The sequence below is a fragment of the Wolbachia endosymbiont (group A) of Portevinia maculata genome (assembly GCF_964028525.1).
Lineage (GTDB): Bacteria > Pseudomonadota > Alphaproteobacteria > Rickettsiales > Anaplasmataceae > Wolbachia.
In genome coordinates this window covers 576716-692058 of record NZ_OZ034786.1, presented here as the reverse complement: position 1 = coordinate 692058, position 115343 = coordinate 576716, and the positions used below count along the sequence as shown (strand labels likewise).

At 35.4% G+C, this 115343-nt stretch carries 107 protein-coding genes, 3 tRNA genes and 9 pseudogenes (2 of these 119 running past the window's edge); 60 read left to right on the top strand and 59 right to left on the bottom strand.

All coding sequences use genetic code 11. The features are described from left to right. The 7 genes from ABWU36_RS03540 to ABWU36_RS03510 form a co-directional block, all read left to right on the top strand. A protein-coding gene (locus ABWU36_RS03540; protein ID WP_253309361.1) for a GTP cyclohydrolase II crosses the window boundary here: on the top strand, window positions 1-180 show its 3' portion. Its footprint begins 903 nt before the window's first position; the window shows 180 of its 1083 coding nt (coding positions 904-1083); its start codon lies off the left edge, out of view; the stop codon is at window positions 178-180. A 72-nt stretch (window positions 181-252) separates the two neighbouring features. Further along, entirely contained in the window at window positions 253-933 is a 681-nt protein-coding gene (locus ABWU36_RS03535) for a virB8 family protein (protein WP_253309360.1), read from the top strand. Then, a complete protein-coding gene (virB9, locus tag ABWU36_RS03530) occupies window positions 920-1720 on the top strand; it encodes a P-type conjugative transfer protein VirB9 (RefSeq protein ID WP_253309956.1) in 801 nt (266 codons plus the stop codon). Before ABWU36_RS03535 ends, virB9 begins: the two co-directional genes overlap by 14 nt. Before the next feature lie 16 nt (window positions 1721-1736). Continuing rightward, the gene (locus ABWU36_RS03525) at window positions 1737-3233 is read left to right on the top strand and encodes a TrbI/VirB10 family protein (RefSeq protein ID WP_253309359.1); all 1497 of its coding nucleotides are present in this window, start codon (window positions 1737-1739) and stop codon (window positions 3231-3233) included. Between the two features lies 1 nt (window position 3234). Next, window positions 3235-4227, top strand: a complete 993-nt coding sequence (gene virB11 / locus ABWU36_RS03520) for a P-type DNA transfer ATPase VirB11 (RefSeq protein ID WP_253309358.1) — start codon at window positions 3235-3237, stop codon at window positions 4225-4227. 30 nt (window positions 4228-4257) lie between these two features. Further along, entirely contained in the window at window positions 4258-6273 is a 2016-nt protein-coding gene (locus ABWU36_RS03515) for a type IV secretory system conjugative DNA transfer family protein (protein WP_353273004.1), read from the top strand. A 122-nt stretch (window positions 6274-6395) separates the two neighbouring features. Next, window positions 6396-7247: a P44/Msp2 family outer membrane protein gene (locus ABWU36_RS03510; RefSeq protein ID WP_253309356.1), complete on the top strand. Its 852-nt coding sequence runs from the start codon at window positions 6396-6398 to the stop codon at window positions 7245-7247. Between the two features lie 171 nt (window positions 7248-7418). On the opposite strand, the gene prmC is transcribed toward ABWU36_RS03510, so the two are convergent. Continuing rightward, entirely contained in the window at window positions 7419-8258 is an 840-nt protein-coding gene (gene prmC / locus ABWU36_RS03505; protein ID WP_253309355.1) for a peptide chain release factor N(5)-glutamine methyltransferase, read from the bottom strand. Window positions 8259-8855: 597 nt separating this feature from the next. Next, entirely contained in the window at window positions 8856-10184 is a 1329-nt protein-coding gene (gene ispF, locus ABWU36_RS03500; protein ID WP_353273003.1) for a 2-C-methyl-D-erythritol 2,4-cyclodiphosphate synthase, read from the bottom strand. Between the two features lie 84 nt (window positions 10185-10268). Here ispF and ABWU36_RS03495 point away from each other — a divergent pair, with 84 nt between their 5' ends. The 8 genes from ABWU36_RS03495 to ABWU36_RS03460 all read left to right on the top strand — a co-directional run bounded on the left by ABWU36_RS03495 (window position 10269) and on the right by ABWU36_RS03460 (window position 16857). Then, on the top strand, window positions 10269-10811 hold the full coding sequence (locus ABWU36_RS03495) for a hypothetical protein (protein WP_341816362.1): 543 nt from the start codon (window positions 10269-10271) through the stop codon (window positions 10809-10811). 95 nt (window positions 10812-10906) lie between these two features. Continuing rightward, window positions 10907-11176: a hypothetical protein gene (locus ABWU36_RS03490; protein WP_353273002.1), complete on the top strand. Its 270-nt coding sequence runs from the start codon at window positions 10907-10909 to the stop codon at window positions 11174-11176. 49 nt (window positions 11177-11225) lie between these two features. After that, window positions 11226-12299, top strand: a complete 1074-nt coding sequence (locus tag ABWU36_RS03485) for an AI-2E family transporter (RefSeq protein WP_264735948.1) — start codon at window positions 11226-11228, stop codon at window positions 12297-12299. 129 nt (window positions 12300-12428) lie between these two features. Further along, on the top strand, window positions 12429-13064 hold the full coding sequence (locus ABWU36_RS03480) for a DnaA ATPase domain-containing protein (RefSeq protein WP_253309351.1): 636 nt from the start codon (window positions 12429-12431) through the stop codon (window positions 13062-13064). Window positions 13065-13437: 373 nt separating this feature from the next. Next, window positions 13438-14424 carry a tyrosine recombinase gene (locus ABWU36_RS03475; RefSeq protein WP_353273001.1) on the top strand — a complete coding sequence of 329 codons (987 nt, stop codon included), beginning with the start codon at window positions 13438-13440 and terminating at the stop codon, window positions 14422-14424. A 55-nt stretch (window positions 14425-14479) separates the two neighbouring features. Beyond that, on the top strand, window positions 14480-15205 hold the full coding sequence (locus ABWU36_RS03470) for a lysophospholipid acyltransferase family protein (RefSeq protein WP_353273000.1): 726 nt from the start codon (window positions 14480-14482) through the stop codon (window positions 15203-15205). A gap of 51 nt (window positions 15206-15256) precedes the next feature. Next, window positions 15257-15526 carry a 30S ribosomal protein S20 gene (gene rpsT, locus ABWU36_RS03465; RefSeq protein ID WP_006279236.1) on the top strand — a complete coding sequence of 90 codons (270 nt, stop codon included), beginning with the start codon at window positions 15257-15259 and terminating at the stop codon, window positions 15524-15526. A gap of 80 nt (window positions 15527-15606) precedes the next feature. Next, window positions 15607-16857 carry a citrate synthase gene (locus ABWU36_RS03460; RefSeq protein ID WP_353273216.1) on the top strand — a complete coding sequence of 417 codons (1251 nt, stop codon included), beginning with the start codon at window positions 15607-15609 and terminating at the stop codon, window positions 16855-16857. 604 nt (window positions 16858-17461) lie between these two features. Here the strand turns inward: ABWU36_RS03460 and ABWU36_RS03455 are convergent. Together ABWU36_RS03455 and ABWU36_RS03450 are read right to left on the bottom strand one after the other, a co-directional pair. Next, window positions 17462-18464 (bottom strand): IS630 family transposase gene (locus ABWU36_RS03455; RefSeq protein WP_353272868.1). Its coding sequence is split into 2 segments (ribosomal slippage): window positions 17462-17953 and window positions 17955-18464, totalling 1002 coding nucleotides; the frame shifts between segments, so codons are not numbered across the junction. Window positions 18465-19323: 859 nt separating this feature from the next. Beyond that, on the bottom strand, window positions 19324-19656 hold the full coding sequence (locus ABWU36_RS03450; RefSeq protein ID WP_353272999.1) for a hypothetical protein: 333 nt from the start codon (window positions 19654-19656) through the stop codon (window positions 19324-19326). An 11-nt stretch (window positions 19657-19667) separates the two neighbouring features. Between ABWU36_RS03450 and polA the strand changes: the two genes are divergently transcribed. Beyond that, window positions 19668-22232 carry a DNA polymerase I gene (gene polA, locus ABWU36_RS03445; protein ID WP_353272998.1) on the top strand — a complete coding sequence of 855 codons (2565 nt, stop codon included), beginning with the start codon at window positions 19668-19670 and terminating at the stop codon, window positions 22230-22232. Between the two features lie 59 nt (window positions 22233-22291). Next, window positions 22292-23359: a hypothetical protein gene (locus tag ABWU36_RS03440; RefSeq protein ID WP_406719585.1), complete on the top strand. Its 1068-nt coding sequence runs from the start codon at window positions 22292-22294 to the stop codon at window positions 23357-23359. A gap of 37 nt (window positions 23360-23396) precedes the next feature. On the opposite strand, the gene ABWU36_RS03435 is transcribed toward ABWU36_RS03440, so the two are convergent. From ABWU36_RS03435 to ABWU36_RS03415, 5 genes are all read right to left on the bottom strand, one after another. Further along, on the bottom strand, window positions 23397-24176 hold the full coding sequence (locus ABWU36_RS03435; RefSeq protein ID WP_253309345.1) for an exodeoxyribonuclease III: 780 nt from the start codon (window positions 24174-24176) through the stop codon (window positions 23397-23399). Beyond that, the gene (locus tag ABWU36_RS03430; protein WP_264687969.1) at window positions 24176-24883 is read right to left on the bottom strand and encodes a uroporphyrinogen-III synthase; all 708 of its coding nucleotides are present in this window, start codon (window positions 24881-24883) and stop codon (window positions 24176-24178) included. Before ABWU36_RS03430 ends, ABWU36_RS03435 begins: the two co-directional genes overlap by 1 nt. A 152-nt stretch (window positions 24884-25035) precedes the next feature. Continuing rightward, the gene (locus tag ABWU36_RS03425; RefSeq protein WP_253309343.1) at window positions 25036-25419 is read right to left on the bottom strand and encodes a hypothetical protein; all 384 of its coding nucleotides are present in this window, start codon (window positions 25417-25419) and stop codon (window positions 25036-25038) included. Window positions 25420-25500: 81 nt separating this feature from the next. Further along, a complete protein-coding gene (locus tag ABWU36_RS03420) occupies window positions 25501-25974 on the bottom strand; it encodes a hypothetical protein (protein ID WP_264688469.1) in 474 nt (157 codons plus the stop codon). A 70-nt stretch (window positions 25975-26044) separates the two neighbouring features. After that, a tRNA-Leu gene (locus ABWU36_RS03415) sits at window positions 26045-26129 on the bottom strand. Between the two features lie 62 nt (window positions 26130-26191). Here ABWU36_RS03415 and tldD point away from each other — a divergent pair. From tldD to ABWU36_RS03395, 4 genes are all read left to right on the top strand, one after another. Further along, window positions 26192-27610, top strand: coding sequence for a metalloprotease TldD (gene tldD / locus ABWU36_RS03410; protein ID WP_353272997.1), 1419 nt, complete (start codon window positions 26192-26194; stop codon window positions 27608-27610). Window positions 27611-28721: 1111 nt separating this feature from the next. Next, a complete protein-coding gene (locus ABWU36_RS03405) occupies window positions 28722-29831 on the top strand; it encodes a PQQ-binding-like beta-propeller repeat protein (RefSeq protein WP_253309341.1) in 1110 nt (369 codons plus the stop codon). Beyond that, window positions 29824-31212 (top strand): dihydrolipoyl dehydrogenase, encoded by a 1389-nt coding sequence (lpdA, locus tag ABWU36_RS03400; RefSeq protein ID WP_253309340.1) that lies wholly within the window; start codon window positions 29824-29826, stop codon window positions 31210-31212. Before ABWU36_RS03405 ends, lpdA begins: the two co-directional genes overlap by 8 nt. 2 nt (window positions 31213-31214) lie before the next feature. After that, the gene (locus ABWU36_RS03395) at window positions 31215-32147 is read left to right on the top strand and encodes a tyrosine recombinase XerC (RefSeq protein WP_253309339.1); all 933 of its coding nucleotides are present in this window, start codon (window positions 31215-31217) and stop codon (window positions 32145-32147) included. Here ABWU36_RS03395 and ABWU36_RS03390 read toward each other — a convergent pair. The 5 genes from ABWU36_RS03390 to ABWU36_RS03370 form a co-directional block, all read right to left on the bottom strand. After that, window positions 32092-33546, bottom strand: coding sequence for an ankyrin repeat domain-containing protein (locus tag ABWU36_RS03390; protein WP_353273215.1), 1455 nt, complete (start codon window positions 33544-33546; stop codon window positions 32092-32094). The two genes, ABWU36_RS03395 and ABWU36_RS03390, sit on opposite strands and share 56 nt — an antisense overlap. 361 nt (window positions 33547-33907) lie before the next feature. Then, window positions 33908-34846 carry a thioredoxin-disulfide reductase gene (trxB, locus tag ABWU36_RS03385; protein ID WP_264687975.1) on the bottom strand — a complete coding sequence of 313 codons (939 nt, stop codon included), beginning with the start codon at window positions 34844-34846 and terminating at the stop codon, window positions 33908-33910. Beyond that, on the bottom strand, window positions 34833-35432 hold the full coding sequence (locus tag ABWU36_RS03380) for a peroxiredoxin (protein WP_253309335.1): 600 nt from the start codon (window positions 35430-35432) through the stop codon (window positions 34833-34835). The genes trxB and ABWU36_RS03380 overlap by 14 nt, the downstream gene beginning before the upstream one ends. A gap of 539 nt (window positions 35433-35971) precedes the next feature. After that, the gene (locus tag ABWU36_RS03375) at window positions 35972-36727 is read right to left on the bottom strand and encodes an SDR family oxidoreductase (protein ID WP_264687976.1); all 756 of its coding nucleotides are present in this window, start codon (window positions 36725-36727) and stop codon (window positions 35972-35974) included. Then, window positions 36714-37529, bottom strand: coding sequence for a YihY/virulence factor BrkB family protein (locus tag ABWU36_RS03370; RefSeq protein WP_253309333.1), 816 nt, complete (start codon window positions 37527-37529; stop codon window positions 36714-36716). The genes ABWU36_RS03375 and ABWU36_RS03370 overlap by 14 nt, the downstream gene beginning before the upstream one ends. A gap of 134 nt (window positions 37530-37663) precedes the next feature. Between ABWU36_RS03370 and ABWU36_RS03365 the strand changes: the two genes are divergently transcribed. Then, entirely contained in the window at window positions 37664-37993 is a 330-nt protein-coding gene (locus ABWU36_RS03365; protein ID WP_353272996.1) for a TrbC/VirB2 family protein, read from the top strand. A 329-nt stretch (window positions 37994-38322) separates the two neighbouring features. Here ABWU36_RS03365 and ABWU36_RS03360 read toward each other — a convergent pair whose 3' ends face one another. From ABWU36_RS03360 to ABWU36_RS03345, 4 genes are all read right to left on the bottom strand, one after another. Then, window positions 38323-38475 (bottom strand): hypothetical protein, encoded by a 153-nt coding sequence (locus ABWU36_RS03360; RefSeq protein ID WP_264687978.1) that lies wholly within the window; start codon window positions 38473-38475, stop codon window positions 38323-38325. Between the two features lie 521 nt (window positions 38476-38996). After that, window positions 38997-39848 carry a ParB/RepB/Spo0J family partition protein gene (locus ABWU36_RS03355; protein ID WP_264731549.1) on the bottom strand — a complete coding sequence of 284 codons (852 nt, stop codon included), beginning with the start codon at window positions 39846-39848 and terminating at the stop codon, window positions 38997-38999. Beyond that, entirely contained in the window at window positions 39845-40687 is an 843-nt protein-coding gene (locus ABWU36_RS03350) for a ParA family protein (RefSeq protein ID WP_264687980.1), read from the bottom strand. The genes ABWU36_RS03355 and ABWU36_RS03350 overlap by 4 nt, the downstream gene beginning before the upstream one ends. 90 nt (window positions 40688-40777) lie before the next feature. After that, window positions 40778-43258 (bottom strand): response regulator, encoded by a 2481-nt coding sequence (locus tag ABWU36_RS03345; protein WP_253309329.1) that lies wholly within the window; start codon window positions 43256-43258, stop codon window positions 40778-40780. Between the two features lie 160 nt (window positions 43259-43418). Between ABWU36_RS03345 and hemF the strand changes: the two genes are divergently transcribed. From hemF to sucD, 7 genes are all read left to right on the top strand, one after another. Further along, window positions 43419-44243, top strand: a complete 825-nt coding sequence (gene hemF, locus ABWU36_RS03340) for an oxygen-dependent coproporphyrinogen oxidase (protein ID WP_253309328.1) — start codon at window positions 43419-43421, stop codon at window positions 44241-44243. A gap of 406 nt (window positions 44244-44649) precedes the next feature. Then, window positions 44650-44721: transfer RNA gene (locus ABWU36_RS03335), tRNA-Glu, on the top strand. 28 nt (window positions 44722-44749) lie between these two features. Continuing rightward, on the top strand, window positions 44750-45436 hold the full coding sequence (locus tag ABWU36_RS03330) for a 16S rRNA (uracil(1498)-N(3))-methyltransferase (protein ID WP_353272995.1): 687 nt from the start codon (window positions 44750-44752) through the stop codon (window positions 45434-45436). Window positions 45437-45661: 225 nt separating this feature from the next. Beyond that, window positions 45662-45735: transfer RNA gene (locus ABWU36_RS03325), tRNA-Pro, on the top strand. Window positions 45736-45890: 155 nt separating this feature from the next. Further along, window positions 45891-46091 carry a 30S ribosomal protein S21 gene (gene rpsU / locus ABWU36_RS03320; protein ID WP_064125049.1) on the top strand — a complete coding sequence of 67 codons (201 nt, stop codon included), beginning with the start codon at window positions 45891-45893 and terminating at the stop codon, window positions 46089-46091. Window positions 46092-46120: 29 nt separating this feature from the next. After that, window positions 46121-47272, top strand: coding sequence for an ADP-forming succinate--CoA ligase subunit beta (gene sucC, locus ABWU36_RS03315; RefSeq protein WP_353272994.1), 1152 nt, complete (start codon window positions 46121-46123; stop codon window positions 47270-47272). Between the two features lie 3 nt (window positions 47273-47275). Continuing rightward, entirely contained in the window at window positions 47276-48148 is an 873-nt protein-coding gene (sucD, locus tag ABWU36_RS03310) for a succinate--CoA ligase subunit alpha (protein ID WP_253309325.1), read from the top strand. 841 nt (window positions 48149-48989) lie between these two features. Here the strand turns inward: sucD and ABWU36_RS03305 are convergent. Next, the gene (locus ABWU36_RS03305; protein WP_353272993.1) at window positions 48990-49466 is read right to left on the bottom strand and encodes an RDD family protein; all 477 of its coding nucleotides are present in this window, start codon (window positions 49464-49466) and stop codon (window positions 48990-48992) included. A gap of 22 nt (window positions 49467-49488) precedes the next feature. After that, window positions 49489-49968: an RDD family protein gene (locus ABWU36_RS03300; RefSeq protein ID WP_264687985.1), complete on the bottom strand. Its 480-nt coding sequence runs from the start codon at window positions 49966-49968 to the stop codon at window positions 49489-49491. Between the two features lie 143 nt (window positions 49969-50111). On the opposite strand from ABWU36_RS03300, the gene icd reads away from it, so the two are divergent. From icd to ABWU36_RS03260, 8 genes and pseudogenes are all read left to right on the top strand, one after another. Beyond that, window positions 50112-51530: an isocitrate dehydrogenase gene (gene icd, locus ABWU36_RS03295; RefSeq protein ID WP_353272992.1), complete on the top strand. Its 1419-nt coding sequence runs from the start codon at window positions 50112-50114 to the stop codon at window positions 51528-51530. Between the two features lie 27 nt (window positions 51531-51557). Next, window positions 51558-52196 carry an endonuclease III gene (nth, locus tag ABWU36_RS03290; protein WP_253309321.1) on the top strand — a complete coding sequence of 213 codons (639 nt, stop codon included), beginning with the start codon at window positions 51558-51560 and terminating at the stop codon, window positions 52194-52196. A 152-nt stretch (window positions 52197-52348) separates the two neighbouring features. Continuing rightward, entirely contained in the window at window positions 52349-52450 is a 102-nt protein-coding gene (locus ABWU36_RS03285) for an IS630 transposase-related protein (protein ID WP_253309320.1), read from the top strand. A 52-nt stretch (window positions 52451-52502) separates the two neighbouring features. Then, window positions 52503-52787: pseudogene (locus ABWU36_RS03280) on the top strand (IS630 transposase-related protein); the annotation flags it as partial. A 54-nt stretch (window positions 52788-52841) separates the two neighbouring features. Further along, the gene (locus tag ABWU36_RS03275; RefSeq protein ID WP_264687987.1) at window positions 52842-52967 is read left to right on the top strand and encodes a hypothetical protein; all 126 of its coding nucleotides are present in this window, start codon (window positions 52842-52844) and stop codon (window positions 52965-52967) included. 57 nt (window positions 52968-53024) lie between these two features. Then, window positions 53025-54255: pseudogene (locus ABWU36_RS03270) on the top strand (IS256-like element ISWpi15 family transposase). Window positions 54256-54383: 128 nt separating this feature from the next. Further along, entirely contained in the window at window positions 54384-56261 is a 1878-nt protein-coding gene (locus ABWU36_RS03265) for a hypothetical protein (RefSeq protein ID WP_353272991.1), read from the top strand. Next, window positions 56252-58519 carry a hypothetical protein gene (locus ABWU36_RS03260; RefSeq protein WP_265016763.1) on the top strand — a complete coding sequence of 756 codons (2268 nt, stop codon included), beginning with the start codon at window positions 56252-56254 and terminating at the stop codon, window positions 58517-58519. Before ABWU36_RS03265 ends, ABWU36_RS03260 begins: the two co-directional genes overlap by 10 nt. 89 nt (window positions 58520-58608) lie before the next feature. On the opposite strand, the gene ABWU36_RS03255 is transcribed toward ABWU36_RS03260, so the two are convergent. The 5 genes from ABWU36_RS03255 to ABWU36_RS03235 form a co-directional block, all read right to left on the bottom strand. Beyond that, entirely contained in the window at window positions 58609-59586 is a 978-nt protein-coding gene (locus tag ABWU36_RS03255) for a hypothetical protein (RefSeq protein WP_264735336.1), read from the bottom strand. 95 nt (window positions 59587-59681) lie between these two features. Further along, entirely contained in the window at window positions 59682-60785 is a 1104-nt protein-coding gene (locus ABWU36_RS03250) for an ankyrin repeat domain-containing protein (RefSeq protein WP_309166543.1), read from the bottom strand. Between the two features lie 170 nt (window positions 60786-60955). Further along, window positions 60956-61171 (bottom strand): hypothetical protein, encoded by a 216-nt coding sequence (locus ABWU36_RS03245; RefSeq protein ID WP_264688148.1) that lies wholly within the window; start codon window positions 61169-61171, stop codon window positions 60956-60958. Window positions 61172-61345: 174 nt separating this feature from the next. Further along, window positions 61346-62536 (bottom strand): hypothetical protein, encoded by a 1191-nt coding sequence (locus ABWU36_RS03240; RefSeq protein ID WP_353272990.1) that lies wholly within the window; start codon window positions 62534-62536, stop codon window positions 61346-61348. Between the two features lie 138 nt (window positions 62537-62674). Next, the gene (locus ABWU36_RS03235) at window positions 62675-62866 is read right to left on the bottom strand and encodes a hypothetical protein (RefSeq protein WP_341814144.1); all 192 of its coding nucleotides are present in this window, start codon (window positions 62864-62866) and stop codon (window positions 62675-62677) included. Window positions 62867-62927: 61 nt separating this feature from the next. Here ABWU36_RS03235 and ABWU36_RS03230 point away from each other — a divergent pair, with 61 nt between their 5' ends. The 3 genes from ABWU36_RS03230 (at window position 62928) to ABWU36_RS03220 (ending at window position 64020) form a co-directional block, all read left to right on the top strand. Next, complete coding sequence (locus ABWU36_RS03230) at window positions 62928-63095, top strand: hypothetical protein (protein ID WP_264735643.1); 168 nt, start codon at window positions 62928-62930, stop codon at window positions 63093-63095. Next, the gene (locus ABWU36_RS03225; RefSeq protein ID WP_253309376.1) at window positions 63080-63373 is read left to right on the top strand and encodes a transposase; all 294 of its coding nucleotides are present in this window, start codon (window positions 63080-63082) and stop codon (window positions 63371-63373) included. Before ABWU36_RS03230 ends, ABWU36_RS03225 begins: the two co-directional genes overlap by 16 nt. A gap of 158 nt (window positions 63374-63531) precedes the next feature. Next, a complete protein-coding gene (locus tag ABWU36_RS03220; RefSeq protein WP_151807721.1) occupies window positions 63532-64020 on the top strand; it encodes a transposase in 489 nt (162 codons plus the stop codon). Window positions 64021-64199: 179 nt separating this feature from the next. Here the strand turns inward: ABWU36_RS03220 and ABWU36_RS03215 are convergent, their stop codons facing one another. Continuing rightward, complete coding sequence (locus ABWU36_RS03215; RefSeq protein WP_253309957.1) at window positions 64200-65366, bottom strand: aspartate kinase; 1167 nt, start codon at window positions 65364-65366, stop codon at window positions 64200-64202. A 90-nt stretch (window positions 65367-65456) separates the two neighbouring features. Further along, a pseudogene (locus ABWU36_RS03210) lies at window positions 65457-66393 on the bottom strand (IS481 family transposase); the annotation flags it as partial. A gap of 127 nt (window positions 66394-66520) precedes the next feature. Here ABWU36_RS03210 and recJ point away from each other — a divergent pair. Then, window positions 66521-68260: a single-stranded-DNA-specific exonuclease RecJ gene (gene recJ / locus ABWU36_RS03205; protein WP_353272989.1), complete on the top strand. Its 1740-nt coding sequence runs from the start codon at window positions 66521-66523 to the stop codon at window positions 68258-68260. Between the two features lie 18 nt (window positions 68261-68278). Here the strand turns inward: recJ and ABWU36_RS03200 are convergent, their stop codons facing one another. After that, window positions 68279-69451 (bottom strand): NADH-quinone oxidoreductase subunit D, encoded by a 1173-nt coding sequence (locus tag ABWU36_RS03200; protein WP_253309374.1) that lies wholly within the window; start codon window positions 69449-69451, stop codon window positions 68279-68281. Window positions 69452-69725: 274 nt separating this feature from the next. On the opposite strand from ABWU36_RS03200, the gene ABWU36_RS03195 reads away from it, so the two are divergent. The 6 genes and pseudogenes from ABWU36_RS03195 (at window position 69726) to ABWU36_RS03170 (ending at window position 74678) form a co-directional block, all read left to right on the top strand. Continuing rightward, on the top strand, window positions 69726-70904 hold the full coding sequence (locus ABWU36_RS03195; protein WP_253309373.1) for an aspartate aminotransferase family protein: 1179 nt from the start codon (window positions 69726-69728) through the stop codon (window positions 70902-70904). A gap of 88 nt (window positions 70905-70992) precedes the next feature. Next, window positions 70993-72276, top strand: a complete 1284-nt coding sequence (locus ABWU36_RS03190; RefSeq protein ID WP_253309372.1) for an HlyC/CorC family transporter — start codon at window positions 70993-70995, stop codon at window positions 72274-72276. A gap of 13 nt (window positions 72277-72289) precedes the next feature. After that, window positions 72290-72556 (top strand): DUF2312 domain-containing protein, encoded by a 267-nt coding sequence (locus ABWU36_RS03185; protein WP_064125346.1) that lies wholly within the window; start codon window positions 72290-72292, stop codon window positions 72554-72556. Then, window positions 72549-73214: a UbiX family flavin prenyltransferase gene (locus ABWU36_RS03180; protein ID WP_253309371.1), complete on the top strand. Its 666-nt coding sequence runs from the start codon at window positions 72549-72551 to the stop codon at window positions 73212-73214. The genes ABWU36_RS03185 and ABWU36_RS03180 overlap by 8 nt, the downstream gene beginning before the upstream one ends. Next, window positions 73198-74076, top strand: coding sequence for a bifunctional methylenetetrahydrofolate dehydrogenase/methenyltetrahydrofolate cyclohydrolase FolD (gene folD / locus ABWU36_RS03175; RefSeq protein ID WP_253309370.1), 879 nt, complete (start codon window positions 73198-73200; stop codon window positions 74074-74076). Before ABWU36_RS03180 ends, folD begins: the two co-directional genes overlap by 17 nt. A 217-nt stretch (window positions 74077-74293) precedes the next feature. Further along, window positions 74294-74678: pseudogene (locus ABWU36_RS03170) on the top strand (transposase). A 47-nt stretch (window positions 74679-74725) separates the two neighbouring features. On the opposite strand, the gene ABWU36_RS03165 reads toward ABWU36_RS03170, so the two are convergent. Beyond that, window positions 74726-74941 (bottom strand): transposase, encoded by a 216-nt coding sequence (locus ABWU36_RS03165; RefSeq protein WP_373457553.1) that lies wholly within the window; start codon window positions 74939-74941, stop codon window positions 74726-74728. Window positions 74942-74943: 2 nt separating this feature from the next. Further along, window positions 74944-75489 (bottom strand): annotated as a pseudogene (locus ABWU36_RS03160) (IS256-like element ISWpi15 family transposase); the annotation flags it as partial. Window positions 75490-75712: 223 nt separating this feature from the next. Here ABWU36_RS03160 and ABWU36_RS03155 point away from each other — a divergent pair. From ABWU36_RS03155 to hemB, 8 genes and pseudogenes are all read left to right on the top strand, one after another. Beyond that, window positions 75713-76728: pseudogene (locus ABWU36_RS03155) on the top strand (IS110 family transposase). Window positions 76729-77345: 617 nt separating this feature from the next. After that, the gene (locus ABWU36_RS03150) at window positions 77346-77495 is read left to right on the top strand and encodes a hypothetical protein (protein WP_264687718.1); all 150 of its coding nucleotides are present in this window, start codon (window positions 77346-77348) and stop codon (window positions 77493-77495) included. A 494-nt stretch (window positions 77496-77989) separates the two neighbouring features. After that, window positions 77990-78640: a protocatechuate 3,4-dioxygenase gene (locus ABWU36_RS03145; RefSeq protein ID WP_253310013.1), complete on the top strand. Its 651-nt coding sequence runs from the start codon at window positions 77990-77992 to the stop codon at window positions 78638-78640. A gap of 96 nt (window positions 78641-78736) precedes the next feature. After that, the gene (locus ABWU36_RS03140; RefSeq protein WP_353272988.1) at window positions 78737-80239 is read left to right on the top strand and encodes a leucyl aminopeptidase; all 1503 of its coding nucleotides are present in this window, start codon (window positions 78737-78739) and stop codon (window positions 80237-80239) included. Window positions 80240-80484: 245 nt separating this feature from the next. Beyond that, window positions 80485-80697, top strand: a complete 213-nt coding sequence (locus ABWU36_RS03135; protein WP_006015760.1) for a hypothetical protein — start codon at window positions 80485-80487, stop codon at window positions 80695-80697. Continuing rightward, a complete protein-coding gene (gene nuoG / locus ABWU36_RS03130) occupies window positions 80682-82751 on the top strand; it encodes an NADH-quinone oxidoreductase subunit NuoG (RefSeq protein ID WP_353272987.1) in 2070 nt (689 codons plus the stop codon). The genes ABWU36_RS03135 and nuoG overlap by 16 nt, the downstream gene beginning before the upstream one ends. Beyond that, on the top strand, window positions 82735-83760 hold the full coding sequence (gene nuoH, locus ABWU36_RS03125) for an NADH-quinone oxidoreductase subunit NuoH (protein ID WP_264687804.1): 1026 nt from the start codon (window positions 82735-82737) through the stop codon (window positions 83758-83760). The genes nuoG and nuoH overlap by 17 nt, the downstream gene beginning before the upstream one ends. After that, entirely contained in the window at window positions 83753-84751 is a 999-nt protein-coding gene (gene hemB / locus ABWU36_RS03120; protein WP_265016758.1) for a porphobilinogen synthase, read from the top strand. Before nuoH ends, hemB begins: the two co-directional genes overlap by 8 nt. A 32-nt stretch (window positions 84752-84783) precedes the next feature. Here the strand turns inward: hemB and ABWU36_RS03115 are convergent, their stop codons facing one another. The 23 genes and pseudogenes from ABWU36_RS03115 to ABWU36_RS03005 form a co-directional block, all read right to left on the bottom strand. After that, complete coding sequence (locus ABWU36_RS03115) at window positions 84784-86457, bottom strand: recombinase family protein (protein WP_353272986.1); 1674 nt, start codon at window positions 86455-86457, stop codon at window positions 84784-84786. Then, a complete protein-coding gene (locus tag ABWU36_RS03110; RefSeq protein ID WP_017532679.1) occupies window positions 86366-86641 on the bottom strand; it encodes a hypothetical protein in 276 nt (91 codons plus the stop codon). The genes ABWU36_RS03115 and ABWU36_RS03110 overlap by 92 nt, the downstream gene beginning before the upstream one ends. A gap of 106 nt (window positions 86642-86747) precedes the next feature. Then, entirely contained in the window at window positions 86748-87209 is a 462-nt protein-coding gene (locus tag ABWU36_RS03105; protein ID WP_353272985.1) for an ankyrin repeat domain-containing protein, read from the bottom strand. 25 nt (window positions 87210-87234) lie between these two features. Beyond that, window positions 87235-87945, bottom strand: a complete 711-nt coding sequence (locus ABWU36_RS03100) for an ankyrin repeat domain-containing protein (RefSeq protein ID WP_353272984.1) — start codon at window positions 87943-87945, stop codon at window positions 87235-87237. Window positions 87946-88113: 168 nt separating this feature from the next. Further along, window positions 88114-89274 carry a phage tail protein gene (locus tag ABWU36_RS03095; RefSeq protein ID WP_353272983.1) on the bottom strand — a complete coding sequence of 387 codons (1161 nt, stop codon included), beginning with the start codon at window positions 89272-89274 and terminating at the stop codon, window positions 88114-88116. A 284-nt stretch (window positions 89275-89558) separates the two neighbouring features. Then, complete coding sequence (locus ABWU36_RS03090; protein WP_353272982.1) at window positions 89559-90359, bottom strand: baseplate J/gp47 family protein; 801 nt, start codon at window positions 90357-90359, stop codon at window positions 89559-89561. 2 nt (window positions 90360-90361) lie between these two features. Beyond that, the gene (locus ABWU36_RS03085; protein ID WP_065095147.1) at window positions 90362-90697 is read right to left on the bottom strand and encodes a GPW/gp25 family protein; all 336 of its coding nucleotides are present in this window, start codon (window positions 90695-90697) and stop codon (window positions 90362-90364) included. A gap of 2 nt (window positions 90698-90699) precedes the next feature. Further along, window positions 90700-90954, bottom strand: coding sequence for a PAAR domain-containing protein (locus ABWU36_RS03080; protein ID WP_253303343.1), 255 nt, complete (start codon window positions 90952-90954; stop codon window positions 90700-90702). Further along, complete coding sequence (locus ABWU36_RS03075) at window positions 90955-91419, bottom strand: phage baseplate assembly protein V (RefSeq protein ID WP_065095149.1); 465 nt, start codon at window positions 91417-91419, stop codon at window positions 90955-90957. It lies immediately after the preceding gene. Then, the gene (locus ABWU36_RS03070; protein ID WP_264687795.1) at window positions 91406-91885 is read right to left on the bottom strand and encodes a hypothetical protein; all 480 of its coding nucleotides are present in this window, start codon (window positions 91883-91885) and stop codon (window positions 91406-91408) included. The genes ABWU36_RS03075 and ABWU36_RS03070 overlap by 14 nt, the downstream gene beginning before the upstream one ends. Window positions 91886-91894: 9 nt before the next feature. Continuing rightward, a complete protein-coding gene (locus ABWU36_RS03065) occupies window positions 91895-92386 on the bottom strand; it encodes a phage tail protein (RefSeq protein WP_353272981.1) in 492 nt (163 codons plus the stop codon). A 1-nt stretch (window position 92387) separates the two neighbouring features. Next, complete coding sequence (locus ABWU36_RS03060) at window positions 92388-92693, bottom strand: hypothetical protein (protein ID WP_264707177.1); 306 nt, start codon at window positions 92691-92693, stop codon at window positions 92388-92390. A 109-nt stretch (window positions 92694-92802) separates the two neighbouring features. Further along, window positions 92803-93807 (bottom strand): major capsid protein, encoded by a 1005-nt coding sequence (locus ABWU36_RS03055; RefSeq protein ID WP_264688463.1) that lies wholly within the window; start codon window positions 93805-93807, stop codon window positions 92803-92805. Between the two features lie 37 nt (window positions 93808-93844). Beyond that, window positions 93845-94219: a head decoration protein gene (locus ABWU36_RS03050; RefSeq protein WP_265016753.1), complete on the bottom strand. Its 375-nt coding sequence runs from the start codon at window positions 94217-94219 to the stop codon at window positions 93845-93847. Between the two features lie 67 nt (window positions 94220-94286). Next, window positions 94287-95312 carry a S49 family peptidase gene (locus tag ABWU36_RS03045; RefSeq protein ID WP_265016752.1) on the bottom strand — a complete coding sequence of 342 codons (1026 nt, stop codon included), beginning with the start codon at window positions 95310-95312 and terminating at the stop codon, window positions 94287-94289. Next, window positions 95299-96720 (bottom strand): phage portal protein, encoded by a 1422-nt coding sequence (locus tag ABWU36_RS03040; RefSeq protein ID WP_265016751.1) that lies wholly within the window; start codon window positions 96718-96720, stop codon window positions 95299-95301. The genes ABWU36_RS03045 and ABWU36_RS03040 overlap by 14 nt, the downstream gene beginning before the upstream one ends. Further along, window positions 96721-96936: pseudogene (locus tag ABWU36_RS03035) on the bottom strand (hypothetical protein). 1 nt (window position 96937) lies between these two features. After that, window positions 96938-98767 (bottom strand): annotated as a pseudogene (locus ABWU36_RS03030) (phage terminase large subunit family protein). Continuing rightward, complete coding sequence (locus tag ABWU36_RS03025) at window positions 98764-100248, bottom strand: ankyrin repeat domain-containing protein (RefSeq protein WP_353272980.1); 1485 nt, start codon at window positions 100246-100248, stop codon at window positions 98764-98766. Before ABWU36_RS03025 ends, ABWU36_RS03030 begins: the two are co-directional and overlap by 4 nt. A 24-nt stretch (window positions 100249-100272) precedes the next feature. After that, window positions 100273-100746 carry a hypothetical protein gene (locus ABWU36_RS03020; protein WP_264687789.1) on the bottom strand — a complete coding sequence of 158 codons (474 nt, stop codon included), beginning with the start codon at window positions 100744-100746 and terminating at the stop codon, window positions 100273-100275. A gap of 176 nt (window positions 100747-100922) precedes the next feature. Then, window positions 100923-102788 carry a hypothetical protein gene (locus ABWU36_RS03015; protein WP_353273213.1) on the bottom strand — a complete coding sequence of 622 codons (1866 nt, stop codon included), beginning with the start codon at window positions 102786-102788 and terminating at the stop codon, window positions 100923-100925. Between the two features lie 124 nt (window positions 102789-102912). After that, window positions 102913-104121: a DNA modification methylase gene (locus ABWU36_RS03010; RefSeq protein ID WP_264731064.1), complete on the bottom strand. Its 1209-nt coding sequence runs from the start codon at window positions 104119-104121 to the stop codon at window positions 102913-102915. A 112-nt stretch (window positions 104122-104233) separates the two neighbouring features. Then, the gene (locus tag ABWU36_RS03005; protein WP_265017690.1) at window positions 104234-104695 is read right to left on the bottom strand and encodes a crossover junction endodeoxyribonuclease RuvC; all 462 of its coding nucleotides are present in this window, start codon (window positions 104693-104695) and stop codon (window positions 104234-104236) included. A gap of 591 nt (window positions 104696-105286) precedes the next feature. On the opposite strand from ABWU36_RS03005, the gene ABWU36_RS03000 reads away from it, so the two are divergent. Both ABWU36_RS03000 and ABWU36_RS02995 read left to right on the top strand, forming a co-directional pair. Further along, entirely contained in the window at window positions 105287-105781 is a 495-nt protein-coding gene (locus ABWU36_RS03000; RefSeq protein ID WP_019236463.1) for a sigma-70 family RNA polymerase sigma factor, read from the top strand. 94 nt (window positions 105782-105875) lie between these two features. After that, window positions 105876-106115, top strand: a pseudogene (locus ABWU36_RS02995) (AAA family ATPase); the annotation flags it as partial. A 294-nt stretch (window positions 106116-106409) separates the two neighbouring features. On the opposite strand, the gene ABWU36_RS02990 reads toward ABWU36_RS02995, so the two are convergent. Both ABWU36_RS02990 and ABWU36_RS02985 read right to left on the bottom strand, forming a co-directional pair. Then, window positions 106410-106682, bottom strand: coding sequence for a hypothetical protein (locus ABWU36_RS02990; RefSeq protein ID WP_353272979.1), 273 nt, complete (start codon window positions 106680-106682; stop codon window positions 106410-106412). A gap of 106 nt (window positions 106683-106788) precedes the next feature. Then, the gene (locus tag ABWU36_RS02985) at window positions 106789-108582 is read right to left on the bottom strand and encodes a reverse transcriptase/maturase family protein (protein ID WP_253309139.1); all 1794 of its coding nucleotides are present in this window, start codon (window positions 108580-108582) and stop codon (window positions 106789-106791) included. A 1308-nt stretch (window positions 108583-109890) separates the two neighbouring features. Between ABWU36_RS02985 and purN the strand changes: the two genes are divergently transcribed. Next, the gene (gene purN, locus ABWU36_RS02980; protein ID WP_187297655.1) at window positions 109891-110457 is read left to right on the top strand and encodes a phosphoribosylglycinamide formyltransferase; all 567 of its coding nucleotides are present in this window, start codon (window positions 109891-109893) and stop codon (window positions 110455-110457) included. A gap of 2 nt (window positions 110458-110459) precedes the next feature. Here purN and ABWU36_RS02975 read toward each other — a convergent pair whose 3' ends face one another. The 4 genes from ABWU36_RS02975 to ribF are packed head-to-tail and all read right to left on the bottom strand — an operon-like array spanning window position 110460 to window position 114532. Further along, window positions 110460-111770: a M16 family metallopeptidase gene (locus ABWU36_RS02975; protein ID WP_265016709.1), complete on the bottom strand. Its 1311-nt coding sequence runs from the start codon at window positions 111768-111770 to the stop codon at window positions 110460-110462. After that, on the bottom strand, window positions 111757-113097 hold the full coding sequence (locus ABWU36_RS02970) for a M16 family metallopeptidase (RefSeq protein WP_253309575.1): 1341 nt from the start codon (window positions 113095-113097) through the stop codon (window positions 111757-111759). Before ABWU36_RS02970 ends, ABWU36_RS02975 begins: the two co-directional genes overlap by 14 nt. Before the next feature lie 29 nt (window positions 113098-113126). Beyond that, entirely contained in the window at window positions 113127-113603 is a 477-nt protein-coding gene (gene lspA, locus ABWU36_RS02965) for a signal peptidase II (protein ID WP_096617753.1), read from the bottom strand. Further along, window positions 113600-114532 (bottom strand): riboflavin biosynthesis protein RibF, encoded by a 933-nt coding sequence (gene ribF / locus ABWU36_RS02960; RefSeq protein WP_264687999.1) that lies wholly within the window; start codon window positions 114530-114532, stop codon window positions 113600-113602. The genes lspA and ribF overlap by 4 nt, the downstream gene beginning before the upstream one ends. Window positions 114533-114600: 68 nt before the next feature. Here ribF and grxC point away from each other — a divergent pair, with 68 nt between their 5' ends. Both grxC and ABWU36_RS02950 read left to right on the top strand, forming a co-directional pair. Next, on the top strand, window positions 114601-114951 hold the full coding sequence (gene grxC / locus ABWU36_RS02955) for a glutaredoxin 3 (protein WP_164224674.1): 351 nt from the start codon (window positions 114601-114603) through the stop codon (window positions 114949-114951). A 115-nt stretch (window positions 114952-115066) separates the two neighbouring features. Then, window positions 115067-115343: the beginning of a hypothetical protein gene (locus ABWU36_RS02950; RefSeq protein ID WP_264688001.1), read on the top strand. 596 nt of this gene lie beyond the right edge of the window; the window shows 277 of its 873 coding nt (coding positions 1-277); the start codon lies at window positions 115067-115069; its stop codon lies off the right edge, out of view.

Below are 115343 nucleotides of genomic sequence, written 5' to 3'. Positions count from 1 at the left end.
AAATTGAACATTAACAAAATCCAATTACTTACAAACAATGATAGGAAATTGTCAGAATTGGAAAGTAGTGGTATAGGAGTTACAAAGTGTCTACCACTTATTGTGGAACGTAATAAATATAACGATTCATATATGGAGACAAAGTTTGGTAAGCTAGGCCATAGATTAAGAGTTTTTTAGCTTTTTTGTTGTAACTACTTTGTTAATTTGCTATGTTTATTAACATAAGTTAAGATTTTTAGGAATACTAAAATGCTAAGATTTTTTAAGCGAGAAAAAAATACTGAATCCTTAGATAAGGATATAGATTGGAATTCAAACCGCTACAGCACAGTTATTGCTCAAAGGAATATTCTACTTTTATTTGCATTAATATTATTAGCAACGATCTCTATCAGCATATTAGTCATATTTAAAATTAGCACAAGTAGCACTATTGAGCCATTTGTTATAGAAATTGACAAGAAATCAGGAATAGTGCAATTGGTTGATCCTGTCACAGTAAAACAATATTCTGCAAATGAAGCGCTAAACGTTTATTTTATTTCAGAGTATATAAAAGCAAGGGAGGTTTTTGATCCATATCATTATAATTATAACTATTATACAAAGGTGAGGTTGTTTTCCTCACCTAATGTGTATAATGAATTTAGAAATTATGTAGGATCACAGAATATGGATGATCTTTTTAATTTGTACTCAGATACCAAAAGTGAATTTAAAATTCGCTCAATTCAAAAATTGGGTAACGATGCTCTTCAGGTGAGGTTTTTTGTGGAATTTATACGGAAAGATGGAAGTTCCACAAGAAAAAATAAGATAGTTATTATGTCATATAGATATGCATCGCTTGAAATGGATGATCAGCAAAGATATATTAACCCATTAGGATTTCAAGTTATTTCATATAGAGTAGATGATGAATATGTATAGGATATTATTAGTTTTAGCTTTACTTGTAAGTGGCAATTTAAACGCATCCATTAATTATAATGAGCCTATTTCTGTAGATAGTAGAATAAAGACTTTTGTGTATAGCCCTAATGAAGTATTTACGGTGGTTTTTAGTCAGGGTTACTATTCTTATATTGAATTTGCGGAAGGAGAAAAAGTTAAAAATATCGCTGTTGGTGATGCATCAAGTTGGAAAATTAATCCTTATGACAATAAATTGCTTATCATGCCATTTGAAGTTAGTAGTCGCACTAACATGATTATTACAACAACTAAAAAAAGAAATTACATTTTTGATTTAATCTCAAGGCCAAACTACGATAAATACCCAGATACTGATGCTAAGAAAGTGGGTCACGATTATTCTGCTGAAAAGGATATATCTTACGTAGTACGTTTTTATTATCCTCAAGAAGAAGGTGAATTTGATCTTGATTTAGATGAGGTTTCTTTACCTACTCAAATGCAATATACTACAGACAAGCCAGAAAAAATAATACAAGAAAATGATACGAAGTACAATTATACATATATTGATGAAGGTGGTAATGCGGATATAGTTCCGATTGAGCTATTTGATGATGGTTATTTAACCTATTTAAAATTTAGAAATAATAATAAAATACCTCAGATTTTTGTAGAAGAGGAGGATAAACCTTGTAAAAGGCTGTTATTTGATGATTATGTTATAATAAAAGGAGTACATAAAAAGCTATTTATGCGTTATGAAGATGGTGAAGTTGAAATTATAAATAGGTCACTTTAGCTGTGGTATATGCAATATGAATAAAGAAAGGCGTAACAATTCAGAAGATGAATCAGAAATAGAGAACAAGGTAGTAACAGTTGGCTCTAATCAAGGTCATAGGGCATTGATGGTCATTATTTTAGTGCTTCTGGTTGGTGGAGTGTATTATCTCTATTTTAGTCCTTCTCATAAAGAGGGTTCAGAAGTTATTAAAAAAGAGGAAACAAAGCAAAATGTTCAAGAATTGAAGGGAAAGTTGGAACAAGTTCCAGATAATGTAATGGTTCCTGAAAGAATAATAACTGATCCCTTACCACCCTTACCTCCTCTTCCTACACCACCAATCATACCAGAAATAAAACAAATTAGAAAAGAAGAAGAGAAACCAAAAGAAACTCCTGTGTCAAATATACCTATTTTGCCAAAGCAAAATTTTCCTTCTAGTAATGTTATGGGCAATTTACCTACCTCGTTTCCTACAATAGGGGGTAGCGGTTATCCTAGAGACAGACGTAGTGCACAAATGTTAACAATTTCAAGTGATGGTGGAGAGAATAAGGCTGCTGATGCTATTTTATCTGACACTTCAGCACAATCGAGCAAAGCTACCAGAGTAGGAAAGCTTGGTTTAATGGTTACTCAAGGTAAAATTATTGATGCTGTTCTTGAAACTGCAATAAACTCTGATCTGCAAGGAATGCTGCGTGCTATGGTGAGTAGAGATGTTTATGCAGAAACTGGTGATACAGTTTTAATACCTAAAGGCTCAAGATTGATAGGCAGTTATTCATTTGACTCAAATGTCGCAAGAGCTCGTGTAAATATAAACTGGAGTAGGGTCATTCTTCCTCATGGAATAGATATTGCTATTTCATCACTTGGTACGGATGAACTTGGCAGAGCAGGAATAGCTGGAATAGTTGATAATAAAATAGTAAGTGCATTATTCTCTTCAGTGGCACTTGCTGGTGTTTCAATTGGTTCGGCTGTTATAGGGCAAAAGGCCTCTAATCTTATTGATACGCTAACTGCTATGGATGCGGTGAGATCCATCACTGCAACTGAAATAGATATCTCTTCTCTCAAAGGGGCTATTGTTGAGAGATTGGAGGATGCTATAAAAACTGAAGTTGGGAGGGTAGGAGACGAAAAATGGAAATTGGGTCTTAGGGCTATTGAAAAAATTCGGAATGCTAAAAGTGATCAGGATTTACTGAGAATAATAAAGGAAGAAATAGTAAGTGTGATAAAAAGTTCTGGAGCTAGTGGAGTTGATGCAATTACTAGTGACAATATCGGTATAACTTTAGACGATGTACGTCAACTGTTGAGGCAAACTCAGAAAAGAAGCAAGTCTGTTTATGATAAAGCAATCGGGAAATCAATCGAGGATTTTTCTAAAGATATGCGGGATATAGTAGGCAGATACACAGATAAAAAACCAACTATTTATGTTGATCAAGGCACCGCGTTGAAAGTATTTGTTAACCAAGATATAGTATTTCCTCCACAGGCAATATTAAATCAATGAAATGAATTATGCTGCACTTGATACATATTTGGAGCCATTACAAGGCATATTTCAAGAAGAAGGCGTAAATGAAATATCAATAAATAAGCCAAAGGAAGTATGGATTGAAAATCGCGGTGAAATAAGGTGTGAAAAATTAGAAGTATTCGATCTTAACCATTTGAAATCTCTTGGCAGACTGATTGCTCAAGCTACAGAACAAAAACTTAGCGAAGAAGCACCTTTACTTTCGGCAACATTACCAAATGGTTATCGTATACAGATAGTATTTCCACCAGCATGTGAACCTGATAAAGTAGTCATGTCGATTCGTAAGCCTTCTAGCATGCAATTAGCACTCGATGATTACGAAAAAATGGGGGCTTTTTCTGAAACTGTTACAGAAGCAACTGATAATCCAGTTGACCGTCATTTGGATTTACTGTTAAGGCAAAAAAAAATAAAAGAGTTTTTAGAATACGCTGTAATAAGTAAGAAAAATATTATAATTAGCGGTGGAACTTCCACTGGTAAGACTACTTTTACTAATGCTACTTTGCGTGCTATTCCAACTGAGGAAAGAATTATTACTGTTGAGGATGCAAGGGAAATCGTTTTGAACGATCATCCAAATAGAGTGCATCTGATTGCCTCCAAAGGAGGGCAGGGCAGAGCAAAAGTAACCACTCAAGATTTGATAGAGGCGTGCTTACGTTTAAGGCCAGACAGAATAATAGTTGGTGAGCTCCGTGGAGCGGAAGCTTTTAGTTTTCTTAGGGCGATAAATACTGGTCACCCTGGATCAATATCAACCCTTCATGCGGATAGTCCAACAATGGCCCTTGAGCAAATAAAATTGATGGTTATGCAGGCAAATCTTGGCATTCCTCCAGACCAAATTATACCATACATTAGAAATGTGATTGATATTGTTATTCAGCTAAAAAGAACCGGTGGGGGCAAAAGAAGCATTTCTGAGATATTATTTACTAGATCTGCAAGCGAAAATGCTTAAATTTATACATAAGTTAAAAAAGAGTAGTTTATGAGTAATGGAAATCACCTACGTAATATTCTCATAGGAGGTGTAGTAGCTTTTAGCGTACTTGAGTTTTGCTTCTATCTATCTGGTATATTGTTCTTTCTATTAGTTGACGGTCCGGATGCTGTGGATTTTAAGGCAATTAATCCTAGTTTGACGCCTTTCCCTCAAGCTCTTTGGCCAACGATTTTTGATCATATACAATATTGTTGGCACCACCCAGAGTTATATAGCCTTGAGCTCAAATTAAAATTAATTCTATCTTCTACAATGCCTATTGTTGTTTTAATGATTATCTTATGGAATTTAAGAGAAAGGATAATTGAGTGGCGACCATTTAAAAAGAAAGAATCACTTCATGGAGACTCGCAGTGGGCATCAGAGAAAGACATACGAAAAGCAGGATTAAGAAGCAAAAAGGGATTATTGCTTGGTAAAGATAAAAGAGGATACTTTATTGCTGATGGGTTTCAGCATGCATTGTTATTTGCACCTACAGGTTCTGGTAAGGGTGTTGGCTTTGTAATTCCTAATTTATTATTTTGGACTGACTCGGTAATTGTACACGACATAAAATTAGAAAACTATGAAATAACAAGTGGTTGGCGAGAACGACAAGGACAAAAAGTATACGTATGGAATCCAGCGCAGCCAGATGGAATAAGTCACTGTTACAATCCATTACAATGGATTAGTAAAAAACCTGGGCAGATGGTTGACGATGTGCAAAAAATAGCTAACCTCATCATGCCTGAACAAGACTTTTGGCAAAATGAAGCAAGAAGCTTATTTGTTGGAGTGGTATTATACTTACTTGCTGCACCAGAGAAAGTTAAATCTTTTGGTGAAGTTGTGCGTACGATGCGTAGTGATGACGTAGTTTATAATCTTGCTGTTGCTCTTGATACAATGGGTAAAATACTACACCCTGTAGCATATATGAATATTGCAGCTTTTTTACAAAAAGCTGATAAAGAAAGGTCGGGTGTTGTATCAACTATGAACTCATCGCTTGAATTGTGGGCAAACCCATTGATTGATACTGCAACTGCGTCAAGTGATTTTAATATTTTAGATTTTAAAAAGAAGAAAACTACAGTTTATGTTGGTTTAACTCCTGACAACTTGACTAGGCTCAGGCCTTTAATGCAGGTTTTTTACCAACAGGCAACTGAGTTTTTATGTAGAAAATTGCCATCGGATGACGAGCCTTATGGCGTATTGTTTTTAATGGATGAGTTTCCTACACTTGGAAAAATGGAGCAATTTCAAACAGGTATTGCATATTTTCGTGGTTATCGAGTTAGGTTATTCTTAATTGTTCAAGATACTGAGCAGCTCAAAGGAATATACGAAGAAGCAGGAATGAACTCCTTTTTGTCAAACTCGACTTACAGAATAACTTTTGCAGCCAATAATATTGAAACAGCTAATTTAATATCGCAACTTATAGGAAACAAAACTGTACAACAAGAATCGTTGAATAAGCCTAAATTTTTAGATTTAAATCCTGCTTCAAGGTCGTTGCATATCTCTGAAACACAGAGGGCATTGCTATTGCCTCAAGAAGTTATTATGTTGCCACGCGACGATCAGATAATTTTAATAGAGTCAACTTACCCAATTAAATCAAAGAAAATTTTGTACTATAGTGATAGCACCTTCACAAAAAGACTGCTCAAGCAAACTCTTGTGCCTACACAAGAACCATATGACCCAAACAAAGTTCTTTCTGCTGCTGCGAGCAAAGATAAGGTTAATAACGAGGGGAATAATGCTCTTGAGGGGCCTAGCGCTGCTGATTATCCTGCTGAAACTAAAACAGAGGATGCAGTGTATGATGAATCAGATGAATTTGCAGACGAAGATATTGATGATGAAGATATTGACGATAAGTTTGAAGATGATGATGACGGGTTTGATGACGAGAGGAGCGATGATGGGTTTGATGACGAAGACGAGGAGGATGAATTTGAAGATGAGGATATTGACGATAAATTAAAAAATGATCAAAAATAAAGGTTAACTTTGCCTATTTTTAGCTCAGAAAAGTGCAAGTTATGCAAATAATTAGGTTTTTCATATTAAGCCATTTTTAATTAATTAGTATTAGATTAGCTATTTTAACTAGGGGAGTAGTAATGATTAGTAAAAAAACATTAGCGGTTACAGCACTTGCTTTGCTGTTGTCACAACAATCTTTTGCAAGTGAAACAGAAGGGTTTTACTTTGGCAGTGGGTATTACGGTCAATATTTAAATTACATGGGTGAGTTGAAAGCAAAAATTGGAGATACTGCTGCTACAGCTGCCAATAATGTATCTGTAAATGACAGGAGTGCTCAGAATACAGAAGGTCAATCACTAAGTAAGTATAAAGGAGATTATAATCCACCTTTTGCTGCAAATGTGGCACTTGGTTATACAGGGGAATTGAATGGCAATAGCTACAGAGCTGAATTGGAAGGAATGTATTCTTCTGTAAAAGTGGATAATATTGGTTTAGCAAGCAGCCAGATAACAATATCCTACATAAAGGATAAAGCTAACCCAGAAGAGAGATATGGAGCAATAGTCAATCATGACCAGATAGAAAACGCGTCTTTAATGGCAAATGTTTATCATCATTGGAAAAGTGACCGTTTCTCTTTTTCTCCTTACGTTGGTATTGGAGTCGGTGCAACAAGAATGAAAATGTTTGAAAAATCGTCAATAAGACCCGCAGGTCAATTAAAAGCTGGCCTTGATTATCGCATAAACGAAGATGTAAATATGCATATTGGATATAGAGGTTTTGGTGCTATTGGTAGCAGTGAGTTCAAACTAGAAACCTCAAAGTGGGATCCCAATTTTAATAATGGCGCAGGTAAGCCAAAAGGTAAAATGGTTGAACAAACAGGTGATAATCAAGTATCTACTACCATACAGAATGGCTTTTTTCATACACACGGCATAGAGGCTGGCCTTACTTTCCACTTTGCCAGCAAAGCTTAAACATGTTGCCCTTTTAAAAAATGCATAAAACCGTTCCTGTCATCCTATGGCTTGACCATAGGATCTAGTTAAATATAGATCCCAGTGTCACGCACTGGGATGACGAGGTAGAGGGTACTGGAATGACATAGGATAATATGGGATGAAGGAGATAATACAAGAAAACATTAGCTATGTTTTTTGCACAACAATGCACCTCTTCATTCCTGCCAAATCATGTACATATTCCTGAAAAGCTAATTTGTATGAGGGTATTATTTTGTCAATATCATTTTGATCTTCACCTATCTCCAATATCGCAAACCCATTTTTTTTAAGACACCTCCTTAATATTGAAAAAATACTCAAGTAACAGTTTAAACCATCAATTCCACCATCAAGAGCAATTCTTGGTTCCTTTTGCACTTCGGCTTGCAGGTCTTTCAATTTGCTTCTTTTAATATATGGAGGATTACTGATTATAAGATCGAATGAACCTCTGCACTCTGTCCATGAGCTTGGAAATATTTTGGCTCTGCTGAGAAGATTATGTTTCTTTGTGTTCTGATAGGCAACTTTGTATGCTTCCAAGCTTTTTTCAAAACCGATCCCAACGGCATTTTCATACTCACTAAGTACGGATATCAATAAACAACCTGTGCCTGTACCAAAATCTGCAATTTTTAGTCTCTGCTTTTTATTTGGGTAATATTTTAACACTGCTAGGATTATTGTTTCACTATCTGGTCTTGGATCCAAAACATGCTGGTTAACTATAAAATTTTTACTCCAGAATTCACGATTACCTATTATTTGCGATATTGGATATCTTTCCGCTCTTTTTTTTGTTAATTTCCAAAATAAAAGTTCTTTCTCCATCGGCACTTGATCAGCATGGTTCATAATTATGAATGATCTTTCCACTCCAAGTACGTGCTGCATGATGATTTCACAATCTAAATGTGGTGATTCAACTTTATGTGACGATAATAACTCCGATCCTTCTTGAATTAAAGTGCTGATTGTTTTCATTATTCTAAAAATGTGTTCCTTTCAGCCAAGAATAGCAATTCCAATTTAGGGTAGCTGCACTAAATCCAAGTGTCAAGCATGGGTTCTTGCATAACCTAAACAGAAAAAAGATACAAGGTATTATTTTAGATATAAGCTATAAATATTTAAGAAATTTACCAAATGAAAAAAAAGGCAAAAGAAGCCCCGTGGTTGGCTAATTACTTACATTATACTTTCAAGTATGGCGTTTTTTAAGTCTTAAACACTGCAATTTAGCTGCTTTTAAATGCAACTCACCTTAGTTTAAATGTTTAAGAAATTTACTAAGCAGAAAAAAAGGCAAAAGAAATCCCGTGTTAGCTAGTTGTCACTCTCTAATCCTGCAAATTGGTGTACTATACTGTCTTAAACGACTTATAAGCGCGTTTCAGCTTATATAGGTAAAAACCCAGAAATGTTGTGAAGACATAAGGTGCACATAGTGCAAAAAATTAAAAATAAGACGCCAACTACGTTGTTTTCTTGCTGTTTAATCTGCACAGATGAAGATAACTGAATACCTTCAGTTTCATGGTAAGGGGGTTGGCGGAGTTTGTCAAGGAAGTTTTTTCGTTTCTATTCCCAATAAAAGTTTGTATGCAATAACACAGAAGCATATGCTGCTATTCCTTCATTTCTTCCAAGAGAACCTAATTTTTCTGCAGTGGTTGCTTTGACATTTACGAATTCATCATCAATCTCTAATGCTTTTGATATGAATTTCTTCATTTCTACTTTGTAAGGCGATATTTTAGGCTCCTCACAAACTATAGTAATATCTAAATTAGACACGCTGTACCCTTTTTCCTTTGCTTTTTTAGCAGCAAAGTCAAGAAAGTGAGATGAATTGCAATCTTTCCATTCAGAGGAACTAGGAGGAAAGTGCTCTCCTATGTCGCCACATCCCAGTGCTCCGAGTATTGCATCAACGATTGCATGTATTGCAACATCACCATCAGAGTGCGCTTCTATTGCCATGTTGTGTTCAATTTTCACACTGCAAATTTTTATAAAGCTCTCAGCACCATTTTGAACTTTAATGAACTTATGTATATCATAACCAGTTCCGACACGAAATTTTGGCTCTTCAAAGAGAAGCTTTGCCATATTGATATCCTCTTTTGTGGTTAACTTAAAATTGCTTTTCTCACCTTTAATAATCGCAACATGTTTTTTGTGCTCTACCATTAGTGATGAATCGTCAGTAAATTCTTTGTCTGATTGATGGCACGATAATAATTCTTTGAAATTAAAAATTTGAGGAGTTTGTATGGCTCTGAGTTTTCCTCTTGAAATCGTAGATTCAACGAAATTATTACCCACCAATGACATAGTGTCTTCGACTTCTATTGCTGGTACTACTCCTGTATATTGATCATTAATCATGGACTGAGCCAAGTTATCTATCAGAACATCTGACACAAAAGGCCTACAAGCATCGTGTATAACTACAAAATCTGGGTTAATTTTTTGTAAGCTTTCAAGCCCTAGTTTAACTGAATTTTGCCTGTTTTCTCCTCCATATATTGGACTTAGTAATTTAGTATCTACACCTCCTGTCATCCAAGTAGCTTGACTACTTGGATCCATACTTTCTTTTTTTCTAGATTCCAGCGTCACGCGCTGGAAGGAGTGTACTGCTGATTTTTCACTTAAATAATGGTTGGATAAGAGATCCATTGCTTCCCTATAAAAACTTTCATGGTCTCTATTAATTGCTATTCTTATGTAATCTATATATTGGTTAGCCAGAAATCTTTTAATTGCATGAAATAAAACAGATTTACCTGCAAGTTTTGTATACTGCTTAGGAATTGTGTTACTGCATCTACTGCCTACTCCTGCTGCAACTATTAATGCTGCTATTTTGTATTTCTTAAGTCTGTTAGTGTGCATATTTATCATTTTCAGCGTAAGTGTATAGTAACAAGTTATTTACAGTTTTAAAAAAAGAGTGTATTATCTTATAAGATATAATACGATGCTAGAATGCACATTACTAAGTGTAATAAAGAAAATGAGATACACCTTATATTCTTTCATGGAATAGGGGATAATCATAAAAATGCTCAACAATGCTTACAGCATTTATGTGGCAGAAATAGGCTAAAAGCTATTGCTCATACACATAAATATCCGGCTATATTCCAAAACTACATAACTTATGCTGCAGTTAGCTTTTTGTTCCTCGTGGCATCTGTATCAGCGCCCATTGCAATATTACTACTTATAAGCCCCATAACAGCTGGAGTAGTTGGTTTAGCAAGCTTAGCTGCTCTAACTTGCATTTTTTTATCCGTAATGCTTATTATTATTCCCTTTATAAATAGAGATCAAAGTTTGCTTAAGCCCTCGATAGAAGAAATCAATGAATTAATGGACAAGGGTGTGAGGCCTGAAAACATTATACTTTTTGGCCATTCCTTTGGAGGAGCAGTTGCATCGGCAGTTTTGAAGCACTTTGCAGACAAAAACGTTAAACTTGGAAGTGTTATTTTACTAGCACTTTCAGCTCTTTTCATACAGCAATAGGGCATTTTCCGATCCCTCAAGCAAAAATTTTAAGTATGTTGCCCTCATCCATTTTTAAAAAATTGCTAAAGGCTTTAGATCTAGATTTTGATTTAGTGAACGATATACGAAAGTTGCGAGATGAGGGAAAATTGAATATGCCAATAATAGTTATTAATAGCAAAAGAGATTACTTAATACCACAACCTGCACAATTGGCGCACGCAATAGAAAATGATGTATTGCTACGTGGAAAATTGATCAAGATTGTTAATTCGAAAAGGTATGAAGATGATCCACATAACGGAGTTTTATCTAGTTGGGAATTGGGTGAAAATTTGATTGACCTAATACTTAATAAAATTGATAAAACAATGAATAGATAGTATTTACAATAAACTGTATATTTTTCAGTAAATTGACTATGCTAAACGCATGCAAAAACGTCATATAACTATTTGTTTTATACTGCTTTTTATAATAGGGATGTTATTCCTGATGCGTCCTATGATTTTTCCATGTTTAATGTCTATTGTTATTGCATATTTGTTTAATCCGCTAGTAGTCAAGTTTGAAAAGTATAGAATACCGCGTTCATGTTCTGTAATTTTTATAATACTTGTTTTATTAATAGCTTTTATACTAGTTATAACATTTGTTTTACCTATTATATATGTTCAAATTACTTCAATATTAAATTTCTTAGTGAGTAAAGTGCCTTCATTAAAACTTAAAGTAATCCCCTCTGTATTAGAATTTCTTAATATAAAAATCGAGGATAGCTTATTTGATCACTTATCTAAAAATCTAGCAGAAAATTACAGCGACTATGTATCTTATTTCATAAATGCTCTTGATATTGCTAGTAACTTTATAATCCAAGTGTTAAGTTCAAGCTTTAGCTTGATTCACACGGTATCATTAATGGTGATTACTCCTGTAGTGTTTTTCTATATATTACGTGATTGGCCTTTAATTATAGAAAAAGCTAATAAATTAATTCCTGTTTCTTATAGAGAAAAAGTTGCAAATTATTTTTCCAAAGTGGATTTCATCATATCTAATTATCTAAAGGGGCAGGTAAATGTATGTATTGTCATGATGGTCTTTTACTCTGTGAGCCTGAGCATAATCGGATTGAAACACTCTATTGTTATTGGAATTTTATCAGGAATATTAACGTTCATACCTTACGTAGGACCATTATTATATACCATTATTGGGTTTTTGAGCGCTATTACTCAATTTAGTGAATGGTTTGAAAGTGCTGCCGTTTTGCTATTATTTGGTGTTGGACAATTAATAGATTCAAACATATTAGTTCCTTTATTAATAGGAAAAAAAGTTCATATACATCCAACTGTAATTATTCTGGGAATTACTATATGCGCTTCATATTTTGGATTTACAGGTATATTACTTTTTATTCCAATAATAGCAATGTTCAATGTATCAGTAGAATATGCAATCAATAAATATTTTAAAAGTGAGCTTTATAAAAACGGCTAACAGACCTTTTGCATAATCAATTTATGGTAAGAGGAGAAATGAGCCCAGAATACCTGAGATATTTGAGGAGCGTAAGTAAATTTCTGCGCAAAAATTACTACCAGAAAGAGGTTACGTAAGAGGTTTAATGTGCAATTAAATTTATTTAACAACAATCAAGCTGATTATAGTCGGCAAAATTACATCATCTTAGATGAAAATAAGCACATATATAATTCAGTAATTGAGGATTTATCTTGGAAATCTCTCATTCTTTTTGGACCTAAAAGCTCTGGTAAAACTCATCTTGCTCATATTTGGCAGTCAATAAACGATGCAATTTTTATCAATGTGAATAACTTTGTAAGCGAGATTAGGTATAGCGATGCTTTTATTTTAGAAGACGTACAAAACATTAAAGATGAAGAAATGTTATTACATTGTTACAATTACATGAAAGAAAATGATAAGAAGCTGCTAATCACTTCTTCAATTTCGCCAAAAAAACTTAACTTCAAACTAAGAGATTTAAGTTCTCGAATATTATCAACTATCAGCGTAAAAATTTTGCCTGCAAGCGAAGAATTATTAAGAATCATGCTAATAAAACGATTTTCAGATAAACAGTTAAAAATTGATTTAAAAGTGATTAATTATATTTTAGCAAGAATAGAACGTTCTTTCTATAGCATTGATAAAATTATAGAGAAGATAGATAATGAATCTATAGGGTCAAATGTGACCGTTCCTTTTATTAGCACTTTATTTAAAAAAGATGCCATTTGATTTCTTCTTTTGTAAAGTATTCATTGTATATATTAAAAATTTATTAACACCCATAACACTAACGTAATTGAAATCTCTATCTGTCCATGTTAGAATTATAATAAATGTTATGTTATAATAAATATAGATAGATACAGCTAAGAAGTATTCTATATTTATAGTAGAGCTCACTTTATAAGGTGTTTTTTATAGATTTGACGTTATAATTTAACTATGATAAGAGTAAGATTAAATTTAAAAAAAAGGTTAAAGCAAAGGTTTGTGATGTTCACTCTATTGATAAATGCCTTATTTGTCTCATATTTTCTCATAAGACACATAGGAAACACTTCCAATCAAATTATAGCCAAAGAAATAAATATAGGAGCTGATAATGAAAAATAAACAGTCGCAAAATAAAAAAGAAAATCTTTACATAACATATTACATAGATGCTTTGGCTTCAGAGAGGTCCGCTACACAAAATACTCTGGAAAGTTATCGTTCGGATTTACACCAGTTTGAAGAATTTTTATTAGAAAGCGGCACTACCTTGGTTGGCGTAAACAAAACCAATATTAAAGATTATGTGAAATATCTATGTACACAAAAAAAATATAAAAGTAGCTCTATATCAAGAAAAATATCCGCTATGAAAAATTTCTATAAGTGTCTATTTAATGACGGAATAATAGATTTTAATCCAGCACCGGCTAATGATGCTGAATTAAAGAATCCAAAAGTTTCTCGTCCTTTGCCTAAGTATTTAAGTGTCGAAGAAATATTTTTGCTAATGGACGCAGTGAGAAAATCAGCAAGCGAATCGAATAAAGAGATAAGCAGTAAAAGGCTATGTGCGATTTTAGATATCCTTTACTCTTCTGGAATGCGTGTTTCTGAACTAATTGATATGAAGTTATGTGAAGTGTCACATTTAATAAACAGTAATAACAAAGAATGCTATATAATAATAAAAGGAAAAAGTGGTAGAGAGAGGCAAATTCTTTTTAATGAACAAGCATTGCAGAGCCTTAGAAATTATTTATCAGTTCGTGACAATCTGATCCCTAACGAAAAGGAATCCGATTGGCTATTCTCAGGTGATAAACCTAATAAACCAATTACAAGGCAGAGGGTCGGTCAATTAATGAAGGAGTTAGCAAGAAAATGCAATATTGATGAAAATAAGATCTCTCCACACGTGATTAGGCATTCTTTTGCTACCCATCTACTGGATAGCGGAGCAAATATTGTGTTGATACAGAAAGTTCTTGGCCATACTAACCTTTCTACAACACAAATATATACTCATATTGCTAACGAAAAGTTAAAGGACAAATTAGCTGATTCGCATCCTATTACTCAGATGATCAATAATTAAACTTATTGCTTTTAATTTGTAGTAAAGTTAAATTCAAATAAGTTTATGTGAGTTTGTGATTTCAAGTTTATTGTTTAATTTCTTCCTTATATTATGGGAAGTATTCTATACTTTAATTGCTCTCCCTGTAATTTTCTTTCCTGAGTATGTAATAACCATTTTCCTCGTCTGTTCGGTGAGAGTTGTATTATTCATGCTGCGTTTATTATGTGGCATTAAATATGAAGTGAGGGGAATGGAAAACATTCCTAAGCAACCTTTTATCATTGCATCTAAACACCAATCTCCATTTGAAACATTTATTTTTATACTACTATTTAGAAAAGCGGTTTTTATTTTAAAACGTGAATTGAAATGGATTCCATTCATTGGTTTACATCTTATAGCGCTGAAAATGATTTTTATTAACCGTTCAGATGGTATCAGTTCTATACGCCATATAATTAAACTAGCAAAAATGCGTATAAAAGAAAATAGAAGCATAATAATATTTCCTGAAGGTACAAGAACGACTATAAACCAAAATATAAAATATCAATCAGGTATTGCTGCTTTATATAGCGTATTATCTGTTCCTGTGTTACCGGTTGCTTTAAAGACTGGTTTGTTTTGGCCAAAAAGCATACTTTCTCTGAGAAAGAATCCCGGAAAGGCAGTAATAGAAATATTGCCCCCAATATATCCTGGGTTAAACAAAAATGAATTCTTGCAAAGTTTAGAAAAAATTATTGAAGAGAGAAGCAGTAGATTAACCATAGAAAAAACTGATATTGCAAATTAACAAAAAAACTTTATAATTAAAAAAAAAGTACAGTATTTTAGGTATTAATATATGGCAAATCATAAGAGTGCTAAAAAAATGATAAAGGTAATAGCAAAGCGCACTTTAATAAATAAGATGCGGAAAAGTAAAACTCGCACCGCTATTAGAAAATTGGTTGATATAATCAAGTCTGGCGACAAAGAAAATGTTGTTCTGGCATTTCGGAATGCTGAATCTAATTTACACAAGTGTGTGAATAAAGGTGTTATTCATAGGAATACTGCTGCGCGTAAAATAAGTCGCTTAAATGCAAAAGTAAAAGCATTGATGACCGCTTAATACGGTTAATGTAAAGTTAACTGTATTAATATATACTCTTCAGTTTGTATATTCTGTATAAAATTTAAGTAGCTTAAGTGATGGATAAAAAAGTGCTATTAGAACTAAGTAATGGATTAAAAATTGAGCTACCCATATTAAGTGGAACAATAGGTCCTGACGTGTTAAATATCAAGGATTTATATAAGACGACAGGATTATTCACTTATGATCCGGGGTTTGTTTCCACAGCTTCATGTTCTTCTTCGATTACATTTATTGATGGAGATGAAGGAGTTCTTAAATATAGGGGACATGATATAGCTGATTTGGCAGAGAATAATAGTTTTACTGCTGTGATTTATTTATTACTCTATGGTGAACTACCCAGTTCAGAGCAACACAAAAAATTTCTTCTCAAAATACAAGAATCATCCAAAGTATCAGAGCAAGTTACAAATGTAATCAAAGCATTTCCAAAAACTGCTCACCCTATGTCGATTTTAGTTGCATGTTTTGCAAATTTGTCAGCATCTTACCATGAAACACATGGCAACAATGTCAATGGTGAAGATTTAGATTTTGGAATTTCTGCAATAGCACAAGTTCCTGCAATTGTTGCAATGATTTATAGGCATATCAACAATCAGGAATTCATAAATGCTAACAATGAATTAAGTTACAGTGAAAATTTCTTAAAGATGATATTTGGCGATGCTGTTGATAATGATAAAAGCGCCCTTTTTGCAAAAGCTCTGGATAAAATATTTACTCTCCATGCTGATCATGAACAGAATGCTTCTACGGCGGCTGTCAGATTGGTGGGATCGGCTGGCTCTAATCTGTTTGCAAGCCTCTCTGCAGGAGTTGCTACACTTTGGGGACCAGCACATGGTGGAGCTAATGAAGCAGTTATAAATATGCTAAAAGAGATAGAGCAAAGTGAAGATATAGATAAATTCATCGAAAAAGCTAAAAATGATAAAGATCCATTTAAATTGATGGGATTTGGACATCGTGTTTATAAAAATTATGATCCGCGCGCGCGGATATTGAAAGACGCTTGTCATGAGGTTCTAAGTAAACTAGAACAAAATAATGAATTGCTCAAAATTGCAAAAAAACTTGAAGAAATAGCTTTAAAGGATGAATATTTTATCGTGCGTAAGTTATATCCAAATGTTGATTTTTACTCAGGTATAATAATGAATGCTATCGATATTCCCTCAAATATGTTCACGCCTATTTTTGCACTTGCAAGAACCACTGGTTGGGTTACTCAGTGGTATGAAATGATAAATGATAAAGAAACTAAGATCTGTAGACCAAGGCAACTCTATTTTGGTAAATAAATTTATTTTCACTTCATTAGACTTCTTGTATAACCCAAGCTAAGTAGAAAAAAGGTATAGCTAACACGTCATACCGTGATTTATTCATGGTATCTCTAGATCCCGCTAACAAGTAGCGGGATGACGAGATGCCACCGCGAACCGTCATACTGCCGCAGACCGTCATACCGCGATTCATTCGCGGTATCTCATCCGCTAACACGTAGCAGGATGACGAGGTTATCGTCATACCACCGCGAACCGTCATACCGCCGCGGTATCTCACCTGCTAACAAGTAGCGGGATGACGAGTTACTATACCACCGCGAACCGTCATACCGCGATTCATTCATCGTCATACCGCGATTCATTCGCGGTATCTCTTAGCATAGATCCCGCTAACAAGTAGCGGGATGACGAGCTTATCGTCATGCCACCGCGAACCGTCATATCGCCGCAGACCGTCATACCGCCACGAATCGTCATACCGCCGTGGTATCTCTAGATCCCGCTAACAAGTAGCGGGATGACGAATTACTTAACCATCATCTACACCGTCATACCGCCGCGGTATCTCTTAGCCGCTAACAAGTAGCGGGATGACGAGTTATACCAAATTCCATTACTAATCGAACAAATAAGAAACATTACAAACTCGTTTAATAGTAGTGCTGGAAATACTGACAATAAAATTACACAGAACATCTTCAAGTAAGCCTATGGTATCGTAGACTCTGTTGCGTAAAGTATTGTGTTTGATATATTGCCACAGCCTCTCAACAGGATTCAGTTCCGGTGAATAAGGAGGCAAGTATATAATGGTAATGTTTTCCTGAAATTTCAAACTTTTTGATCTATGCCAACCTGCACAATCCATTACAAGAAAGACTTTTTTCGTGCCTAAATCTTTCGACATCTGCTCCAGAAATATATTCATACAATCAGTGTTTACATATGGAGCAAGTAGGCTAATTTTCTTACCACTTCTTGGATTTACTGCACTGTAGATATAGAAATTTTGTCTACCAATTTTCATTTTAACCTGCGTTCTGACCCCTTTTTTAAACCATCCGTGTCCGATTTTTGAATGAGTTCCAAATCGTGATTCATCAAAAAAATACCTCCTTTTCAGGGTGGGAATTGACTATTTTATTGAAGTATTTTTTAAACTCTTCTTGCTTTTTTTTATCTTGTTTATGGTGAATTGGCCTCGGTGTTATGTAAGAAAATTTCATCCTTTGTATCTCACGGTGCACTGTTGATTTGCTAATGTTTAGGCCAAATTCCTCTGAGATTTTTATTTGCACTTCCTTAATAGTAATATTTGGATTTCTTTCTACCCATATTTCAATTTGCTCACGTTGATTTTTGTTTAATTTGCTTTTCCTTCGCCGTTGAGACGGGGCAAATAATCTTTCTACTCTACCAAATTTTAGATGCTTTATCCATTCAGTCAAAGCAGTCCTTGAAATTTTACATATTCTTGCCACAGCGCTTATACTACTTTCTTTTCCTACTATCACCGCTTGTAACTTTTTTGAAACATATGCGTTATTTCTGACCTTTTTTAACATTTCTTTCGCCAAATTTACAACTTTTTCGTCTAATAGTTTTGACCTTAATGCCATTTATACCTCTCTATTTTATCTACTTTAGTATCACTTCTTTCCCATTATTGTCTATCTGTTCTTTACATAGTGGGAATTGGTATTACTATACCGCCGTGAACCGTCATACCGCCGCGGTATCTCTAGATCCCGCTAACAAGCAGCGGGATGACGAATTACTTAACCATCATCTACACCGTCATACCGCCGCGGTATCTCTTAGCCGCTAACAAGTAGCGGGATGACGAATTACTTAACCATCATCTACACCGTCATACCGCCGCGGTATCTCTTAGCCGCTAACAAGTAGCGGGATGACGAGATGCCACCGCGAACCGTCATACCGCCGCGGTATCTCTAGATCCCGCTAACAAGCAGCGGGATGACGAATTACTTAACCATCATCTACACCGTCATACCGCCGTGGTATCTCTAGATCCCGCTAACAAGTAGCGGGATGACGAGTTACTTAACCATCATCTACACCGTCATACCGCCGCGGTATCTCTTAGCCGCTAACAAGTAGCGGGATGACGAGATGCCACCGCGAACCGTCATACCGCCGCGGTATCTCTAGATCCCGCTAACAAGCAGCGGGATGACGATTGTCGTTTAGCCACAAATATTAAGAAATTTACCAAATAAAAAAAAAGGCAAAAGAAGCCCCGATTAATATCTATTTAAAAACATTGGCGTTTTTTAAGTCTTAAACACTGCAATTTAGCTGCTTTTAAATACAACTTACCTTAGCTAAAATGTTTAAGAAATTTACTAAGCAGAAAAAAAGGCAAAAGAAACCCCGTGTTAGCTAGTTGTCACTCTCTAATCCTGCAAATTGGCGTACTATACTGTCTTAAACGACTTATAAGCGCGTTTCAGCTTATATAGGCAAAAACCTAGAAATGTTGTGAAGACATAAGGTGCACATAGTGCAAAAAATTAAAAATAAGACGCCAACTACGTTGTTTTCTTGCTGTTTAATCTGCACAGATGAAGATAACTGAATACCTTCAGTTTCATGATAAGGGGGCTGGCGGAGTTTGTCAAGTAGCTTTTTCGTTTCTATTCCCAATGTTATATGGTTATGCAAGAAGTCTAATTGGTATAACCATGCATGAATGCTATTTTCGGCAGAATCTCTTACAATGCTCAAAAGCAGAAAAACAAAAACTTGATTTTCGCAGCTAAATAGTGGACCATCAAAAGCACGCATAAATATCTACAATGAAAGAAAAAACTTTCACAATCATCGATGGCTATGGTTTTCTTTTCAGAGCTTACTATGTACTACCTCACTTAATTACCACAACAGGAATGCCAATAGGTGGTGTATATGGCTTTCTGAATATGGTTCTTAAGTACATTGCCCATTCGGACTACTTAACTATAGCACTTGATGCAGGAAAAAAGAATTTTAGGCACAATTTATATCCTGAATACAAAGCAAACAGAGTAACGCCTCCTGAGGATCTAATTCCACAGTTCACCATACTGAGGGAAGCGGTAGAAGCTTTTAACCTCAGCTATGAAGAAATTGAAGGTTATGAAGCAGATGACATAATCGCAACACTAGCTGCAAAATACGCCAACCACCAAGACTTTAAAGTGGTAGTCGTTTCATCAGATAAAGATTTATTTCAACTCTTGAACCACAATATTTTAATATTCGACCCCATTAAAAATATATATATAGATGAAAAACAAGTAATAGAAAAATTTGGTGTAAACTCACACAAGCTTCTTGATTTATTTTCTCTAACTGGTGATGCATCTGACAACATTCCAGGCGTTCCGGGAATAGGTCCGAAGACTGCAGCTAAATTACTAGATGAATTTGATTCATTGAATAATATTATAGAGAACATTGATAACATCGAGCAAACGAGGATTCGTAATATTCTTGCTGAACATAAGGAAAAAGCGCTAATTTCAAGAGAACTTTTATCACTATGCGAAAAAGTAGACCTTCAACATGATATTGCAAAATGTGAAGTTCGCCCTCCAAATATGGAAAAACTATTATCCTTTTTAAAGAAGTATGAATTCAATTCCTTAATAGGTAAAATAGAAAAGCTTTTTTCCTATAATGGATCTAGCACAAAAGAGAAAATAGAATATAGTAGTGAAGAGTTAGAGAAATTTTTGGAGCATTGTAGATATGAAGGCAAAATTGCAATTCATTACCACCTTGAAAACAATGTATTAAGTCTATCTTATAGCGAAAGTAATATTTTTTGTATAGAGCAAGATAGCATACAAAATGCACTCATTACAATCAACTCAACTTTACTCTCAAATGGGGTGCTTAAAATAATACATAACATTAAAGAGATGAGGAAAATCTTCCCTGCAGTGGAGAAGATGCTAGATTCAGTTGATGATTTGATGATAATGTCGTATAGCTTGGATACAGGAAAACATGATCACAGTATTCCAAACATAGTTGCGCATAATTTGAGTGAAAATGCAGAAATTTTCTCGGCAAAAACTTTAATAGCAATTCATGAAAAGCTAAAGCAAAGGTTATTTCAGGAAAAATTGTTCACAATTTACGAGCGCTTCGATAAGCCACTTATGAAAGTGATATTTAATATGGAGAAAAATGGAATATTGCTAAATATTCAAAAATTACAGGAGCTGTCCGATAAATTTCAGCAGGTAATTGCTGTACTTGAAAGTGAGATATATAATTTGGCAGGGGAGAAATTCAACATTGCGTCACCAAAACAATTAAGTGATGTTTTATTTAATAAAATGGGGCTTAATAAAAAGAAAAAGTCAAAATCTGGATCGTATAGCACCAATTATGAAGTTCTAGAGGCACTCGAAGAAGAAGGGGTAGAAATTGCAGGTAAAATTTTAAGTTGGCGACATTCAAGTAAATTGAAGAGTACCTACACTGATGCATTAATAAAACAGGTTGATCCGCTCGATGATAGAATACACACAAGCTTTTCAATAACTGCAACTGCAACTGGAAGGCTGAGCTCCAGCAATCCTAATTTACAGAATATTCCTATCAGAAGCGAAGAGGGAAATCTTATCAGACAAGCATTTATTGTGCCAAAAGGGTGCAAGATAATCTCTGCTGACTATTCGCAAATAGAATTGAGGCTCCTGGCACACGTTGCAAACGTTGCAGCATTTAAAGAAGCTTTTGCAAACGGACAAGATATTCACGATATCACCGCTAGGCAAGTTTTTGGAGTGCAAGAAATAGATGAGCAATTAAGACGCAAAGCAAAATCCATTAATTTTGGAATTATATATGGAATCAGCCCGTTTGGCCTTGCAAAACGGCTTGGAATTACCATTGCGGAAGCTGCTGAATACATTAATTACTATTTTTCCTGTTACCCAGAAATAAAGGCCTATATGGAAAAAGCAGTGTCTATCGCAAGATTGCATGGTTATGTAGAAACTTTGTTTGGCAGGAGATGCTTTGTAAGAGACATAAACAATACAATTCCTTATGTAAGACAATTTGCAGAAAGGTCAGCGATAAATGCACCACTGCAAGGAACTGCTGCTGATATAATAAAACGTGCGACGATTCAGCTTTTTGATCAGTTAAAAGTAGGTAAAATAATCCTCCAAGTTCACGATGAACTACTGGTTGAAGTAGAAGACGAAAAGGTACAAGAAACAGCAAAACTTATGAAAGACGTAATGGAAAATGCAATAGAAATTTCTATACCACTTGAAGTAGAAATAAAAATTGGCGACAACTGGGCTCTTAATTATGACTTAAACATGGCGGATTCTAAGAGTATAGATTATTTGAATTAATATGAAAAATATGCTACAATTAAAGTATAGTAAATGTGAGTAACTCAGTTATGACAAAAATATTAACTCCACAAACAAAGAATTTGGAGCCTTCAAATCAGGTAACTAACAAAGATGAGAAAGTTTTTAAATTTAAAAACGAGGAGCACCAGTTAATCTATCGTGCTTTCCTAGATACTTTAGAAAATCCAGAAACTCTAGAAAATCTAAAAAAGCAAACGAAACAGGAAATAGAAAAGAAGGAACAGAAATTGAAAGAAGAACTTCCAGATCGAGAAAAACAAGAATTACAGGATGATCTGAAGTCATTAGATGAACGATTAGAGCGATTACAGAATGGAAATGAAAAGAAAATTTTTACTTTTATATCAAAAAATCATGAAGGTATATTCAATAATATTAATCAAGAAGATATAAAGTTACTAAGTGAAGAAAACTTTTGTCAGCTTTTACTTTCCGTATTTGAAAAAATTAGAGAAAAAAATTTAGCTAGTGAAGAGAATTTAAAGAATGACAAAATAAAGCAAGAAGTAGCTGAATGTGTAGCTGATATACGCGGTACAGAAGCTAAAGATTCACTCATAAAGCTTGCTGGGTGGCCGCTTGGAATAAAGATAGACCCAAAAAATATTTCCAGCTCTTTTATGAATGGGGTGAAAGAAAAAATACCATTCTTAGGTAAAGATAAAAAAGAAGAGGATGAACCACCACTCAGTGATGAAGAGATGGCAACAGCATTCTTACGTAAGATTTTTCTTCCTATTTCTTTTTCCATTGCTTCAATATTAATTTTTGGTCCTACTACACTCGCGATAGTTGCTGCCGTTATTGGTACAATATTCGCCATAAAAGGGGGAGTGGAGGTTCTTTTTTCAAATGACAAAAAAGGTACTTTATATAACCCTCATTCACGAGATGAAAAGAAAAAAGAAGGATGGGATGGGAAAATTCTTGATGGTATTAGTAAAATTTTAGGATCCAAAGTTAATGAAACTGGGCAGGGTAATCAACCTGCTGTAACAACTGAGGAGCAACTTACTCAAAAGAGTGAGCAGTCTACTGTGCTTGAACAAGTTACTTTAGATCAGCAAAAAACCACAGGGCAGCAACCAAGTAAGACTACCTGAGTTTGCCAATAAAGTGAGTTGTGTAAGAGGTCTACTATTATTCTATAACGCATACAACAGGAGTATGATCAGACGGGTTTTCTAGCTTACGCAATCTATCATCTACGTAGCATGTTTCCAATTTATCTACAGCTTGTGGCGATAATAGCATATAATCTATTCGCATTCCTTGATTGTTTCTGAGTGAATTGCCTTGATAATGCCACCAAGTGAATTGTTGCAAATTGGGGTGGGATATTCTAAACGTGTCTTTAAACCCAAGATTCAAGATTGCTCTTAACTTCTCACGTTCTTTTATATGAAAGCACACTTGGCCATTCAATAAATTTGAATCAAAAACATCAATTTCATCCAGTGCAACATTATAATCGCCAGCTATAATAGTTAACTCTTCATTTTTCAACAAAGTGCTCATCCTTTCATATAGGTTATCAAAAAACTTGAGTTTATACTCAAACATATGAGAGTCTGGGCTTTGACCATTTGGAACGTATACACTTCCTACCCTTACCTTATGATTGGTGTGTTTTATCACACATTCTATATAACGTGCTTCTTGATGACTCTCTACAACATCAATTTTTAATTTTTCCAGTATCGGATATTTAGATAAAACACAAACGCCATTTCTTGCAACTTGTCCATAGATAGCATATTCATATCCTAACTTTTCTATCTCTACATAAGGAAATTGCTCTTCCGTACATTTTATCTCTTGCAGCAAAACTATATCTATCTGACTGTCAACTATAAAACTACAAAGTTGGTTAACTCTTTTACGTATGGAGTTTACATTCCAAGTTGCAATCTTTAGCATCAACAATCCTTATTAATTATATCAATTAAACTCTCCCCAGTAGGCAACCTCGATGTTATAATTTTTTTCCATTTGATTAACCTTAAACTATCAGCAATGTTTTTACTCATGGTATATGCAACTGTATTATTCATCACATGAGATAGCCCACTTTTTAGAACTAATGAACAAAATACCCTTGCTGTCTGTGAGGAAAAAAAAGCAACACTATCAATTTTACCATCCAACAGTAAATTTTTACACCTATTAGTTAGACTCCTTTTTATAATTGTTTTATAGAGTACAACTTCTCTTACATTAAAATCTTCTTCAGATAATCTCTTTTTTAGGTCACATGATACTTCTTGTCCCCTTATATACAAGAACTTTATTGCGTTTGAATAATGAGCTTTTATGAATGATATCAGACCATCAACGTTGCTGTCTGCTGAGATTATATCAGAAAATCCCAAATTTTTTGCAGCCTGCATGGTTGAATTACCAACTGTAATAATCGGAAAGTCATCCTCTTTGCATATTTGACTAAAAGCCTTTACACTGTTTTTACTTGTAGATATCACAACGTCAAATTCGTACGCAGATATATCAGGATTTAAGTACTTTATTGTGAATACTGGTTCTATAAAAACTTTGTATCCATACTTTCTCAATATATTTCTTGTATTGAACGAATCCAATAAAGGCCTCGTTAATAAAATAGACTTCATTCTGATTTATTTCACTACTAGTAAAATAGTACCCTTTATACACAAATTACTGAATAAAAATTTTTATTTTGATGGCTTGAGCAACTATTCAAGTAATTGATGTTGAAATAAGGATACTCAGTCCCCTATTTACCACTAAGCTTTAAATTCACTTATACTTTTCTAATGCTAATTACATTGAACTCTGTTGAATCATTCCATTTACCTGGAGTTATATTGAATACTAATTCTCTCTCATCTAAAGATAAAGTTCCATTATCTATCTTATAGTTATTTGTATAACACTGTTCGATTCTGCTATCTTCTATCCTCTCTTCTATTTGTAAAGATTTTGGATTAAGCATTATATCTTTATGTACGTTTCCATCGGAACGTATATATGTATATAAGTTTTTGAATACCAAATTCTCATATGCATCACGTTCTACTACATATGTACTAAGATCTGTAAGATCTCGATTATCCGTATTATATTCAGATATTACATAATAAGCATTATCCTCAAAAAAATCTGGGTGACTGTTTAAAAAATCCATATACTAACCTCTTTTATTATTAAACTATTAATATTATAGCTAATATTCCTATACAAGTCAAATAAGTTAACTTGTTGACACTTAAACTGCTTTTACAGATGGAGAGAGGGTATCAGTAGGTTTTTCTGCCTGTGGTTTGCTGATCAAAGTCCGAACGATATTAGCTGCCATAAAGGTACAGCCTAGAATAAAAAAGGCAGTAGAAACAAAAGGAATGATAGGAGATTCGAGAGGCAATATAGATGCAATTCCTCCTATTAAAAACGAAACGTTAGATGTAATATCAAGACAGATCTTTGTTAGTTTTTTTTGTCCTGCTACACCAAGTTGCTTCTGCTGTAGGAAATGATCCTTTAATGACCATATATTTAAAGCAAACGAAAGTACACTTAATATAGTGCCGGCAATACTAAAATACAGACTTAAGACAGGAATACTAAAGGCTAATGCTGCTATATATCCAATAAAAGAAGCAGTAGATAGTGTAGTAACTAAGCGTTTCGAGTAAGTTCGTACCTTCTTTCTGTAGGCTAACTTATCTTTTTCACCATACATAGCATAAATATTACCTAATACGTTATATTGTAGCATTAATTAATTCAACAAGCAATATGGAAGCTAAAAGTGCCCGAGAGAAGACTTGAACTTCCACAACTTAAAAAGTTACTAGCACCTGAAGCTAGCGCGTCTACCAATTCCGCCACCCGGGCTTTTTATAGTTTACTATGTTAAAGTTAAATAATATACTTAAACAATTTTTAGTTCAAAGGTAATGCCAAATCTAGATCAAATATTTTTCGCTCAAAACAATGTTAATATTAATAACGTATATAAAATAGTCAATAACGCTTTGAGCAATAGCGATGGTGGTGAGCTGTTTCTAGAATTTTGCCAGTCGGAGTCCCTGATTTTCGATGATAACATATTAAAACACGTGGATTTGAATACCACAAGGGGATTTGGTTTAAGGTCTTTTTGTGAGGATAGTACATCTTTCGTTTGTTCTTCTGAGATTAGCGAAAAAGAAATTAGTAATGCTGCTTCTATGGTAAAAAGCTCAGTGTCTTTAAACAAGACAAATTCAATAAATTTAAACGAAGAGACAAAAAGCCTATATTCGAGGATTAACCCTACAAATGAAATGGATCTGAATTCAAAGATTAAACTACTCAATGAGGTTAATGAGTATGTAAGGTCCAAAAATAACTGCGTGAAGCAAGTAAAAATAACTCTAAGTGGAGAATGGCAAGTCGTACAAATAATAAAGGGTGATCACAGATTAAGCGATATCAGGCCTCTGGTACGTTTTAATGTGCTAGTCATTGTAGAAAAGGATAGCCGTACCGAGAGAGGCTCCGCAGGACACGGTGGAAGGGATTCTTATAGTAAGTTTATTTCTGAGAAAAAGTGGAAAGAAGTTGCAAACCAGGCTTTGGAACAAGCACTGGTAAATCTTGAAGCAATTCCAACTCCAGCCGGAGAAATGACAGTTATTCTAGGTCCGGGCTGGCCGGGAGTATTGTTGCATGAAGCTGTGGGTCATGGACTCGAAGGCGATTTTAATTGTAAAGGAGTCTCAGCATTTTCAAATTCTATTGGTAAACAAGTAGCAGCTAGTGGCATCACAGTAGTTGATGATGGAACTCTGCCTAATTTGCGTGGTTCTATTAGCATAGATGATGAAGGTACTCCACCCAGTTATAATGTGTTGATAGAGGATGGAATTCTCAAAGGCTACATGCAGGATCATATGAATGCTAAACTCATGGGTGTGAATCCAACTGGTAATGGTAGAAGAGAAAGTTATAAAGAAGTTACTATGCCGCGCATGACAAACACCTATATGTTACCAGGGAAACATACGCCGGAAGAAATAATATCTAGCGTAAAGAAAGGTCTGTATGCAGTAAATTTCGGTGGTGGGCAAGTTGATATAACGTCAGGGAAATTTGTTTTTTCATCTTCAGAAGCTTACTTAATAGAAAATGGTAAAATTACACAGCCAGTCAAAGGAGCAACACTAATTGGTGATGGGCCAACAGTGCTAAAAAAAGTATCCATGGTTGGCAACGACTTAAAGTTGGACCCCGGTGTTGGCACATGCTCAAAAGATGGACAAAATGTGCCCGTTGGAGTTGGTCAACCAACACTCAAAGTCGACGCAATAACTGTTGGTGGAACTGAGATATAGATAAGGGCTAAAACGGGTTCCAGCGCATGACGAACAATTGTACAAACATTGTAGCCGTTATTCAAGTAGCCCGCAGAAACGAAAAAACTTACTTGACAAACTTCGCCAGCCTCCTTATTATGACAATAAGGGTATTTATGACTCAAAACTTGTTTTTGACCTGCAGGCTCAATGACAAAATTCAGTAAAAAACTTAGGGTATTTTTTGGCGGATTACATAAAATTATAGCGGCTGCATGTCTTTTAAATTTTTTCTACATTCAGCCAAATCGCGCTTATTTTAAGCGTTAGCACATTATTGCAGCGCCACTTACAGTAATATAGAGTCAAAACTCGCACCACGGGGCTTCTTTTGCCTTTTTTTCCGCTTGGTAAATTTCTTAATGTTTGTAGCTAAAGCAATTTAAGAGACCGAAAATGGTGTCATTCCAGCGCGTGACGCTGTAATCTAGTCTTTATTATGCAGCCACTTATTTAAAGTTAAGTTTTCTGGATCCAAGTAGTCAAGCTACTCGGATGACAGCTACCCTGAAAACCTTCATCCCGCTACGTGTTAGCGGGATCTATGCTAAGAGATACCGCGAATGAATCGCGGTATGACGGTCTGCGGCGATATGACGGTTCGTGGTGGCATGACGATAACCTCGTCATCCCGCTGCTTGTTAGCGGGATCTATGCTAAGAGATACCGTGAATGAATCGCGGTATGACGATCTGCGGCAGTATGACGGTTCGCGGCGGCATGACGTAGGATTGCTGTCATCCCGCTATGTGTTAGCGGCTGAGATACCGCGAATTAATCACGGTATGACGCAGAGCTCGCGTTAGCTATACTTTTATACTCCAACTCAGTATCCAATCTGGATCCAAGTAGTCAAGCTACTTGGATGACATCTTTCTTCTTGGTATAAATTACTTTTATATCTCAATGTTCATACAGCTATGCACGTTGCCGCATAGTGGATGAGGTGTATTACCTCTAAGAGTATGATTTTTACATAATAATATAATATTCTGTTCATAAATCAATGTTTCAACGTACAACAAGAACATTTTCATTGTGATTAAGATTTCTAGTATGTATATTAATAAATCTTGTTCTCAACTAAGTAATGAAAGTAATAATTGTTATAATAATGTTATTGTGTAGCAGTTACACAATGGCAAGCGAGCGAATAAGTCTAGTGGATAAAAAACTATCTCAAGGATATGTAGCTCCAGTGCTTACAGAAGATAGCGTTATTTTATCAGACAAGCACGGCGCTTTATATTCCTTTGATATTGATAACTCAAAGGCTATGAATTGGAAATTACACCTCTCACGTAGGAAAAAAATTGGTAACATGAGCCTATCGCATTATGAAAAAAATGTTTTCTTTATAGTGGATAACACTTTACACGCAATAGATGCAAAAACTGGCAAGATTGAGTGGGAAAAAGAATTGAGAGCTCCAGTAAGAGGGAAAGCAGCAGTAATAAATAATAAATTGGTAGTATTGACTATTGATAATTATCTGTACGTGTTTGATATAAAAGATGGCAGCTCCGTTTGGGCTTATCAAAACGGTATCAATGAGGTTCGAGGTTTGTATTCCATATCGCCAACAATTTCTAACGATAAAATAATAGCACCATTTTCAAATGGTGAGTTAATAGCTTTTAATGAAGACGGTAAAAAATTGTGGAGCCAAAAATTGGCTACAAACCTTTTGGATACACAGCTCACAGATGTAACTACTACACCGAGAGTGCTTGGCGATACTTTAATAGCTACAAACAATTCTTATATTTATGGTATTGACGTGAAATCAGGAAATATTTTGTGGTCAAAGTCACTGCAAGTAAAAAGTGTATCAGACATTGAGTCATATTATAGTCCTCTTATTCCTGCAGAGAAACAAAAAGAAGGCGGAAGAATTTTTATAGTAACTGAAGATAATAAAATAATCGGCCTGGATATAAAAAATGGAGAAACAGTCTGGGCATCTGATTTAATAGAAAATACGCAATTGTTTGCTCCAATTGTGCATGCCCATACACTGTGGGTGACAAGCAATAAAGGTTCAATGCTTGCTTTTCCTGGATCTGAAAGTGCAGGAAAGGTAATCAAAGTACCTGGTAATGTGTTTCACACTCCAGTGTTTACTCACGATAAAATATATGTAACAACTGAGGGAAATGGTGTTTATTCTTTAGAAAATAGGTTTGTTCTTTATGATTGATTATGACCTGATTGTTATAGGTGGTGGTCCAGGCGGTTATAAGTGTGCTATCGCTGCTGCAAAACTTGGATTGAAAGTTGTCTGCATAGATAAAAATAGCATTTTTGGTGGTACATGCTTGCGAGTTGGGTGCATACCTTCCAAAGCACTACTTCATTCTTCCTATCAGTATGCTCACACGAAAAATGATCTGTCGAAGCTTGGCATAAAAATTAAGGATGCAAGTTTCGATTTAAAAGAAATGCTAGGCTATAAGGACGCCAGAGTTCAGGAACTTGGAAAAGGTATAGAATATCTGTTTAACCTTCACAAAATCACTAAAATCAATGGACTTGGGAAAATTACTTCTTTTGACCAAGGTAATCTTGAAGTTTCAGTTGAAGATAAGGTGCTGAAGACAAAAAATATAGTAATTGCAACCGGTTCTGACGTTATTTCTTTGCCAGGAATTAATATCGATGAGAAAAGTATTATTTCATCAACTGGTGCATTGTCTTTAACTGAAGTACCAAAAAAACTTGTCGTAATCGGAGCCGGGGCAATAGGGCTTGAAATGTCTTCTGTATGGAGGAGGCTAGGGTCTGAAGTCACTGTAGTAGAATTTTTTGACAGAATCGCTGCAGCAATGGATGGAGAATTAAGTAAGTCTCTACTTTCTAGTCTACAAAAACAAGGAATAAAATTTTTACTTAGCACTAAAGTTGAGGGAATAAAACAAAGTAGTAACTCTTTGAGTGTGAAAGTTTGCTCTGTAAAAGATAATCAAACAAACACTATAGAGGCGGATAAGGTATTGGTGGCAGCAGGACGCAAACCATGCACTGAGAATCTTAGTATTGATGAAAAAATAGAAAAAGATAATCGCGGTTTCGTTCAAGTTAACAACAGATATGAAACTAATGTGAAAGGAATATTTGCTATTGGTGATGTGATTGGTGGAGCAATGCTTGCTCATAAAGCAGAGGAAGAAGGAGTGGCAGTTGCAGAGATAATAGCAGGACAGTCACCTCACGTTGATTATGAAATTATACCATCTGTCATTTACACTCACCCTGCGGTTTCTTCGATCGGTAAAGCCGAAGAGGAACTCAAAAATGCTGGCTATAAGTACAAAGTTGGTAAATGTCAATTTGCTGCAAACGGCAGAGCAAAAATCACTGATGATGCTGAAGGATTCGTGAAAGTGCTGACTTGTAGCAGAGCAGATACAATACTAGGTGTGCATATCATAGGAGCATACGCTGATACGCTAATCAACGAAGCAGCGGTTGCAATGGCATATGGCGCAGCAGCAGAGGATATATACAGAATTTGTCATTCTCATCCTGATATAAATGAAGCCTTTCGAGATGCGTGCATCGATGCTTTCTTTAAAAAATAATTGTGGACCTCGGTTCAATCATTGAAAAATGGTATGAGTGGCTGAGGTGCAACAGATCTTATTCACCAAACACTTTAGAGTCATACATGAGGGACTTGAAGGATCTTATAAGTTTCCTAAATACTCACATTGGTGGAGAAGTAAATGTTGGTACTCTGAAAAATTTAAGTATACCTGAGTTAAGAAGTTGGCTTACCTCTCGTTATGCAAGAGGTGTGAATGCAAGATCTAACGCTCGTGCATTGTCAGTAATCAGAAATTTCTTCAAGTACATAAAAAACAACTACAATATAGACAATGAAGCTGTATTTTCCTTATCAAGGCCAATTCAGAGAAGAACTCTGCCCAAAGCATTATCAATACCTGATATAAAAACTTTGGTGAAAGAAATGAAATTATCTGACTTGAGCGAACCTTGGGTGGTAAAAAGAGAAATTGCAATTATCGTCCTGCTATATGGTACAGGCTTAAGAATCAGTGAAGCGTTGAATCTTGGGGTTAGTGATATTAACAATGAAAGTTTAATAGTAACAGGTAAGGGAGATAAACAAAGGCAGGTATTCATTCTTCCGGTAGTAAAAAAGTGTATACAGGAATATGTAAAAGCCTGTCCTTATCTTGGCATTAATAATGAAACACAATATCTTTTTTTGGGAGTAAGAGGAAAAAAATTGGGAAGAACTTATGTGGCTAATCGTTTGCAGAAAATAAGGAGAATATTAAATCTGCCAGAAATCTTATCTCCACATGCATTTCGTCATAGTTTTGCTACTCATTTGCTTCAAGAAGATATTGACATAAGATCAATACAACAACTGCTTGGCCACTCAAGCCTGGAAACCACCCAGGTTTACACTCACCTCAATTATCAAGATGTTTTTAACATGTACAAAAATTTTCAGCAGGGCCTGGAGAAGAAATCAAAACCCTTGTAACTTGAGGATTGTCGGTGGTACCACCAGGTCCTATATCTCGTTCATCCGCTTTACATAAATAATATCCTACTAAAAAAAGAACCAGTGCAACTGCTGTAAGACAAGCACCTATTACTAGATAATCGTATAAAATTGCTAAACCTACACAACCAGTCAATGCTCCAGATAATATAAAAAATGCATAAGCATAGTTGCTTTGTTTTTTACCAGGAGAAATTGCCTCCGAGGATTTTTCGTTTTTATTACTCAGACTTTTAGTACGGAGCAGTATATTTTCTGATGAAAGCCTATCTCTTTCTTCCCTTACTTGTTTCAAATCTCTTTCTAATTGTGAAATTTTGCTAGTTTCGCTCGTTTTTTCACGCACAACCTTATCCAGCTTTTGCTCTGTTTCTGCAAGTTGAGCTTTTGTCTTTTCAAGTTCATCTACAAGTTTTTGTGCAAACTCCTCAAAACCTGCTGGTATATTATTCGTATTTGCTACAGGTTGCTCTGCACTTGTAGGGAATTTTTCATTTAGATAATTTCTGATACGTTCAATACTTTCAAATGCAGCAGTAACAATTGCACGATTTATGAAACAATTATCCTCTACTAACTTTTCTACATCATCTAAATCTTTTCTATTAATAGCATCAGTTAATCGCTCTGTAATAGCTTGTTCAATTATTTTCTTCAACCGTGAATTTTGCTCTATAGCTCGTATTGGCTTTATTTGACTAAAATCTAGGTCTTTATGTTTTAAAAGTTTAATCAATACTTCTTCGTTATCTTGTGTTATTCCTTGTAAACATATTAAGCTCAGGGGTGTTTCTATTTCTCCATTTTGGTTTCTTTTCCAGCAATTAGGATTAAGCTCTTGAGCCAACAGTGTTTTTGCTCGGTTAATATTTCCATTAAAAAGAGCATCTAATAATTTTTTTCCTTTTTGTGCTTTTGTTATTTCCATTGTAAGATGCGAAAAGTCCTTTTTTTGTATTCGCCCTATTTTTTCAATATATTCCTTAGAAGTATAAAAAAAACATTGGTTGTACTCTGCATGTTCTATAAGATATGCTCTGGTACGATCATGTTCAGGCTCAAGATATTTATCCTGAAGAAGAAAAACTTTGTTTTTACTGTTTGTATTAATGCTAGGATGTCTAAGTAACATCCGTATAAAATTCTTATTTTCCATGTGAAAGGCTAGATGTAGAGCTGTATTACATTTTTTAGTTTCTTGAGCATTAATATTTAAATTTTGATGTTGTAAAAGCAACATCATCATTTTTAAGCATATAGGGCTGTCATCACCATTCATGATAATAGTCATTAGTGGTGTATATCTCTCATCAAACGCATTAACATCCGCACCTTCTGCTAGAGCTTGTTTAAAATTCTCTAGGTTTTCATCATCAATAGCTTTAAATAACTGTTTTGTTGATTCACTTAGCTGTCTAAAGTTGTCGAATTTCGAGCTTGCGATGCCGTGTTATCACCACCTCCATAAGCTCCATAATATGTTACACCGTTTCTATAAGGCATACTAAACCCTCTTTATTAATGATTTACTAATATAATTATGTAAAAAAAAAGGAAAATTGCAAGCGATTTATCTATAGCTAACCCAAGAAAGGTTTTCCTACGTCATACCGCGATTTATTCGCGGTATCTCAGCATAGATTCCGCTAACAAGTAGCGGAATGACGAATTTTTGTTTTTAAAATTATCGATGAACTTAAGTCACTTTAGCTATAAAATCCTAATTCTGAGTTAATTAATTACGACTCTAAAAACTTCTCTGCATCAAGTGCAGCCATGCACCCTGTTCCTGCGGCAACTACTGCCTGGCGATATACCTTATCTTGAACATCACCTGCAGCAAATACTCCTGCTTTACTAGTTAAAGTTGTTCCAGGTTTTGTAATTATGTAACCCTGTTCATCCATTTCAACAAAGCCTTTAAAAATACCTGTATTTGGTGCATGCCCAATTGCAATGAACACTCCATCGACTTTCAATTCTTGAGCTTCCGTTGATTTAACTATAATACCAGTAACTTTTTTCGGATTTTCTTCTCCAAGAATCTGCTCTACGGTATGGTTCCACATTACTTTTATTTTATCATTTTTAAAGAGCCTATCTTGCATTACCTTTTCCGCTCTCAATTTATCACGCCTGTGTATTAATATCACTTCTTTGGCAAATCGAGTTAAAAATATTGCTTCTTCAACAGCGGTATTTCCACCACCAATCACGGCTACAACTTTATTCCTAAAAAATGCACCATCACAAGTTGCACAAGCCGAAACTCCGTAACCTTGAAATTCCTTTTCACTCTTGAGACCAAGCCACTTCGCTTGCGCACCAGATGCAATTATAATTGCATCTGAATAGTAGTCATTAGTATTACCAGAAGATCTAAACCTATACTCATTAGAATCCTCAAGTTGTTCAACGCTTTTTATCTCATCATCTATTATTTTTGCTCCAACCTGTTCTGCATGCAACCTCATTTGCTCCATTAGTTCTGGACCCTGTATTGAAACAAAACCAGGATAGTTTTCAACATCTGTAGTAATTGTAAGCTGACCACCAGGCTGCATTCCCGTTACTACAATTGGCTCTAAGTTTGCACGTGCTGCATATATAGCAGCAGCATAACCCGCTGCTCCAGATCCAATAATAAGAACTTTTGTACTAAATCTATAATTCTTCACTGTATGAGTTTAGATAATCAGCTACTCCTTCATCGCTTGCCTGCATTGCTGGCTTACCTTTTTTCCACCCTGCTGGACATACTTCACCATGCTCCTCATTATGTTTAATTGCATCAATGATTCTAACGAATTCATCGATATTACGCCCTAAAGGCAAATCATTTATCGATTGATGACGTACAATAAATTTATCATCAATAACGAAAGTTGCTCTCAGCGCAATTGAGTCATCATATAAGACCCCATAGTCTCTTGATATAGACTTTTTGATATCAGACACTAAAGTGTAGCTAACCTCTCCAATACCACCATCATTAACTGGAGTGTTTCGCCATTTATAATGTGAAAATTTTGAATCTACACTTATTCCTATCACTTCAATACCACGCTTTGCAAACTCATTTATTCTATTATTGAGCGATATCAATTCAGTTGGGCAAACAAAAGTAAAATCAAGTGGATAGAAAAAAAGGACAGCATACTTATTTTTTATGTGCTTACTCAGACAGAAATCATCAACAATTTCTCCGCCGGAGAGAACAGCTGAAGCAGTAAAATCGATAGCAGATTTTGTTACAAGATTCATAATTGACCTATTCTTTTAAAACAACTCTAATTTTACACTTGATGAACTTATATGCAAGTTTTCTTTAGTTTTAGCTCTATAAAAACTTCCTAAAATAGCTCTTCTTTTTTACCGATAAGATACAATCCAGATTGGACACTGAGTTGGTGAGTATAAAATTCTACGTCATTCCACCATGAACCGTCATACCGCCGCGGTATCTCTAGATCCCGCTAACAAGCAGCGGGATCCAGGATTTTGATTGGGTTGGTAAGCATAAAAGTATAGCTTCTACGTCATATCGTGATTTATTCACGGTATCTCACATAGATCCCGCTAACAAGCAGCGGGATGACGATTGTCAGGCTAGCTGTCATCCCAGTTTGGAATCCAGGAAAAAGAATGGTGTCATCCCAGTGCCCAGACACTGGGATCCAGGAAACTTTGATTGTAAACTAATTTGGTAAGCATAAAAGTAAAACACAACGTTCTTGATTATGTTAAATTAAAAACTAGATCCCAGTGTCTGGGCACTGGGATGACATCCTTTCTAGTGTAATTTATTCGGGAGATTTGCTAAGCGGTAAGATTTTTCCTGATACGCTGCAATCGTTAGAAGCTAACTCCACAAATTTGTCTGTTAGTTTATCAGGTGACACCAATTCAGATCCAGGAAATGCCTGCTCACTACCCACAGGTCCTTTCGTGTATACAGCATTTACACATAATTTTGTATGTTTTGTCTCAGATGCATATATCTGCACCATTATTTCTAGTGCAACTTTACTTGCAGCATACGGCATCCAATATGGATAAGAGGAAGGAGAAAGTGTCACCTCTGAGGTCATGAATATCACTCTTCCAGCATTAGACTTCTTTAGCATTGGATCTAAGTTTTTTAGTAAGTACCAATTGGCAGTAAAATTTGTATTCATTACGTTCTGTAGCTCTTCAATCTCACAGTCGTGAATAGGGTTCAATTTGCCTAAAATTCCAGTACATGCAACTAATATATCAAGTGCTCCAGATTCTGATAATTTCAGGCTTTCTATCATGTTTGTCAGTATCTTTACATTCTCAAAGTCTAAAAGATCAAGCTGAATTAGTTTCACAGAGCCTTCTTTAAATTCTTCAAGCTCTTCAATTTCATTATATAGTGGCTTGAGATTATCAAGAGATCTTGAAATCAGAATTACACATGCACCTTCTTTTACAAATCTTTTTGCAACAGCAGAGCCTATTTCACCTGAAGCTCCGGTGATTAAAGCTACTTTACCTTCTAACTTACTCATTTCTTTCTCCTTAGCGAGATTCATTGAAATATTTTAGCTGAAAATTAAATTTTGCTCCATATATAAAAATCAAACTTAGCATATAAAAAAATAGTAATGACACTACCATACCACCTAAACTTCCATATATCAAATTCAGTTGATCAAAGGAAGCTTTTAAGTATTGCTTGAAAGCTGAAGCAGAAATTGTCCAAAGAATAACAGCCACACAAGATCCAGGAAAGACGTCTGATAAATTTTGTTTTATGTTTGGCAACATAAAATATAGCCAAGAGACTACTGTGAAAAGTACAAATTCAATGAGGAGATATTTAGTATAACTAATCCCCTGATAGGAAAAATCAATTAGCATTGGCACTAATGTAGAGAACACTATAGTTAGAGTTATAATAAGCGTGATCACTAAAAATTGTAGTATACTTAACAACCTTCTTAATATATAAGGTGGCGAAACCGGAACTTTATAAGCTTTGTTCAATATTGTTCTTAGCCCTTCAATTGTTGACGAGGCGGTCCAAACAGCGCCTACAATTGCTAAAGTTAGTAAGCTTTGCGGCGGGCCTGATATTATCTCTCTGATACGCGGCATCAAAGATGATAAAATATCCTGTGGCATGTTATCAATGATAAATACCCAGCCAATGTTATACTGGTCTAAGAAATTTGCGAATGTTGACGCCACAGCCATTAAAACGATGAGAAAAGGGAATATTGATAACAGGATTAAAAATGATAGATACCCTGCATGCTCCACTCCATCATTATGAATTGTGTCAATCAAAGCACGATAAAGGCAATAAACGATGCTGTAAAATTTCTGTAGCATGTAATATAAACGAACCAAGAAAAGTATTCTAAATGAAATAAAGGATACTTTTAAGCAAAAAATCCTCACCATTTACTTAAACTTAATCAATGTGATAGATAATCAAATATGAAACAGAAATTATAGTAGGCGTAATGAAAAATTTTCTTCTACTTGTAGCTTTAATTCTCTCCTTTGCATTTGATGCAAATGCTGATACTAGTCCTACTTTTGTTGATCAAAATGATACAACATCATTAGTGATATGCAAGATAATAGGCTATACTCATGGCATAGGTGGACCAATGATCACAATAGTGATAATTGGTGCAGCGTTGCTTGCAATATTCGGCAGAATGCCGTGGCCAGAGCTTTTTGCACTCGGTGCATTTACTGCTGTGTTTTTTGGCGCTCCTGTAGTCGTTTCAAAAATAACACCAAGCGGTGTGATTTGTAAAGACGGTGCAGTAGCGGTTCATCCATAGAAATTATTGGAGGCACAAAACGTAGTTTTCTTTACTTGAAAGTGGTAAGTTTTACCACTTTCAGTGTCTATGACTACCTAATAAATTCTCTTTCTGTAATCATATCAGTTAAAGTCTGGATTCCAGCGTCACGCGCTGGAATGACAAGGTTATCGTCATGCTGCCGCATACCGTCACGGTATCTCTAGATACTGGCTAACAAGCAGCGGGATGACGAAGTTATCGTCATGCCACCGCGAACCGTCATATCGCCGCAGACCGTCATACCGCGATTCATTCGCGGTATCTCTTAGCATAGATCCCGCTAACACGTAGCGGGATGACGATTGTCAAGGTGTCATCCGAGTAGCTTGACTACTTGGATCCAGAAAACTTAACTTTAAATAAGTGGCTGCATAATAAAGACTAGATTCCAGCGTCACGCGCTGGAATGACATCATAGGGGCTACTCGGATGACGAGAAAGGAGCACTGGGATGACACCTTCCTGCCCAGTTCATGTTAGCTATAAACATTAAGAAATTTACCAAACGAAAAAAAGGCAAAAGAAGCCCTAGTCATTGTCTATTTTCAGTATTTGGCGTTTTTAAAGTCTTAAACACTGCAATTTAGCTGCTTTTAAATGCAACTCACCTTAGTTTAAATGTTTAAGAAATTTACTAAGCAGAAAAAAAGGCAAAAGAAACCCCGTGTTAGCTAGTTGTCACTCTCTAATCCTGCAAATTGGCGTACTATACTGTCTTAAACGACTTATAAGCGCGTTTCAGCTTATATAGGTAAAAACCCAGAAATGTTGTGAAGACATAAGGTGCACATAGTGCAAAAAATTAAAAATAAGACGCCAACCACGTTGTTTTCTTGCTGTTTAATCTGCACAGATGAAGATAACTGAATACCTTCAGTTTCATGATAAGGGGGCTGGCAGAGTTTGTCAAGTGATTTTTGTCTCTCCATGCTACTTGGGTGACACCAACAGTTGTATTTTATATTATCTTTTTGCTCTACTAGCACTCAAGTTTCCTATTTAAAATTTTTAATATTAAATTCAATTCATTTGGATTATTATACCGTATCATAACTTTACCCTTAGAATTACTGTCATTAATTTTGATCTTTAAACCAAGTTGAGAAGATATAGCACCTTCTAGTGCTGCCATATCTTGATTTTTGGTATATCTCTGCTCTTTTTGGTTGTTACTTTGATGTAAGTCTTTTATCAATTTTTCAGTTTGCCTAACGCTTAAGCCTTGGGAAATTATTTTTTCTGCAATACTTTCCGCATTTTCAACATTAATCAACGCTCTTGCATGGCCCATAGATAGCTTTTTTTCGTTGATCATTGTTTTTACTCCATCAGGAAGTGACAACATCCGAATCATATTGGTTATGTGACTGCGGCTTTTGCCTATAGTTGAAGCTAATTCTTCATGTGTATAGGAAAACTCATCTATCAGTCTCTTATACGCTTCACCTTCTTCTATTGGATTAATATCTTGCCTTTGTATGTTTTCAATAATGGATACTTCCAAGCATTCCTTGTCGCTCAGATCTTTTATGATAACGGGTGCACTATCAAGATTTGCAATCTTGCTTGCTCGCCAACGACGTTCCCCAGCTATTATTTCGTAACCATCATCATTTGAATCTTTGCGTACCACGATAGGCTGTATAATGCCACTTTTCTTTATCGAATTTGCAAGTTCTCTTAATGACTCCTCGTCAAAATGTTTCCTCGGTTGAAATTTGCTTGGGTGCAGTAATGAAATAGGCAAATACTCTTGTCGATCTTCTTTATTATCATAATTATCGCCTATGAGGCCGGCAAGACCTCTGCCGAGGCGTCTATCATCCTTCATACCACGCCCTCACTCACTAGCTTCTTCTCCTTACAACTGCTCGCGTGCTTTTTTAAAATTTCCCTTGCCAAACTTATATATGCTTGTGCACCAGGACACTTAAGATCATACACAATAGCGGGTTTTCCATGAGAAGGCGCTTCTGATAACCGTACGTTACGTGGAATAACAGTCTCATACAATGGGATGATAGTTTTGTATACTTTATCATTTAAATACTGGCAAATATCGTTTTTAATCTGTTCACTGAGTTTGTTGCGCCTGTCATACATTGTTAACACGATCCCTTCTATTGCCAAAAAAGGGTTTAGGTTATTCCTTTTTATCAGTTCTACAGTTTTAACTAAATGGCTTAATCCTTCCAGAGCAAAAAACTCACACTGAAGAGGAACAATAATAGAATTAGCAGCAGTCAAAGCATTTATGGTTAGAAGCCCAAGTGATGGAGGGCAATCGATGATTATATACTCATAATTATCGCGTATCTTCTCTAATGCGCTTTTTAGCACAAATTTTCCTCGCTCAAGTTGCGATAATTCAATTTCTGCAGCTGACAGATCAACTACTGACGAAATTAGTGATAAATTTGGAATTTCCTTTATATTGAAAATTGCCGATTCTATCAATTTATTTTCTCTGCTCAGTAGTATTTTGTATATATTTTTTTCTTCCCTACTACGATAAGAAATCCCGAGTCCGGTGCTAGCATTTCCTTGAGGATCAAGATCTACCAATAAAGTGCTTTTTCCCACAGCAGCAAAGGCTGTCGATAAATTTATACTAGTTGTGGTTTTGCCAACTCCACCCTTTTGATTTACTATTGCAATAATCTTGCTCACGCCTTTTATCTTATGTATAAAATAATTCTATTGTATATATGCAAGAAACTTTTGCATTAGAAAATTTTTTTGTTGCTAATCACACTAAAATTAGACTGTCTTTTTTGCTTTGTGTAACACACTTTGAACCTTGTTTCCTAATTCATTCAGAGTGAATGGTTTTGGCAAAAAGTGAAAATCTTCTATATTGATGTCATCACTCTTTAAAAAAGCATCTTCTGCATACCCAGAAATAAAAATAACGTTGATATTTGGCCTATGGATCAATGCTTCTTTAACTATTTCTGGACCACTCACCTCTGGCATGATTACATCAGTGATTATTAGATCTATGTGTTGATTTTTTTTACTGATTATTTCTAGCGCCTCGCTGCCTATGCTCGCTTCTATTACATCAAATCCTTTTCTTTTGAGTGCTTTAGAGATGAATTCCCTTACTGAATTTTCATCTTCAATCAATAAAATTATACCATTACCTTTAATTTCACTTACTACCGGTCTTTCTATTTCTTCACTATCTTCCTCTATCAGATTTTCATCTGATATGTAAACCATGGGCAAAAATATGCTAAATTTAGTTCCATGATTTACTTTGCTAGCAACATAGATGTATCCTTCAGTTTGTTTAATAATGCCATATACAGTAGAGAGGCCAAGACCTGTACCAGAGGTAATATCTTTGGTAGAAAAAAATGGGTCAAATGCCTTTTCAATTGTATCACTTGTCATTCCACATCCAGTATCAATTACTTCAATCACAACATAATTTCCATGTTCGATCGTTTCCTTGTCTGGAGAAAACATGTCCTGAGATGTAGAATTTAATGAGTCAATCTTTTGATTAAAGGTTCGTATAGTTAATTCTCCGCCCTTTTCCATAGCAGCACTAGCATTGACTGCTAAGTTAAGTATAACTTGCTCTAATTGCCCTTGATCAGCCCTAACAGCACCCAAGTCTCTACCATAATAAATATTAAACTTTATATTTTCACCTATTAATCTTTTTATCATTTCATAAAGATTAGCTATAGTACTATTTACATCAATAATTTTTGGCTGCAAGGTCTGTCTTCTTGAAAAAGCAAGCAATTGTCTTACTAAATTTGATCCACGCTTTGCATTTTGCTGTATCTGTATTATATCTCCAAAAGATGGATCACCAGCTGAATGTTGGAGTAAAAGCAAATCGCAAAATCCTATTATCCCAGTCAATATATTGTTGAAATCATGCGCAATACCACCTGCTAACTGCCCTATAGCTTGCATCTTTTGATAATGCTCAAGCTTTATCTCTAGGTTTTTGTGTTCAGTATTGTCAATAAAATAACAAAGTATGAAGATCATTTTATTATGAAGAAACTTATTGAAATATATTTTTATGTTATTATCGCCGTTGAGCTGTACATCAAAGGACGCATTATTTATTCTATTACTCGAAAAATATTCACGTATTTTCACATGATAACTATCTAATATCAATGTAAAGATTGAATTATTATCTGACCCTGCAAGCTTTATTAGTGCCGTATTTTTCTTTACAAAGTTGCCGTTTATGTCACATTGTGCAATAGCAATTGATGAATTTGCAAAACAAGGGTGTAATTGATAATCAACAATATTTGATTCGGTTGGTGTTATAAAGCCATATATATAGCTATGGTTGTATTTATCACAAAATATAGCAGTGCTCATATAAGCCTTGAATGGAATACCACTTATAGTAAAAAACAAAATTTCATTATCGGTTGTTGTATTGTTATATTTAGATTGAGATATAAAATCACTGATTGAGCTACCTTTTTCCAGTTTTTTCAGTTCAAATATATCTAAAAATCTTTTATTTACAGATAAAATCACCCCTTTGGCATTTGCAATGTAAGTTCCTATACTGTGTTTTTCTATTAACTCTTCATATATCTGCTCCTTGTTTATCTGTGTTGCTTTTAACACAAAATACCCATCTGGCCTTGCTATTGGCACTAATGATAAATTTAAAATCTTATTACTATTTATAGCAATTTGGGGATTATCTGGTATCGGCTCAAAGAGCAAAAGAAAGTTAGATACTCTATTCTTCTTGTTTAAGGAAATGCATACTTGTACAGAAGAGTTATTTTTTAGTGCATGATAGAGTACTTTTTTGTCTTCTTCTGAAACATCTCCTATTTCAAAAATCTTGCCTAACGTAATGTCATCATCTATATGATCTTTAAACCTTTCGTAGAACCTTGCATCAGCATAAATAATACCCTCATCTCTATGTAAAATAAGGCAAAATTCTGTATTATGATTTAGTGCATTTGCAAATATTGCATTTTGAAATTCTATAGTATTAAGTAGGTGTCTGTAGCGTTTTACATTATATATCATAAAGAGAGTTGTTAGAATGCTCACTAATAAATTAATCTCTATATTAATATGCTGACTATATATATCAAAAAAGTAGAGTATCGATATTGCTACTGGAGGTAAGAGCATAATAACTGCCATCACAACAATTGACATTCCATAATTTCTTAGTATGAAGTCAACCCTGTTCTCTTTCTTGTTATCTATGTATCTTTTATTCATTATTGCTATTTGGCATTGTTGTATATACGAAAATGTTTTATTATATTGATTTAATTATTATAGATTTATTAACGTCTTTGATAGATAATTATCATCCAAATCTAATTAAGTTCCTTAAATATCAGATATAACAATGTTAATAAGCTAGCAAGAGGACATTATGGAAAAACAAAAAACACAAGCATTTAAGTGGTTCTGTGCACTAAGAGATAAGATCATAGAATCTTTCTTATTAATTGAAAAACAATCATCCACAGAGCCAAAGATTGAAAAAAGAAAGTGGGATCGCCCAGGTGGTGGAGGTGGTGAATCTACAATTATTTTTGGCAATGTTTTTGAAAAAGTTGGAGTAAACGTTTCAAAAGTACACGGAAAATTTGCAGATTCAGCCATTAATGAAATTCCTGGTGCAAGTGAAAGTAACGGAGAGTTTTGGGCAAGCGGTACATCTTTAGTGTCTCATATGCAATCGCCCCTTATCCCTGCAGCACATATGAACACAAGGCTGATATATACTTCAAAACAATGGTTTGGTGGAGGGATGGATTTTACGCCAATATATAAAAATGAAGAAGATTGCAAGTATATTCATGAATCAATCAAAATGACATGTGATAGATTTGACACCGGATATTATCCAAAATTTAAAGAGCAATGTGACAACTATTTTTTCTTACCACATAGAAAAGAGCCGCGTGGCATTGGTGGTATTTTCTATGATAATCTGAGTTCTGGCAATTGGAGAAATGATTTTGAGTTCACAAAAGCAGTAGGTGAAGCCTTTTTGGAAATTTATTTGCACATCATACGTAAACATATACAAAAATCTTGGACAAAAGAACAACGAGAAAATCAATTAATAAAACGTGGCAGATATGTAGAATTCAATCTGTTATACGATCGTGGCACAAGGTTTGGTTTAATGACTGACGGCAATCCAGATGCAATTATGATGTCAATGCCACCACTTGTTAAGTGGTTATAGAGAGCTGCTATTAGCAGAAAATAAATCATCATAGTTTAAAGTTGTACCATGATAGTGAGCTTTTATATAGGGGGTATAATCATGGGTATAATAGATAATTTTTTAATTAAATCTGTCAAAAACAATGACATAAAAGGTGTTAAACTGACTCTAAGTCTCTACAATGCACTAAAAGGCTGGCTTTAGTGTAGAAGAAATAAAGCAGAAATATGAGCGTAGAGATTCTGGCTACGATTCTGGCTATGATTCCGATACAAAAGTTGAACAACAATTAGAATTAGGATCTAAAACTCCTAAATCTGAAATAAATTCAGTGAATATTAAATATGGAATAGAGAAAGACGTTTGCGCCATAAAATAATTGACTTTATGTGCATAATCAATATAACTTGAGTTAATTCGCATTGACTCTTTCGTCTAGTGGTTAGGACACCACCCTTTCACGGTGGTAACACGGGTTCAAATCCCGTAAGAGTCACTCAAGTAGAATATAATTAAAGTTTTGAATGGGAAAAATTAGGCTTTATTTTGAAGAAGCTTTATCACAAGGCGTGAGTTTAGCACTTAATCCACAACAAAGTCACTATATTTGCAATGTAATGCGGCTTAAGAAGTATGATAATCTCTCTCTTTTTAATGGAAAGGATGGAGAATGGTTAGGAGAAGTAGTTAATATATCGCGTAAATTAACAAAAGTTACACTCAAAGAATGCACTAAACAACAGCAATATGAGGAAAATTTATACTTATATTGTGCCATGGTAAAAAGTGGTGCTTTAGGCAACATAGTAAGACAGGCAACTGAAATGGGAGTAACCTGCATTCAATTTATTTCAACGGAACGTACAGTAGTAAAAAACATTAACCTAAGTAGAGCAAAATTACAGGCAATCGAAGCTGCGGAACAATCCGGTAGGATGAGTATACCAGAGATTTTGCCTCCTATTAACTTTTGTAAGTTACCTGATTCCCAGAGTAAAAATTTTGTTTTATGTGATGAAACAGGTAAAGCTGATAAAGTGCTGAAAGGTAAGAAAAATGTTGCTATTATTGTTGGCCCTGAAGGTGGTTTTTCATCTTATGAACTTGATCTTGCCGATAAGTTTTGTCAAAAATTGAGTCTAGGAAAAAGAATTTTAAGGGTCGATACTGCTGTGGTTGCTGCACTAACTTTCACCAATTGGTGTAGCTAGATTTTTAAATATGGCTAAGGTTTGGGCCATAGAGAAATCTGATTCAGTGTTGCACGCGCTAACTGTACAAACTCTATAGGCCGCCTGCGAAGCAGTTTGCTACTAAAGAGGAGCTAATAAAAAACATATTCTAAAATAATATTAAATCTTATATTATATTTTTTCTAAAATAAACAAATGAATCTTGCATTTTGCCTGAGTTATTGATACTCTGAGTAAAGAAGTCGGGGCGTAGCGCAGCCTGGTAGCGCATTTGGTTTGGGACCAAAGGGTCGGGAGTTCAAATCTCTCCGCCCCGATGCTAGCAGAAGTTTTAACGCTTTTAATAGTTAGAGCTTTTAAAGGCATTTCGTTCATATTGCAGTTTAACGCTCAAGTTTATAAAATAATTGACAATGTTAATTTTCTAATTTATAAATAAATTTTGAAATGATTACCGAAGGAGGTATAGAGTTTGATTGAAGTATCAGTCCATTATGGTGATGTAGACAGAGCTCTTCCAGTATTGAAAAAAACAATTCAAAAGGAAGGAAGAGGGTTGAAAATGAAAAAACAATATCATGAAAAAAAATCAGAAAAAAGAGCTAAAAAGAAAGCTGAAGCGAGAAAAAAGAGGCACCAGCAAGAATGCAGAAGGCAGCGTTACGGTTGGTAATTTTTTAATAGTTTATCATTGGTTGTTTTATGAATATTCACGAATATCAAGCAAAAGAGATTTTGCATAAATTTAATGTCTCAGTGCCAAAAGGTTTTGTCACTATATCTGCAGAAGGAGTAAAGACTCAAGTAAGTCAATTAAAATCTGACGTGTTTGTGGTTAAAGCTCAAATTCATGCAGGTGGTAGGGGTAAAGCCGGTGGCGTAAAGCTAGCAAAGTCAGCTGAAGAAGCTCAACAGTTTGTAAAAGACATGATTGGTATGACTTTAGTTACTCATCAAACAGGGCCAAGCGGGCAGCAAGTAAGAAGAGTATATATTGAAGAAGGCTCAAGCATTAAGAAAGAGTATTACTTAAGCCTGGTAATTGACCCGAAGCTCAGTAGGCCAATATTCATATTTTCCTCAGAAGGTGGAATAGACATCGAAGAAGTGGCGAAAAATTCTCCCGCAAAAATTGTGAAATTTGATATTGATCTTGCTACAAGTTTTGATAGCAGCAAGTTAAGCAGCAGTTTTAATTTGAGTTCAGAACAAATAGAAAAAATAACAAATGTTGCAAAAAATATATATGATGCGTTTATTGCAACTGATGCGAGCCAAATTGAAATTAATCCACTGGTTGAAACAAGTTCTGGAGATTTTATTGCGCTCGATGCGAAAATTAATTTTGATGACAATGCTTTATATCGTCACCCAGAAATTATGGAACTTCGTGATTATGATGAAGAAGTGAAAGAAGAGATAGAGGCTTCAAAGTATGGGCTCAGTTACATCAAAATGGATGGCAGTATTGGTTGCATGGTAAATGGTGCAGGTCTTGCTATGGCAACAATGGATATAATAAAATACTACGGAGCAGAGCCTGCTAACTTTTTGGATGTTGGTGGTGGAGCGAGTAAAGAAACTGTAACTGAAGCATTTAAAATCATATTGTCTGATAGCAACGTAAGAGGAATTTTGGTTAACATATTTGGTGGTATAATGCGTTGCGATATTATCGCAAGTGGAATTGTTGCGGCTGTAAAAGAAATGAGCATTAAAGTTCCTCTAGTGGTTAGATTATCAGGCACTAATTTCGAAGAAGGAAAAAGAATTTTAGAAGAGTCAGGATTAAATATTATTGCTGCAGATGAACTGGGCGATGCTGCGCAGAAAATAGTACAAGAGGTGAAATAGAGTATGTCCGTTTTAGTAAACAAAGATACAAGGTTAATATGCCAGGGTTTTACTGGTGCGCAAGGTACATTTCATTCAGAGCAAGCAGTTAGCTACGGAACAAAAATGGTTGGTGGTGTAACTCCTGGCAAGGGTGGTAGCACTCACCTTAACTTACCAGTTTTTAATACTGTAGCAGAAGCCAAAGAAAAAACTGATGCGAATGCCACGGTAATATATGTACCTGCTAAGTTTGCAGCTAATGCAATACTTGAAGCAATAGATGCAGAGATAGAGCTAATAGTTTGCATTACAGAGGGCATTCCTATACTTGACATGGTAAAGGTGAAGCATGCTCTTGCTCGTTCAAAAAGTCGATTGATTGGTCCTAACTGCCCGGGAATTATTACGCCCGAAGAGTGCAAAATAGGGATTATGCCTGGCCATATCCATAAGCGTGGACATATAGGGATTATGTCTCGTTCTGGAACTTTAACTTACGAGGCAGTAGCACAAACGACCGCTGTTGGTCTTGGTCAATCCACGTGTATCGGAATTGGGGGGGATCCAGTTCATGGTATGACATTTGTCGACTGTATGGAGCTCTTTTTAAAAGATGACGATACTCATGGTATTGTAGTTATTGGTGAAATAGGTGGAAACGAAGAAGAAGATGTATCACATTTTGTGAAAACAGAAAAAACTAAAAAGCCAATCGTTGGTTTTGTAGCAGGTCAAACAGCACCTCCAGGAAGACGTATGGGACACGCTGGAGCAATCATCTCTTCCAGTGGTGGAAGTGCTGGTGCAAAACTAGAAGTTATGCGGAGCGCCGGGATTGCAATTGCTGAAACCCCTGCAGTGATTGGTAAGAAGGTATTGGAAGTAATGCATTAGTGCCTAATCTAAAACGCAGCTGTACGAACGTTGTGATTTGAGGAGCAGTTTCTGCTAGAAAGGGTGTCACTCAAGTAGCTGACACTGGTTCACTCTATAATGGTGTCATCCGAGTAGCTTGACTACTTGGATCCAGGAAAGTTTGCTTGTAAGCAAGCAAACTGATTTGGTGAGTATAAAAGTATAGCTAACGCTGACTCTACGTCATACCGCGATTCATTCGCGGTATCTCATCCGCTAACACGTAGCGGGATACTTGACCTTTACAGGGATGACGGTTGTCGGTAGGCCTAAATTACTTTAGTCATAAATATTAAGAAATTTACCAAACAAAAAAAAGGCAAAAGAAGCCCCATGGTTGGCTAGTTATTTATATGTACTTCAAAATATTGGCGTTTTTTATTCTAAACGCTGCAATTTAGCTGCTTTTAAATGCGACTAACCTAAATTATAAACGTTAAGAAATTTACTGAGCGGAAAAAAAGGCAAAGAAACCCTAGGGTAGCTAGTATTCAAATTCTCCCTTGTCTATTTGACGTCTTTTACTGTCTTAAACGCTTTATAAGCGCGTTTCAGCTTATATAGGTAGAAACCTAGAAGTTTTATAAAGACATGAGGTGCACATAGTGCAAAAATTAAGCATGATTTACGCCAAATACATTAAGTTTTTTGTCATTAATCCACTGCAGAGATTGCGAAGATAAATAAATAGCTTCAGTGTTATGATAAGGGGGCTGGCGGAGTTTGTAAAGTAATTTTTTGTAGCTCTCATGGTTTTTGGATTCTAACTAACGTCACGCGCTGGAATAACACCCTTGGTGGTAACAACTAAAGAAAAATATCAACTAGGTTTATAATCTATCACTACCGTGTTTGCAATTTTGTCATGAAAAGCTTGTTTATGTTCATCATCTACTGCACATACTAAAACTAGGATTAGTATAGCTAAAAGTAAAATAGGATTATAAAGCGATATACAGTAAATTATGAAAAAAGCGATGGTTCTTTTTATTGCTTGTATTAGAGTGATCTGCTCAAGTGTATCTTTGTCTCTTACACGCATGCTAAATAACAAGTGCCCTAGAGTGCTGCCAAATTTTACTAGCATGAATATATGAAATATACATGGTATCATTAAAAATAAAGAAAATACAATCGTGGTGATTACAATTATTGCACCCATGATCCCTTGTATTACGTGTGTAAGTGAGAAACCTACCGCCATTAAAGCAAATGGTATTGCGATAAATAAAATACAATCAACTATAAATGCTAGAATACGCCTTGTCATTTTTGAGTAGTTTACGTTTTTATCCATACACTGCCTATAAAGAAAAATATCAACTAGGTTTATAGTCTATTACCACTGTTTTTGCAATTTTATCATAAAAGGTCTGTTTACGTTGGTCAAATATTGCAAACATTAAAACTAAAGTTAGTATAATAAAAAGGCATCCAGAAACATAGCCAGGCAGAAGATAAGACAGAAAATTATAAATAACCCAAATGCCTTCCCTAAAAATGTATCTTATTGTTGCTTGCATTAGAGTAACGTTTTTAAATGTATTTGCATCTTTTATACGTACGCCGCACAGTAGTCTTCCTGGAGTGCAACCGTACTTCGTTATTGTTAATATATTAAATACTATATATGTTATAAGCAGTGTTGCCATAAGGATTATCCTATGGGTAGATATATCATCTACATCGTAATTTAGAAAAAGGAGTGAAACAAGTGCTATTATCATCCATAAAACACCGTCGATCGCACATGCTGAAACTCGCCTCAGAATCCCTGCATAACTTACTTTAGTATCCATACTCTGCCCATGTTCTACTGTGACATAACTAGTATAAAAATATGTTATTAAATAACCGTAAATATACTAATTTGGATAATACTAGCTACTTGTGCCACTCTGTTATTTGAATTAATATTAAATCATTTATAACTAGGAAAGTTATGTCAACACCAATCACAGTTGCATATGGTGATGGTATCGGACCAGAAATCATGGAAGCGGTGCTGTCGATATTGCGCAAAGCGGAAGCAAAAATCTCAATAGATATTATTGAAATAGGTGAGCGTGTTTATAGTAAGGAATGGTCTCACGAAATTTCTCCAAGTGGTTGGGAATCAATTGAAAGGACAAAAATATTATTAAAATCTCCAACAACAACTCCTCAAGGTAAAGGCCACAAGAGCTTAAATGTTGCACTCAGAAAAAATCTAGGGTTGTATGCAAATATCAGACCATGCGTTTCATATCATCCTGTTATAGAAAATAAATTCGATAAGTTTGATATCGTAGTGATACGCGAAAATGAAGAGGACGTTTACACCGGAATAGAGCATAGGCTCACTGGTGATTCTTACCAATGCACTAAAATTATTACTAGATCTGGCTCAGAGAAGATATGCAGGTATGCTTTTGAATACGCGAAAAAACACAACAGAAAAAAAGTAACTTGCCTGACTAAAGACAACATAATGAAAATGACTGACGGAACTTTCCATGCAGCGTTTGATCGCATTGCAAAGGAATACCAGGACATAAAGGCAGAACATTATATAGTTGATATTGGAATGGCACGTGTTGCCACAGAACCGGAGAATTTCGATGTTATAGTAACTGAAAATCTATATGGCGACATATTATCAGACATAGTGGCACAAACCTCTGGATCTGTGGGACTCGCTGGAAGTAGCAATATAGGTAATGAATATGCGATGTTTGAAGCGGTTCATGGTTCTGCTCCTGATATTGCAGGAAAAAACATAGCTAATCCTTCTGGTCTTTTAAATGCTGCAGTGCATATGCTAATTTACATAGGTCAAGTGGGTACTGCAAAACTAATCTACGATGCATGGCTGAAGACTTTAGAGGATGGAATACACACTGCCGATTTGTATAAGGAGAAAAGAAGTAAACAGAAAGTTGGTACAAAAGAATTTGCAGAAGCTGTTATAGATAATCTAGGAAAGAAACCTGCAACATTACCTGAGCTTATAATTAGCAGTGGTTCAGATAGTAAAATAAATAAAGTACAAGACAATTACGAACAAGATTACAAAGTTAAAAAGCTAGTGGGTAGTGATATAACGCTTGCTTGGGACAAATCCAGCAATTTTGATCAAATAGTAGGATTAAATAATCTGCAAATGATAGCAATATACTCAAAAGGACTGGCAATTTGGCCAAGAAGCTCAAAATCTTCAAGCGATCAAATAACCTGTAGGTTTATCGCAAATAATGAAAAGAAAACTATTACAAATATTGATGTGAATAACTTGCTAATCAAACTCGAAGAAAATAGCTTTGACGTGGTGAGAATGGATAAGTTGTATTTATATGATGGGAAAGAGGGGTTCTTTTCTTAATTCTTTAAAAGAGGTGTGATAAATGAAATGGATTCAAAAAAAGTAGAATTGATATTTGAAAAGTTTCAACAATCAAATCCTATACCGAAAATAGAGCTAAATTATACCAATCATTTTACGTTATTAGTTGCAATAGTTCTATCAGCGCGGACAACCGATGTCAGTGTTAATAAAATTACAAAGGAGCTATTTAGTATCGCTGATACGCCAGAAAAAATGCTGAGCTTTGGACAAAATGAGCTGAAAAAATGCATAAGCAGTATTGGTTTATATAATTCCAAAGCAAAAAACATAATCGGGCTCAGCAAAATATTGATTGAGCAGTACAATAGCAAAGTGCCTACTGATTTCGATGATTTGGTATCTTTACCAGGGGTTGGGAGAAAGAGCGCTAATGTGTTCTTAAATTCAGGACTTGGTATTCCAACATTGGCAGTTGATACTCATGTTTTTAGAGTAAGCAATAGACTTGGACTTGTGAGAGAAAAAGATGTGTTTAAAACAGAGCAATCTCTTTTAAATGTAGTTCCAAAAGAATACCTGCTTTATGCTCATCACTGGCTAGTTTTGCATGGTAGATATGTTTGCAAAGCGCAAAAGCCTTCGTGTGAAACGTGTATAATTCATGATTTGTGTGAGTTTGAATGCAAAAGGTATAAAGTCTAGCACACTATGATCCCTTTCTTGTCACTCCGATATTCCTTCCTTTTATCATCCGAGTAGCTGACGCTGGGATCCAGGTTGCTCATAAGCAAACTATAGTATTTTCAAAAGCGAATGATAAAGGTATAATATGTTTTTTTAAAGTAGGGAAAGCGATGGTATATAGTGTAGATTTAAGGGAAAAAGCAGTGTCTTTGGTAGAAAAAGGAAAGTCAAAGGTTGAAGTTGCAGAGGTTTTTGAGATAGAAACTATATAGATGGCTAAAAAAGAAAGCTACTGGCCAAGGTCTCAAAGCGGTAAAAAGTACTGGTTTTATTCGGAAAATAGACCCAAAAATACTTGTAGACTATGTTAAAAAACACCCAGATCACACACTAGCAGAAATGAAACAAAACCTTGGCTTTGGAATAAGTGCAATTTGGTATAGGTTAAAACAGCTAAAAATAACCTTAAAAAAAGTCACATTCTATCAAGAGCGCAATCAAGAAGATAGGCAGCAATTTATCGATAAAGTCTCAAAAATAGACCACTGTAGCATTTTATATATAGATGAAGCAGGAGTTGATAATAGACTATACCGAGAATATGCATGAGCTCCAAGAGGAGAAAAAATATATGCTGATGTTCCAGGAAAAAAGTGGGAAAGAGTGAGTATAATAGGTGGATGGATTGAAAAGAAGTTTATTACACCAATGACCTTCACAGGAGGGTGTAATAAAGATGTATTTAATGTATGGTTAGAGCGAACCACAATTGCAGGGAGTGTTAAATAAACTGTGTCAAACCGAAAAAAAAGTAATAAATTGATATAAAAAAATGGAGGTTTGACAATGAGTCAGAAAGTAGTAAACAGAACTACCGGTTTGGTAGATTATAAAGAATTAGAAACAAATATCCTGTCGTCTATACGAGAAGGAAGACCGTTGACAGGAAGAGATGGAGCATTAACACCGTTTATAAAAAAGTTGCTGGAGGTAAGCCTGGAAGGTGAAATAGAAAACCACTTGTCGGCTGAAAGCGAAGAGAATAATCGAAGAAATGGGAGGAATGCAAAGACTTTACGTACAAGCGCAGGGTCATTTGAGCTTTTGACGCCAAGAGATAGGGAAGGAAGTTTCGAACCACAAATAGTCAAAAAAAGGCAAACAAACTTACATCCAGAGCTTGAAACGAAGATTTTGAGCACATTTGCCAGTGGTATGGGCTATAGAGATATAGTGTCACATGTTGAGGAAATTTATGATCACAAAATATCGGTGGCAGAGATATCAAGTATTACTGACAAATTGCTACCAGTAATCAACGAATGGCGTAGTCGCCTGCTGCAGTCTGTATATCCGATAGTTTTCATGGTTTTTTAAAGTCAAAGAGGACGGGCATTGCGTAAGTAAATGCATGTATAACATATTAGGCATAGATCAAAATGGCAAAAAAGAAGTATTAGGTTTTTATTTGGCTGAAAGTGAAGGAGCTAACTTCTGGTTGGGAGTGCTAAATGACCTCAAAGAAAGAGGAGTAGAAGATATCCTTATTGCCTGCGTTGATGGGCTGAAAAGCTTTCCTGCAGCTATAAACAGTGTCTTTCCTAATGCGGAAGTGCAGATGTGTATAGTGCATCAGATACGCAACTCACTGAAGTATGTGGCCAGTAAAGATGCGAAGAGTTTTTTGAGCGATTTAAAGAAGGTATATCAAGCTTCAAGCAAGGAAATTGCCGAGAATTATCTGTTGGAATTGGATGAAAAATGGGGCACAAAGTACCCTATGGTTATAAAATCTTGGCAGAATAATTGGGAAAACTTGTCTGGTTATTTTAAGTATTCTGGTCCAGTTAGGAGGATAATCTACACCACCAATCCCATAGAGGGGCTACATAGGCAAATTAGGAAATTCACTAAGACCAAAGGCTCATTTACCAGCATAAATGCCTTGTATAAGCAGGTATATTGTGCTATAAAGAAGGCAGAGGAAAAGTGGACGATGCCTGTACATGATTGGGCATTAACTATCTCTCAACTTGATGTTTTCTTTCCTGGCAGATTGAAAATTGAGTTGAACTAAAAATGCGGTTTGACACAGTTTATTTAACACTCCCCCAAGCTCTGATATAGACGAGCCTGTATTGTCTAATCACGTAAGTAATAACCTCAGCAGATGATTTATAATGTTATAGTTATAAGGGGGTTTTTGTGAAAAATAGGGATCTTGTAGTCCTCTTATTAATTGTAGCATTAGTGGTTCTTTTGCTTATTTTATTGTTAATGTATTTTTTTAAATGGAAAAAGGAGGGTAGTAAAATGTTACCAAATAAAAATGGTGGTGCTAGTAGCACTGGTATGGGAAGTGTACAACATAAAGAAGTTCCTAATGTATCACTTAATTCTCAAGGTGTAGAACGTAAGGATAAAGAAATTCCTACTGCATCTAATTCTCAAAGAGAACAGAGGCAAGATGATTTAACAGTAATAGATCATATGACTTTGGAAGATACGCTCAGGATACTTAAATCTGATAACGTGTTGTCTGAGCTTGATGATGATCTAAAGGACGTTAAAGCGGGAAAGAGAACTATAGAAAACCACAAGGAATATTTTAAAACACAAGTTGACAAGAAACTTACACAACTTTGTAAAAAATATCATCCTAACTCGCCAAAATGGCACAGTATACCTGAAAAAGAAAGACCAAAAGCTCAAGCAATACAGGCAAAATTAGATGACATACGAAGTATATTGAAGCATTTTAATGAAAACTTTTCCCAATGTGATAATTTTAAATACAGCTATTTTAGCAAAGTACGAGTTGATTTTTTAGGTAACAAGGAAAAATTAAAAAACATAACTTACACAGTACTAAACAAGCTAGGCGAGTTATCTCATATTAAGTACGAGAGGTTGGTACCTGATCTCAATGGGTTTTTAAGGTCAAGTCAAGCTAGCATGAAAGGTTTTATCTCAAATAATGTGGACCACTTCCAAAAAGAAAAAGATAATGCTGAATGTTATTTTCAAAGTTATTTAATTGGTTATGAAGAATTGCGTACTAATCTAGAGTTGTTTTGTGATCTATGCAAAGAAAATGATCGCATGGAACCTATTGCAACTCAGATGTTAGAAGAGTGTAAAACTCAGGGTAAAATATTAAATAAAGTTTCTGGTCATTTAATAAATCACGAATATTCTTATTGCATTAATGATAAACGAAGTTACGAACAAGCAGAGAAAGATTTTACTTTACCGTTTATAGAGTATACTAACATTTTAGCTATATGTAATGAGATAGTTAATACAAAAAGGTGGAGAGAGCTTGTTAGTAATGAAACGATATATAAAACTGTGGCTGATAACAAGGTTATTAGAAATTTAAATAGCTTTTTATCATTGCATGAACTTTCTCATTACCTTGTAACATATTATTGCTATGGAAATGAGGAAAATGGAAAATTAGCTGCTAAGCTTTTGCATATTAACTCATTGGATAAAGAACATGCATTACAGCTGCTTGTTCAAATAATCAATGTATACTCAAATTGTCTAGAAAAGGAATTTCAGCCTGAAAAGGATTTTTATGAAAAAGTTGCAGAAGTGCAGATGAATTTTCTGAGGACAATGAAAAATTTGGGTGATGAATTTTGTAAAGATCTGAGGCAATACAATGAGCAACTTTACGAAGTGCATTTGGAGCGGAATGAAGTAGTATCAGAGATGTGCGAACAAATTCGCGAGCAAGGAGAATTTTATAAACAAGCTTCAGAGCTTTGTGAACAAGCTTCAGAGTCTTGTAGGCAAGATTCAGAGTTCTTAATAGGACATTTAGAACGTGAGGAAGCAGCCAGTGCAGAAAGGGAGGAAAGGTTAAAAAAAATGATTGAAAGTGTTAAAGAACAACGCAACAAACTTAGTTGTAGCTCATCTAGCCAGCAACAGCCTGCAAACCAAGCAGATGATCAGCCAGATCCAAGTAGCGAGCTAAGTGGAGTGCAGCCAATATCGCGCAGTCAGTCACTGGATTCTTCACATTCTAACGATAATGATGTTGAAATAATCAGCAGATCACAATGTCGTTAATGTGGCAAGAAGAAGCAATTAATTTTCTTGCTGGGCAGAGAAAATATAGAGTACTATGGTGGGGTTTTGGCCCCACTCTGCTTGAGAGTTTATGCAAAAAGAAAGGCTTTAATGCTAAAAAACTTTTAGAAGATAAGTTTTCTGAAGGAATAAAAGAACAGTGTATAACATTGCTTGAGGCTTTTGGTGAGGAAAAGTTGTATTGGTGGTGGCCGTGGAGTGGTAAGCTAAAAGATGCTCAAATAGATAAGAAACAATGTCAGAGGGCAGGAGAATATGGGAACTATTCTTGGTTTTGGAAGATAGTTTTGGGTCTATTTACTTCAGTTTTGATTCATTGCCGGGTTCTACAATGGAACAGTTTAGTTACAAATTATTATGGGGGTTGTATGTTTAAAAAGGGAAGTTTTGAAGGCAGAAATCAAGCAAGAAACAGAAGTCAAGAAGTACCAACAACATCGACTAATATTTCTGATAATTTAAATAAAGGACCTGATTTGATGACTCTGGGTGATGTATTAAAATTGTTTGGTTTACCTAAGCTGCTACAAGAACTTGACGTTAGTCTTGAAGAGGTAAGAAGGCATATAAAGGATGAAAAAGAACATGAACAACGTGTTAAGGATGCTGATAAGGAAATCAGGAATTTGTCTTTAAAGTATCACCCTGATAGAGTTCAAAATAGAGGTGGCTCTGATGAAGAAGTAGCACAAGCTAAAGAGATGCAAACCGCACTGGGTACAACAAGAACGGTATTAAATAGCCTTACTAAAGCATTTTTAAAGGATCTTGATGTTGACTATAAGTATGGGTTTTATGCAAAAATGGAAATTAGTTTACTAGGAAATGAAGATGAGGTAAACAAGCTGAATTTTGGAATATTAAATAAATTAGCTAGAGTGTCAGAAATTAAACAAGGGAAAATAATAGCAAACATAAATAGCTTTTTAAAGGCAGGCCAATGTGGTATAGAAAGCTTTATTAATGATGAGTTGGATAATTTTAAAAGAAATAGAGATGATGCTCTACTCTATTTAAGCATGTGTGTTAAGGGATATAAAAAATTAGTTAAAGAGTTTAATGAAGTAAAAAAAGAGTGTGGGAAAGTGTGCGAGAAAGATAAAGCACTGAAAGGTATATATTCTTCAATATGTAATATGTTAATTGAGAGTGAAATGCAATTGGATATGTTGCAAGAATTAGATGAGTTTGCTACAGACTCCTTACAAAAAAAGTTTCAACCTCCCAGAGTTTATGAAGATGCGGATGAATATTTTGTGCTACCGTTTATAGAATATGTTAGCGTTTTATTGATGTGCAGTAAGATGTGTGTTAACGTAGAAAAAAAGAAAAACAAAGAGAAGAAATCATGGTTTTCTTTCCTTCTGGAAGGGAATTCATCACAGGAAACGAAGGAAAATTCAGAGATTAATTTTGAACAAGAAAGGGTGTTATACGGTTATGCGCATTGTTTAGCATCGTATTTTAACGGCAATAATGAATACGGAAAAAAAGTAAGAGACATCCTTGAAATAACAGGTAATAAGGAAATCAGCCATGAAAAAGTGAGAAATAGATTTTTTGAAATCATAAAAATAATCAAGAATAATTTAGCACATAAATTTAAACCTGATTCTTATATAGAAGGTGGTGTTGGAAAATATATTATGGAAGAGTACATTAAATGGACAAAGATTATGGATGATGTATTGAAAAGAGCAGAGAAGTCTATAGCTGATACTGACACTTATATAGAGAGCTCTAGAATAGAGAATAAGAAGCTTCGAGAAGATTGTGATAGGGTCATAAGAGGGAATGCAAAACTTGAAGAAGAATGTAGGAGATCTACAGAAGAGAGGAGAAAAACGAGAAAAGAGTTACAAAACTTTACGCAAGAATTGTTTAACTATATAGGATATAGCAGAATAGCTCAGAATGAAGAGGCAAGTACTAGCCAACAACAACCCTATGCTCAAGGTACTAACGATCAACAACAAGAATCAGCTATTCAGGCTTCTAATGCTAAATTTGATCAGCAACAAAAACCAAATGCTCAAGCTGCCAATGATTCAAATGTGCTGCCAATGTCGCGTAGTAGGTCGTCAAGCCTGTCAAGTTCTGGCAGTAGCAATAACGATCAGTCAGGTCCAAGTAGCAGGTTAAGTAAAGTGCAACCAATTCCACACAGTCAGTCATTAAGTTCTTTATATTATAACGATAGTGATATTAAAATAGACAGCAGATCACAATGTCGTTAATCTGACAGGCGTAGCAAGTTAAGCGGAAATGGCACAAGTGTGAAAGGAGGTAATGTTAGGTTAATGGTTTAAGAGATTTTCTAAAGAAATTATCTTATAGCTTCAAGATTGTGTAGGCCAGTCACTTGACATATTACATTGGTAGGAATACCCACTTCAAGTAGATTTTTTGCCATTTCTGTTCTCCCTATTTTTTTACCCTTTTCTTTATCAATCTGTATTCTTTTAGATACTGACATAATTAATGAATAAAATTTATCACGTATTTCTTCATCCTCAATTTTATTATACTCTCTCACTAAATCTAGTACTCCATTTTCTCCTTCTCTATCCTCATTACTTCTTTCAATTTCAACATTGCCTTTTTCTATTAGTTCACTAATTTTCGGCAGTAGAGTTTGAGCGTGCGTTGATAATTTGTCTGCTGCGTTACATAGTTTTCCTATTGTCATGATATGTGTTCCTTGCTCATAGCGTCGTATTTGACCACCTGTTAAACCGACTTCATTTCCTAAATCCTCCTGAGAACGTCCTCTTGCTAGCCTCCAGTCTTTCATATTTTCCCCTGTTTTATAGGCTATAAAATTAACTATCTCTGTTTTATTATGTTTCTCAAGTTCATCTTTAGACAAGCCTGTTGTTTGGAGAATGATATCAACAGAAATACCCGCTTTAAGTAAATTCTTTGCTACTTTAATCTTTCCTGCTTTTTTACCTTCTTCTTCCCCCACCTGGATAGATTTATTTAATGCAGAGGCTATCTTACATAATTCCTGGTTCCTAAATTTTTTACATTCTCTAACTAGATTTAATGTTTTTTCTACCTCACCTTTCTCTGATGCCATCGATTCAGGCAGTAGTTTTGCCATATCAATCATTAGTTCCACTACTATCATACAGAATATAATGATTGAAATCGGATTTTCCCCTCGCTCATATCTGGACATTTGCTTCTCTAATACTCCGACTTTACTTCCTAGACCTGCCTGAGTATATCTTTTCTTTTCCCTCTCATGTTTTAATTTTTTCCCTACTTCGTAGTCTGTTAACTTTGTGTCATTAGTCATGTCTCTTTAAAAGAATCTCAAGAAAAGATATACTCTTTAACCTAAGATTCTATTAAAGGAGACTTTCCTTTGCACTACCGTAAGAGAGTAAGACTTCAGTAAAAATCATATTTGATGATGTCCAAGCTGTCCTTCTCAACGTTTTCAACATTTTCGGGAATAGTTAATTTTCTTGTTCCTGCTATGTATTCAACTACCTCTAAATAATCATCATTCCATTGACCATTAAGGGCATAATGTAATGGTGTATTCCCATATTTCTTAGTGGCCTTAATTTCAGCTCCTCTCTCTATGAAATATTTTACTAAATCAATGTTAGCGTGGTAAGCAGCCCAATGTAGAGGCGTTCTGCCCTCATTGTCAGTTACATTTATATCCACGTTTCGCTTCTCCACAAGATACTCTACTACTTCACTATTATTCCAATAAGCTGCCCAATGTAGTGGTGTACTACCTAGATTATCAGTGACATTAAAATTTATTCCTTCTTCTTCTACTAGATATTCAAGGACACATGACATACCAGACTCATCGCCTATAGCTGCATAATGTGCTAGCGTACAACCATTGCTACTAATGGCATTCTTGTCGGCACCATCTTCTATAAGATTTTCTACCACATATGAGTACCCACAAAAAGCAGCTATATGCAAGGGTGTTATCCCATGTCTATTAGTTGCTTTCACGTTTGCTCCTTTTTCTACTAGATATCTAGCTGTTCTCTCACAACCACCATGAGCAGCGTGATGCAGAACAGTATTACCCTTCTTGTTTGCTGCATTTATGTTGAAGTTTTTTTCTTCCACTAGATATTGAACTATTTCTAACTTACCGTCTATAGCAGCTATATGCAGAAATGTTTCACCATTTTCTTTAGTAGCATTAATATTAGCTCCTTTTGCTATAAAATGTCTTACTATATCTAAGTTACTTGCTTCATGTAGAATGTTATCACTAACATTAGCCCCTTTCTCTACAAGATATACAGCTATATCTGTGCTACCTTTATAAGCAGCAATATACAAAGGAGTATATCCATACCTATTAACAGCATTAATACCAGCACCTTTTTCTATAAGATGTTTAACTGCTTCAAGATTACCTTCTTCCACAGCTAAATGCAAAGGCGTATTCCCTTCATCATTCTTAACATTAACATCTTTCTTATCTACTAAATACTTTTCTATGATATTACACATACCAACCTCACTAAATTAATAAAACTATTCCATTCTACAGACACAAACATTATTTTTTTATTAACTGTAAAACCCGTATAAATTCCTATATGCACTGCTTATTCTCTCTCATGAGGATACTCCTAATCGTGTTAATATCTTATATGTATTAATTAATAAACTCACTTTCTTCACTCTTCAATGGCCTCTTCTATAACAGCAGCTATTTCGTTCAGCTTCTTCACCTGATTAACCTCTGGGTTCTCACGCATTTCCTTTAGCACCTTTTGATAAAGATCTTGTCTTTTCTCATTATCGAGCAGTTTGCAGTATAGTTTTAGCTGCTCAGGGGTCTTTGATAGTAGTCGTGCTAACACTGATTCTCGGTTATTGTTATTATTACTCATGTAAAAATCCTCACTAATTAACGCTTCAATTTTTTTTAATGTTTACTACTATTTTCTTAGTAGTATTGGCATAAAGCCATCTATTTTGGCGGAAGTCAAGAAATTTTTTAAATATTTATTTGTTATTAATAATAGTAAGGATATCAATATATTAATTTCGGTAGAGCATTTCCTTCACAAACTAGGAAGAGATTTAACATCTAGTTGCTCTACATTTTCCACTTTCTCGAGCTGTGTGCTGGGCTTTAGTGCATCATACAACGCAAAACTTATACACGCTAATCCAACACTTCCCCCAATAATCGCTATGGCATACATTTTCAATATATAAGCTACAACACTACTGACTAGTAACGCCGCACCAACACTACCAGCCAAGATTGCTCGTCTTTGTTGCATTGATGGTTTTTCTTTTTTGTCTGCAGTATTTTCTTTGCTAGATCCATTATCAAAACATGCAGCAGAAGAAAGGCTGTTGGAAGCATTTGGTTCTTGTATGTCAGTTTCTGTTACAGCAGTTTCATTTTTTTCGCATATTCCAGTATTATCAAGCTTTTCTATTGAAGCAGCGATGTGCTCTATAGCTATTGTATTACTTTCATTACTATTTTCGCATGGCTCAAGATATTCATGTTCTATAGATTCTTCAAGACTACTTTTATTACTATTTTCATATGCGTCAGCCGGTGTCTCGATATTACCAATAGTATCTTGAAGCACTTTTTCACTTCTAGCTGTAGTAGTTTTGGCTGTTACAACAGTGGGCTTCTGGGTTGCTCTCCTACTAACAAGTTCTCCGGAGAATTTTAAGATTTCTTCTACAGCCTCACTATTTTTACGTGCTTCAGCATAGGTAAATGGGGTGTAAGTCATTTCCTCGCCATTTGAATGTTTTATCGTTATTCTTTTTTTGACAATCTCTTTCAAGATACCATTTTCCTCAGAGATCTTTAACACTTCTCTAATCATGTCATTGTCTCTACGTGATATAGCATCTGTAAGTATTGTATGAGTTTCTTCCCGACCATCTGAATGTTTTGTGGTTATTTCTTCATTCAGAACTTCCTTTAATAGTTTTTGTTTTTTGGCTTCTTCTAAAAGATCTTTTACAGCTTGATTATTTTTATGACTTATAGCATAATGTAGTAGTGACAATGTCTCCTCTCTACCCTGATACTCGTAAGTTATTTTCGCTAAAAGAATCGTGCTTGCGTTATAGCTGGACTTTTTGAATATTCTATTTCTAAACTTTTCGGCAACACCTTCCCCTTCTTCTATTTTTCTTGCTAGTTTTTGAATATTCTTTCTATCTTTATTTGTTAATTCATATATGTCACATACTAATGTCAATTTTGACGTTTTCATAATGTTTTCCCCTATTAAGATTTATTGATTTAGTGGTAGTAGTTGCAGTTGCTCACCCCATAAAGTTGGTGCTTTCTTTCAATCAAAGGTATTCTACTGTTTTAAATTCCCTGTAAAGATTTAGCTTATCTTTTACATCTAAACAGCATTAACACGATTTGGCTTTTTGTAGATGAGTAATTCTCTAGGAATTATCCTATTGAATTCTATGATATTATTTTTTGTAACATTGTCTAAAGTGCCCAGACACTGGGATCCAGGAAACTTAACTCTACACCAAGTAAATGTACAATAAGAACTAGATTCCAGTGTCAAGCACTGGAATGACAAGTTCTCGGCAACCCCTACATCATACCGCCGCGGTATCTCTTAGCCGCTAACAAGTAGCGGGATGACGATTGTCAGGGTGTCATCCCAGCGCCCCTATGATGTCATCCGAGTAGCTGACACTGGGATGGCTTTGTTGCATCGCTCAAGTGAAAAGAACTGGCAGTTACTGACAAAATTCATTATAAATAGCCATTTAACTGTTGAAGAAAAAATATGCCACAAAAAATGAGAGTCAGTAACTGCCATGAATATAACAAATTTCTCCAAGAAAGAGGAAGCATTTTTTGTTATATCAATGACGCCATAGAAAATTGGTACGAGAATTGTCCAAAAATGCAGGGCGGCAACTATATTTATAGTGATAAAGTTGTGATTTTGGTGCATATAATCGTCAGTTTCTTTAGAATTGGTTTAAGACAAACAGTCGGGTTTATAAAAGGGTATTTGCAACAAATAGGAAGAGATTTGGCAGTTATCAGCTATTCACAAGCATCAAAAGAAACTTAATATTAAGATAAATGATTGCAGAATTGATAAAAATAATATGGAAGATATCGAAATTGCTATAGACAGTACAGGAATTAGTATATACAACAACACACAGCAAGGAAAATAGCACTGACAGAAAATATCGTGGCTATGAGCAAACGAGAAAATTGCACGTAATGTTGAATATAAACAACAAAAAAGCCATAGCTGTAAAATACAGTAACGGTGTCTACTCTGATCACTATGGAGCTTGTGATTTGCTAAAAGAAGTTGATTTTCAGCATGCCATAAAAGCACTATATGCAGATAGAGCATGTGATAGGCACAAGTTTTATAAGTTGTGTAACGAATATGATATAAAGACAAAAATTCCACCAATAAACAATGCGGCAGAACATCCAGAAATAGATTATATGTCTGACAGGAATGCTGCTATTAGGTTAATAAAATTATACGGTGAAGATGGCATGAAAGAATGGAAAAAAGAAGTAAATTATGGGAAAAGATCTTATATTGAAGGGTTTTTCTCAAGATTAAAGCAAATATTCGGATTTAGTTTTAGGAATAAATCTGAGATAAATCGAGAAAAAGAACTGCTAATCAAATGCTATTTGCTTAATAAATTCACTGATATTGGTATGGCTAAATTTGAGATAGTTACATGAATTTACCATAAATCACCATCTCATAAAGTGTGATGCAACAAAGCCATCCCAGTGTCTGGGCACTGGGATGACACCGTCATAAAGGAACCAGTGTCAGCTACTTGGATGACAGGAGAATGACACCCTCCTTGGTAGGCCCAAATTGCAATGTTCGTACAGTTGTGGACGTCGAGCCTATCCTAGTGTTGCATATCAAGCTCATACTCAGTATGTAAATCTTTGACCAAAGCTACAACGTATTCTTTTTGAACAATTATACTGATTTTGATTTCGGATGTTGTGATAGCAAGTATTTCTATCTTTTTTTCGCTTAAAACCTTGAGTGTGCGGTGCATCACTTCAGTGTTAGACATAACACCAATACCAATTATTGAAATTTTAGCTACATTATCGTTTATAGCATAATTTTCATTCTTATTCAGTAACTTTTCCATTAAATCAATATCAAATTTGGAGATAACAAAACTTGACCCATGTATCATATCAATTTTAACGTTTGCCCCTACTATATCTCTTAAAGTACGCAAGTTATTTGCAAGGTTAGTGAAAGTTACAAGAGCTTCATTAGTGCTATAAGCTATTCCAGTAATTAAGTATCTCTCTAGTACATCCCTTTTGTGTAGTACTGTGGTGCCTTCTACTTCTTTAAAAGTGGATAGCACTTGCACTTTAATGTTATGCTTCATTGCAAGTTGTACTGAACGATTATGCAGTATTTTAGCACCAGATGACGACATTTCCAACATTTCATCGTAAGAGATAAATTTGAGCTTGCGTGCCTTTGGAACAATTCTCGGGTCTGCTGTATATATTCCATCAATATCAGTAAAAATTTCGCAAGTTCTAACACCAAAGGCTACCGTGAAGGCAACTGCTGATATATCAGAGCCTCCTCTTCCAAAAGTAGTGATTCTATCATCATTTATACCCTGAAAACCAGCGATGATCGCAGCAGTATAACCCTCAGCAAAAGATCTTTTCACACGGTCAATCTTTATTGTTTTTATTTTAGACTCAGAATAAAAATCATCAGTTACAATCGGTAACTGCCAGGCAAGCCACGATTTAGCATTAACTCCGATCGATTGGAGAGTGATAGCTAATAGACCGCAAGAAATTTGTTCTCCTGCTGAAAGCATAACGTCATACTCTGATAACTCTTGTCTGCAACTTAAATTTGAGATTTGCCTAGCCTGAAAAGCCATTTGGTCAGTAAATCCTGCAACAGCAGATACAACAACGATTACATTACAACCTTTCTCAATATCGTTTTTTATCAAATTTGCAACTCGGTTTAAATCAGTTAGCGAAGTCCCACCAAATTTTTTTATGATTATTTTGTCCATAGTTACAATATAACTCTCTTCTGAAGAAAAATATAGTTTTTGTAGAGATAGAGGTTGTCCGGAAACTAGAATTAAGGTAGAGTATAAGATGTATGGTTCCAGAGTGTGATGGTGTGGATCTATTATAAATAATTCAGGAGACTTTGTCAACTGAGAACATATAAATTCAAAAGGCGTAAGACCCCTAAGAGCTTTGAGTCTCTTTGCATAATTGTAGGCCATAACAAAGTCATAAAGATGCTCCTTAAGTTGCTGATGCGAACGATAGTAATATTTCTTAACTGTAGCATTCTTTAAAGTTTTATTCATACGTTCAACTTGTCCATTTGTCCAAGAATGGCTAACTTTTGTCAGACGATGTTCAATGTTATTTTCTTCACAAACTCTATCAAATATGTGTTGGAAGGCGTATTTATGGCGCTTCTGATTTGTAAATTGTATGCCATTATCTGTCAAAATAGTGTGGATTTTATACGGTAAAATTCTAATCAGATTACCTAAAAACTCAGCAGCTATGGGTTTTGTAGCACTTTTGTGCAACTCAACGTAGGTGAATTTGATCTATTGCAACAAACAAATACAGCTTTCCTTCTTCTGTTCTAACTTCCGCGATATCAATATGGAAATAGCCTATAGGATATTGTTTGAATTTCTTTCTTGATTTAACTTCACCATCGACATCTGGTAGTCTGCTAATGTTGTGCCTTTGTAAACAACGATGTAAGCTGGAGCGACTCAAATGTGGGATTGAGGTTTGCAAAGCGTAGAGACAGTCATCTAATGGCAATAGAGTATGCTTACGAAATGCAACAATTATAGCCTCCTCTTCTAAAGTTAAAACAGTTGATCTTGGATGCTTTGGACCCATACCAGCATCTTTGGTAAATGAGCGTTTTCTCCACTTAATAATAGTTTTTGGTTTAAGGTTATAACACTTGGAGAGTTTTGCTATGCTCTCTTTACTATTTTGTATTGCTCTACGAATTGTCTCTGTTGTTCTGGCGCACCCATGTAATACTTGTCCCATAATTCCTCCCTTTGATGATATTTTTTTCTCACATTTTATCATACCATCACACTCTGGAACTGTGCATCTAATACAATTATAGAACAAGTTTAAAAGTTCTGGTAAAGTAGTTTTATTTACAAAGAATATGCTACTTGAAATTGAAAAGCGCAGCATAACAAATGCATTGTGGAAGTTGCAAGAAGCAGATCAAAGGGAAATCTTAACTCTTATACAGAGATTTGAGTTGCCAGAAGTACTAGCAAGAATATTGGTTACTCGTGGTGTTAACATAGAAAATGCGAGCGACTTCTTATATCCACTAATCAGATCGCTATTACCAGATCCCTTTCACCTTCTTGATATGGATAAAGCTGTTTCTCGTATAATACGGGCAATAAAAAATAATGAAAACATTGCAATATTTGGTGACTATGATGTTGATGGTGCAACGTCGTCAGCATTGATTAACAGGTACCTGAGAGCAATCGATATACACTCTATAATCTACATTCCAGATCGTGTTGATGAGGGCTATGGATTAAACACAGATGCTTTATTACAACTTAAAAAAAACGGGATCGATTTATGTATTTCCGTTGATTGCGGTACGCTTGCATATCAACCAATAGAAGATGCAAAGGTCTTTGGTCTTGATATTATAGTTGTCGATCATCATCTTGGTACAGAAAAGTTACCAAGCGCCGTAGCAGTTGTTAACCCAAACCGCCTTGATGAAAGCTCTCCTTATACTAACCTTGCAGCAGTTGGAGTGTCATTTCTGCTGATTATTGCTCTTAATAAAAGCCTACGTGAGCAAGGATTTTTTACCAACAAAAAAGAACCAGATTTATTTGATCTGCTGGATTTAGTTGCCCTTGGAATTGTTTGCGATGTTATGCAGATTACAGGCCTCAATAGAGCATTTGTCTCACAAGGATTAAAAGTTATGTCAGCAAGAAAAAACGTTGGCTTGCGTGTTTTATTTGATGCTTTGGGGATCCTTGAAAAACCAAGTGTTTCACGATTAGGGTTTAGTATTGGGCCATGCATAAATGCTGGAGGAAGAATTGGAGAAGCATCGCTCGGTGCAAGGTTGCTTTCCACCGATGATGATGAAGAGGCACATTCAATCGCGCTAAAATTAATAGATTTGAATAATGCAAGGAAAGTGTTAGAAAATGAGGCTCTCTTGGAAGCTACAGCACAAGCGGAAAAATTTGCCCAATTAGGTGTAAATTTTATAATGGTAAGCGGCAACTGGCACCAGGGAATAATCGGTATAATTGCATCGAGGCTAAAGGAGCAGTTTCACTTACCAACAATAGTGATGTCTTTAAACAATGGAATAGGAAAAGCAAGCTGTAGATCAATTTTGGGAGTTGATATCGGTGCTGCAGTCCTTTCCGCAAAGTTTACAAATTTAATTATTGAAGGTGGTGGCCATAGTATGGCGGCAGGATTTTCAATTAAAGAAGACAAAATAAATGATTTGCATGATTTTTTTACTGAAAGATTTTCAAACTCTATAAATGAGAAAACTTTAAAAGCTGATAGTATAGTAACTGCTAAAGCAATAAATTTATCTTTATGGAATCAATTGCAACGCTTGGGACCATTTGGAGTTGGGAATCCTGAACCAAGGTTTATTATCCAAGGAGCAAAGATAAGAAAGCCTGAAGTTATAGGAGTTGACCATATAAAATGTTTTATTGCTGATGATAATATTATGGTAAGAGCTATTGCATTTCGTTCTGCAAATACTCATCTTGGCTCTGCTATCATGAAGGGTAATGTTAAAGCTATTTTGGGTAAAATCTCTATGAATTACTGGAATGGCAATGAATTTGTACAATTTTTAATAGAAGATGTATTGACCATTAGTTGAGTTGCTATTTTACAATAATTACCTATCAATCTCACCAAAAACTATATCGAGTGAGCCAATAATTGCTGCAACGTCGGCAAGCATGTGTCCTTTTGCCATAAAATCTAAGGCTTGTAAATGTGCAAAGCCAGGTGCTCTTATTCGGCATCTGTAAGGTCTATTGGTACCATCTGAAACTATATACACTCCAAACTCGCCTTTTGGTGCCTCAACAGCTGTGTAAGCCTCACCTTTTGGTACATGATACCCTTCCGAATAAAGTTTAAAATGGTGGATGAGAGCTTCCATAGATTTTTTCATCTCCGCTCTTGGCGGTGGAGAAATTTTTCTATCTTCAGTTTTTACTGGCCCTTCAGGCATTTTCTCTATACACTGCTTCACTAAGCTAACAGACTGCCTGATCTCTGCCATTCTAACTAGATAACGGTCATAACAGTCGCCATTTTGGCCGATCGGTATATCAAAATCTAGTTGATCATATATCTCATATGGCTGGCTTTTTCGCAAATCCCAAGCAAGCCCAGCAGCGCGCAACATTGGGCCACTAAAGCCCCAATCAAGTGCTTGCGCTACTGATATTTCACTAATTCCTACAGTGCGTTGCTTCCATATTCTATTTTCTGTTAAAAGTTCATCAACATCGTCTATATACTTTGGAAATTGCTCTATAAACTTTGCAATATCCTCAATCAAACCTTCTGGAACATCTGCTGCAATTCCACCTGGCCTGATGTAAGCTGCGTGAAACCTTGCACCTGAAGCTCTTTCGTAAAATTCCAGTATTTTTTCTCTTTCTTCAAAGAGCCATAAAAGGGGAGTCATTGCTCCAACATCAAGTGCTTGAGAAGAGACGTTCAGTAAATGATTTAGTATTCTCGTCAGTTCACAAAACAAGACACGTAAATACTTTGCCCTAATTGGAATTTCGCATTGCAACAATTTCTCCACACACAGTGAATATGCATGCTCTTGTGACATTGGTGATACATAATCAAGGCGATCAAAATAAGGCAAAGCTTGAAGGTACGTTTTATGTTCTATTAATTTTTCAGTACCGCGGTGCAAAAGCCCAATATGAGGATCAGCTCTCTCAACCACTTCGCCGTCCATCTCTAAAACAAGGCGCAACACTCCATGTGCAGCTGGGTGCTGAGGGCCAAAATTTAACATCATTGTCTTTAGATCGGGCATGTCCAGTAGTTTAAGATATTAAAATTGTATAGGCTAAAGTGCGCTCAAAGTCAATAGACTTCTTGCATAGGCTACAACTGTCATTCAATAGAAACAAAAACTTTTACAATGCTAATAAGTGTTGGTAAAACTAAGTCACTTTAGCTATAGAATGACAAAAAAGGTTTGCATTAGCCAAATTTTTAGTTGAGGTAGCATAAGAGGTTAAAGGAAAAGCTTTGTGTTAATGGATTCATTTCAGGTATAATACAGATAATACCACAATACTTATAAAATGGATCATGTTGTTAATGCGTACAATAGACTTGACACTCCTATAGTTAGGGGAGAAGGGGCATATCTTTTTGACAAAGATGGTAAAAAATATTTAGATTTTGCTGCAGGTATTTCTACAACTTCTTTAGGGCATTGTCATCCATACATTACAGACAAACTGAAAGAGCAATTGAGCTCACTATGGCACTGCTCTAACATTTTCACTATTCCCGAGCAAGAAAGGCTTGCTGACCGTTTAACAACCCTTACTTTTGCAGATAAAGTTTTTTTCTGCTCAAGTGGGCTTGAAGCAACAGAAGCTGCAATTAAGTTTATTCGTCGTTACTTTTATTCAAAAAGGCAAGCAAAACGTAATCGTATTGTTACAATTGAAGGAGGGTTTCATGGCCGCAGTATTGCTGCAATTTCTGCTGGAAACAGTGAAAAATCACGCGAAGGTTTTGCTCCGCTTCTTTCTGGTTTTGATAAAGTGCCAAGAAATGACATTAAAGCTTTGGAGAAAAAAATCAGCAATGAAACAGCTGCTGTGTTTTTAGAGCCCATACAAAGCGAAGGCGGAGTATATCCACTAGACGTAGAATATCTTCAAAAAGTAAGGAAAATAACAAAAGCTCAAGGGATAATTTTGTGCTTTGATGAAGTGCAATGCGGATATGGACGCATCGGTTCTTTATTTTATTATCAAAATGTCGGCATTGAACCTGATATGCTAACCTGTGCAAAAGCTATGGGTAACGGTTTTCCTCTAGCTGCATGTTTAGTAAAAGATTACATAGCAGAAGCAATCACTCCAGGAACTCATGGATCAACCTATGGTGGCAATCCACTTGCCATGACTGTTGGTAATGCAGTGCTCGATATAATGCTAAAAGAAGGCTTTTTTGATCATGTTAAGAGAATTAGTAAATATTTAAAAGAAAAGCTGTTGCCTTTAGCTAAAGAATTTCCTGAGATGATTTCAGAAGTTCGTGGAGAAGGGTTACTAATGGGAATAGAACTAGCAACTCCTGTAGCTGATAAAGTTATTAGTCGATCTCTTGATAAAGGTTTAATAATAACTAGGGTTTCAAACAACAAAGTAGTAAGGATAACCCCACCACTTATCATTGAGGATGAGCATGTGAATGCGGCGTGTAATATGCTTTATGATTTATTTTTTAAGATTAAAGATATATAAAATTCGGCAATATAAATTCAGGCTTGCAAATACCTCTCATAACATGTAAAATTAATTTTATTTTTTATCACAATAACATCGTACTTTAATGGATTGGTTATTGGTCTTAGTATCATCAGCAATTTTTATTTTGTTAATTTTATCGTTTTTGTTCTCAGGAGCAGAAATAGGCTTAACCTCAATTAGCCGTTCTCGAGTTAATAAGCTAAAGCTAGACGGTAACAAAAGAGCCAGGATAATAGACCGCTTATTAAATAAGAAAGAATTGACAATAGGAACGGTATTGCTCGGCAATACAATTATTAATATTACTTGCTCTGCTTTATTTACAGCAATATTTATCAATCTTTTTGGAAATGAGGGCATTCTCCTATCAACAATTATAATGACATTTTGTATTTTATTATTCTGCGAAGTTCTACCAAAAACTTATGCTATTCAAAATCCTGAAAAATTTGCATCATTTTCTGCTTATTTTGTATTGTTTTTTGTAAAGATTTTTTCTCCATTGACGCTAGGTATTCAATTTATTGTTAACCTCATCCTGAAATTATGTGGGCTGCATAAAGATAAGGAAGTAATATCTGCAGCGGATGCAATGCGTAATATGATTACTCTTCACCGCAGTGAAGGAACTATGTTACAACAGGATTTAGATATGCTAAGCAGCATACTTGATTTGGCTGAGACAGAAATATCACAAATTATGACCCATAGAAGAAATTTATTTTCTCTTGATATAAATCGAAGTAAAGAAGAGTTAATAAGGGAAATTTTAACTAGCAGTCATAGTAGGATACCTTTATGGCAAAAAGAACCAGATGATATTATCGGTGTAATTCACGTGAAGGGTCTAATAAATGCCTTGCGTGAAAAGAATAATAAAGCGGAAGAAGTTGACATTACCCAAGTTATGTCAAAGCCTTGGTTTATACCAGAAAGTACACCGCTCAGCGTGCAACTTCATAACTTCCGTAAGAACAGGAAACACCTTGCATTTGTTATTGATGAGTATGGAGCACTGCAGGGAATTGTAACTCTTGAGGACATACTGGAAGAAATAGTTGGAGAAATTTCGGATGAACATGATTTGATCACGGAGAATTTCATAAAGAAAATATCTGACAATATGTATCACATAGAAGGAAAATCTACTATTAGGGACATTAACAGGCAGTTACACTGGAATCTCCCTGATGAAGAAGCTACAACTCTAGCAGGTATGATTGTGAATGAAATAGAGCGCATTCCTGACGAAGGCGAGGAGTTTTCCATGTATGGTTTTCGCTTTAAGATTTTAAAAAAAGATAAAAATATTATTACTGTTGTTGAAGTGCAAGTAAAAACTGGTAATACTAGTAGCAGCAATTAATTAGTGGAGTTTCATGGAAGATACAGTAAAAATAACGGCTGAAGAGTTGAAGGGTTACATAGAGAGAATCGAAAAACTTGAACAAGAAAAGAGGGATGTGCAAGATCACATTCGTGATGTATATGTAAAAGCCGCAGATGAAGGTTGGGATATAAAAGTGATGAAACAAATTATTAGGCTGAGGAAGATGGATGATGATGACAGAGAGGAACAGGAAATATTGCTTGATACCTATAAACGTGCATTGGGAATGAGCTACGAAGAAGAGTTAAGTGAATAGCAGAATTGTAATTGGAATAAGTGGAGCATCTGGTTCTATTTACGGTGTACGTATTTTAGAGGCGTTAAGAAATATTAATAGATCTCTTATCCCTGTCATCCGAGTAGCTGACACTGGGATCCAGGGAAAAAGAAATATAGATTCCAGCGTCACGCGCTGCAAATTTGGTTATGAAACTCATTTAGTGATAAGTCGTGCTGGAAAAATAACTCTAGCTCATGAGATTAAAGAAAAACTTGAAGATATTACATCACTTGCAGATTTTTACTATTCTGAAGAAAAAATAGGAGAAAAAATAGCAAGTGGCTCATTTAAAACCTCAGGAATGATTGTAGCACCATGCTCTATGAAGACAATGTCTGAAATTGCATCAGGTGTTACTTCCAATCTATTGACAAGGGCTGCAGATGTAACGCTAAAAGAAAGAAGAAAATTAATTCTTATGGTGCGAGAGTCACCACTACATCTTGGGCATTTACAAAATATGTTAAAATTAACGGAGATGGGAGCAATAATTGCTCCACCAGTGCCTGCTTTCTATATTAAACCAAAATCGTTGGATGATATTATTAATCATTCTGTTGGCAAAGTATTGGATTTATTTGATATCAAATTACCTGACTTTAAGGAGTGGCAAGGAAGTGACAATTATTATTGATGGTAAAAAAATAGCAAACGACCTATGTGAGAGGCTATCACAAAAAATTGATATTTTAAAGAGAGAGTATAACATTTTTCCTTGCCTGAAAGTAATTCTCGTGGGCAGCAATCCAGCAAGTCAGGTTTATGTTCGCAACAAACAGAAAAAAGCGGAATCAATAGGCATAAGTTCTGAGACCATTGTTTTGCCTAATAATATTTCAGAAGATGAATTGATTGAAAAAATCAATGAGTTAAATGAAGATCGATCTGTGCATGGCATTTTAGTACAGTTGCCTTTACCAAATCATATTAGTGCAAGCAGAGTAATTAACGCAGTAAGTATTGAAAAAGATGTAGATGGCTTCCACGATGAAAACGTTGGTAGATTAGTTAAAGGTGAAAAAAACTGCCTTATACCTTGCACTCCTAAAGGTTCTTTGCATTTAATTAAATCAATTGAAGAGAACCTTTCCGGTAAAAACGCAGTGGTGATTGGTAGGTCAAATATCGTGGGCAAGCCAATGTTTCACCTATTGCTGCAGGAAAATTGCACTGCTACCATCTTGCACTCACAGAGTAAAGATTTAGCTGAATATTGCTCTAAAGCGGATATAGTAGTTGCAGCAGTCGGAAAGCCAAATTTTGTTCAAGCAGACTGGATAAAGAAAGGTGCAATAGTGATCGATGTTGGCATAAATAGTGTTAATGTAGGAGAGCTTGTAGGTGATGTTGACTTTGAGGGAATAAAAGGGAAAGCCAAAGCTATTACCCCAGTACCCGGAGGCGTTGGCCCAATGACAATTGCATTTCTAATGATGAACACTGTTATTGCTGCTTGCTTGCAGAAGGGAGTTGATGCTTCTAATTTCATTAGTTGAGGTATGAAGAGGAAAGCTATATGAAGATAGAATGTACCACATCTCACAATTAATAAAAAATTGAGATTTTTGAAATTCCTCAGTAGTCAAATTTATTAAATATTTAGGATCATCATCTATTCTTTTTTCTCTACAAGTATAGTATTTTCAAAAGCGAATGATAAAGGTATAATATATTCTATACTGAGAATATGCACGAGCTCCAAGAGGAGAAAAAATATATGCTGATGTTCCAGGAAAAAAGCGGGAAAGAGTGAGTATAATAGGTGGATGGATTGAAAAGAAGTTTATTGCACCAATGACCTTCACAGGAGGGTGTAATAAAGATGTATTTAATGTATGGTTAGAGCGAACCACAATTGCAGCGTAATACAACCATAGTTATGGATAATGCTACATTCCATAAAACTCCCAAAACAAAGTCATTAATAGAGTCTTTTGGCTGTCATTTGCTTTATCTTCCAACATATTCACCTGATCTAAATCCGATAGAGCATTGTTGGCACACCATCAAAAGTCGCCTCAGACCTCTAATGCATCAATGTACAGACTTACACCTTTTAGTTGGTAATACCATTTTAGACGTTTATCATTCGTTTTAGAAAATACTATACTTGTAGAGAAAAAAGAATAGATGATGATCCTATAGCTAACCCAAGAAAGGGTTACCTGAATACTGAAAAACAAAATCAATAGCAGAATTGATATCAGGCCAAAAGCTTGGCAGCGCTTTTTTTATGGCATGCTTGATGGCAAACCAGAACTTCTCAATTGGATTTAAATCAGACGAGTATGGCGGCAAAAATAAAACTTTACATCCAACACTTTCTATTGGGAGTGTTAAATAAACTGTGTCAAACCGCATTTTTAGTTCAACTCAATTTTCAATCTGCCAGGAAAGAAAACATCAAATTGAGAGATAGTTAATGCCCAATCATGTACAGGCATCGTCCACTTTTCCTCTGCCTTCTTTATAGCACAATATACCTGCTTATACAAGGCATTTATGCTGGTAAATGAGCCTTTGGTCTTAGTGAATTTCCTAATTTGCCTATGTAGCCCCTCTATGGGATTGGTGGTGTAGATTATCCTCCTAACTGGACCAGAATACTTAAAATAACCAGACAAGTTTTCCCAATTATTCTGCCAAGATTTTATAACCATAGGGTACTTTGTGCCCCATTTTTCATCCAATTCCAACAGATAATTCTCGGCAATTTCCTTGCTTGAAGCTTGATATACCTTCTTTAAATCGCTCAAAAAACTCTTCGCATCTTTACTGGCCACATACTTCAGTGAGTTGCGTATCTGATGCACTATACACATCTGCACTTCCGCATTAGGAAAGACACTGTTTATAGCTGCAGGAAAGCTTTTCAGCCCATCAACGCAGGCAATAAGGATATCTTCTACTTGTATCTTGTCAAAAGCATCTAATGTTTTAAGCTTAAGCATTAGGTGGAGAAGGGAGGAACTCTGTGCTTCTTCTTAGATATAAAATCTGTAGAGGAGATAAGAATTCCCTTCTCAAAAGTATAGGCTGGACGGTATCGTAGAAAGACCTGAATGGTTCTAATTCTGTATTCACAAGGTTAGCCTTACTTTTCATTTTTAATGGTAACGTATGGGGTTATATATGATCAACAACTTTTTGGGCATAGATATATCAAAAGATCGCTTTGATGTTTTTCTCTCATTTATAAGCAAAAAAGGAAAGCGTGAAACTAGAAAAAGAAGCTTTAAGAACGATGGTTTCAAAGTCTACTGAATTTTCTACACAAACATAATGTAGAAAAAGTAAAAACCTGCATGGAATCTACTGGTTGTTATAGCGAAGCACTGGCTGAATTTCTACACAATGCTGGACATTTTGTAAGTGTTGTAAATCCTTATTGCATAAAATCTTATGCAAGGAGTAAGCTGATACGACAAAAGAATGATCAGACCGATGCAGAAGTTATTGCTGATTATTGCCAAAGACAGGAACCTTCTAGTTGGACACCACCTTCTCCTGAAATGAAAAAATTAAAACATCTTTATCGTTGCTCAGTTGCGTTAAAAGATGAGTTAACATTAGTAAATAACCACTTAGAAAAAAAAGAGAGACTGCCTAAAGAAGTTGCAAATGCTTGGGAAGACCTTGCAATGAATATAGCTCAAAAAATAGAAACAATAAAAAACTCCGTACGTGAACTATTAAATCAACACAAAGAATTGTTGGAAAATTTTCAACTTCTATTGACTATTCCAGGCATAGGAGAAGAATCAGCAATAGCTATTTTAGCTGAAGTTTCTGATATAGAGGTTTTTAGAGATGCCAGGCAATTGGCAGCATATACAGGAGTTATACCACGAAATATGACGTCAGGTTCCTCTGTATATGCCAAACCCAGATTAAGTAAATCCGGTTCACAAACATTACGTAAGGCACTTTTCTTTCCTGCCATAGTAGCTAAGAATCACAATCCTATCATTATGAGCTTTTGCCAAAGATTAAAGGAAAAGGGTAAGCATAATATGGCCATCGTTGGTGCTGCAATGCGTAAGCTACTCCATATCATTTTCGGTATTCTGACATCCAAAAGTGCTTTTGATCCTAACCATATCAAAAACTACAGGGCTAGGAGGTTGACTGAAGGTTTAGTACTTTAAAATCAAAAATGCTTCCTATCTATCTTATGTAAAGTGGTATCTTACACAAATTTATTGAATGTTGTTGGTTAGTGGATATGTTGATAAGTAAACTTCATCTGTTTTGTGCGTATAAAACTAATTTACTTATCAACATATCCACTAACTATAATCTGTGTACTGTTACACAATTGGAAGTATTTTTTGATTTTATGATGCAACTTGGGAAATTTTTATAATTTTTTTGTTGACTAACAAGACGGTATCTCCTGTCATCCAGCCCTTCCATCCAAGACGGTGTCATTCCAGTGCCCAGACACTGGAAGGCTTTGTTGCATCGCTAGCTATGATGGATTAAAGATAAAAAAGATGGAGAATATCAGTAGCTTATTATTCTGGTATTTATAACAAGAACGGTCAGTGAATACCTAAATTTGAGTAAAAGAAATTTCACTACCACTCACTAATCCGGCTAAAATTCAAGAATTTCAATGCTTTAGCTATTTTCAATAGAATTAAGTTTATTAATATAAATAATAAATTACTATTCTTAAATTTGATCAGATTGATTGCAAAAAAACAAGATTTTCAATAGGTTGCTTATAATCCTAGCTATAGTTAGCCTTTCATAAGTAGCGATGCAACAAAGCCCACTGGAATCCAGAAAACTTAACTTTATACCAGGTAATAAGAACTGGATCCCAGTGTCTGGGCACTGGGATGACAAGAGAAGGTACTGGAATGACGGTTGTCGTTTAGCTATAAACATTAAGAAATTTACCAAATGAAAAAAAAGGCAAAAGAAGCCCCGTGGTTGGCTAATTACTTACATTATACTTTCAAGTATGGCGTTTTTTTATTCTAAACGCTTAATAACCGCGATTCAGCTGCTTTTAAACCGCAACTAATCTAAATTATAAACGTTAAGAAATTTACTAAACAGAAAAAAAGGCAAAAGAAACCCTAGGGTAGCTAGTTATTCACTATCCATTTTTTAAGTTGGCGTTTTTTGATGTTTTAAATGCTTTATAAGCGTATTTCAGCTTGTGTAGGTAAAAACCTAGAAATTTGATAAAGACATAAGGTGCACATAGTGCAAAAAATTAAACATGAGACGCCAAATACGTTGAGTTTTTTTGTCATTTAATCTGTACAGAGAAGATAAATAAATAGCTTCATTTTCATGATAAGGGGGCTGGCGAAGCTTGTAAAGTAATTTTTTCGTTTCTATTCCCAATAAAAGTTTGTTATATGGTTATGCAAGAAGTCTATTGTGAATGAAATGAATGTGAAAAATATCTTATTAGCGTTTTTAGTACAAACGGTATTCAGTTTGCCGCTATTTGCAGCTGATCCTGTTTTGCTCAACTGCATTGAAACTCCAGAAATATATGACCTTGATGCAAGGCCAAAAAATTTTAGCTCTTCAAACAATTTAAGAAGGAAAGCTGGTTCTCCAAATAGTGCAATAGGAGAATTAATACACATAGTGGGTAGAATTACTGATATAAACTGTTTACCAATACAAAATGCTGTAGTTTCTATATGGCACGCGAATTCACGCGGCGTGAACCATTACGATGAGAATATAGAGGATAATCAACTCGATCCGAATTTTGCTGGATCAGGAAGGTTTGTAGTGAATAATCTTGGCTATTATAATTTTATTACGATAGCACCTGGTAAAATTGGTGAGAGAGCTCCACATATTAACTTTCTAGTTCAACATCCAGATTTTCCAGAATTCACAACGCAAATGTTTTTTGCTGACCATAATTGCGATAATTGTGCTGATCCTGTTCTTGGAGATTTTGTTAGTAATGGGCTTGCAAGCCTTCTCATAACACCATTTACTTACAGTGATCAGGTCATAAAAACCTATACGTTTAACATTACCTTGGGTGGATATAATAAGTTCTCTAATAAAAGATAAAAACCCTTGCATGTAAGGTAGTCCATAGTAAACTTGAATGTTATTGTACTTAGGATGTATATGAAAAATATCTTACTGATGTTTTTGCTATGTTTTATGTACAGTTTACAATTATTTGCAATGAAGATGCCAGCAATGAAAATAACAATTTCTAAAATTTCGCCCGATTTTAAAACAATAGTAATGGGTTTATTTGAGGACAACGAAACCGTAAATGATGGCGGAGTTTTGCAAGGAAAACAGATCATAGATAATATAAAGCAATTTAGCGATTTTAATGGAAGCTTTGGTGAATTTTCTTCTACCATTTTACCAGAAGGAAAAAACGTTGTAGTTGTTGGACTTGGTAAGAAGGATGAATGGAATGAAAATAAAGAATTAAATATTGGTGGTAAAATATATTGTGAGCTAAGCAGATTAAAAATTAAGAAAGCAGCGATTTTAATCGAAGGTAGTGCAGCAAATGTTGCATATGGTGCGTTTCTGCGTAGTTTTAAGTTTGATAAGTATAAAACTAAAAAGGATGAGAAAATTACAGAGGTAGAGGAAATTACCGTATTAGTAAAAGATGAGCAATTAAGTAATGCTGAAAGATCATTTGAGCACTTAAGGCAAGAAGGTGAGAGTATATTCCTTGCGCGCTCTTTTATAACAGAGCCTCCTAACATTCTATATCCAGAATCCTATGCTGATCATATAAAAAAAGAGCTTACTAAGCTTGGTCTTGAAATCGAAGTGCTTGATAAAAAGCAGATGGAAGAGAAAAAAATGAGAGCCTTGCTTGGAGTCGCACAAGGAAGTAGTAAAGAACCAAAATTAGTAGTGATAAAATGGAATGGGGCTTCTAAAGAACAAAAGCCAATAGCTTTTGTTGGTAAAGGTATAACGTTTGACACTGGTGGAGTATCACTCAAACCTTCACGTGGTATGGAGTCGATGAAATATGACATGGCAGGCTCTGCTGCTGTAGTTGGGGTGATGCATGCTTTAGCAGGACGAAAAGCCAAAGTAAATGCAATCGGCGTGGTTGCACTTGCAGAGAATGCAGTGGGTGGTAATGCTCAAAGGCCGAGTGATGTAGTAACTTCAATGTCTGGACAGACGATAGAAGTGTTGAACACCGATGCAGAAGGAAGGCTCATACTTGCAGATGCTTTATGGTATACGCAAGACAGATTCTCACCAAAATTTATGATTGATCTTGCAACTTTAACTGGTGCTATAGTGGTTGCACTTGGAAATAACGAATATGCTGGTCTTTTTTCAAATAATGATGAATTAGCAAACCGTCTGATTGATGCAGGAAATGAAGTAAGTGAGAAGTTATGGCGTTTTCCTATGAATGAAACTTATGACAAAATTATTGATTCACCGATTGCTGATGTTCAAAACATCGCTCCTGCAGGCTCTGGTGGAGATAGCATAATGGCTGCACAGTTTTTACAGCGTTTTGTGAATGAAACTTGCTGGGCACATTTAGATATCGCAGGCACTGCTTGGTACGAAAAAGGTACTGACATTTGTCCAAGAGGAGCAGTAGGTTTTGGTGTAAGGTTACTTAATAAGTTGGTTAAAAAGTACTACGAAGCCAATGATTAAAGGTCTTTATACTGGATTTATGGCTTGACTCACAGCTACATGAACGTTTATTTTCGAGGCGCAGCAAATGAAAGTAGCTGATGCATATTTCTTTTTTTCTGGTCAAGCACTGGAATGATATCAAGGAGTAACTTTTTATTTAAACAATGATTATAATAAGAGATCTATTGAAATTTTAAAGTTATTAAATATTGACGCTATATACTTAAGTGTTAAAATAGAATGAAAAGTTTTTAGGAGTTTATATGGCAGTAGGTGGGAAAGCAAAGACAGCTAGTAAAAATAACCCTACTCAGCGTAAGAAGGCCGAGCAAAAAATGTATAAAGATAAACCGGTAAAACCTGTTAGATATATAGATCGTGACTCGCGCATGAATTATATGTCTGCTCAATATGATAACGGCAATCTGGTTGAAGATGAGGTAAGCGGCAATCCTATAAAGTGGGAAGCTGTATAATAGTTGTGGTTAAAGTTACTATTAATTCTAAGGAATGTGAAGTAGAGCATGGGCTCACTATAATTCAAGCTTGTGAAGTCGTGGGCGTTGAAATTCCACGTTTTTGCTATCATGAGCGTTTAGCAATTGCTGGTAACTGCAGAATGTGTTTGGTTGAAGTTGAGGGTGGGCCTCCAAAACCAGTAGCCTCTTGTGCAATGCCAGTTGCAGAAGGGATGGTTATTCACACTGATACCCCTAAGGTTAAAAAAGCACGTGAAGGTGTGCTTGAGTTTTTGCTAATTAACCACCCGCTTGATTGCCCAATTTGCGATCAAGGTGGTGAATGCGATTTGCAAGATATCACGATGGCTTATGGGAAAGGAACCAGCAGACTTGATGAGCATAAGAGGGCTGTGCCAAAAAAACACTTCGGACCACTGATTGAGACTGCGATGAATCGATGCATTCATTGCACTCGGTGTGTTAGATTTTTGTCTGATGTTGCAGGTACAAATGAACTTGGAGGAATCGGAAGGGGAGAAAATGTAGAGATTAGCACTTACATAAAAAGGCATATTAGTTCTGAATTATCTGGAAATATCATAGATCTCTGCCCGGTAGGGGCTTTAACTTCAAAGCCTTACTCCTTTACAGCGCGTCCATGGGAGCTATCACATTGTGAGACTATAGATGTGCTAGATGCTGTGGGAAGTAGCATTAGAGTTGATTATCGTGGCCTGGAAGTTATGCGAATATTACCAAGACTGAGCGAAGAGGTAAATGAAGAATGGATATCAGATAAAACCCGCTTTGCCTATGATGGACTAAAAGTTCAGCGTCTTGATCAACCTTATGTAAAAAAAGATGGTAAATTAGCCCCAGTTGATTGGAATGAAGCATTAACTATTGCTGCAAAGAAATTAAAGAATACAAAATCAAATAAAATAGCTGCAATTGCAGGTGATTTAGCAGATTGTGAGTCTATGCTTCTACTCAAAGAAGTGATGCAGAAGCTCGGCTCGGGGAATATAGACTGCAGGCAAGATGGTGCAAAGCTTATACCAAGTAATCGCGGATCTTATGTGTTCAATACCACTACCCAGGGTATAGAGAATGCAGATTTGTGTCTGCTTATAAATACAAATCCAAGGATAGAAGCACCGATCATTAATGTAAGATTGAGAAAGAGATATTTACAGGGCAACTTTCCTATTGCAAGTGTTGGTCCTAACATTGAATATTTGTATCATGTTGAGAAATTGGGCGATAATCCTGATATTTTGAGTGAAATAGCAAATGGAAATCATAAATTCTGTGAGCTGCTGGTAGCCGCCCAAAACCCTATGCTGATCATTGGTCAAGATGCATTAATAAGAGATGATTCTGAATCAATTCTAATTCTAGCTGGCAAAATTGCAGAAAAATTTAACATGATCAGAGATGATTGGAATGGCTTTAATGTGCTGCATAAAGCTGCAGCAAGAGTCGGTGGTCTGGACGTTGAGTTTGTTCCTGAAAAAGGTGGAAAAGACACTAATCAGATACTGGAAAATGCAGAAAGTGGTGACATAGAAGTGGTTTATCTTCTTGGTGCAGATGAAATTGATACATCAAAATTAGAAAATACATTTGTAATTTATCAAGGTCATCACGGTGATAAGGGTGCACATGTGGCAGATGTTATCTTGCCTGGTGCTGCATATACAGAAAAATATGCAACTTATGTAAACACTGAAGGTCGAGTGCAAAGAACAAATTTAGCTGTATTCCCACCTGGTGAAGCAAAAGAGGATTGGTTAATTATTAAAAATCTTTCACAATATTTAGACCTTTCTTTACCGTATGATAGTTTATTTGATGTGAGAAAAAAATTAGATACTATCGGTCCACAGTTTAGAAATGCCGATCAAGTGGTAAAAAACACATGGGTGCCAATTAGCAATGATGGGATAAGCTTAAGTAATACACCTTTCACTTTAAAGGAGTGTAATTTTTATATGACGGATTCAATAAGTCGCGCTTCAAAAATAATGGCAGATTGTACTAAAGCTTTTTATGAACACGCTAGTTAATATTTTATTTATTTTAGTACCGCTACTACTTTCAGTTGCGTACTTGGTATACTTTGAGCGTAAGGTTATTGGTGCAATTCAACTGAGACACGGCCCAAGTGTAGTTGGACCTTTTGGGCTATTGCAGCCATTTGCAGATGCTATTAAGCTACTGATTAAAGAGCCGATAATACCATTTAGAGCGAGCACCATACTGTTCATTATGGCTCCAATGCTTACCTTTATCTTGGCATTAATTGCCTGGGCAGTTATACCGTTTGGTGCTGAAGTAATTGTAGAAAATGGCCAGCAAGTAGTGATTCCTAAGGTTATAGCAAATATTAATGTTGGAGTGCTTTATGTGCTAGCTATATCGTCGCTGGGAGTATACGGCGTAATTATTGCAGGCTGGTCAAGCAATTCTAATTATGCATTTCTTGGCGCTATACGGTCGGCTGCTCAGATGATTTCATATGAAGTTTCAATAGGCTTAATAGTTGCTACAGTTGTTGTTACAACTGGTACGTTGAACCTTGGAGAGATGGTGGTAGCGAAACACAACATGCCATTTTGGGTTGATTTGCTACTAATGCCTATAGGAATAATATTTTTTATTTCTTTGCTTGCAGAAACTAATCGTCACCCATTTGATTTACCAGAAGCTGAAGCAGAGCTTGTCTCTGGATATAACGTTGAATATTCATCCATGCCTTTTGCCCTCTTTTTTCTTGGAGAATATGCAAATATGATTCTAGCAAGTGCTATGATGACGATATTCTTTCTAGGAGGATGGTATCCGCCGCTGGAGTTCAGTTTACTTTACAAAATTCCAGGTTTGATTTGGTTCGTTTTGAAGATAGTTATACTTTTGTTCGTATTTATTTGGATTAGAGCAACAATACCTCGTTATCGATATGATCAGCTAATGCGTCTTGGTTGGAAAGTGTTTCTGCCAATATCGGTGCTTTGGGTGGTACTCATTTCAGGAGTGTTGCTCTTTACTGGGAATTTACCTGGGTCCAATGTTTAATTTTCCAAATACAAGATTAAGGCGCAGGCGCTCGAGCAAATGGGTTCGCAATTTAACAAGTGAAAATAGTCTATCAGTAAATGATCTGGTTCTTCCTCTGTTTGTTCACGACAGAAAAGAAACAACTGAACCAATTTCTGGCTTACCAGGCGTAAAGTGTTATTCAATAGATGGATTAGTGTCTATAGTTAAGGAAGCTAAAGATTTAGGAATTAATGCTGTTGCAATTTTTCCTGTAGTTGATAGTAAACTAAAATCTGAAAACGCTGAGGGAGCATATAATTCTGACAACTTAATCTGCAAAGCAATCCGTGCTGTAAAATTAAAGGTACCTGAAATTGGTATTATTGCAGACGTTGCACTGGATCCATACACTATTCATGGCCATGACGGCATTTTAAAAGATAATCAGATGGATGTAGAAAACGATGAAACTATATCAGTACTGTGTAAGCAAGCACTTGCTTTAGCGAAGGCAGGATGTGATATAGTTGCTCCTTCTGATATGATGGATGGTAGAATAGGAAGAATCAGAAAATCATTAGATGATAATAACTTTCAAGACGTATTAATATTATCTTATGCGGTGAAATATTGCTCTAGCTTCTATGCTCCATTCAGGCAAGTCGTTGGTTCATGTGGGCTATCACATTCTATAGACAAAAGTGGTTATCAAATGGATTATAAAAATGCGCACGAAGCAATGTGCGAAATTGAAATGGATATAAATGAAGGTGCAGATTTTATTATGATTAAACCAGGTATGCCATATTTGGATATTATCAAAACAGCAAGTGATAAGTTTAATTTTCCGATTTTTGCTTACCAAGTAAGCGGTGAGTACGCAATGATAAAAGCTGCTGCAAATAATGGCTGGCTAGATTATGACAAGGTGATTTATGAATCTTTGATTGGTTTCAAACGTGCGGGTGCAAGTGCAATATTCACTTACGCTGCACTTGATGTTGCAAAAAATTTGGTATCCGTTTAGCAGTGTGGCTAAAAGGCACGTCTGTGCAAACATTATGATTTAGAAAAATCCAAGTAGCATGAAAATGCAAAACCTACTTGACAAACTCCGCCAGCCCCCTTATCATGAAGTCCAGTACAATGTTGCAAATTAAAAATCTCTCCATCCTGTGCTGGTTCTTCGATTCTAAACGCCACTTCTACCTGGTCATAACCAATCTGAATTCGTTCTACTAATGCTTTAATGATGCCACGCTTAGTTTGCCAATCTAGCTGTTCCAAATTAGATTTTACACTGGAATAAAGACTCTTTATACTGTTGATGATAAGGTTCATTCCCTTCTCTATTGCTTTTTGATCAACTACCTTTTTCTTCTCTTCTTCTATCCCTCTTAAGCGTTCCCTCATTCTTTTCATCGTCTGTTTAAATTCTTCCTCACTTATATATCCTTTATCTCCTACATTTTCTTGACTATAATAGTCTTCCATTAACTTTTCGATGCCTTGTTTTATTTGATTTTCCCTTCTTGCAAGCTTCTTATCTGATGATTCATCATTTTTATTTTCTGCAATTCTACGGTGATACTCATTTTTTATTATCTCTGGGTTTTTTAGTAAATTTTTCACCTTTTCCCATATAGCTGTTTCTAACATATCTGTACGGACCAATTTATTAGTACACTTCTCCCTACCATCAGTAATACGTATAGTACTACTACAGCGATAATAGCTAAACTTTTTTCCCTCAACTCCACATTGTGCACCACTATACGCATATCCACAGTTTTGACACACAACTAGACCTTGTAATAGATATTTCTTTTTTCCTCCCTCTCTCTGCATCCTTGCTCTTTTTCTATTTTCATCCAGTTGCTTTTGTACTTTATTAAATAACCCTTCATCAACTATTTTTGGTACTGGTATATAAATCCAGCTGTCCTCATCTGTGCGACAGATAGAAACCTTTTGTTTATTTCTTTCTCTTTTTTCAACCCTCTTTAATTTACCAAACGCTGCTTGTCCTTTATATGCTGGATTTCTTAACACCTTCCAAATTATTATTGGACACCACACCTTCTTTCCAGTTCTTGTTCTAATTGACTTATCTCTTAGTCTACGTATCACTTCCCTTATACTTATTCTCTCTTGCCCTACCCACATGAATATCTGCTTTACTATTTTTGCTTCCTCTTCATTTATTTCAAACTTTGTCTTTTCTCTATCTACATGCTTTATACGATTATAACCAAAAGGTGCAATGCCAATTACACTTACACAGCCTTTTTTTGCTCTATGGAGTTTTCCCCTACGACTACGTTCCATAATCTTTGTACACTCATATTCTGCCACTAATCCTTGCATTCCCAATAACAATTTAGACTCTGGATTATTTTCAGTCTTATGATTTAAGAATATTACTTCTACTCCTGCTTTTTCAAATTCATCAAGTAATATCATTTGATGTGCAGATTTTCTTGATAGTCGGTCAGGTGAATGAATATAAATTTTATCAATTTGATCTTCTCCTACTTTATCACGTAATGCATCTAAACCTTCACGTTCTAAACTCCACCCACTAAGCCCATCATCCTTAAATTCATACTCATTCAATAACTCATGCTTATCTGCAGCAATTCTATGCTTGAGCTCGGCAATTTGACTCTCTATTGTATTGTTCTGCGCTTGACTCTTCGATGAAACTCTTGCATATAAGGCCACTGTTATCATTTTTCTTTATCTCCTTTTCATTGTTTCTTTTTACCGCATACCTTAGTAACAGCTCATAGGCGTCTGCTAGATGTTGTTCCGCTAATTCATCTGGCTCGTATCGGCAAGTTAATGTTCTTTTTCTCATAGTTTCTCCTGCAAATGTTTTTGTAGTGCAAGGAGCCTTACCACTCCTTTTTTCCATCAATCCATTTACTCTTATGAAAAAGACCAACTTTTATCAGCTACAGCCTTCAAATTTGGTCTAGCCCTTCCTTTACCAACTGCTGTTACGCTTTCTGATACGACTCTTATTTTTTTAACAAACTTTCCATTTTCTCTGTTTCTTTCTTTAATACCTCGGCTATTTCTTTGCTATTTTTCGCATAATCCATCGCTGTTATTCCAAATTTATCTGCTTGCTCTATTTCAGCCCCTGCTTTTACTAGCTCCTCCACTATTTCTTTTTCTCCTACCATACATGCAAGATGCAGCGGAGTGCATTTATTGCCATACTCTTCAGCATTTACATTCCCTCCTGATTTTATCAATTCTCTAACTGTTTCTAGACGTTTCTCCGTTATCGCTAGATGCAGTGCTGTATGTCCTCTTACATCTGCTGCATTCACATCTACTCCTTTTTCGATTAATAACCTCACTGTTTTTACCTCTACTGCATAATGTGGAGCTGTTCTTCCTTTTTCGTCTCTTTCATAAATATTTTTAAACGAGTTCTCTAATAGTGACTCCTCTTTTTTACCCAGCTTTACCATAACTTACCCCACCTTTTCTTTAAACCTAAGCCTTCCTTTTTACCACCTCATCTATCATTGCATTCACTTGGCTGATTATCTTGCTTGCTAAATTTTGACATTCTTTCTTTATTAGCGATTTGTCTCTCCTCCTTATTTCTCCTATCTCTATTATTTTTAGCTCCGGCATGTAGCTTCCATTCAACATGTCTGCTATTTCTCCCACTAGCCCCTCTATTCCATAGCACGTCAGTTCTCTACTTTTTGTTATTCCTCCTTTTTCTCTCAAAAATTTACTCGCCTTTTCACTCTCTTTGCTATCACATAGACGATACTTTTCACTTTCCCAGATATAGTACATTGGTGTTGCACCGTACTTATTCAGTTGATTAACTTCAGCTCCGGCCTTTACCAGCTCTTTTATTATTTCAACTCCTGCTCCTCCTATTTTGCACGCAGAGTGGAGTGGCGTACATCCAGTGACATATTGAGTGGCATTTACTTCCGCTCCTTCCCTTAGCAGCACTTTTACATTTTCTAAACTCTTTGCGAATACTGCACAGTGTAGAGGTGTATAACCATTTTTATCTCTTGCATTTACCTCTGCTCCTTTTTTTATTAATAATCTCACTGTTTTGTAATCAGAGATTTCTACTGCTTGATGCAAGATCGTCTCTCCTTCTTCATTTCTTTTATTAATGTTTTTAAACCCGTTACTTGATACTTCTTTAAAAAACTTACTCTTGCTAAAACTCATTTCATACCTCACAAAATTAGCTTTTCTAGCGCCAGACAAATTTCTTATATTTACCTGCCGCTATTCAAGTCATGTCCGTTTTAGCATAAGAAAGCAAGTCTTTTTCTTTTTATTTCATACACTTTTACCTATTATTAATATAATATATGAGGATCTAAATATAAGTACTTAGCTTATTATAGATATAACTTGACTATTTTTCCAACTTCTGTGCAAATGTCGATGTTCATGCCACTTCAGTACTCCCGGGTAAAATACTAAAATGTGCTTTTCTAATTCGTGTATTGAGTCTTTTTGCTCTAAATCATTTTTATAGTAAACGTTGTGTTCTGCTAAAACATATTTTCTGACCTTCTGATCTGTATAATTTTCTACTTTATAGTTGTGAGTAACGCTAAATCTTTCTAAAATTGGCTTGTGTTTTAAATTCCAATATTGCCCTGAAAGTTTATCGCTTCCCAATACAAATTTATTTCCTCTTTCTTCTACGCTACTAACTGGAAAGCACGTATTTATGTCTCCTAAATCCCAACTGTCTGATAATACTATCTGCGCTTTTGCAAATTTAATCGATGGTAATAAACTCTGTGGTAATGGATATAGTGCTTTTAAGTTGTACCACAAATGATCTCTTTCATAGATGCCTTTATAATCCCTTGTGTGAGGCTCGGTTTCTCCAAGGATTGCTACATCTAGGCGATATATATCATTGCTTAAAGCTCGTTCATAATGATCGCGTAGATAGTTTTCTATAATCCTAATAACTGGACCACTAGACCTGAAAAAATTTACTCTTCCAAATGATAACACTGGTCCATCTTTTTCTATTTTTACCCCTGAATAATCAGAAAGAAGATCTCCAAATAAACTCTCATCCAATATAAATCTCTGCACATTATAATAATCGTTAAAAATCCTCATCAATCTGGATCTTACAGGCAGTGATAGTTTTGCCAGCTCTACTACTGCATCTACGAAGAAGTCATTTGGTACCTCTTTTATCCCTACTTGCAACTCAAAAAAGTGTTTACCGGGTGGTTCTTCGATGATTGTAATGTCTTCTATATTTGCCCACTTGAGTGCTATTTTAAGTGATTTAGGTGTTCCTCGCAGTCTTTGAAATTTTACTCCTTCTACTACTGCTTTTCTTCTATCTTTTACCCAGCGTAGTATTTCTTCTAAACCATATTCTTCTATTATCCACGGCAATGTTTCTTCTTCCAATCTAAATTTAAACCCTCTTATGCAACTTGGATTAACTTTATAGTCGATTGTTTCTACTAGCGCTTTTTCTTGCTTTGTTGCGTTTGGCGGTAATAAACTTTTCATTTGTCTTTTCTTTCAAGTTGCTTTAATTTCCTTTATTTAGGTAGCTTATGAGTAAGCAAGAGATCATTGCAGAACTGATAAAAAACAAAGATATTCTCGGTATTAAAAATACTTTCTTTGATATTTGACTATATTGTTAATACCTTAAAAAATAAGTTGCAACAGCTAGGAGAAGGAGAATCTTTTCGTCTGCATAACATTGGTCATTTTTTCCAGTAAACCTTAAACCACTTATTGCACGTAATCCTCTCACTGGTATGATTCCACAAAGCAAAAAATACGTTTTAAATCCTATCTAACTTGACGTAGCTAAGCACCGCACACTCATTCCCCAGTACCACAACATCCTCTTTTGGTTCTATTAATTCTACATTCTCTACACCCTCTACAAACAAATTTGCTATTATCCAAGATCTTGTAACATTCCATCCCAGCCTTCTATTTGCTTCAAACTTCTTAATGAACTGCTTCTTGATTTCCTCCTTCGATATTACAGGACTTATGCTCATTCTGCTGTGAATATCTATTTCCGTAATATTGCAACCAATTACTGTTACTGTATCGGTTAAAACCCTTATATCATCTCTAGTAACCTGCTTTTTTACAATTTCTAGTAGCTCTTCTGACACTATGCCAGTTGTGGATAATTGTGTTGATAAGATTGAAATTTGTACTTTTCCTGGTATAGGTGATTCTACTAATGCATCTTTTACTCTACTATCTGCCGACAGTGCATGATACCTATAATACTCCTTGCTTCCACACGTGCTTGAGCCTACTATCTTTGCTTTAATTCTTTTTCTAAATCGTTCATCATCTTCTTCTTTTTGCCTCTCCACTCCATAAAACTCAGCTAAATTATCAAGATCTTCTCCCGTTGCAAATTTTAGTAAATTACCCTTTACAGCTTCGTTTATCCTTTGTCTGAGTAACAACTCTCTCCATGCTGCTACTTCTAATACCTTCATTGCTGGATCCGATTCTACTAATCCTGAAAAGGTTTCATCTCTACGGACTAACTCTTCTTTCATTCTCGAAAAGATTTCTTCATAACTCAGCTTTTCTACAATATTTAGCTGCTTCATCTTTAAACTACAATTTCATCAAAATGAATGTTTTTCCCGCTTGGTAAGTATAATCCTTCTAGATCAAGCGTTACTTTTCCTTCTTTCACCTCTGTCATTTTTACTTTTTCTAGCTTAAATCTTTCCTCCCACCTTTGTAGAGCTTCTGCTACTGCTGAATAGATTTCCAAAGTTAAATCTCTATTTATTGGCTTATCTACTAATTCAAATAGTCTTGACCCATAATCTCTCCTCATTATTCTACTGTTAATAGGAGTGGTCAGTATATCAATTATTGATTGTTTCAGATGTTCTATTCCTTCTAATTCTTTTCCTGTTTTGGAGTCCATCCCTTTCATTTTTAGCCTGCAAACACGTTTTCACTGCCTTTTATTACTTTAAACCCACATGAAACTATATCTCCTACTCTTCCTATACCAAGACCATTTGAAAAAACTGTTTTTGATCCTTCAGTTAATGCTCTTCCTTCACTAAAACTGTCTCCTTGTCTGCACATTGGCTTACCATTTACAAAAACATTGTTACTCCCACTAATGCAAAAATGCGGTGTTACTTCTACACAATAATCTCCTACTCGTACAACCGATTTATTCATTTAATTAAGGTTTATTCTATCTGCTTTCAGTTTTATTTCGCTCTTCGTCATCTCTATGCTCGATTCCCCAGCTTTCAGTGTTATTTTGTCTACTACTTCAATCTCTAAATGATGCTTCTCTTTATCATATAATAATCTTGTTCCATCCTGAAACTTCACACTATTTATTTCTTTTTTATTCTCTGGTGCAGAGTATTTTTCCTGATATATTCCTCCTAATACCACTCCTAATGATAGTTCACCAAGAGGAGAAAATACCATTACTTGTTCATCGATATCTGGAGGAGACCAATCTCTATCTTTTCCTGCTTTGCTTGTTATCCATGGCAGATAATCTGTTACAATATCTCCTATTTTCACTCTTACTTTTGCTTTTTCATAATCTACTTCTTTCACCAATCCAATACGGATAATATTCGCTAATTTTCTATTTAGCTCTGAAATTGCAAAACTATGGTCTAACATGCACTTCACCTATCTCAATAACATGTGGCATTATGCCAGTTGACCATACTGATTTACCCACGCGTACCTCATGAAACCATTCAACTAGCCACACAAGATAAGCATCCAATTCTGGCCTAAATCCGTCAATTTCTGCAGATATAAATTCACCTGGTGAAATATTTTTCATATTCCAAGTATTCTTATTTACTACTCTCGCAACCTCAGCAGCTAATGTTCTAACAACTACCGAGGAATCCTCTACTGTTCCATCAACTACAATCCTCGCCTCAAATCTTGCTTTCAGCGCTAATTCTTCTGTTCCTGGATCATGTCCTTTTTCAAAGCCACTAAGTTCCACAAATACCGCTGGCGCTAATAATTCTTTTCTTATTGCTGGATAAATTTCACATGTCTGTATAGCCGGTATTTCTTCCTTCAGTGTGCTGCAAATTGCTTGATGTAAATCTTTCCAGAACTTTGTCATGCATATAATTTAACTCATGTAATGTATAAAATATTTTTCAAATACCTTTTCAACTTCATAATTAACAAGATTCCCTATTATCCTTGAAGCCTCAGGTTTCAGTGGCAACTTAACTTCCTTTATTGGCAATGCTGCCCTTCCTTCACGTTTAAAAATACCGCTATTTCCTTTTGGCATAACTGCTGCAAATCCTCCTATAAACTCATGCTTTCCTACTTTCGATCCTCTTCTTGTTTTTTGTATTTTGCCAATTGTCGATGCTCTAATGTCATAGAGATTTGCTCTAATTAACACTTCTAATCTGCTAGTTTTCGCCTTAAAAATTCTTAATCTCTTTCTTATCAAACTTAATTTTACCTTCTTTTCCTCACTGATTTCCTTAGCTGCTTGCGCTTTTAACCATAGTGCTGTTTTGTTTAATGCTCTCACTATTGCTAATTCTATTTTTTTTCTTTTAGCATTTACACTTTCTATTACCTCAACTTCTATATGCACAGACATTTTACACCCCAGATGCTTCGATTCTCCAGATCATTCCAGACTTATCCCTAAGTGGTGGCGTGTGTATTTTGTATCTTCGATCACCTATAACAAAAACATCTCCTACTATTGGCTTTAACACATCAAACGCACTTACTTCTAACGCTAAAGTTTCTCCTACAAATTGTCCTTCACCAATCTCGTATAATTTATCTGGCTGTTGCTTTAATACCTGTACCATATATGACTTATCCTTTGATTTATACAAAGCCACTTCTCCTAAATGGGCAAAACAATCTTTAAATAATCTCTTTATATTTTCCTGCATACCATTTTTTCTAAAAGTCTTTACATATTATTTTAAACATATTGCATATCTTATATTTTTATGGTATATTTTAAAGGTCATAAATAGAGTTTTCTATGTGGGGACCCTACTATGTTGTTACTATTTTCGCTAAAACGGCCGGACGATGGCACATTGGCAGAGGATTTGACTGCGTATGCAAATCAGTTCCTCTATCAAATCTTCTTGGCTCTTGTTTTGCATAGAGTGGCTGTCCAAGAGTATTTACTGTCTCATTAAAGTCTGCTGGTGCAAAATATGTTGTAAATGTACTTGCTGTTCCTACTGGAAAACAGTGTCCTGTATCTCTTTCTATAAATCTTCTCACCGTTCCTTCAGGGTCAGTTGCTTGTCCTCTATATTCCTCAAACATTATACCACAGAACGCAAATCCTGACCTCATATCATTTCTTAGCGCCGCACCTTCTTGCCATCTTTCATATGCTTCTTTTACTTTTGCATGAGAAGTTAGTGCATCAAAAAACTCAGGGCTTACCAAGGCATGAATTCCGGTCATATATTCACCACTTAGATTATCTTCTATATGCCGGAGTACTTCCAGACACTTACGCTTGACATCTGTTGTTGCTGTTCCCAGTGCAAAATTTACTACTTTTGGTGTTATTTCAAATTCGTTGTACAAATTTAATAATTCTGACCCATCAGCATCTAAAATTATTCCTTTCAGCGCTCCCATTCTCAAATGCTCCAACGTTATTGCATGTTTGTTTCTCATTAGCTGCAAATGATCCGTTACTACATCTGCCAGCGCTTTAAGTTCACTCTCTGATCCAAATGCCCTTATTCCCTGTACTTCCTCTGGTAACACTACATCATCATGTGGAATATGTGGAATCGTAAACGTTCTTACCTTTCTTTTTCCTCTTTTTCCTACTGTTGCTGGTGCTCCGGGTACTTGTGTTGGCAATAGGCTTAAAACTCCATTATGTTCTTCTATGGTAATATGTCTAAACCTTACTGATCTACTTGGAAATAAATTTAAATTTTCAACACGTCCATAATTTACCGGCAATATATTCATCGCATTTGTTAGTGCCGTCATGCTAAATGCTGTATTTGTAAATGGATTTTGCATTTTTTCTTTTCCCCCTTTTGTGTTTTTAATAGCTTTTTTAAGCTCCCTTGCGGATAATGATCCCTCGTCCTTCAAGTTGCTTTATTGCTGCAGTTTTCTGCTCTTCAGTGATATTTGCTGGCCACACAACTGCATGATCTGCTAGCATTGCACTGCGAGTAATAATTACTCCTTTCATATCAGAATCTTTGCTATGTATATCGGTTGTAATTACTCCTACTGCTGTTTGTGTGCCGTCTGTTCCAGTGGGGTTCAGCACTCTAATAAAACCATCATCTGTCTTCTTGGCAACTACTGTACCAAGTTTAATATTTTGACCTTTCGCTACAGTTATTTGGTCTCTTGAATATAGACTTGATGCCTCATACTTTAATAAGTCACCTAGATTATTTTGTTCGCTTATACAACTCATAAATTTCTCTCCTTAACTTCTTACCGCCGCTTTTATCAATGCTATATACGGCGGTTATAAAAATACTTTAACTCCTACGACTTCTTGCTACCTGTATCATTAAATCTTCTCCTGAATTCTGTGGTATTGCACTCAGTATTTCTGTCTTCTTCGTTCGCTCTGCTAGCAGTTCCATTAAAACTTCCCTGGCTTGTTCAACACTTACGCTTTGCTCAATAAATTCTCCTATCTTTTCTGGCATCTTTGACATATTACATAATCTTATTATCTCTAAAATTTCTCTACGACAGTTTTCGTAGCCTTCATCAGTTAACTCATTAGTTGTCATACTAACACTCCTATGATTATTGATAAATTCAAAAAATGTTGTAACTCCATCTGCAACACCTATTTCTACTGCTTTCTCGCCAAAATATAGACCTGCTTCTGTTGATCGAATCTTTTCAATTGAAAGACCTCTGTTCCTTGCTATTAGCTGCAAAAACATTTCATATAGTCGGTCTACTTCTTTTTGTAAGCTTCCCAGACTTTCAGACGTCATTGGCTCATGTGGGTTTAAATCATTCTTTCGACTACCAGCAAAGATTGTGGTATACTTAATACCTTGCCTTTCATCAAACCTACTTTGATCTATGTGACTTGCTATTACTCCAATACTTCCTACTCCTGAAGTTCTACTCACAAATACCTTTTCAGCGCTAGAGGCTATAGCGTACGCAGCAGAATATGCATCATCATTTGCTATTGCAATAATTCTCTTTTTTGTTCTTGATTCATAAATAAAATCAGCTAGGTCAAAGACACCGTTTACTTCCCCTCCTGGACTGTCTATGTCAAGTAGAATCGTCTCTATGCTTTTATCTTCTAAAGCGCTCTCTATCTCTTCATGAATATTTTCATACGAAGTCATATCTAAAATATGATCAAAAGCTTCTGTTTTTTTTGTCAAAACTCCATAAATACGTATTATTGCTATTCCTTTTGGGTTTATATGAAAATGCTTTAAGTTCTTAAAGATAGGTTGTTTGCTGTTATATAATGATAGTAGTTCAAAGCTTCTTCTCTCTACCATTACTGGTTTATTTATCCACACCACTTCCTCCCCTTTTATGATTAACATCAGAATCGAAACAAAGTCCAAAAGAATTAGCTCGCTTTTGATCTTCTGCTATTTCTTGGTCAATTTCTTCTACATCGTAACCCATTTCTGATACTACTTCTGCTCGACTTTTGAAGCCATTCCTTACTGCCATTTGCTGTGCTTGCTGATCTTTCAGTGGATCCACCCAATCAAATCCCTGTGGTATCCATTTTACATCTTTAAATACTTGATTATCTGTTGTAGAAAGCTCTCCAGATAAAGTGGCAAGTTCTAGCCATCTACTCCATACTGGTCTGCAAAATTGGAATACCATAATGTTATGTTGCAGCATAGCGCATCTACGACGAAACTCTATTAATCCTGCTCTGATTGATGAATAATTAACACCGGTTAAATCTCCTGTTAGTTGCTCATATGTTATTCCTGTGCCTATTGCTATTGCCCTCAGTTGCTGTCTCATGAATGCTTCATAACTTCCTCCAACATCTGATGGCTCTGAAAATTTTATGTCCTCTCCTGGGTCTAAAAGCTGCATTGTTCCTGGCTCTAAACCTGATAGTGCTACTCCTTGCTCATTACTTTCACCTTCTCCTAAAATATTTGCTTCAGGATCGAGCCTTGTAATAAACCCTGCAAACATCGCTGCTGTCTTTTTTCTCACTAATTCTGCATCATCATATTGATCAAGTTCATAGAGCTTTAGCAGTATACTCGAAAGCCATGGCTCTCCTCTAATTTGCCCAGGTCTCAGTGGTTTATAGATATGTAAAACATCGTTTGCTGGTACTCTCACTGATTCGCCAAATGACCCTTCTCCTGGATGTTCTCTAAATAAGTAATATGCTTCTCTTTGCCCAAGCCTGTTAAACTCAATCCCGTTTCTTATTACATTACCATTTCTTAAAGTTTGATTTGTTTTATTATCTAAATGTTCAGACTCAAGTACTTGCAGTTGTAATGGTACAGAAAATCTATCTTCCAGCTTTCTCGTTCTTAAACGTACAAAACATTCTCCTCCCTCTATCATACTTCTGCATACTAGAGCTTGTAATCCATAAAAATCACTTACTCCGTTACTGTCTGCTTCATCTGTCCATTTTAGCCATAATTCTTGCACCTTCTTTCGAAATTCTCCATCTCTTGCTTTTGATTGTGGTTTTATTCCTGTTCCAATAGAGTTACTTACTATTGTATCAATGATATTTGCTGCATATGGATTTTTTCTCACCATATCACGTGATCTACTACGTAAAGTTTCAAGGCTTTGAGACAGCAAATTGTTTATACTTCCTAACTCTGGTTGAAAGTGAAAAAATCTTCTCCCTAAGCCTGCTGCATCCCAAGCAGAACTTTTGATTTTTGGCTTGTAGAATAATTGTTTGAAGGTTTTTAGTAGCATTTATAAAATTCCTTTACTTGTTGAAAAAATAATCTTTCTTTTGGCTACGGTTTTCAGTTCAGCTTTAATACGTTGTCTTAAGCTCAGTAGATCCTTTATCTGAACTTCAGCATATCTCACAACATGGTCACCATATGCAATTGATACTACTCGCTCTCCGTTTTACAGCTTCTTTATCGCTTCTTCGACTTGACTTAAATATTCTTGATTGTACATTTTACTTCTCATTCAACCATTTACTTTGCCTCACTTTTTTAGGCTTTTTACTTTCCATTTTTCCACTCAAACTATTCCATTTACTCTCTGGCCATCTGTCTATTCCCAGTGCTATCGATGCTGCTCTCGCATAAATTCGGCAATCTAGTACTTCATTTCTGTCTCTTACCTTTTGCCACTCCTGTTTGGTGTATCCTTTTACTACCTTGCTGACTAATTGCTCTGCCGTTAGCTGCTTAAAATATTCAGGTGCATACTCAGGAAAATGACAGTATCCTGCTGGCACTTTCTCTTCTTCTTTTAAAACATTAAGTAATTGAAAAAGTTCTGACTTTAATATTGATACTCCTACTGGCCAGAGCTTTATTCCTCTCTTTAGCTTTTGACCACCAACTGTTATATCAACTCTACTTGGGCTACTCAGCGGCACTAGTGCTTTATTTACACCTTTCACTGCCATTACTCTTCCAGACCCTTGATGACTTCTCACCCAGTTGTAAACTTCCTGCGTTGCATACCCTGCATCAACCGCCATCATACTTATCATATATTCAAGCCCATTTTCACCGATAAAATGATGATTGAGTAACTCTGAAAGCTTTCCCCATACTTCTCCACCTCCTGTATCTCCTTCAAATACTCGATAGTCTATTGACCAACTTTCACGGCTTTTTCCCCAGGCTACAACTTCTACTTCTAACCGATCTTTTTGGACATCTACTCCTGCAGTAAGTACCACTTCTCTCCTAGGTACTGTGCCTACGGGAAAAAATTCTCTCCTGTTAAATAATTGCTTCCAGTCTGGTACTTCTCCTTTATCTACCCAAGTTTCTCCAAGCGTAGTATTTATCCAAACTTTCAGTAATTGCTCACTCTCTTTTGCATGGAGAAAATCTTCTACTGTTCGAGTCCAGCTATACCAGCCAACTGGGCTATAAAGACTTGAAAGGTGAAATCCTATTACTTTGCTATTTTGTACTTGATTTGTAGCTCTCCATTCTCCACGTTCAAGCATCTCTGTCTTTTGATGATTTTCTATCTTTTTACCACATTCTATACATATATAGTGTGCTGTATTTGGATTTTTATCTTCCCATTTTATTTGTGACCACTTTAGAACTTGATAGTAATTACAATGCGGACATGGTACAAAAAAATATCTCTTATCTGTTGCTTCAAATTCTTTCTCAATTCTGCTTATTCCATGAATCGTTGGTGTTGATACTAAAAAAATCTTTCGCCGTGCAAATGTATTAGTTCGTGCAATACTGAGCAGTACTGGATCTCCTTCACCTCCTGAGTCTCCTGGATAGGCATCAATCTCATCAAGAAAGAGATATTTTACTGGCATAGATCTAAGTCCTACACTGCTGTTTGCTCCGGTTATTACTACTATTCCACCTGGAAATTCCTTACTTTGTACAGTGTTACCTGAATCTCTTGACCTTGGATCTTTTACTTTGCCCTTTAAACATGGTGTACTTTCGATAAGCGGCGCAAATCTTCCTTTAGACCAACGTTTTCCCATTTCAACTGTAGGCTGCACTACTAGCATTGGACCTGGTGTTTGATCGATGATATAGCCAATTCAATTATTTCCTGCTTCTGTTCCTCCAATCTGCGCTCCTTTCATGAATACTACTTTTTCTGCTGGTGAGGACGGAGAAAGTGAATCCATGATTTCTTCAAGGTATGGCGTTCTCTCTGTTCTCCATTTTCCTGGCTCTGATGCTGAAGTTGCTGCTAAAACTCGATACTCATTCGCCCACTCTGATACTTTAAGCTCTGGATCTGGTCTTAAACCTTCAGAAAAAGATGTTGCGTATATCATTGTCTGCATCTACTCATAATTGGTTCTATCTCGACACCATTAACAGTAGAACTACACTCCTCCAATTCCATAAACATCTTTTTCTGAAATTCGTTTTCTATACATCTTTTGCTCATCTCACTTATCATTATTGCTATAACAAGCGCAAATATCCCTGTTATTGTTGCAAAAATGATTGCACTGCTTATTGTTGCTGCTGTTAAACCTATATATGCTGCCATTGCTACTGCGCTAACTGTAATACAGATGCAGATAATATTATTATGTTTTTTCATCCTTTTATCTGCTATTTCTTTCTGTGCTATATATTTATTATGAAGGGTTGGAAAATTAACAACGGTATCTCTGCAGAGTAACGCTCCATTTTTTTCATTAAATAAAACTTTAAGTAATTCTAATTTATTTGACCTGATTGCTAAGTGCAAAACAGGTGTATAACTTGCTCCTTTTTTCAGCAATAACTTTACTACATGTAAATGCCCTTTTTCCGCAGCAAGGTAAATCGGTGATAGACTTCTATTGTTTGAAATATCAATATCGATTTCTTCTTTTAAAATTGCATCTACAAGTTCAATTTCTCCTTTTTGTGCAGCTAAATGCAATAGACTATTCTTTTCAGAACCATATTTATTGCTCATCAAAGTCTTCTTTATCTCAGGTCTAGCGTAATCAAATGGTGTCTTGCCGCTATCGTCTTTTACCAGAGGGTCTATATCTTCTCGCGTTAGTAAGACCTCTATTGTTTTAAGTCTTTCAGCGTAATGTAGTGGCGTTTTATTTTCGTAGTCTTGTAAATTAACTTGAGCATTAGGCTCCTTTATTAAGCATTTGAGGATATCAAGACATAAGTCTCTTTCATTGTAATTAGTATTACTTACAGCTATATGAACAGGTGACAATTTCATTGAGTTTTGTCCCATACGTGCACTATTTACATCTGCTCCTAGCTTCAGCAGTAACTTTACTATCTCCAACTTTTTATTATTAACTGCATAGTGCATTGGTGTCTGATTTCGTGCATCAAAGACATCTATTTCGGCTTTTCCTTCTTCCACTAAAATTTTTACAACATTTTCATGTCCTATGCCTGCTGCTAGATGTAATGGCGTATGATGCAAAGCATTTCGTGCATTAACGTCAATACCTTTTCTGATCAAATATCTAACTGCATTAACTTCACCTATCATTGCGGCCAAATGAAGTAAGCTATCTTGTTCTGACCCATATTTGTTATTAATTAGCGCTTGTAATATTTCTGCTTTTTTCCCTTCTTTGGCGTAATCAAGAGATGTTTTACCGTCATTATCTTCTACAAAAGGATTAATGTTCTTCTTTGTGAGTAACAAATCTACCATACTTAATTCGTCAAACTCTATAGCGCAATGTAGTGGGGTCTTTCCGTTTAACCCTCTGACATTAACATCTAATCCAGGTTGATTGATTAAACACTTTATTAACTCTAAACTTAAGTTATCAGCCATTTTGTATTCAAAATCTTTTTATGTTTAAAATTTAGCGTTAGATAATTCTTCAAGTGAGCTTGTAATCTCTTCAGTTAGCGCCATATGAATCTTTTCAGTGTCGCTCAGTGATGCAAGCAGTGCTGAAACTCTATTTGGAATATTAAGTAAATTATTACGGACAACTCTTGCTATGTTAAATGCTTCAGTTTTTACCTCTTCAATTGACACAAATTTACCTACTTCAGCTTTCACTTTAGCTTCCAATAGTTTACCACGCTCCATTTCATTTTTTATTCGCGTTTTTAGCAATATCGTTGAAAGTTTTTCTTCGTGCTCTAGGTTGTTCTTTCTCCTGAGTGGTTGACTTGGATCTCTTATTGCTGCTACCGCTTCATTTGCTTGTTCTCGGTCAATGAGCCCATCTTTGAGTTCAACAATTCCTTTCTTTACCAAAGAACAGACATATTGCTTTGAAAATCCTAGTTCTTTTGCCCATTCTGTTTGCGTGATTTTCACTTTTTTTTGCCTATTTTTTACGAGTTTTCTTCTTGAGTCTCTGAAAAGGTTTTGCCAATATCAGCAATTCCTTACCTGTTTATACTTTCTAATGTTTTAGAGATACTTTACTAACATCAAGCGAAGTACTCCGGTTTATAGCTGCTTTCTTTTTATATGGTGAAATTTGGCTATTTTCAACTAATACTATAAATTACATCTTTGTAGTTATGAGATTCAACCACTACTTGCTCTAGCGTTAAACTGCTGCATTTAGCATCTTTACTATGGTTTTCTTCAAGCACTTTTATTCTTGCTTCCTTTATTTCCTCAATGAACTTTTCATTAACTTTTTCTGGTTCAACTCTTTCCTCACAATATACAAGATTTGTGCAATTTGTTTTTCTGTAGTAATGTACTCCAAGGCATATCATTGATAGTGCAAGTATACTCGAGCCTACAAGTACTGATAGCCCTACGTTATTAATCAAAGCATTATGGTAAAACTTCTGTACACTACTAATACCACCTTCCACATACAGTAATAAAGGCCATACTATATTTGCAGCAACCAAACTGCTTAATAATGCTGTAAATAATGGCCTATCTTTGATTACTGATTCTACTTTATTTCTTCTACTAATGACTTTGTCGTCAATATTAATGAAATTGTTCTTACCCTTCCAAGCGTTAAGTGTAAAATGTGAATGAGTACCACTGCTGTATTCCAGTTTGACTGATTTTATTACTTTATCTTTTGGTTGATACTTTAGCACCTGATTCAAAGTTTCATTCGCATTCTTTCTCCCTACTTGACACTCTTCAATATCTCTAAATTGCTTTATTCTACAAAATATCGGACTAATTGCAACCAATAGTGCAACAGCTAGAATTGGTATAGTCACATAGATGGTACTGTTTGCAAAAAATGCAATTAATTGTGCTTTATTCTGTAAATATACCAAAGCTGCAGAAACGCTAAGTGCAACAGCAGCTATACCGAAAATTATAAATTCCTTCTGCTGCACTGTATATTTTACTCTTGGCAAAATTCTATTTGTTTTCTTTTCTTTTTTAATTAATGGAGTTTCTGAATTCACTCCTCCACTATTTGTTTGATCACTTTCATGTAGCAAAATATTTGAAGATATATCACTAAGTGTGTCAATAGATGACCTTTCTGATGCTCCCTCTCTATCAGATATTGAGTTATCTTTCAGTTTCTGTAGATCTGATCTTTGTACTCCAAAGCTATTACCACTTATTCCACTATCACTCCCTTCTAAAACCTTTTTTGGAGATTTTGTATCTTGGTTTATTTTTGAATAAATAGGCTCGCCATTAGCTAGTTCTTCGTTTATTTCTGAATAAATAGGATCAGCATTAACTAGTTCCTCTATATTTTCCTCGTTATATGATTTTACTTCTAATGATGATTTTGATGGTGCAATAGACTGTATAACATTTGACACATGATTTTTTGCTGTTCTAGGTGAAGGTGGAGCCACACTCCTACTATTGTCCTGCTGTACGATTTTAGGTGATGACTTTGGCTTATCCCCTGATTTTCTATCCTCTTCATGCACATCTATTTTGTCATATGTTTGGCAGTTGGAAGATGTGCTGAATGCCACATTAAACTGATCAGGATAATATCCACCGTTATATCCTATTCCATTTGCCTCACAAACTGCATTAAATTCGTCCTCTATGTCTTCACCCTCATCTAATGATGAAAGTGCATCAAATTGATCAGCACCTGCCTCGTCCATTTCTAGTGTAATACTGCTATCACTACCATTTCTAATCACATTCGAAAAAGCTACCTTGTATTCAGTGTTGCACTGCTTCAGATCGTGACTACCACAAGTTTGCTTCATATGTTTCTCCTTAATAATAGGTGTTTGCTTCGTACCTTTTTCAAACAATTCAATTCTCTTCTTAACAGATAGTGTAGAATCTGAAACATTATTTTCTACTTCTTCAGAAAACAACGATGTTTCATTACTTGTTTGCGACGTTACTACTCCAGCTGACGTCTTTGCTTGATTCATTGAGTGCATCACATTTAATCCAAAGTTATTTGTTACGCTAAACTCATTAAAATACGGTATATACCAGTAAATTAATATTACAACTACTCAGGCTTACTAAATTTCTGTTTGCATTATCCCTTCCACTTTTTTCTTACTGTTTTTCTTCTTGAATTTCTGCAAAAGTTTTACCAGTACCAGAAAGAATTGCCTCCCTACCTGTGTATATTTGCCAACGTTTTATGGTTACATCTACAAACTTTGAATCTAGCTCTATTGTTCTACAAATTCTTCCTGTTCTCTCACATGCAATCAGTGTGCTGCCAGAACCGCTAAATGGATCAAGTACAGTATCCCCAGGTCTGCTGCTATTAACTATTGCTTTCTCCATTAGCTCTACTGGCTTCATTGTTGGGTGCAGTGAGTTATGTATTGGCTTATCATAAAACCATAGATCACTTTGATTTCTACCTCCATGCCAATCACGTTTATTGCCATTTTTCCAACCGTAGAGCATTGCTTCGTATTGTCTCTGATAATCAGATCTGCCTAGCGTAAAGTGATTCTTTGCCCAAATGATAAATGTTGACCATTTCCCTCCTGCTTCCTCAAATGCTTTTTGCAACGTTGAAAACTCTGATGATGATACGCAGATGTAAATTGCTCCTTTCGTATATGCTAAAATATGGGAACAGATGTCATAGAGAAAAAGTTCGTACTTTTCACCTTGATTATCGTTTAATATCTTTTTGTCTTGACTGCTACCATAGTCAACGTTATATGGAGGATCACAAACAGTAATATCTGCCATTTTATCTAACAGCGCTTTATATGATTCAACTACAGAGCTATCACCACAATAGATTCGATGATCACCTAAAATCCAAAGATCACCTGGTTTTGTTATTTCTACTTTTTTGTCATCAACAACTAAGTCAGAAAGATCTTCTTCTTCACCATCTAAATCATCAAGAAAGTTTTGAACTTTTTCTAGCTCAAATCCAGTCATTTTAAGATCAAACTGTAAATCTTCTAATTCTTGAATTTCTACTTTCAAAAGCTCATTATCCCACTTTGCCCAGTTAGCTGATTGATTTGCCAGTAATCGAAAAGCTTTGGTTTGTGGTTCATTTAGATTATCACTTAAGACCACTGGAATACTTTCCATACCAAGTTTTCTTGCTGCTTTAAGTCTTAAATGACCATCAACCACAGTTCCATCGCTTTTTGCAACTATTGGTATACGAAAGCCAAATTCCCGAATAGAAGCACACATTCTGTTGACTACATCGTCATTTTTACGTGGATTACGCTCATATTCGACTAGATTTCGAGTAGGATAATAGTGGATTGCTAAATTCATATAATTTAAATCCTTGATAATTAAAAAGTTAATATTTAAAATATCTCTGACGCTAAAGAAGGCCTGAGGTCAGCACCACCAAACCCGCCAGTATGGCCGAAAGGACCCACTTTTACGGTATTTTTAATGTGTTAAAATCTTTACTAAGATTCATAACGTAGAACATTAATGCCAAAGCATCTGCTTGATTATCATCTCTAGGTGAAAAACCTTTTTCACGTATCGCTTCAATAACTTCACTCTTACTTGCATTACCTTTGCCTGCTATAAAGCGTTTTATAGTTTTAACATTAACACCTTGGTAGGGAATATTGTTCTCTTCACACCAAGCAGATAGAACGGCAAGAAAACCACCGTAGCAATGCGCTGCATCAGTTCCTAGATGTCTTCTTACTTCCTCAAAATACACTGCAGTGAACTCATGTTTCAAAGAATTAAGCCAATTGTGAAAACTTAAAAAACACATTCCACCTCCACTGAAACGGCTACCATGAAAACTTTTGCTTCCACTTTCAATTACTCCATCTGTAAGAATTGCCCAGCCTGTTTGCTTGCCGAGATCTAGCGTTAAGATTGACGTACAAAAACTCCTTTGTGTAATTAAAGTTCAATGCCCTGTATAATATATATGTACGATGACTCGCAAATTCGTCCGCAATTTTGAAAAAAAATTAAAAAAAATTTCATATCCTGCCATTTGAGTTTTTTTCATCTTTACTTATCTTAATAACTATTTTACATAACTTATATTACGCCAATATTTATATTATTATATTATCATATATTATATTTTACCTGTATTTAAATATATATATAATATATATAAGACTTCAGTAATCCGTAAACCCTCTTTACTGGCCGATTTTAGCCACTTAACTTTAGAAACGGCTTTTAGGAATAGAACATAAAAAAGACAATATTATCAATAACTTAACGATCACTGCTTTCTGAAATACTAATTAGTAACTCAGAAATTAGGTACGAAATTGGTAGTTTTTTACCTATGAAAAAGTAGCTTCAGTAGTGTATCAAAACGTTTAAATCTTATTTTAATTTTTAAAGATTTTATTCTTTTAGATAAAAAAATTATTACTACTTTTTTATAATAAATTAGTCATACAAAGTCTTGGTAAAAATCTCTATTCATGAAACTTTTGGAGTTTTTATGAAGAATTCTTATCAAGGAATCGATTCTACAATTGTTAAACATGTGAGATTTCAAGCTTCGCGCCTTAAATCCAAAAGCTGTTTTATTAACGAAAGTCTCGAAGATATAGAACAAGAGCTTTTTTGTCAGGTTTGGCAATATCTGAACCAGCACGATGAGAAAAGAAGTAGTTTTAGTACTTTCGTTGCTAGATTAGCTAATTATTGTGCTCGCAATATGTTACGCAATCAGTTGTGTCTAAAACGTAATATAACTTTTGATGATATAAACGACGATATTCCAGATCATAGGAACTCGGAAATCGAAGCGATAATTCGCACTGATATAAATAATATAATTTCAACTTTGTCTGAAAAAGATAGTAATTTATGTCAATTACTTAAGGTATTTACTATTACTGAAGTTTCTGTAATAACCAAAATACCAAAGACAACTATCTATCGCACACTAGAACGAATACGCGATAAATTCTCAGTTTTAGAGAAGTTATAAGCTCTCGATTATATTTGCTCAAAATTTTTTTTTTGCAAATTGCGGACGAATTGCCTAGGTCATCGTACATATATATTTAGGTACTGGGAGAAAAATGAAAATAATGAACAGCAATGAACGGCTAAAAGTTCAAACAGGTATAAAAATGGTCATCTTTGGTCCTTATGGTATAGGTAAAACTAGTCTCTTAAAGACCATAAATGAACCAACACTTTGTCTTGATTTTGAGGCAGGTTTACTTGCTGTTCAAGATTGGCAAGGGGATTCTGTAAGTATTCGTACTTGGAATGAGGCAAGAGATATTGCATGTCTCATAGGTAGTCCTAATCCTGCGTGGCTTTGTTGCATCGCTAGCTATGATGGATTAAAGATAAAAAAGATGGAGAATATCAGTAGCTTATTATTCTGGTATTTATAACAAGAACGGTCAGTGAATACCTAAATTTGAGTAAAAGAAATTTCACTACCACTCACTAATCCGGCTAAAATTCAAGAATTTCAATGCTTTAGCTATTTTCAATAGAATTAAGTTTATTAATATAAATAATAAATTACTATTCTTAAATTTGATCAGATTGATTGCAAAAAAACAAGATTTTCAATAGGTTGCTTATAATCCTAGCTATAGTTAGCCTTTCATAAGTAGCGATGCAACAAAGCCATCCTGCAATAGATCGTAACTGAACATTGCTCCACTTAGCATCAATTCACATATTATATCTTCCTTCTCATTTTCTTTGCATGGGATCGAAAGCATTTTCAATATTACTGCATCAGCAAAACTCGTCTGTCCTTCACTATATGCGTTTATCCTGATTCCAGCATCTAGTGCTTGATCTACAACTTTGTTCAGTTCACTTACACTTTTTACCTTTACCACTGCATTTTTAAACCATATCAATTCTGCGTAGAGTGGGCAGCCAGCGAGTTACTTGTTAAGTACTTTTCCAACAACCCCTCTCCGAACCACGCATGATCGTTTCCGTATCACGTGGCTCTCCAATAATCTAACGTTTTAAGGAGTCACCATCATATTTTCCATATTGGATTTTCTTATGGCATTCATGACAAACAACAAGAGTCTTCCTCTGTCGTTCAATCATTCTCTTTTTCCATTTCGGTAGCTCAGTATTACGTTTACCTAGCAAATCAGCAAGTTTACGTACGTGATGTACTTCAATCTGCTCTTGTGATTTACATAATTCACAAGTTTGTGCCAATAGTCTTTGCTCTATTTCACTACGCTTATTCCATATTGGTATAAGGTTATCACTTATACTTACCCATTTATTCCATTTTAGTGACACAGCACCAAAGTGTGTAATTAATGGTATCTTTGATGGTAAACGATCTACTCTGACTTGGATGACTTTTCGTTTTTCACCTTCGTCGTTTTCAATCATTGCACCAAATTTTCTATAAATTTTCCTGCAAGTTGTTTTGTATTTAGATGCTAAAGTCTTTACTAATGATACTTCCATCACATACTTCAAATAACTTAGTGTGTGAAGGTTGTAGGCCATTTTGTAATATTGTACAATTCCTCGATATTCAGTTTGATACTGAGCAACAATACTGTAAGCTGTATCAAGTGTACGTTGAGGTAAATGTATAGGCTTTCCACAACGCATATATTCAGAACACTTTTTCTGCTTTATATGATGTGGTACACGTAACCCAATACTACCGTTAATACATCGTTGTGTCCGATGATCATGTTTATCATCTGCATGCAAGACGTGTATTTTATAACCTAAAAAATTGGCTTTGCTATCACACGCGTGTGTAATAAGCGTTTTATCTTCATTAAGCATAAGTTTGAGCTCCTCATTGAGGAATTTAGCAATCTCATTTTTAATTTGTTCAGCTTCATTTTTTGGTCCTGCAAACCCTACCAGAATATCATCAGCATACCTAACATACCAAAGACGTCGATAATTTAGATCACAAGAATCCTTAGATGGCATACCCTGCACTAATTGACGCAGTTGTTTTGCTTGATCCCAGTTCCCTTGTTTTCTCATCATCGATACTTGCATGGTTAACCTTAAATATTTTGGATTTGTCTTTCTTCGCTTACCTCGGTTATTTGCTGGTATTAGTATATGTTCCACATGTTTATCTAACCGATCGAGTAATATGTTACTCAAAATTGGACCAATAATAGAACCTTGTGGTACCCCACTATGACTCTTATTGTACTTCCAATTTTCCATATATCCTGCTTTTAGCAGTCGATTGATTAGCTGAATAAAACGGTTATCTTGGAAGCTTTCACTCAGTATTTTCAACAACATAGTATGATCAATTGAGTCATAACATGCACTGAGATCTCCCTCTATAAACCATTTTGTACCTCTGCCTTTTTGCATTACTGCTCTTAATGCAGTGTGGCATCCACGCTTTGGTCGAAATCCATGTGAACATTCACTAAATTTAGGCTCATAGTAGGCTTCCAATATTAATCGGATTACTTCTTGAAGTAACTTATTTGACCATGTTGGCAATCCTAACGGCCTGCGTTTACCACTCTTCTTTAAAATATAGATACGTTTTACTGGTGTCCACCGATATCGCTCATAGCGTAAATCCTCTATGATTTTATCGATTTTCTCCAAAGACATACCATCAACTGTTTCAGTTGTCACACCTTCTGTCATAGCACCTTTATTACGACAAAGTTTGCCATACGCTCGAAGGTAAAGATCACGCTGATAAAGTAGGCGATATACGTTTTTAACCGGCAAATTTCTTTGTCCACGTTCACGTATAATGTTAAGTATTGTTTCAGCTTTCCGCATCTTGCGTACCTCCCAATTTCAACATTCAATTATCTGTCACCCTTTGCCCTGTATGTGGCTTTCCCACGCTCCCCGGTGATTCGTTACTTTCACGACTACTACGATGACTCCGTAACCATAGAACTCGCGTTCCTTAGGTCATCCCATGTTCCGTCACTAAGAACTGTTCTAGATCAACTTAGGTTTTCCATTCATCCTCTTAAATAAGTTCACTACTTATCGTTCTACAGCCAGAATGTCACACAAACGAAAGTTTAATCTGTGCTTACCGTAGACATGGGGTTTTAAATGCGATACCCATGGATGTGAAGTCCCACCCCTGAAGATTAGAATTCAAGCAGTTTAGCTTTAACCATATTGATCAGGTGTTGCAAGCCGTTATCTTACACATCTTCAGATAACTCTCGCTTTACATACATGCTCTTGTCCTCCTTCCCTTTCGGGTTAAAGTTAGTTGTTCACCTCGAGGCCATTTATTCTGAACCCCGCTTAGCTCTGCTAAGTATTTCTTAATGCGTACCACGGCGCACCCTCTCGACTCACACAGCTCCCATTATTCGGCCCTTGCTACTAATTATAGCATAATCAAGGACTCTGTTTTAATCAATTGCTCATCCCATTTCTGGTTGACAAAACAATTAAAACTAAATCCCTTCGCTCCATTTCCATTACAGAGACTTCTTCACTACTACGCGCCCCTGTTTTTCGCATCGGTACTCTCACCCTTGGAGTTTAGCTCCTTGGATTTCTCCCTTATCATCGAAACGACAGGTTCCCGCAGTTCCACGCAATAGCCCAAAATAGATTCACGCCACCTCTATGCCGGACGCCACCTATCCGGTAAACAAGCTCCCGATAGATTTATCCCAGGTTAAGTTAGACCCCTGGTTTTGACGTCATTTAAAAGGTTTCGACACTTCATCAGTGGTTCACTTTCGTTCATCTCTCCATTCCTTACATGACATATAATTGTGCCTTTTCCATAACGCTCACTACCTTGCCAAAGCAGCTTATAGTTGTTTGAAGCCTGCTCTTGTAAACCGGCTCCGAGGGGCCCACCCTCATCTATTGCGTAGCTTTTGCACTTAGTTTGCTCTTACTTGAACATTCTTTGTGTCTCTACGGCACACCTAACCCAAGAAAGGTTTTCCTACGTCATACCGCCAAGGATAGATTCCGCTAACGAGTAGCGGGATGACGAATTTGTTGTTTTTCAAATCGTTGGTAAACCTAAGTCACTTTAGGTATAGATTTACTTTTTGAGTTATTTTGTTAACATTAATTATTACACCAAATCAATTGCACAAAATGAAAAAGGTGAAACTTGGGATACTAATTTCAGGCAGGGGATCAAATATGCAGGCCTTGATAGAGGCATGTCAAAATCGTAATTTTCCTGCAGAAGTTGTGTGCGCTATCACAAATAATAGCGAAGCTGCTGGCCTAAAAATAGCAGAACAAGCAGGAGTGCCAGCGTTTATTGTTAGAGATAAACCACTTGATGCTGATAAAATTCACGAAATATTTGTTCAACATAAGGTTGATTTAATTTGCCTTGCAGGGTTTATGAGAATCCTGCAAGCTAATTTTCTCAGTAAATGGAATAACAAGGTGATAAATATTCATCCCTCTCTACTTCCGTCCTTTAAGGGCCTAAATGCTCAAGAGCAAGCTCTAAAAGCAGGAGTAAAAATCGCAGGCTGTACTGTACATTACGTCACTCCTGAAATTGATGCTGGAGCCATAATTGCTCAAGTTGCTGTGCCAGTGTTACCAGCTGATGATATTCAAAGCCTCTCAGAACGCATTCTAGCTGAGGAGCATAAGTGTTATGTAGAAGCAGTAAGATCAATAGCAGAAAATATTAATTATTGACCTTAAGTGTTTCTCCCAACTTCAACAAAAAATAAATTTTCGGGTTCCAGTAAAGAGCTTGCCAGTTCGTTTACTTTCTCTAATTTAACGTCATTAATATAGCTCACAAAATCATTTATATGGTTAATATCGCGGTTGTTTGTCTGAATATTATTTAGTTTTGCAACTATGTTGTTATTATTAAACATAGAGAAAACATAGGAATTTACCATACTAATTTTTGTATCCCGAAACAACTGCTCATCAATTCCTTCCTTTTTTATCCTGCTAAATGTATCTTTTACCGCTGATATTGATTGACTGGCAGTAGAACTATCAGTACTAAGACTTCCAATCATAATGTTCCCATGTTTATTGAGAATAATACTCGCATAAACACCATAAGTAATGCCTAAGTTTTGCCTCAGTTCTTTCATTAATATTGAATTCAGCCCCATGCTGCCAAGCGCATTAATCAAGACTTGAGCATTATAGTAGTCTGGATCTTCATAAGCTATGCCTTTTTGAGCAAAAAATATTACACTCTGTGGTATATCCATAAAAATGTTTTTATTCTCTGCAGGACCAAAATCATTTTTCACAGGTATTTTTCTAACTTTTGATCTTTTTGACGGCAATTTAGATAAATATTTATCTAATAATGTAATAATTTCTTCTTTTTTTGCACAACCAGCAACACTGATAACTATGTTATCTTTAGCAAAATTACGCTTTATGTATGTTAAAACATCATCTCTAGTAATGCTCATTACAGTGTCAAGAGTTCCATATTCACTTTTTGAGTAAGGATGTTTTTTAAACAATAACGTATTCAATTCTTTTCCAGCAACAAAAAAAGGATTTTTTTCAAGATTATTAAAATCAACTTTGGCTTTCTCGAAAACTCTATTCAACCCTTCAGGGTCAACTTTAGGACGCATTATAGCGTCGCTCAATAATGAAATACCTTCTTCAAGATTTTCTGATAAAGCATCTAATGAAACTCTAAATGCTTCTAAACCAGCAATAAAATTTAAACTAATCCCTTTATCTTCTAGCCTTTTTGCAAAATCTTTGGCATCATTTTTTCCTGCCCCTTCTTGAATTATAAGAGAAGTAAACCAGGTAAGTCCTTGTTTTTCTACATTTTCATATGCATAACCTGCATCTTTGAATGATATATTAAGTGAAATTTTTGGTAAATCGTGGTTTTCAACAAATAGAAACTTAAATCCTTTACGGGTAGTGACCTCCTCTATATTTAGGTTACCACTTGCTTGTAAATTAAAGCCTAGACAGAAAAAAAATAGGAGTACAAATTTACTTATTCTCATTATCATCTCCTTTTGGCAACAAACGACCAATTAACTTATTAGCAGAAAAAATAGCACAGATTTTATTATTTACATCCTCTAGATTGACATCATTAATCTTGCTATATGAAATATCTATTTCATCAAGTGGAATACCAAGCGCTAAGTGTGAGCCATAAAAAAATGCTATACTATTTAAACTGGATAAATTGTCAAACTGTGCTGCCTTGTACCTATACTTCGAGTTTTGCAATTCCTCGCTTGTTATTCCTGTGGACATAAAATTATTAATAGAATTTTCTAATTCTCTTTCAACAGTGCCTAAATTAACCCCACTTTTTGGAATGACCTGAATATCAATATAGCCATCACTAAAAGTTAAACTATTGTAATAAGCAGATACTGATACTGCCACATCTTTATCTAGAACCAAATCTTTATACAGTTTGCTGGATTTGCCGCCACCTAAAATGTCAACCGCTAAATGAGCAGCAGAGGCTTCATTTATGTGATCAAATAAGGGAACACGATAACGAAAATATAAAACTGGTTCTTTTACTTCAGTGCTCTCTAAAATCACCGATAAGCCTGCATTATGCACTGGATCCTGATTTGGATAATGCCTAATTACTGCCTTAGACTTAATGTCACCATATTTTTCTTCTGCTAGCTTCACAACTTCATCAAATTCCACATCACCAACAATCAATAATATTGCATTGCCGGGGTGATAATAGTTATTATGAAACCTCACTATGTCATCCTGATTGTAAGTTTTAATATCGCTCTCCCAGCCAATAACAGATCTACCATAGCCATTACGGTAAAATGCACTATTCATTTCTTCCCGTAATAAGTTGTTAGGATGATTATCAAATCTCATCTTCCTCTCTTCCAGTACAATGTTTTTTTCTCTTTCTATTTTATCTTGAGTAACATTAAAATTGCCCATTCTGTCTGCTTCAACTTCCATTGCCAGTGGTAAGTCATTTTTAAGGGCTAATTCGTAGTAACAGGTATATTCCTTAGTAGTAAACGCATTAAACTGGGCCCCAATGCTACTCATAGTGGCTTCTATATCTGTGAACTTCCCTGTAGTTTCAAACATTAAATGTTCAAAGTAGTGAGCCAATCCTGCTTTGCCAATTGGATCATCCATTCCCCCAACTTTGTATATTACTGCATGTAAAACGGCTGGAATCCGATGATTAGGAACAACATAGACATCTAGTCCGTTACTGAGTTTAGCATGTTTTATGTCGTGCTCTATGCTTAAAGCCTTCAAAGAAATTGGGTAAGTAAAAAAGAGTGCAGGTAGTATAAGAAAACTAAAAAACTTATGAAGCATTATTTCGACCTAATATAAAAACAATTATTTTATTCCTCATTTTGTTTGGAAATAAACATATCGTATATATACCACTTATATAACAATGTAAACATTCCACAAACTATAGATAAATCCGCTAAATTAAAAGCTGGCCAATACCAATCATCAATATGAAAATATATGAAATCATATACAGCTCCCCAATAAATCCTATCAACTACGTTTCCGATTGCTCCACCAATCATCAGAGAAAACCCAAGGTAAGTTGACTGATCATCAGACTTGTATATCAAGTATGCAAGTATACCAATTATTAGTATTGAAAATGCTGAAAAAAAGAAACCGCCATGCGGTAAAGCGCTACACATTCCAAAACTAATGCCTGAATTCCAAACTTCAACTAGCTTTATAAAGCTAGCGATCTCAATTGATTCTCCCTCATCAATCAATGAGTTTATGTACAATTTGCTCGTTTGGTCAATCAATACTATAATTAATATAACAATTAAGCATAACTTTTTCATAAATTTGCCTTTAACCTATAAATTTTAAGTATATCATAATTTATCTGTTTTGTTAACTCCTCAATACTATGGAATTTTTTTTCTGACCTTATGAATTTTAAAAGTTGTATATTAACTTTATGATTATATAAGTCTTCATCAAAATCGAATATGTGCATTTCTATTATAGGCTTTTTCAGATCCTTAAATGTAGGTCTCATACCAATATTGACTACTCCATATAACCAGTTTGGGTTATTATAAGAAAACATCACTTTAGCGTAATATGTACCAAATTTTGGTTTTATCATGCAATCTTCTATAGGAATATTTATGGTTGGGAATCCTATTTCTCTACCTCTACACGCACCCTTTGTCACAACACCAGAAACTTGATAAGGTCTACCAAGTAATTTATTAGCAATGTCTATTTCACCTTTCTGTACATACTCTCTGATTGAAGAAGAAGAGCAAATTTTGCCGTCAATTATTAATGGCTCTAATTTAGTCAAAGAGTATCCATATGTTTCAGAATATTTCTCTAGAGTTAATATATCACCCAATCGTTTATGACCAAAAGTACAATTTTCTCCGACAATTATGTGTTTAGCGCCATATTTATCTATTAAAATCTCACTGATAAAGTCATCGCAGCTAACCTCAGAAAAACCTCTACTAAAATTAATAATATACAAGTAATCTATACCATAGCTGCTGATTAGTTCCTTTTTTTGTTCTTGGTCTATTAACCTAAAATTGTTTCTACCAAATAAAACAGTTGATGGGTGAGGCTCAAAAGTTAAAACTGCAGAGGGTAATCCTCTTTCTTGTGCTACCTTCTTTAGAGTGGAAATTGCAAATTCATGTCCTAAATGAATGCCATCGAAATTTCCGAAGGTTAGTGCTATATTATTTTCTATCCCTTGCTCACAATTATAAATAATTTTCATACAATTTGATGTTTTTACATGTTTCTTATATATAATAACTATATTTTAGCAAGCTACGGAGATAAATTGTGAAAAATACTAAAGGAAAAGTTATAATATATGTAAAGCATCACTGCCCATTCTGCAAAAAAGCAAAAGAGTTACTGGATAAAAAAGGGGTGAAATATGAAGAAATCGATGTGCTCAAAAACTCAGATCTATTTAACGACATAAAATCAAAGTATAACGTTAGAACAGTTCCACAGATCTTTATTAACGATAAGCACATTGGGGGGTGTGACAAATTGATGGATCTTGAAAAAGAAGGAAAGTTGGATGATATGCTAAATAATAATGACAATCACACTGATGTCACAACCTACACAAACAGCAATGATGAATGTGGAGAGTGTGTTATACCACATGATGATTTTATGTAACTTTTTATCTTGTTTTGTCGTGTAATACGTAAATGAAAACTAGTATGCTCACTTTAAACAATTCTTAATGAATTAAAAATACAATTCATTTAGTGAGTTTTTTTAGTGGGAAAAAATGACAAAAAATATTTCAATTATTAGCAGAAACTTAATTAGTATCGAATTAGTTAACAAACAAGATTTAGAGAATTTCATCAAGATTTTCACAGTGCTTGATAAACATATAGCAGCTAAAACACTTTTTACAGAAGAAGTGAGAATAGAGTATAAACAGCACAACGGCGGAGAAGTTGTTGAATTGCTAAAAGATACAGACTTTACATATCATGAGGTTGAAAATGTATTGAACCACCTGAGTAAACATGAAATGAAGGTGCCCAGCAGTGTTATAG

Coding starts and splice junctions, on each gene's coding strand:
- ABWU36_RS03535 (WP_253309360.1), top strand. CDS start 253: ATGCTAAGATTTTTTAAGCGAGAAAAAAATACTGAATCCTTAGATAAG.
- virB9 (WP_253309956.1), top strand. CDS start 920: ATGAATATGTATAGGATATTATTAGTTTTAGCTTTACTTGTAAGTGGC.
- ABWU36_RS03525 (WP_253309359.1), top strand. CDS start 1,737: ATGAATAAAGAAAGGCGTAACAATTCAGAAGATGAATCAGAAATAGAG.
- virB11 (WP_253309358.1), top strand. CDS start 3,235: ATGAATTATGCTGCACTTGATACATATTTGGAGCCATTACAAGGCATA.
- ABWU36_RS03515 (WP_353273004.1), top strand. CDS start 4,258: ATGAGTAATGGAAATCACCTACGTAATATTCTCATAGGAGGTGTAGTA.
- ABWU36_RS03510 (WP_253309356.1), top strand. CDS start 6,396: ATGATTAGTAAAAAAACATTAGCGGTTACAGCACTTGCTTTGCTGTTG.
- prmC (WP_253309355.1), bottom strand. CDS start 8,258: ATGAAAACAATCAGCACTTTAATTCAAGAAGGATCGGAGTTATTATCG.
- ispF (WP_353273003.1), bottom strand. CDS start 10,184: ATGATAAATATGCACACTAACAGACTTAAGAAATACAAAATAGCAGCA.
- ABWU36_RS03495 (WP_341816362.1), top strand. CDS start 10,269: ATGCACATTACTAAGTGTAATAAAGAAAATGAGATACACCTTATATTC.
- ABWU36_RS03485 (WP_264735948.1), top strand. CDS start 11,226: ATGCAAAAACGTCATATAACTATTTGTTTTATACTGCTTTTTATAATA.
- ABWU36_RS03475 (WP_353273001.1), top strand. CDS start 13,438: ATGAAAAATAAACAGTCGCAAAATAAAAAAGAAAATCTTTACATAACA.
- rpsT (WP_006279236.1), top strand. CDS start 15,257: ATGGCAAATCATAAGAGTGCTAAAAAAATGATAAAGGTAATAGCAAAG.
- ABWU36_RS03460 (WP_353273216.1), top strand. CDS start 15,607: ATGGATAAAAAAGTGCTATTAGAACTAAGTAATGGATTAAAAATTGAG.
- ABWU36_RS03450 (WP_353272999.1), bottom strand. CDS start 19,656: ATGCGTGCTTTTGATGGTCCACTATTTAGCTGCGAAAATCAAGTTTTT.
- polA (WP_353272998.1), top strand. CDS start 19,668: ATGAAAGAAAAAACTTTCACAATCATCGATGGCTATGGTTTTCTTTTC.
- ABWU36_RS03435 (WP_253309345.1), bottom strand. CDS start 24,176: ATGCTAAAGATTGCAACTTGGAATGTAAACTCCATACGTAAAAGAGTT.
- ABWU36_RS03430 (WP_264687969.1), bottom strand. CDS start 24,883: ATGAAGTCTATTTTATTAACGAGGCCTTTATTGGATTCGTTCAATACA.
- ABWU36_RS03425 (WP_253309343.1), bottom strand. CDS start 25,419: ATGGATTTTTTAAACAGTCACCCAGATTTTTTTGAGGATAATGCTTAT.
- ABWU36_RS03420 (WP_264688469.1), bottom strand. CDS start 25,974: ATGTATGGTGAAAAAGATAAGTTAGCCTACAGAAAGAAGGTACGAACT.
- tldD (WP_353272997.1), top strand. CDS start 26,192: ATGCCAAATCTAGATCAAATATTTTTCGCTCAAAACAATGTTAATATT.
- ABWU36_RS03405 (WP_253309341.1), top strand. CDS start 28,722: ATGAAAGTAATAATTGTTATAATAATGTTATTGTGTAGCAGTTACACA.
- lpdA (WP_253309340.1), top strand. CDS start 29,824: ATGATTGATTATGACCTGATTGTTATAGGTGGTGGTCCAGGCGGTTAT.
- ABWU36_RS03380 (WP_253309335.1), bottom strand. CDS start 35,432: ATGAATCTTGTAACAAAATCTGCTATCGATTTTACTGCTTCAGCTGTT.
- ABWU36_RS03375 (WP_264687976.1), bottom strand. CDS start 36,727: ATGAATCTCGCTAAGGAGAAAGAAATGAGTAAGTTAGAAGGTAAAGTA.
- ABWU36_RS03370 (WP_253309333.1), bottom strand. CDS start 37,529: ATGCTACAGAAATTTTACAGCATCGTTTATTGCCTTTATCGTGCTTTG.
- ABWU36_RS03365 (WP_353272996.1), top strand. CDS start 37,664: ATGAAAAATTTTCTTCTACTTGTAGCTTTAATTCTCTCCTTTGCATTT.
- ABWU36_RS03355 (WP_264731549.1), bottom strand. CDS start 39,848: ATGAAGGATGATAGACGCCTCGGCAGAGGTCTTGCCGGCCTCATAGGC.
- ABWU36_RS03345 (WP_253309329.1), bottom strand. CDS start 43,258: ATGAATAAAAGATACATAGATAACAAGAAAGAGAACAGGGTTGACTTC.
- hemF (WP_253309328.1), top strand. CDS start 43,419: ATGGAAAAACAAAAAACACAAGCATTTAAGTGGTTCTGTGCACTAAGA.
- ABWU36_RS03330 (WP_353272995.1), top strand. CDS start 44,750: ATGGGAAAAATTAGGCTTTATTTTGAAGAAGCTTTATCACAAGGCGTG.
- sucC (WP_353272994.1), top strand. CDS start 46,121: ATGAATATTCACGAATATCAAGCAAAAGAGATTTTGCATAAATTTAAT.
- sucD (WP_253309325.1), top strand. CDS start 47,276: ATGTCCGTTTTAGTAAACAAAGATACAAGGTTAATATGCCAGGGTTTT.
- ABWU36_RS03305 (WP_353272993.1), bottom strand. CDS start 49,466: ATGGATAAAAACGTAAACTACTCAAAAATGACAAGGCGTATTCTAGCA.
- ABWU36_RS03300 (WP_264687985.1), bottom strand. CDS start 49,968: ATGGATACTAAAGTAAGTTATGCAGGGATTCTGAGGCGAGTTTCAGCA.
- icd (WP_353272992.1), top strand. CDS start 50,112: ATGTCAACACCAATCACAGTTGCATATGGTGATGGTATCGGACCAGAA.
- nth (WP_253309321.1), top strand. CDS start 51,558: ATGGATTCAAAAAAAGTAGAATTGATATTTGAAAAGTTTCAACAATCA.
- ABWU36_RS03285 (WP_253309320.1), top strand. CDS start 52,349: ATGGTATATAGTGTAGATTTAAGGGAAAAAGCAGTGTCTTTGGTAGAA.
- ABWU36_RS03260 (WP_265016763.1), top strand. CDS start 56,252: ATGTCGTTAATGTGGCAAGAAGAAGCAATTAATTTTCTTGCTGGGCAG.
- ABWU36_RS03255 (WP_264735336.1), bottom strand. CDS start 59,586: ATGACTAATGACACAAAGTTAACAGACTACGAAGTAGGGAAAAAATTA.
- ABWU36_RS03250 (WP_309166543.1), bottom strand. CDS start 60,785: ATGTGTAATATCATAGAAAAGTATTTAGTAGATAAGAAAGATGTTAAT.
- ABWU36_RS03245 (WP_264688148.1), bottom strand. CDS start 61,171: ATGAGTAATAATAACAATAACCGAGAATCAGTGTTAGCACGACTACTA.
- ABWU36_RS03240 (WP_353272990.1), bottom strand. CDS start 62,536: ATGAAAACGTCAAAATTGACATTAGTATGTGACATATATGAATTAACA.
- ABWU36_RS03230 (WP_264735643.1), top strand. CDS start 62,928: ATGACGATTGTCAGGGTGTCATCCCAGCGCCCCTATGATGTCATCCGA.
- ABWU36_RS03225 (WP_253309376.1), top strand. CDS start 63,080: ATGCCACAAAAAATGAGAGTCAGTAACTGCCATGAATATAACAAATTT.
- ABWU36_RS03220 (WP_151807721.1), top strand. CDS start 63,532: ATGTTGAATATAAACAACAAAAAAGCCATAGCTGTAAAATACAGTAAC.
- ABWU36_RS03215 (WP_253309957.1), bottom strand. CDS start 65,366: ATGGACAAAATAATCATAAAAAAATTTGGTGGGACTTCGCTAACTGAT.
- recJ (WP_353272989.1), top strand. CDS start 66,521: ATGCTACTTGAAATTGAAAAGCGCAGCATAACAAATGCATTGTGGAAG.
- ABWU36_RS03200 (WP_253309374.1), bottom strand. CDS start 69,451: ATGCCCGATCTAAAGACAATGATGTTAAATTTTGGCCCTCAGCACCCA.
- ABWU36_RS03195 (WP_253309373.1), top strand. CDS start 69,726: ATGGATCATGTTGTTAATGCGTACAATAGACTTGACACTCCTATAGTT.
- ABWU36_RS03190 (WP_253309372.1), top strand. CDS start 70,993: ATGGATTGGTTATTGGTCTTAGTATCATCAGCAATTTTTATTTTGTTA.
- ABWU36_RS03185 (WP_064125346.1), top strand. CDS start 72,290: ATGGAAGATACAGTAAAAATAACGGCTGAAGAGTTGAAGGGTTACATA.
- ABWU36_RS03165 (WP_373457553.1), bottom strand. CDS start 74,941: ATGCGGTTTGACACAGTTTATTTAACACTCCCAATAGAAAGTGTTGGA.
- ABWU36_RS03150 (WP_264687718.1), top strand. CDS start 77,346: ATGCAACAAAGCCCACTGGAATCCAGAAAACTTAACTTTATACCAGGT.
- ABWU36_RS03145 (WP_253310013.1), top strand. CDS start 77,990: ATGAATGTGAAAAATATCTTATTAGCGTTTTTAGTACAAACGGTATTC.
- ABWU36_RS03140 (WP_353272988.1), top strand. CDS start 78,737: ATGTACAGTTTACAATTATTTGCAATGAAGATGCCAGCAATGAAAATA.
- ABWU36_RS03135 (WP_006015760.1), top strand. CDS start 80,485: ATGGCAGTAGGTGGGAAAGCAAAGACAGCTAGTAAAAATAACCCTACT.
- nuoH (WP_264687804.1), top strand. CDS start 82,735: ATGAACACGCTAGTTAATATTTTATTTATTTTAGTACCGCTACTACTT.
- hemB (WP_265016758.1), top strand. CDS start 83,753: ATGTTTAATTTTCCAAATACAAGATTAAGGCGCAGGCGCTCGAGCAAA.
- ABWU36_RS03115 (WP_353272986.1), bottom strand. CDS start 86,457: ATGATAACAGTGGCCTTATATGCAAGAGTTTCATCGAAGAGTCAAGCG.
- ABWU36_RS03110 (WP_017532679.1), bottom strand. CDS start 86,641: ATGGAAAAAAGGAGTGGTAAGGCTCCTTGCACTACAAAAACATTTGCA.
- ABWU36_RS03105 (WP_353272985.1), bottom strand. CDS start 87,209: ATGGTAAAGCTGGGTAAAAAAGAGGAGTCACTATTAGAGAACTCGTTT.
- ABWU36_RS03100 (WP_353272984.1), bottom strand. CDS start 87,945: ATGAGTTTTAGCAAGAGTAAGTTTTTTAAAGAAGTATCAAGTAACGGG.
- ABWU36_RS03095 (WP_353272983.1), bottom strand. CDS start 89,274: ATGAAAAGTTTATTACCGCCAAACGCAACAAAGCAAGAAAAAGCGCTA.
- ABWU36_RS03090 (WP_353272982.1), bottom strand. CDS start 90,359: ATGAAGCAGCTAAATATTGTAGAAAAGCTGAGTTATGAAGAAATCTTT.
- ABWU36_RS03085 (WP_065095147.1), bottom strand. CDS start 90,697: ATGAAAGGGATGGACTCCAAAACAGGAAAAGAATTAGAAGGAATAGAA.
- ABWU36_RS03080 (WP_253303343.1), bottom strand. CDS start 90,954: ATGAATAAATCGGTTGTACGAGTAGGAGATTATTGTGTAGAAGTAACA.
- ABWU36_RS03075 (WP_065095149.1), bottom strand. CDS start 91,419: ATGTTAGACCATAGTTTTGCAATTTCAGAGCTAAATAGAAAATTAGCG.
- ABWU36_RS03070 (WP_264687795.1), bottom strand. CDS start 91,885: ATGACAAAGTTCTGGAAAGATTTACATCAAGCAATTTGCAGCACACTG.
- ABWU36_RS03065 (WP_353272981.1), bottom strand. CDS start 92,386: ATGTCTGTGCATATAGAAGTTGAGGTAATAGAAAGTGTAAATGCTAAA.
- ABWU36_RS03060 (WP_264707177.1), bottom strand. CDS start 92,693: ATGCAGGAAAATATAAAGAGATTATTTAAAGATTGTTTTGCCCATTTA.
- ABWU36_RS03055 (WP_264688463.1), bottom strand. CDS start 93,807: ATGCAAAATCCATTTACAAATACAGCATTTAGCATGACGGCACTAACA.
- ABWU36_RS03050 (WP_265016753.1), bottom strand. CDS start 94,219: ATGAGTTGTATAAGCGAACAAAATAATCTAGGTGACTTATTAAAGTAT.
- ABWU36_RS03040 (WP_265016751.1), bottom strand. CDS start 96,720: ATGCTACTAAAAACCTTCAAACAATTATTCTACAAGCCAAAAATCAAA.
- ABWU36_RS03025 (WP_353272980.1), bottom strand. CDS start 100,248: ATGGCTGATAACTTAAGTTTAGAGTTAATAAAGTGTTTAATCAATCAA.
- ABWU36_RS03015 (WP_353273213.1), bottom strand. CDS start 102,788: ATGCACTCAATGAATCAAGCAAAGACGTCAGCTGGAGTAGTAACGTCG.
- ABWU36_RS03010 (WP_264731064.1), bottom strand. CDS start 104,121: ATGAATTTAGCAATCCACTATTATCCTACTCGAAATCTAGTCGAATAT.
- ABWU36_RS03000 (WP_019236463.1), top strand. CDS start 105,287: ATGAAGAATTCTTATCAAGGAATCGATTCTACAATTGTTAAACATGTG.
- ABWU36_RS02985 (WP_253309139.1), bottom strand. CDS start 108,582: ATGCGGAAAGCTGAAACAATACTTAACATTATACGTGAACGTGGACAA.
- purN (WP_187297655.1), top strand. CDS start 109,891: ATGAAAAAGGTGAAACTTGGGATACTAATTTCAGGCAGGGGATCAAAT.
- ABWU36_RS02975 (WP_265016709.1), bottom strand. CDS start 111,770: ATGAGAATAAGTAAATTTGTACTCCTATTTTTTTTCTGTCTAGGCTTT.
- ABWU36_RS02970 (WP_253309575.1), bottom strand. CDS start 113,097: ATGCTTCATAAGTTTTTTAGTTTTCTTATACTACCTGCACTCTTTTTT.
- lspA (WP_096617753.1), bottom strand. CDS start 113,603: ATGAAAAAGTTATGCTTAATTGTTATATTAATTATAGTATTGATTGAC.
- ribF (WP_264687999.1), bottom strand. CDS start 114,532: ATGAAAATTATTTATAATTGTGAGCAAGGGATAGAAAATAATATAGCA.